The following is a 113,098-nucleotide window of genomic DNA, read 5'->3' on the forward strand; positions in this document are numbered from 1 at the left end:
GCAGGAGGCAGCGTCGGTGACCGCGTGCACCGAGACGCCGATCTGGCAGTTGGCGACCTTGCCCAGGGTGCCTGAGTACTGCCGGGCCACCCCGGGCGAGGCGGTGCCGAACTTGGGGAAGCCGGTGTCATCGACCACCCACGCGTCCGGGCTGATCACCTCCACTGCGCGCTCGGCCAGCCGCTTGCGGACCTCGGCCACCGGCCAGGTGGAGGAGGAGACGAACTGCTGCAGCCCCTGGTGATCCACCCCGAGGCGCTCGGCCATCGGCTGCATCGACTTGCGCCGCCCATCCAGCAGCAGCCCGCGCAGATACGTCACACCCTTGTCCCGCTGATCCACCCGGGCCAGCGGCGCGAACACCTCCGCGGCGAACTCCTCCAGCCGCCCGCGGACCGCGGCCAACTCCGCCGGAGTCATCCACCCATCGCAGCGCCGGCCGTCGAATCAGACAAGACCTAACGAAGCACTACTAGGAGATGGTCACCTGCGCGCCGGTGCTCCTGCTCCACGTAGTGCGGAAACCCACGCGGTCAAATGTCGAGGGGATGGTCGAGTTCCTCAGGCTCCGCCATCCCACCCGACCGAAGGAAAGTTTGAGTCAGGTGAGTAGCGTGATCGTTCGTGCATTGCCTGCACCCTGCGAGGTGTCGCGGGCAGGCCTTCCGACGGGTGGCCATCCTGCCGGCCCGGAGTCTTCTTCCGATCCCTCTGGTTCCCCCTCAAGACCACTCCGTTAGGTCAGTTGAGGAAGTTGTCCCGGATGGCGGCGCGTGCAGTTCCGGGCATCTGGAGTCGCTCTCCCTCAACCGCACTCGTGGGTAGGGGGTGGAGCGGTCGTGGAAGAGACTGCGAAGGTCTTCGACGACCCCACGCTCTTACACACCCGTTGTGGTGCAGACGAAAAAGGTAGGTGTACGTATCCACCGCATACGTCTTTGTTGGCGTCATAACCCACCGACGTGTTGGCCGGGAACGACACGCTCGGGACTGCTGCGCGTAGTCCAGGTTGACCCTGGACAACGAGCGAGCACAGACCCCGTAACGGGACACCGTCGTGGAGTCACTCGACTTCACCGATTCGTGCACCGCGACACTGCCACCACTGACCGTGGCACTCAACGGCACCAGGGTGAACAGGAGTCGCGAGAGCCGGAGCAGCCCGTGTCACGTTCAGCTGTGAGCAGGTCAGTCCAGTCAAGAGGGGCCATCCCGAACTGCCCGGAAACGACCCCCTCCTGGGTAGTGGATCAGCGCGCCCAATACCTCACGTAGTCGGCCTCGACAACTGCCGGGTCGGTCGTGTTCAGCGAGCCGCCAATATTCGTCTCCGACTGAAGAACCCAACGCATCGGGACCTTCGGGATGAAGTTCGGGTCAGTCACCGTCGCCACCAGCGTGGAGTCCTGCCAGAACCTGATGCTGGTCGGCGTCCACTCGGTGCGGTACGTGTGCCACTGACCGTCAGCGACAGCGGCCGGGGCGTACTGCGTGGTCGCCGGGTGGAACACCGAGTTGTAGTTTCCCAGCTGCTTGGACGCCGGGCGGGGCCGGGTACCGGTGGCCAGGTTGTCGGCTTCGGGCCAGTCGATCTCGCCGTGCGCCCAATCGTCGGTGTTCGGCCACAGCAGCCACGCGAGCTTGTAGTTGGCCGACGGGTCGGTTACCCGCATCCGGGTCTCGAAGGTGCCGTAGAGCTGGCCGGACCACGCATCGGTGCCGCCGGCGATGGGCGGTAGCACAGCTGACACGTAGTGCGCACCGTTGTAGTGCAGCCGCTGTGAGAGCACACCGTTGGCCACCGAGGTGGTCCGGTTGGTGTCGTAGATGCCGCGCTTGGAGGTGTCCCCGGGGGCGGTCCCGTCGTAGTGGCCCCAAGTCGAGTAGACCGAGCGGAAGGAGCCGAGCGCAGCGGCTCGGTCGAAGTTCTCCTGGAACGTCGGCGGGGGAGCTGGCGCCGGAGTCGGCTCGGTGGGCGTGGTCGGGGTGGTGACGCTGCCGAACGTGCCATTCGACAGGTAGGCGCCCGTGATACTGACGATCGTCCCCGATGACTGCAACGGCTTGGTGCCCAGCACCCGGACCTTGATGGTGTGCGTACCGGCAGCCAGGGTCACTGACCACCGAACACCGTCGTTACGGGTGCCGTAGTAGTTGAGCCGGGTCTCGGGACCGCCGTCCACACTCACACCGGCGTAGCCGTGGTTGAGGGCCCGGAAGCCGCGCAGGTCGAAGCGGGAGCCACCGGTACCGGCCGTGACCGCCACTGTGGCCGTCGAACCGGTGACGTTGGACCACTTCTCCGTGCCGGTCGTCGACCAGCCACTGCTGTAGGAGAACACGGTGCTCGAGCCCGTTGCCGGGGCAGCTTGGGCAGCGGCGGTCATGCCCACGGTCATGGCGAGGGCGGAGACGGTAGTCACAGCCCATCGGGATAGTTTCACAGCGACTCCAGTTGCGAGGGTGGGGGTGATTCCTGGCATTTCCCCGTACCGCTACCTGTGAGATAGCTGTGAACTAGGAGATCACGCTAGGAGATGACCACGAGGGTCGGATTTGCACCTAAATTTTGCCTGGTCGCGCACCTGAATAGTGTGGAAGCCGCAGTCGGCGCAGGTGTAGACGACGCCGTTCCCGAGGTTGCCTTGACGGAGCTGGAGATTCTCGGGCCTGTTGTCATCCCGCACCCCATTGATGTGATGCACGGAATCGTCGGGACGCACGGGGCCGCGTTGCTGTACCGGTTGCTGTATCGCTCCCCCGCGCCCAGACGTGTTGATCGGGCCAGCCTCTTGGCCGGACTCTCGCGACGACCGACTCGAGCGGACGCCCGGCAACTGGGCGTGGCCCCACCTCGCGTCCTTACTCCAGGTGCCTCATCGGGTTTGTGGACACAAACGGTGAACCATGTGCGTCAACGGTGACGAGGAACGGCAGACGTCCGCCGCGGGGCGGCGGATTGTCGCCGGGTGACCCGAGTATCGCCCGGTGACGCTCTCCTGCGGTGTAGAGGAGCCGCGCACTCACCTCCTGTCGTCGAGTGGGACAACCTGGAAGAGCACACCGAGCGCTTCGTCGAATCTCCCGAGTTCCGGCAGTGGCAAGCCCTCGGCGGCCCGATTCCGGGAAGGCTCCCGTCGTCCGGCACGACACCTCAGCGCGTGGATCATGGCCCGATGCTGATCACCGAGGATCGGGATGGTGTTCCGGTTCTGCGCATCGAGCACGGCCGGGTCAGCGCTGGTGTCGCTTGGTGGCGTACATGGCGGCGTCGGCTTCCCGAACTACCCGTTGGTGGGCATGGGCGGGATCGGCGCCGCTTTCTACATGGCCGATCCCGATGCTCATGTGCACAGGGATCGTGGTCTCCTCGACGACCAACGGATCCTGAAAGGCGTCGCGCAGCCGCCCGACCAGGAGCTCGGCGTGGGCTCGGTCGGTGTGCTCACACACGACGCCGAACTCGTCGCCGCCCAGTCGTGCTGCGGTGTCGCTGCTCCGTAGCACCGTCTGCAGGCGCTCGGCGAAGGCGACGAGCACGAGGTCACCGGTGTGGTGGCCGAGCGTGTCGTTGATGGTCTTGAAGTCGTCGAGGTCGATGATCAGCACGGATGTCGGGGTGTCTGCGCGCGATCCGCGCTCCAAGGCGTGCTGCAGCCGGTCGTGAAACAACAACCTGTTGGGTAGTCCGGTCAGTGGGTCGTGCAGCGAGCGGTGCAGCAGCTGCGCCTCGAGGGCTTTTCGGTCGGTGATGTCCTCGACGATCATGACCAGATGAGGCGGGTCGCCCGCAGAGCTGCCGTCCACCCAGGAGGCGGTCACCTGCACGGGGAACTCATCCCCGTCGGCGTGCATCAGCCTGGTCTCGAGGCGCATTGGCTGGCGGTGTTCGGCCAGCAGCGTCGCATGCGCCTGGCTGGCGCCTGCTTGGCCGGCGGGGTGCACCAGGTCCAGCACTGATTGGCCGTGCAAGACCTCGGCGGCCATGCCGAGCATCCGGCACAGCGCGGGGTTGGCGTCGACCAGAACCCCGGCGGGCGTGGTGAGGGCGATTCCCATCGGCGCGTTGGTGAACGCGCTGCGCCGGTCCGCCGGAGGGAACACGCGCGTCGCCTCGTTCAGGGCCCACCTCCAGGCGTGAGGCACTACTTGCCCGATAGTCGCCGGGACCGGCGCCCGGGACTGCACGGACTGTTCCGACCGAGCCCTGCAAGCGAGATGCCCAACGCGCACGGGAGGTGGCGGCCTGGTCGTCGCGGGCGCCCGACGGGCGGACGCTGTGGACCGGTAGTGGCCTGCACCCAGGCCGTGCACCCCACCGCGGGCGCGATGAGCGGGATGCCGCCGCACAGACAGGTGCGCGAGCACGAAACGCTTGTCATGGCCCTCGCAGCAGGCTCGGCAGATCCCGACAGCCGGTGTGTTGAGCCGTCGTGCGTCAGCGCCCGCGTGTTGAACCACGGCCTCGACGTGCTCGAGGGGGTGACAAGTGGCTCGGTGTTGGTTTCGATCGAGCAGGCGACAGGCGGTTGGTTCTCCGCCACCGGGCGCGCTGCGACTCTCCGAGTCGGCACGCCGAAGAGCGTTGTCGACCATGCGGTCCTCATCCTGCTGGCAGTTGGAGAGGGCTCTGCCGACGAGGAGGGCAGACAACGGCGCGAGGAGCAGCCAGCTGGCCAGGATCAACCAGAGCACCGAATCTCCACCCTCCGGCCGAGATACTCGGTTCACCCGTAATGGTCAACGGCTGCCATCGGGTTACCGACGTATGTGGTGGACCTGCGGTCGTGCGGTGCCGCGGGTGGACCCCAGGCCAGGCGCGGCGCCGGAAAGTGGGGTGTCGACGACCTTTCGAGGGTGGTGAGCGGACCCGGGCACCGCGGGACGTCGCGGTGCGGCGCGACCCCTGATCATTCGTGACCCTTCACGTGAGTGGTGGGTCGACGAGCGAATCCGACGAGGAACTGTCTCGCAGACTTAGCCAATTGTCAACTACAGAGGACGGCCAACGGATTCTGTGGACGGTGGACCGATCTACCGGTCATCCGTCGCACATCGGAGGACGGCTGCCCTCAGTGCATCGACAGCTGCTACCGGTAGCTCACGCTCAGTACATGAAGTGCCGCCTGAGGTTGGGCGAACTTGCTGGTCAGGGCAGAGTCGGCTAGAGATCCCGGGAGACAGGGTTTACAGTCTGTTACTGATGGACGCCTTCCAGCAGGCCGTGGACCAAGCGCGCCGGCAGCTCATCCGCGAGGAGGGGCAGAACGTGTCGGTGCGGGAGCTGATCCGCCGCGCGGGGTTTGACAACTCCCGTCGGGCCTCCGTCGCCCGTCACCTGAATCCGAACCAGCCGTGGCCAAAGGGGCACAGGGTGCCGCCGGAGACCGTGCGGGCGCTGGCGGCGGTCCTGCCGATCAGTGAGTCGGACCTGATGCAGGCCGCGCAGGTGGCAGCCGGCTACCGGGTGCGCGACGAGGAGCCGCGGGACCTGGGTTTCGAAGTGGCCCGGTATCTGAGCGACGAGGAGGTGTCGGAGGAGAAAAAGGCGCGGTTGCGGGCACAGCTACTACAACTCGTCGCCGAGGACCTCCAGCGATCCTCCCGGGCGTGAGCCCAACCTCGCCGTCCCGTTGATCGACTGCGGATGCGCCCACCGGCGGAACGCGTCGCTGCTGGCCTGCGGAGCCCCCAGTTCAGCTCGAGCGGTAGACGTCCCGGCGACGGTCGACCCTGAAGACGACGATCTCACGCGGTTTCTCCAGGACCCGGTACAGCACGCGGTAGGTCCCGCGTCGAGCCGACCAGATTCCGGCCAGCTCGCCGCGGAGCGGCTTGCCGGCCCCGCGAATTCATGACGAGCGTCGTGGTACCGAAGTCGACGACCGCTGCGGCAACCGCCTCCGGCAGCTCTCGGCGAGCGCCCGTCCCGGCGGTGGCGTGAGGATCAGCTCATGGGGCTGCCCATCGCTCACGGCCGCAGCCGACCAACCGCCTCCACACCGCTCGTCGCGTCTCCCCGCGCGTAGGCGGCACCCGCTTCACGGATGTCGGTGAGCGCCTCTGCATCAGTGAGGACCGGCAGCGTCTCCTCGAGGGCATCCAGGTCGTCGGGACTGATCAGGACTGCTGCCGCGCGCCCGTTCCGCGTGATCACGACGCGCTCGTGCTGGTGCTCCACCCGGTCGATGACCTCAGACGGTGGTCGCGGACCACCCGCAGGGACTCGGTGCTCATGGCCACGATCGGGCGCTTCAGAGCCCGCAGCGTCCAGACCTGCTGGCTCGCAGAAGAGCCCCCCGAGACCTCCGCCGGGTGCCGTCCTCGGCGAGTGAGGTGGCCTCACGGTCAAACACCCCAGGAAGCAGTCGGGGCCGTTAGAGATCTCTCCAGAAACGGCCCCTGAGCTGCGATTTCCCACTGTCGAACTGACAGGATGTGAACTTGCGACCCCTTGACCCCCAGTCACGTGCGAGGCGTTCGCCATGGATCGCGAAGGTCCTATCTGTCCAGCTCAGACGCCTATGGCGTCGTCGCCGTCCAATCCGACTCGCTGCCGTTCGGAGCGCGTTGCTGTACCGGCTGCTATCGCCTCCCCCGCGCCCGGGCGTGTCGATCCAGCCAGCTCCTGGCCTGAGTCGCGCGACGCCTCGACCCGGCGGACGCCCGGCGCAAGACCGCGTGCCACGGTCTGATCGACGCAGTCGTCCCTTCGGGGTGCGGCAGTAGGTGCGGGGTCGCCATGGCCAGGTGTGCCCGGTGACCGCGGGCAGGCCCAGAGACGTCGACGAGGTCCCGTCAAGCGCGCTGGTCGCGGGCTCGTGAAAGCGCTCGGGAGTCCCGCATATCCTGTTGATGACGCCGAGCGAGGATGGCCGCTGCTTCCGCCCGAGAATCCGAAGACGTACGACGACCCCGCCGGTGCTGCCGACGCACGCGTCCTCGCCGTCATTCCCAGTCCACTCGAGGGTCGGACCCCTCGTGATGCCCAGTCGGTGTCGGGCCGGGGCTTCTCGCGGGCTCGTGGTGGATGAGCTGGTCGAGGAGGAAGTCGACGTCCCGCTCGTGAGAAACGGCGGCCGGCACGTGGACAGCTCGGCCCAGGGGCGGACGTGCGCCGTACGTGGTGCACTGCGCCGTGGCCCTCGCCGACACGCTCGACCGTCTGCAGCGCCGTCATCCCGCCGCCGGCTTCCCGATCGCCGTCGTCTACAAGTACGTCGACGACTCAGGCCCGTACCTGGCCGCGCTGATCACCTACTACGCGTTCGTCTCGATGTTCCCGCTGCTGCTGCTCTCCTCGACGATCCTGGGTCACGTCCTGGCCGGGAATCCGGAGTTGCAGCAGCGCCTGATCGAGTCGGCACTCAGCCAGTTCCCCGTCGTGGGCGACCAATTGGGCCAGCCCCGCGGACTCAGCGGCGGCACACTCGGCGTCGTCATCGGCGTGCTGGGCGCGCTGTACGGCGGGCTCGGGGTGGCCCAGGCGGTACAGCACGCCATGAACACCGCGTGGGCGGTGCCGCGCAACAACCGGCCGAACCCGTTCCTGGCCCGCGGCCGCAGCCTGCTGCTGCTGGCCACCGCTGGGCTGGCGGTGATCGGCACGACGACCCTGTCCACGCTCGGCGCGAACGACGTCGGCTCCCTCGGCGTGGTCGTCCGGGCCCTGGCCCTCACCGCCTCGGTCCTGGTCAACGCCCTGGTCTTCGTCTTCGCCTTCCGGCTGGGCACCGCCCGGCACCTCACCGTGCGCCAAGTGCTCCCCGGGGCGGTCACCGCCGCCGTCCTGTGGCAGCTGCTGCAGACCTTCGGGGTGACCTACGTCGGTCACGTGGTCGGTACCGCCAGCGCCGTCAACGGGGTGTTCGCCCTCGTCCTCGGGATGCTCGCGTTCCTCTACCTCGCCGCGGTCGTCGCCGTCCTGTGCGTGGAGGTCAACGTGGTCCGGGTCGACCGGCTCTACCCCCGCGCGCTGCTCACCCCCTTCACCGACGCGGTCGACCTCACCCCCGGCGACCGGCGCAGCTACACCGGCCAGGCGAAGGCCGAGCGCCAGAAGGGATTCGAGACCGTCCACGTCACCTTCGACCCACCCGACGGCGATGGCGAGGATCCCGACCGCCCGGCCGGGTGACCCGCAGACCCCGCCGGGGAGCCACGCCGCCACGGATCCCGGCCCGTTCGACGCGAGCCGATCCAGCCCGGTGTTCCTGCAGCCGCCTGCGGAGACACCTGTTTCGCGTCTGCTCGGCGCCGACGGCCGTAGGTGGACGAGGGTCGTCGTCCACCGTCGGACCCGTGTCCGCCTGCGGGTGGCGTTCCTCGGGTGTTCCTCGGCAGGTCCGTCGACGCCGGTCGACGCCCAGCAGCCGCCAACGGTGGACGCGCCGGTCAGTCACCCGATGCGACCGCGGTGGTGTCAGTTGCCGGCGGCTCGGTACTGCTCGACGACATCGGCCCTGATCCGGCCGTGCGGGGACACCGTGATGCCCCGCCCAGCCGCCCACGCGCGCACAGCAGCCGGGTCGACACCCTCGTAAGCCGGCTTCGCCGGCGCAGCGGCGCGACGACCTCCGCTCGACGACACCTTCCGGGCGACCGCCACGGAGCGGCAGACCGCCTCACACATCGCCGCGGCGTTCTCGCCGCTCAGGTCGAGCTCGTACTCGGTCTGGTCGAGGGCGAACCTCACGGTCGTGCTGGCCGGCGTCTCGCCGTCCAGGTCATCAACCAGTACGACCTCGGTCCTGGTAGCCACGAGCCCGAGAGGCCAGCGGTGATCAGGAAGTCAAGATCGAAGCGCCATGGCGAGTGAGACATCGGGCCGGCACGAGTAGGAGCGATGGGCCGCATGTGTCGAGCCTGCCCAGCGAGTGGGACGCGGGGTCAGGACGACCTGCATCCAATGAAGTCACGTCGGGGATCAGTCCTCAGCCCGCCACGTTGGCCATGCCGGTTCGATCCCGGTCACCCGCTCCACCGTTCACGCCGGTCAACCGGCCTGTCAGGTCTCCTGGAGAAGATCCCGAGAACCCCCAGACAGCCCGTTTGAACCCCTTCATCACCTCTGTGTTTCGTTGCGTGGGTCATGAATGAGTCACGCCGCTCAGCTCGAGCTGGCCTGGTGGGCCGCCCTGCCGGGCCGTCGGTTGGAACCCCGTGACCCAGTTGGGTCACGGGACACCCCTCTCGGCCTGGCACCCCGGCGGCACCTCCCAGCAGGCGCAGGGCGACCGCGAGCCCAGCACCGAGCAGCAGCGCGAGAGGTGACGTCCCGCCCGGTGGTCGAGGTCCGGCCGCCCAAGTACGGCAGCGAGCGAGTCGCGTTCTTGGCACCCGGACTCGTCGAGATGCTGGCAGCACACGTCGCTGCGCACGGCGCAGACGGCGCGCACGGCGCAGACGGCGCAGACGGCGCAGACGGCGGCTGGATGTTCACCGGAGAAGGCGATCAACCGCCGCACCAGAACACCGTCGGCCACCGCTGGCGCACCGCCACCGCAGCCGCCGGGATCTCCGGGCTGCGTCTGCACGACCTCCGGCACTTCTACGCCTCGGGGCTGATCGCCTCCGGCTGCGACGTCGTCACGGTCCAACGCGCCCTCGGGCACGCCTCGGCGACGACCACGCTGTCGACCTACTCGCACCTGTGGCCGAGCGCTGAGGACCGCACACGTGCCGCCGCGCAGACGCTGCTCGCCGAGTCCTGCCGACCGGAGTAACACTGGATACCGCTGACGAGTCCAGCGCTCGACCTCCGGTACTCCTCCGCCGCGGCCCTGACCGCCTTCCGGCTGCGACGCCGCAGCCGTCTACCGATACCTCGACGGGCACGTGCGACGAGCGCTTCCCGTCATGGCTCCGGCCCGTCATCAAGGCCGCCCGGGACAGCGCGATGTGGCCGCGGCGCAGACCTGGAGCGTGAAATCCCGTTGACTGGGTGTTGACTGGAGGCGCACTGCAGGCCGCTGAGCTGCGGAAACAGGCCGGATCACACGTTGAAACGGAACTCCACGACGTCGCCGTCGGCCATGACGTAGTCCTTGCCCTCGATCCGCACCCAGCCGCGGGACTTGGCCTCGGTCATCGAGCCGGCCTGCATGAGGTGGTCGTAGGACACGACCTCGGCCTTGATGAAGCCGCGCTGGAAGTCGGTGTGGATGACGCCGGCGGCCTGGGGCGCGGTAGCGCCGACCGGGATGGTCCAGGCGCGCGCCTCCTTCGGGCCCGCGGTGAGGTAGGTCTGCAGCCCGAGGGTGCGGAAGCCGACCTTCGCCAGTTGGTCGAGACCCGGCTCGTTCTGTCCGATCGACTCGAGCAGCTCGGCGGCCTCCTCGGCGGGCAGCTCGGCGAGCTCGGACTCGGTCTTGGCGTCGAGCAGGATCGCCTCGGCCGGCGCCACCAGCGCCCGCAGCTCGGAGATCAGCTCCTCGTTGGCCAGCTCGTCGGCGTCGACGTTGAAGACGTAGAGGAACGGCTTGGTCGTCAGCAGCGTCAGCTCGCGCAGCGGCGCGGGGTCAACGCCCGCGGCGAACAGCGTCTTGCCGGTGTCCAGCACGTCCCGGGCGGCTACAGCGGCGGCCAGCAGCGCCGCCCGCTCCTTGTCCTTGCGCGACTCCTTCTCCAGCCGCGGGATGGCCTTCTCCAGCGTCTGCAGGTCGGCGAGGACGAGCTCGGTGTTGATCGTCTCGATGTCGTCGCCCGGGTCGACCTTGCCCTCGACGTGCACCACGTCGGGGTCGCTGAACACCCGGATCACCTGGCAGATCGCGTCGCTCTCGCGGATGTTGGCGAGGAACTTGTTGCCCAGCCCCTGCCCCTCGCTGGCGCCGCGGACGATGCCGGCGATGTCGACGAACGACACCGTCGCGGGCACCACCTTCTGCGACGAGAACAGCCCGGCCAGCTTCCCCAGCCGCTCGTCGGGCACCCCGACGACGCCGACGTTCGGCTCGATCGTGGCGAAGGGGTAGTTGGCCGCCAGGACGTCGTTCTTGGTCAGCGCGTTGAACAGCGTCGACTTGCCGACGTTGGGCAGCCCGACGATCCCGATGGTGAGACTCACGGGGGTCCAGCCTACGGGGGTCCCGGCGGCTCCGGACCACGTGCGCAGGGCGCCTGCGGATGGGCGTGGAACACGTGCGACGCTCGTCACACCCCGCGCACCCTGGAGGCTCCCCCATGGTCCTGTCCCCGACGACGACGTCGCGGCACGCCACCGCTGCCGGTCCGCTCCCCGCGCACACCCGCGTGGCGATCGTCGGCAGCGGCTTCTCCGGCATCGGCACCGCGGTCGCCCTGCAGGAGGCCGGCATCGACGACTTCGTCGTCCTCGAGCGGGCCGACAGCCTCGGTGGGACCTGGCGGGACAACAGCTACCCGGGCGCGGCCGTCGACGTGCCCAGCCACCTCTACTCGTTCTCCTTCGCGCCCAAGAAGGACTGGTCGCACGTCTACTCCCGGCAGCCGGAGCTCCGCGAGTACCTGGAGCAGGTCGCCACCGACCACGGCGTCCTCCCCCGCCTGTACTGCGGCACGGACGTCGTCGCCGGCCGGTGGGACGACGACGCGCTGGTCTGGCAGCTGGAGACCTCGCGCGGCAGCCTCACCGCCGACGTCGTGGTGAGCGGCGCCGGCGGGCTGGTCGAGCCGCACCTGCCCGAGGTGCCCGGCATCGAGACGTTCCAGGGCCCGTCGTTCCACTCCGCCCGCTGGGACCACTCGGTCGACCTCACCGGCAAGCGCGTCGCCGTCGTGGGCACCGGCGCCTCGGCCGCGCAGTTCGTGCCGGAGCTGCAGAAGGTGGCGGCGGAGGTCGTGGTCTTCCAGCGCACGCCGCCGTGGGTGATCCCGCGCCAGGACCGCGTCTACACCGAGCGCGAGCACCGGGTGCACGCGAGCGTGCCGGGCTTCCTGCGGCTGGCCCGCGGCGGCCAGTACGTCGTCCGCGAGGCCCGGCTCGGCGTGTGGACCGGCGCCGGGCGGCTGCGGAAGCTCTTCGAGAGCCAGGCGCTGAAGTTCCTCGAGCAGCAGGTGCCCGACCCGGAGCTGCGCGCGAAGCTCACGCCGGACTACGGCCTCGGCTGCAAGCGGGTGATCGTCAGCGACGACTACCTGCCGGCGCTGGGCCGGCCGAACGTGGAGGTGGTCGCCTCGCCGGTCACCGCAGTCCGCCCGCACGCGGTGGTCGACGCCGACGGGACCGAGCACGAGGTCGACGTCATCGTCTACGGCACCGGGTTCCGGGTCATGGACATCCCGCTGGGGCACCGGCTGGTCGGCCGCGAGGGGACCACGCTCCGGGAGGAGTGGGACCGCTCCGGCGTCCAGGCGCACCGCGGCACCACCGTCGCGGGCTTCCCGAACCTGTTCCTGCTGCTCGGGCCGAACACCGCGCTCGGGCACACCTCCGTCGTCCTCATGATCGAGGCGCAGATCGGCTACGTCGTCGAGGCGCTGCGGCGGATGCAGGAGACCGGAGCCGGCGCGCTGGAGGTCCGCCGGTCGGCGCAGGAGGCCTACAACGCCCGGCTGCAGTCCGAGCTCAGCGGCACCGTGTGGAACGCCGGCGGCTGCCGGTCCTGGTACCGCGACGAGCAGGGCCGCAACTTCACCCTCTGGCCGACCCGCACGTCGGCGTTCATGCGGCTGATGCGGCGCTTCGACGCCGACTCCTACGAGCTGCGCAGCGCGCGCCGCGTCCCCGTCCCCGCCTGACCCCGTCCGACCGATCCCTGGAGCCCCCTCCCCCATGCGCACCCGTTCCCTCGCCGCCGCCGGTGCCGTCGCCGTCGCGGCCGGTGCCGTCGTCGCCCGCCGCCGGGCCGCCGGCCGCAGCGCCACCGGCCGCAGCGCCACCGGCCGCGACGCCACGCCGCCCGCCTCGACTCCTCCGCTGCCGCAGGGCCGCGTCCGCACGGTGACCACCGAGGACGGCATCGACCTGCACGTCGAGGAGTTCGGCGCGGAGCGGCCCGTCGCGACCGTCGTCCTCGCCCACGGGTACGTGCAGTCCTCGCGGCTGTGGGCCGGGCAGGTCCGCGACCTGCTCGAGGCCCGGCCCGACCTGAAGGTGGTCACCTACGACCACCGCGGGCACGGTTCCTCCGGCCGGACGCCGCGGGACAAGGCCACCATCGAGCAGCTCGGCCGCGACCTGGCCGGGGTGCTCGACGCGGTGGCACCCGACGGGCCGGTCGTCCTCGGCGGCCACTCGATGGGCGGCATGACGCTCATGGCGCTGGCCGAGCAACGCCCCGAGCTGTTCGGCGACCGGGTGGTCGGCGTCGCCTTCGTCGGCACCAGCTCCGGCGGGCTCGACGCCGTCACCTACGGCATGCCGGCGCCGCTGGCCCGCGTGGTGAAGAAGCTGCTGCCGGTGCTCAACGAGCAGGCGGTCAAGGCCGAGCTGGCCGGGAAGAAGCGCGCGGTCGGCGCCATGGACATGTGGCTGATCTTCAGCGGCGACGCCGACCCGGCGGACGTGCAGGCGGCGATGGAGGTGCACCGCACCACCCCGGCCGAGACGGTGGCCGCCTTCCTGCCCACCTTCTCCGACCACGACCGCCGCCAGGCCCTCGAGTCGCTCACCGAGGTGCCGGTGCTGATCACCGTCGGGGACGCCGACCGGCTCTGCCCCGTCGAGCACAGCCGCGCGCTCGCCGACGCGCTGCCCACGGCCGAGCTCGCCGTCTACCCCGGCGCCGGGCACATGGTGCAGCTGGAGCGCCGTCCCGAGGTCAGCCGGCGGCTGCTCGCGCTGGTCGACCGGGCGCTCGCCCCGGCACCCGAGGTCCAGGCCCGCACCGCCTGACGGTCGGGCCGACCGGGCCGGGTCTCCGGCCCGGTCGGCCGGCTCAGCGCGCCCGGTCGTAGCCGAAGAAGCCGCGCTTCTTGATCACCGCGGACACCTCGGGCGGCACCATCGACTCCCAGCTCGTGTCCTCGGTCGGGATCCGCTGGAGCACGTCCCGGCTGAGGATCGGCAGGTACTCGGGCCGGTGGTCGAGCCCGACGAAGCTGCCGCGCCGGTTCAGGTAGTCGTAGAGCGGCTGCAACTCCTCCCCGACGGCGACGCTGTCGACGGTCACGACCCCGCCGTCGCGCAGCATGGGGTAGACGAAGAGCCGGAGGTCGTTCTTCAGCAGCCGGCCGAAGCTCTCGAGGATCCCGCCGGGCAGGGCGGCGTGGGAGTCCTCGTCGAAGAGGTCGATGAGGCTCGGGACGCCCATGACCATCCCGATCCGGCCGTCGGTGCGCCAGGCGAGATAGGCGGCCAGCCGGTGGTGGGCGACGTAGTCGGAGATCAGCACCGTCAGGCCGCAGGCGGCCAGCAGGTCGGCGCGGGCGAGGAAGTCGCGCCGGTCGACGACGTCCCCACCGGCCCGCAGGTTGGCCATGGTCAGCTCGCCGAGCAGGAGGATCTCCCGGCCGGCGACCGCCGGGTCGGCCTCGAACTGCGCGCGGGCGGCCTCGAGCATGGCGATGTTGACCACCGTCGGCGGCCGGAAGCTGCCGCGCTCGACCAGGATCGCCTTCTTGCGCAGCACCTCGCTGGGCTGCAGCACGTTGCGGTCGGGCCCGAACATGGCCGCGCCGCTCAGACCGAGCTGGACCAGCTTGAGCGCCATCACGCGGTTGTCGACGGCGCGGAACTCGATGCCGGACAGCTCGATCAGGTCGACCTCGATGCGGCCGGTGGTCAGCCGGTCGAGCAGGCTCTCCACCAGCCTCTCCGGCTGGTGGTGCTGGAAGAAGGCCGCGTGCAGCAGGTTGACGCCGGCGACGCCGAGCGCCTCCTGCTGCAGCGCCGCCTCGTCGTCGAGCATCCGGACGTGCAGGACGACCTGGCTGGGTTCGTCGCGCGGGTGTGCCTGGAACTTCACGCCCATCCAGCCGTGGCACTCGTTGCCGCCGCGGTAGCTGCGGGCGACGACGGTGTCGGCGAACGCGAAGAACGACGTCTCGTCGCCGCGGTCGTCGCCGAGCCGGTCGACGTCGAGCTGGAACTCGTGGTCGAGCATCGCCTGCAGCCGGCCCTTGGAGACGTAGCGGTCGGACTTGCCGTAGACGGCGTCGCTGACGGCCATGTCGTAGGCCGACATCGTCTTGGCCACGGTGCCCGCCGCCCCGCCCGCGCGGAAGAACCAGCGGGCGACCTCCTGGCCGGCCCCGATCTCGGCGATGGTCCCGTACCAGCGCGGGTCCAGGTTGATCTGCAGTGCCTTCTGCAGCGTGTCCACGCCGGCGTCCATGCGGCTCCCCTCCCGGTGCGGCCCGGGTGCAGGGCGAGCGTAGCCAGGAGGAACCTGCACCACCGCTCGATCGGCTTCACCGGGTCCGGACCGGCTCCGTCGCCCGGTCGGCCGCCCGCCGCAGCCCGGGCGCCAGCGATAGGGACACGAGCAGCGATGCCACCGCCAGCACCGTCACCGCCGACCCGGGTGTCAGCGCGTCGCCCAGCGCCCCGGCCAGCACCGCGCAGAGCCCCTGTCCCGTCATCCGCGCCGCCGACTCGAACCCGAGCACCTGCCCCCGCAGCTCGACCGGCGTCAGCGCGACCAGCCACTCCTGCTGCGCCAGCCCCGCCGCGTACCCCGCCGACGCGACCGCCACGAGGACGGCGGCCACCGGCACGGACGGCCCGAGCGCGAACGGCACGAACGGCGCGGCCAGCAGCAGCCGCAGCGCGGCGTTCGACCGCCGTCGCTGCACCGGCGTCAAGAACCGCCCGACCACCAGGTCGCCGGCCATCATCCCGGCCGCCCCGGCCGCCAGCAGCCAGCCGCCCCGCTCCCCCGCGTACGGCACGAACAGCGCCTCGCACCCGACCACCAGCCCGTTCGGGACGCACAGCGCCACCAGCAGCGTGCGCGACTCCCGCCGCGACAGCAGCAGCCGGTTGCCGCGCAGCGTCTCGGCCACCCCGGCCCGCCCGCTGCGGCGCGGCGGACGCTCGGCCAGCCCGAACCGCAGCACGGCCACCGCGACGGCGGACACCGCGGCGGCCAGCGCGAACACCTGCGTCGTCGTCAGCACGGTGAGCAGCAGGCCGCCGGTGGCGAAGCCGACCACCTGGCAGGCACCCACCGCCACGTTCATCGTCGACCGGGCCAGCGGGTAGGCGGCGGGCGGCACCAGTTCCGACAGCAGCCCCCACCGCGCCCCGGACCCGACCGAGACGACGTACGCGGCGCCGACGACGAGCAGCAGCCGCACCGCGGGGGTCAGACCGGGCAGCACCTGGAGGCACAGCGCCGCCGTGGACACCGCGCCGACGAGCACGAGCGTGCGCCGCGGGGGGCTGGCGTCGGCGGCCGACATGAGCGTTCCCGCGCCGAGGGCCTGCGCGAGCGACGGGCCGGACATCGCCACCGCCGTCAGCAGCGCCGAGCCGGTCTGCCGGTGCACGAGCGTCGCCAGGGCCAGCGACGACGTCGTCGAGGCGACCGTGGTGAGCGCGCTGCCGGTCCACAGCGCGCGGAAGGCGGGGAGCGCGAACAGCGCCCGGTAGGTGAGCACGACCCGACCGTCCGGCGCGGAGTGTCCGGGGCCCACCGTTTCGGCTACCGTCGAAAGGTGGGTGAGTTCATCGTCGACGCCGACGTCATGGCGCGCGCCCGATTCGGCACCTCGCAGCTCACCGAGACGCTGGCCGGGCTCCGGCTGCTCCTGTCGGCGCAGGTCCCGCCGTGGCACCGCCCGTGGCACGACGCCCACGCCGCCGCGCTGCGCCACCGCCTCGACGACGACCCGGTCGGGGCCGCCCTGCTGCGCGCCGCCTTCGGCCGCACCTGGACCGCCGACTTCCTCACCGTCCCGCCCACGGCGCCGGACCTCTCGCTCGACGAGGAGCTCACGTTCCTCGAGTCCCTCGACGACGACGCCGTCCGCGCCGACCTCGAGGTGGCCACCGGCCCAGTCCCGCCCGAGCTGTCGGGCACCGGCCTGGCGCGCACGGCCGCCGCCCTGCTGCGCTGGACCTGGGAGTCCACCATCCGCGACGAGTGGCCGCGCCGGCGGCGGGTGCTGCGCGCCGACGTCGTCGCCCGGACCGCCCGGCTGAGCAGCGAGGGCTGGTCCGGCGCCATCGACGGCATCGCGCCCGGGGTCCGCTGGCTCGCCAACGGCCGGCTGCAGGTCAACGCGCACCCGCACCCGCCGCGCGACATCCGGGGCCGCAACCTGCTGTTCATCGCCGCGCACAGCCGCGGCAGCTGGGTGAGCTGGCGGCTGCCGGACACCTACGCGGTCGTCTACCCGGTCACCGGCGCGCTCGCGTCGGGCCCCGCTCCCCTGCCCGAGCCGCTGGTCCGGCTGCTCGGCCGCGCCCGGGCCCGCGTGCTCGCCGCGCTCGACGCGCCGCGCAGCACCAGCGCGCTGGTGGCCGGCACCGGCCTGCCGCTGGGCAGCGTCGGCGGGCACCTGCGGGTGCTGCTCGACGCCGGCCTGCTCGAGCGCCGCCGGTCGGGACGCGAGGTCCTCTACTGGCGCAGCGACGCCGGCCAGGCGCTGGTGGAGGCGTCGGCCTGACCTGCGGCGAGCACCCGCTCCATCCGCACGCGGGGGAGCACCTCGCCGTCCACGGTCACCGACTCCACCTCGACCTGCCGGAACCCCGCGCGCTCGAACACCGGCGCCGCCCGCCAGGAGGCGTGCGTGACCAGCGCGGTCAGCCCGGCCCCGCGGGCCCGCTCCTCGACCGTCGCCAGCAGCGCCCGCGCCACCCCGCGCCCGCCGGCGGACGGGTGCACGAACAGCTGGTCCACCTCCCCGGGCACCAGCCCGTCGACGGGTCGCAGCGCCAGCGACGCGAACCCGGCCACCGCGCCGTCGACCTCGGCGACGACGACGGCGGTGACCTCGACGTAGCGCCGGTGCGCCTCGACCGTCCGCCGCGCCGCCCACGCCCTCCGTTGCGCGTCGCCGTAGTGCCCGGCGGCCGACACCTCGATCGCGGCCCGGCTGAGCGCGGCCAGCGCCGGCGCGTCGGCGACGACGGCGGGGCGGAGGACGAGGCTCACCGCGCACCCGGGCCGGGCAGCAGGCCGCGCTCGACGGCGACCATCACCGCGCGGGTGCGGTCGTCGACGCCGAGCTTGGCGAACACCCGCAGCAGGTGGGTCTTCACGGTGGCCTCGCCGATGAACAGCTCCCGGCCGATCTCGGCGTTGGTCAGCCCGCGCGCCACGCCGCCCAGCACCTCCAGCTCCCGCGCGGTCGGCTCCTCGGCCGCCGGCGCCCGCATGCGCGAGACCAGCCGGGCGGCCACCGGCGGCGCCAGCACCGTCTCCCCGCGGGCGGCCGCGCGGACGGCGTCGGCCAACTGCGGCAGCGGCGCGTCCTTGAGCAGGTAGCCGGTCGCCCCGGCCGCGACGGCGCGCACGATGTCGGCGTCGGTGTCGTAGGTGGTCAGCACCAGCACCCGGACGGCGGGGTGCGAGACGGCCAGCCGCTCGATCGCCGTCACGCCGTCCATCCGCGGCATCCGCAGGTCCATGAGCACGACGTCGGGCGACAGCGCCGCCACCATCGCCAGCGCCTCCTGCCCGTCGCCGGCCTCCCCGACGACGTCCAGGTCCTCCTGCGCGGCCAGCCAGCCGACCAGCCCGCCGCGCACCACGGGGTGGTCGTCGACCACCAGCACGCGCGTCACGGGCCCGGCACCCGCACCGTCACCCGGGTGCCCGAGCCCGGCGCCGAGGCGACGTCGACCTCGCCCCCGACCTGCGCCACCCGCCCGCGCAGACCCTCCAGGCCCGAGACGGTGACCGTCGCCGGGTCGAAGCCCACGCCGTCGTCCTCCACGTGCACCGACACCTGCCCGCCCACCCGCGCCAGCCGCAGCACCACCGCGGAGGCGCCCGCGTGCCGGCGGACGTTGGTCAGCGCCTCCTGCGCCCCCCGCAGCAGCACGACCTCCTCGTCGGTGCGCAGCCCGGGTGCGCCGTCGAGCGCCGAGGTGTCCACCCGCACCTCCAGCCCGGTCTCGCGGGCGAACCGCCCGGCCAGCTGCCGCAGCGCCTCCACCAGCGTCGAGCCGTCCAGCGCCACCGGCCGGAACGCCGCGACCACCGCCCGCGCCTCGGCGAGGTTGTCGCGGGCGACCTCCTCGATCACCGCCAGCTTCTCGCGCGCGGCGCCGGGGTCGGCGGAGACGAGCGTGGCGGCGGTCTGGGACAGCACCACGATGGAGGTGTAGCCCTGCGCCAGGGTGTCGTGCACCTCCTGCGCCAGCCGCTCGCGCTCGGCCAGCACGCCGCGCTCGTGCTCGGCGGCGGCCAGCTCGGCACGGGTCGCCTGCAGTTCCTCGATCAGCGAGGCCCGCTGGGCGCTCTGGTGCAGGACCCGGCTGACCCACATGCCCATCGCCAGGCTGAACACGATGCCGATGCCGGTCTCGAGCAGGACGTCCCCGGCGGGCCGCCCGGACGCCGCCGACAGCACCGGCCCGGCCGCGCTGCCGACCCCGAGCAGCAGGGTCCACGCGATGCCGGTGAGGGTCCCCTGGACGGCGAACCAGACGTGCGGGTAGGCGAGGAAGAGCAGGAACAGCAGTTCGGGGGCGAGCCAGCCGAGCAGCGTGAAGCCGACGACCAGCACGGACAGGTAGAGCACCGCCCGCCCGCGCGCCCCGCGGCCGATGGCGGGCAGGCCCGCGACGAGGTAGGCGACGGCCAGCCCGCCCAGCACCGACAGGGCCGGTCCGCGGCGGTCGGGCTCGATGGCGTCGCCGACCGTGGCCGACAGCACCGCCAGGCTCCAGACGACGGCGGTGATGACGTGGATGCCGGCGATGGTCGCCCGCCACCCGCGTTCGGACAGCGGCTCGCCGCCGTCGTCCTCGGGAGGGACGACGGCGGCCAGGCGGCGGGTCAGGCTCACGCCGCCCGGCGCCAGCGGAAGGTACGGGCGCACACCACGGTCCCGATGATCACCCATGCGGCAAGCACCAGGGCAGTGGTCCCGTGCTCCCAGCTGCCGGCCTGCTCGGCCACGGCGGCCGAGTCGGGCAGGAACACCGACCGCATGCCCTGCACCATCCACTTGAGCGGGAACAGCGCGGCGATCTGGTCCATCCACGCCGGCAGGTCCGAGTCGATGAAGAACACGCCGGAGAGGAACTGCAGGACGACGGCGAACGCGGGGATCCCGGCGGAGGCCGAGCGGGCGCTGCCGATCACCGACGCCACCGCGAGGCCGAGGACCGTGCCGGCCAGGATGCCCAGGACGACGACCCAGGCGAAGGTCAGCCAGCGCGAGGCCTCGGTGGGCAGCGGCACGTCGTAGGCGAAGACCGCCACGGCCAGCAGCACGGCGAGCTGGGCGATCGTCGTGACCACCACCTGGCCGGCCTTGCCGATCCCGTAGGACAGGGCGGGGGTGCCGAGCGTCTGCAGCCGGGCGAGGTCGCCGCGGTCGCGCTCCTCGGTGACCGCGGTGCCCACCGCCTGGAAGCTGGTGAGCATGACGCCGGTGGCGGCGATCCCGGCGAGGAAGTACTGCCGGAAGCCGACGCCGGGCAGCACGACCTCGTCGCCGAAGACCGAGCCGAAGATCACCAGCATGATCACCGGGTAGGCGAAGGAGAACGCCACCTGGCCGGGGTCGCGGACGAACAGCCGCAGCTCCAGGCCGATGCGGGCCAGCCCGATGGCGGCGGCCGACGGCGGCGCGGGGAGCGTCACGGCAGGGGCGGGGACGGTGGCGGGAACGGTGGCGGTCATCGGGTCTCCTCCGGGAGCGCGACCAGGCGGAGGTAGACGTCCTCCAGGCCGGGGCGGGTGACGGTCAGGCCGGGGACCTCCCCGGCGGGGTGCGCGGCGAGCAGGTCGCGCAGGACGGCGGCCGGCTCGGCGGTGACCACCGACCGCAGCGCGCCGTCCTCGGTCCAGCGCACGGTGGCCTCGGAGCGGAGGGCGCCGCCCAGCTCGGCCGGCGGGGCCACGTCGACCAGCCGGCCGGCGCTGATGACGCCGACCCGGTCGGCCAGGTGGGCGGCCTCGTCGAGGTAGTGGGTGGTGAGCAGCACGGTCGTGCCGCGGTCGCGCAGCCCCTCGACCAGCGTCCAGAACTGCCGGCGGGCCACCGGGTCCATGCCGGTGGTCGGCTCGTCGAGGAAGAGCAGCTCGGGCCGGCCCTGGACGCCGAGCGCCACCTCCAGCCGCCGGCGCTGCCCGCCGGAGAGCGCGGTCACCCGCTGCCGCGCGGCCTCCGCCAGCCCGACGTCGGCCAGCAGCTCGCCGGTCGGCACCGGTGTCGCGTGGTAGCGGGCGAAGTGGTCGAGGGTCTCCCGCACGGTGAGCGCGTTGCCGGCGCCGGTGGACTGGCCGACGACGCCGATGCGGTCGCGCCAGGCCCGCCCCGCGTGCGCCGGGTCCGCGCCGAGGACGGCGACGTCACCGCCGTCGCGGCGGCGCACACCCTCCAGGATCTCGACCGTCGTCGTCTTCCCGGCGCCGTTGGGCCCGAGGAGGGCGAAGACCTCGCCGCGGCGGACGTCGAGGTCGATGCCGTCGACGACGGCCCGGCCGCCGTACCGCTTGACCAGCCCGCGCACGCGGACCGCGTCGTCGTGCTGGAGCACCGGGGGGACCGGCGCCGTCTGGGTCGCTGTCATGCTCCGAGCCTGTCGGCGCGCGGCCCCGGCCGGGACGGTCTCGCGGTGGGTGCGCCGTCCACCGGTCGGTGGACGGCGGCCGTCCGCCGGTCAGGCCGCCCGGGCTCCGGAGTAGGCGGCCAGGTGCTGCCCCGTCAGCGTCCCGGAGGCGGCCAGGGCGGCCGGCGGCCCCTCGAAGACGACGCGCCCGCCGTCGTGACCGGCGCCGGGGCCGAGGTCGATGACCCAGTCGGCCGAGGCGACGACGTCGAGGTCGTGCTCGACGACGACCACCGTGCGGCCGGCGTCGACCAGCCGGTGCAGCAGCCCGACGAGCCGGTCGACGTCGTCCATGTGCAGGCCGGTGGTGGGCTCGTCGAGGACGTAGACGGTCGCCTCGCCGGTCATCTCGACGGCGAGCTTGAGCCGCTGCCGCTCGCCGCCGGACAGCGTGGACAGCGGCTGGCCGAGGGTGAGGTAGGGCAGCCCGACGTCGGCCAACGCGGCCAGCACCGGCTGCACCTGCTTCTCGGTGAGGAAGCCGCGCGCCTCGTCGACGGTCATCGCCAGCACCTCGCTGACGTCCTTCCCGCGCAGCCGGTAGGACAGCACCTCGTCGGTGAACCGGCGGCCCTCGCACCGCTCGCAGACGCTCACCGCGGTGTCGAGGTGCACCAGGTCGGTGTAGATCAGCCCCAGGCCCTTGCACTCCGGGCAGGCGCCCTCGGAGTTGGCGCTGAACAGCGCGGGCTTGACGCCGTTGGCCTTGGCGAACGCCTTGCGGACCGGCTCGAGGATCCCCGTCCACGTGGCGGTGTTCGACCGGCTCGACCCGCAGGAGAGCTTCTGGTCGACCACCACGACGTCGGGGTGCTGCCGCGGCAGGCAGCCGAGGACCAGCGAGCTCTTGCCCGACCCCGCCACCCCGGTGACGCCGGTGAGGACGCCGGTGGGGACGTCGACGGTGACGTCGCGCAGGTTGTGCAGCCGGGCCGAGTCGATCCGCAGGGCCCCGGTGGCGGTGCGCGGCGTGCGGTCGAGCGGGCGCCCGCGGTCGAGGTGCCGGCCGGTGAGCGTGCCCGAGCGGCGCAGCCCCGCGACGTCGCCCTCGTAGACCACGTGCCCGCCGTGCGTGCCGGCACCCGGGCCCATGTCGACGACGTGGTCGGCGATCGCGATCGTCGCCGGCTCGTGTTCGACGACGATCACCGTGTTGCCCTTGTCGCGCAGCCGCAGCAGCAGCTCGTCGAGCCGCTGGACGTCGTGGGCGTGCAGCCCGACGGTCGGCTCGTCGAAGACGTAGGTGATGTCCGTGAGGCTCGAGCCCAGGTGGCGGACCATGCGGACCCGCTGCGACTCCCCGCCCGACAGCGACGCGCTGGACCGGTCGAGGCTGAGGTGGCCCAGGCCGATGTGCACCAGGTCGCCGAGCAGCGCGGCGAGGCCGTCGAGGACCTGCTGCACCGCCGGCAGCCGCACCCGGCGGACGAACACCAGCAGGTCGTCGATCTGCATCCCGCCGCAGTCGGCGATCGAGACGCCGTCGATGCGGCACTCGCGCGCGGCCTGGTCGAGCCGGCTGCCCCCGCAGGCGGTGCACGGCCCGGACGTGGTGGTCCGCTCGACGGCCTTCCGGACGTGCGGCTGCAGCTCGGCCGGGTCCTTGGTGAGGAACGACCGGGTCATGCGCACCAGCAGGCCCTGGTAGGTGAGGTTCATCTTCCCGTAGCGGAGCTTGACCTCCTCGCCCCACAGCAGCTGCCGCCACTCGTCGTCGGTGTAGTCGCGCAGCGCCTTCCCCCGGTCGAAGAACCCCGAGTCGGCGATGATCGTCCAGGGCCAGGAGTCCTTCCCGTGGCCGGGGAACCGGATCGGGTCCTCGTCCAGGCTCCTGCTCGTGTCGAACAGCGCGTCGAGGTCCCACTGCGTCGAGCGGCCCAGCCCCTCGCACTCCGGGCACATGCCGGCGGGGTCGTTGAACGACAGCGCGCTGGCCGGCCAGACCCGCGGCTCCCCGGCACGGGAGTAGAGGATGCGCAGCAGTGCGGCCGCGTCGGTCGCCGTCCCCACGGTGGACCGGGCGTTGGCCCCCATGCGCGCCTGGTCGACGACGATCGCCGCCGACAGGTTGGCCATCGAGTCGACGTCGGGCCGGCCGTGGTGGGGCAGGAAGTTCTGCGCGAACGCCGAGTACGTCTCGTTGATCAGCCGCTGCGACTCGGCCGCGACCGTGTCGAAGACCAGCGAGGACTTGCCCGACCCCGACACCCCGGTGACCACCGTGAGCGCCCGCTTGGGGATGTCCAGCGACACGTCGCGCAGGTTGTTCTCCCGCGCGCCGCGCACCTCGATCGCGCCGTACCCGTCCACCGACCCGCTCCCTCCGACGCCGTCCTCCCTCCGACCGTCCCGGCCGCCGGAACTGAGCGGCGTCACCGGGACAGCCCCTGCCACCGGCGCACGCTGAGCGCGGCGAACACCGCCGTCAGCACGACCGGCCAGGCGACGGCGAGCAGCGTCGCGTGCTCGGTCGCCCACCCGTCGTCGGAGACCGGGACGCCGGTCAGCTCCCGGACGGCGGTCACCGTCGCCGCCACCGGGTTCCACGCCGCCAGGGTCCCGAGCCAGCCCGGCATCGAGGAGACCGGGACGAAGACGTTGGAGAGGAAGGCGAACGGCCAGATGAGGATCTGCACGGCGGCGACCAGCGAGGGGTCCCGGGCCAGCAGCCCCAGCCAGATGCCGACCCACAGGAACCCGACGCGCAGGAGCAGCAGCAGGCCGACCGCGGTCACGACGCCGGGACCGGGGTCCGGGCGCCAGCCCATCGCGAGCCCGGCGAGGGCGACGAGCGCGAGGCCGGCGACCGAGGCCGCGAGGTCGGCCAGGCAGCGGCCGGTCACCACGGCCGACTGCGCCATCGGCAGCGCCCGGAACCGGTCGGTCACCCCGCGCTGGGTGTCGGTGACGACGGCGGTCATCGTGCCCTCGAGCCCGAAGAGCATGACCAGGGCGAGCATCCCCGGGACCATGAAGTCGCGGTAGCTGCCGCCGGGGACGGCGATGCCGCCGCCGAGCAGGTACACGAAGACCACCATCAGCAGCACCGGGAACAGCAGCCCGACCACCAGCCCGGCCGGTTGCCGCCGCCAGTGGGCGACGTCCCGCCCGGCGACGGTGAGTGCGTCGGTGACGGCCCAGCGCAGCCGCCCGCCGGGCTCCCGCGCGACCGTCGTCATGCCGGCACCTCCTCGGCCACGCGGTCCCGGCCGGTGATGCGCAGGTACGCCTCGTCGAGCGTGGTGGGCCGCAGCACCAGGTCGGCGACGCCGATGCCGGCCTCGTCGAGCGCGCGGACCACGTTCCCGACCACGCCGGCCCGCCGGGAGACCGGCACGGTCAGGCGCGCCCCCTCGCCCCTCCGGTCCGGGACCGGTGGCCCGGCCGCCACCCGCTCGGCCAGGGCCGCGGCCTCCGCCGCGCGGGCCGGGTCGGTGACGACCAGTTCCAGCCGGTCGCCGCCGATGGCCGCCGTCAGCTCCCGCGGGGCGCCCGACGCGACCACCCGGCCGCCGTCGAGCACGGACACCTGGTCGGCCAGCCGCTCGGCCTCCTCCAGGTACTGGGTCGTGAGCAGCACCGTCGTCCCGCCCGCGACGAGGTCGCGGACCGCGGCCCACACGTCACGACGCCCGGCCGGGTCCAGCCCGGTGGTCGGCTCGTCGAGGAAGAGGACCTGCGGGGCGAGCACCAGCGCCGCGGCGATGTCCAGCCGGCGGCGCATGCCACCGGAGAACTCCCGGACCGGCTGAGCGCCGGTGTCGGGCAGGCCCACCTGCGCCAGGAGCTCCCCGGCGCGCCGCCGGGCGGTGGCGCGGTCGAGGTGGTGCAGCCGCCCGAAGAGCACGAGGTTCTGCCGGGCTCCGAGCACCTCGTCGACCGTCGCCTGCTGGCCCACCGTGCCGATCCGGCGGCGCACCTCGCGTGGCCGGGCGACGACGTCGACGCCGGCGACCTCCACCCGCCCCCCGTCGGGCCGCAGCAGCGTGGTCGCGATCCGCACCGCCGTGGTCTTGCCGGCACCGTTGGGGCCCAGCAGCGCGCAGACCGAACCGGGCGCGACGTCGAGGTCCACCCCGTCGAGGACCGCCCTCCCGCCGTACCACTTGACCAGACCGCGGATCTCCACCGATGCTCCCACCGCTACCTCCGTACACCGTACGACGTTGCCGGGACGCCGACACCGTACGCCGTACGGAGACGGTCGTGCAAGCGCCTGGAGGAGGCTGGGGTCATGGCGACGGAGTCCGCGACGGGCGGGAGCCCGGCCCGCACCATGGACCTGCTCTGGCGGACCGGCGGCGACGTCGAGCGGCGGCCCGGCCCGCGCGCCGGGCTGGACGTCGACCGGATCGTGGCCGCCGCGGTCGACCTGGCCGACCGCGAGGGCCTGCCCGCCGTCACGATGCGGCGGCTGGCCGGCGAGCTCGGCGTCGGCGCGATGACGCTCTACACGCACGTCCCGGGCAAGGGCGAGCTGGTCGACCTGATGCACGACGCCGTGCTGGGCGAGGTCTACCCGGAGCCACCGGCCGGTGAGTGGCGCGACCGGCTGACCAGCGTCGCCCGGGCCAACTGGGACCTCTACGTGCGGCACCCCTGGGCCGCCTCCGTGGGCGCCGGCCGGCCGATCCTGGGGCCCAACCTGATGCGCAAGTACGAGCTGGAGCTGACCGCCGTCGACGGCCTGGGCCTGTCCGAGGTGGAGATGGAGCTGGTGCTCACGCTGGTCGGCGGCTTCGTCCGCGGCACCGTCGGCGGCCTGCACGAGAAGGCCGCGGCCGAGCGGGACTCCGGGCTCACCGAGGACGAGTGGTGGGCGGCCACCGAGCCGCACGTCGACAAGGTCTTCGACCCCGAGCGGTTCCCCACCGCGGCGCGGGTCGGCCCCGTCGCCGGCCCGGAGCTGGGCGGCTACTCCCCCGAGCGGTCGTTCGAGTTCGGGCTGGCGCGGCTGCTCGACGGGATCGCGGTGCTCGTCGAGCGCTGAGCCCCGGCGCCCGCGACCTCAGACCTCCGCGTCCAGGACCGGCCGGCCGGCCAGCGCGCCGACCACCTCGACGGCGGCGTCCCAGTAGCGCTCGTAGTGGTAGGGGTCGGCGTTGCGCTGCGTGCGGTGCGCGGCGATCGTCGGCGGCAGCGCCTGCCAGTCGGGGACCTCCTGCAGCGCCAGGAAGAAGTTGGTGGCGCTGGTGGTCGGGTCCATCCGGTCGGCGTAGCTGCCCCAGGCGCCGTTGTCCCGCTGCTGGAACAGCCCGCGGGAGTCCGGGCCGACGGCGTCGCCGCGGTCGAGGACGAGCAGCGAGGACTCCCCCATCGCGGTCATGACGCCGACCACCTGCGCGCAGGTGTCCAGCCCGAGCGCCTCGGCCGCGTTGACGATCGCCGCGGCGTTGGCCAGCTGCTCACCTCCGTAGCCGGCGACCGGGCCCTCCGGCACGGTGGCCGGGTCGATCCGCACACCGGGTCCCGCGGCCGCGCACTCCGCGGAGCGCGGTGGGTCCGCGGTCACCTGGCGCACCACCAGGAACGCCGCGAGCAGCACGAGGAGGACGGCTCCGAGCGCGACGAGCTGCCGGCGGTGCGAGGCGAGCCCGGGTGTGTGCACACCCGGTCCAACGGACGGCGCACCCCAGGGGTCCCCGCTACTGGACGGACGCGTCCGGCGGGGGGAGCTGGACGCGCAGCTGCTCGTCGACCGACGTGACACCCGGGACGGCCAGCAGCGACGGGCGCGCGTCGGCGGGGGCCTGGCCGGTGATGACGCCGAGCGTGCCGAGGACCCGCTCGACCTCCATGCCGGAGTCGCGCAGGGCGGAGGCGACCGAGTCCAGCTCGGAGAGGTGGCCGTCGTCGACGGTCACGCTGAACCGCGCCAGCGGGGACACCATGGCGGGAGGCTACGCCCTCCGGGACCGCCCGGAGACCGTCCCGGCGCCCTCCTGCGGCGCGAGCACCAGGCCGCTGCCCACGTCGACCGACGGCTCGGTCAGCCGCCGGCCGGCCTGGGTGAGCGTGGCCCAGAGCTCGAAGCCGCGGCGGCCGGTGGCCTCGGCCCAGAGCGCGGCCAGCCCGGCGACGTGCGGCGTGGCCATGCTGGTACCGCTGATCGTGTTGTACCGGTCGGGCATCGGCCAGGTCGACAGCACGTCCACGCCCGGCGCGGCCACGTCCACCTCCCCGCCGGGTACCGGCAGGCTGCGCGCGGAGAACCAGGCGGTGGTCAGCCGGGGGTCCAGTGCCCCCACGGCCAGGATCTCCACGCTGTTGGCCGGCGCGCCGACGAAGCCGAACTCCCCGTTCTCCCGGTCGGCGTTGTTGCCGGCCGCGGCCACGATCAGCGACCCCTGCTCCAGCGCCCGCCGGCCGGCCGCGGAGTAGGGCGGGTGCGCCTCGGCGACGTCGGCGCCCAGCGACATCGAGATCACCGCGCAGCCGTTGGCGACCGCCCAGTCGATGCCGGCCAGGATGCCGCCGTCGTCGCCGCTGCCCTCGTCGCTGAGCACCTTGCCGACGAAGACCTCCGCGTCCGACGCGACGCCGTAGCGCGGCCCGGCCGGGGGCACCCGCGGGCCGCAGGCGGTGCCGGTGCAGTGGGTGCCGTGGCCGTGGCCGTCCTGTGCGCTGTCCACCCCGGTCACGAACGACTCCGCGGTCACCGTCCGGCCGGCGAAGTCGGGGTGCTGCAGGTCCAGCCCGGTGTCGAGGACGGCGACCCGGATGCCCTGCCCGGTGAACGGCGACGTCGTCGCCTGCACCGCCTGGATGCCCCAGGTGGCCGCCGCGGTGTCCTCGAACGGGGGCGGCAGCGGGGGCTCCTCACCTGGCACCGGCGCGCCGGCCAGCCGGGCGGCGAGGTCGGCGACGCCGTCGCGGTAGCCCCGGACGTAGGCCGACGGGTCCTCGGGCAGGACGTGGTGGACCAGCTCGGGCGACACCGACAGCACCGGCCGTCGCGCACCGCGCAGGGCGGCCACCTGGTCGGGGCCCGCGGCGACGACCGCGATGCCCAGCCGGGCGAACACCGTGGCACCGGCGTCGCGCATCGCCTGGGCGGGGACCCGGCCGGAGGCGAAGTCGCGGGAGTCGGCGACGTCGGAGATCCCGGCCGCCGACCAGTCCACCGGCTCGTCGGCCGCGTCGGCGAAGACGACGACCTGCCGGCCGGTGGTCTGCGCCCCCGGCACGCGGGGCGGGCGGGCGGCAGTAGGCGGATCGATCACGGCTCCCCCTCGACGACGGCGCGGGTGGGGAGCCCGGCGGTCTCCCCGCCGTCCCCCCAGCCGCCGGGGACGGGTCCCGGCGGTGGCAGCAGTCTGTAGCGCGGGGGTGACAGATGCGAACCGGACGGCGCCACGGTGGCGTCCGGAAACCGCCAGTCAGGCCTCCCGTGCGGTGCCATGCTCGGTGCGTGCTCTCCTCGATCGACGCCGAACGCTGCTACCGCGCGGTCGCCAGCCGCGACGCCCGCTTCGACGGCTGGTTCTTCACCGCGGTGCGCACCACCGGCATCTACTGCCGCCCCTCGTGCCCGGCCCGCACGCCGGCCGCCGTCAACGTCTCCTTCTTCGGCAGCGCCGCCGGCGCCCAGGCAGCGGGCTACCGGGCCTGCCGCCGCTGCCGGCCCGACGCCGTCCCGGGGTCACCCGAGTGGGACGTGCGCGCCGACGTCGTCGCCCGTGCCATGCGGCTGATCGCCGACGGCGAGGTCGAGCGCTCCGGCGTCCCCGGGCTGGCCGCGCGGCTGGGCTACTCCGAGCGGCAGGTGCACCGCCTGCTGGTCGGTGAGCTCGGCGTCGGCCCGCTCGCCGTGGCCCGCGCCCAGCGCGCGCAGACCGCCCGGGTGCTCGTCGAGACCACGGACCTGCCGATGGCCGACGTCGCCTTCGCGGCCGGGTTCGCCAGCATCCGGCAGTTCAACGACACCGTCCGCGAGGTCTTCGCCTGCACGCCGTCAGAGCTGCGCCACTGCCGGCCCGGCAGCGACGGCGGGACACCGGGCTGGCTGACCCTGCGGCTGGCCGCCCGCGCCCCGTTCGACGCCGCCGAGGTGCTGCACTTCCTCGGCGCGCACGCCGTCCCGGGCCTCGAGGAGTGGGACGGGACGACGTTCTCGCGGGTGCTCGACCTGCCCGCCGGGCCCGGCGTCGTCCGCCTCTCCCCCGCGCCCGACGGCGGCCCCGCGGTGACCGCCCGGCTGCTGCTCACCGACCTGCGCGACCTGCGAGCCGCCGTCCCCCGCTGCCGGCGGCTGCTCGACCTCGACGCCGACCCCACCGCCGTCGACGAGGTCCTCGGGGTCGACCCCGCGCTGGCGCCCCTGGTGGCCGGCGCGCCGGGCCGGCGGGTGCCCGCCTCGCCCGACGGCCCGGAGTCGGCGGTGCGCGCGGTGCTCGGCCAGCAGGTCTCGGTGGCCGGTGCCCGCACGCTGACCGCGCGGGTCCTGACGCTGGCCGGGACGCCGCTCGCCGAGCCGGTCGGCACCCTCACCCACGCCTTCCCGAGACCAGAGGCGCTGGCCGACGCCGACCTGTCCGCCGTCGGCCTCACGGGCGCCCGACGCCGCACGCTGGGCGGCCTGGCCGCCGCCATGGCCGAGGGCCGCGTCGTCCTGGACCCGGGGTGCGACCGCGAGGCGGTCGCCCGCGACCTGCTGGCGCTGCCCGGCATCGGCCCGTGGACGGCGTCGCTGGTGGTCATGCGCGGCCTCGGCGACCCCGACGTGTGGCTGCCCGGTGACCTCGCGCTGCGCCGCGCGCTGGCCTCCCTCGGCAGCTCCGACGCCGAGGCCGCCACCCGCTGGCGGCCGTGGCGCTCGTACGCCGCGATGCACCTCTGGGCGCTCGCCGCCCCCACACTGTTCACCCGCTCCCCCGCTGATCGGAGTGCGTCATGACCCCGTCCGCCCGCTTCGCCACGGTGGCCACCCCACCGGGCCCCTTCACCGTCGTCGTCACTCCCGGACCCGACGGCGGCGACGTCGTCCTGGCCGCGGGGTGGACCGACGACGTCACCGAGCTGCTGCCCGTCGTCCACCGGGCGCTGCGGCCCACCTGGGTCGAGCGGGCCGAGCACCTGCCCGTCCTGGACGCGGTCGAGGCGCACGCCGCCGGCGACCTCGGCGCGATCGACGACATCCCGGTGCGGCAGCGCTCCGGGCCGTTCCTCGAGGACGCCTGGGAGGTGCTGCGGACCGTGCCGCCCGGGCAGCCGGACACCTACGCCGCGTTCGCCGCACGGTGCGGGCGCCCCTCGGCCGTGCGGGCGGCGGCCAACGCTTGCGCCCGCAACGCCGCCGCGCTGTTCGTCCCGTGCCACCGGGTGCTCGGCTCCGACGGCGGCCTGGGCGGGTTCCGCTGGGGCACGCCGGTCAAGCGCTGGCTGCTCGACCACGAGGCCGAGCACGCCCCCGTCCCCGTCTGAGGCATAGGAAGCGATCCGCACGTCCCGCGCCCCGGGACGTGCGGATCGCTTCCTATGCCTGCGCCTCCCGGGAGTTGTCGGTGCCGTCCTGCACCCTGATCCGGTGGACGCCGCCTCGCTCCTGCTCGGCCTGCTCCTCGGGGTACTGCTCGGAACGGCCGTGGCGCTCGGGGTGGTGGCACTGCTGGCCCGGCGCCGGCCGACCGACGACGGCCTCGAGCCGCTGCACGAGTCGCTGGACCACCTGCACCGGCTGCTGGCCGGCATCGAGCGCGACCGCGCCACCGCGCACGGCGAGCTGCGCGAGCAGATGGGCACCGTCGGGCAGACCAGCGCGCTGCTGCGCCAGGAGACCGCGGCGCTGGTCACCGCGCTGCGCACGCCGCACGTCCGCGGCCGCTGGGGCGAGGTCCAGCTGCGCCGGGTGGTCGAGGTGGCCGGCCTGCTCGAGCACTGCGACTTCGTCGAGCAGCCGTCCTCCACCAACGACGAGGGCGCCGGCGTGCGGCCCGACCTCGTGGTCACCCTCTCCGACGGCCGGCAGGTCGTCGTCGACGCGAAGGTCCCCTTCACCGGCTACATCGAGGCGGTGCAGGCCACCGACCAGGCCGTCCGGGACCAGCGGATCGCCGCCCACGCCCGGCAGCTGCGCACCCACGTCGACCAGCTGGCCGCCCGCCGCTACCCCACCGCCTTCCGGCCCGCGGCGCCGTTCACCGTCCTGTTCGTCCCCTCCGACGGCTTCCTCACCACCGCGCTGGAGGCCGAGCCGACCCTTCTCGAGTACGGCTTCGGCCGCGACGTCGTCATCGCCACGCCCAGCACGCTGCTCGCCCTGCTGCGCACCGTGGCGCACTCCTGGCGGCAGGAGCGGCTGGCCCGCGACGCCGACCAGGTCATCGAGGTGGGCCGCCGGCTGCACGCGCGGCTGACCACGCTGTCGGGCCACCTGACCCGGCTCGGCTCCGCGCTGGGCTCCACGCTGACCCGCTACAACGAGACGGTCGGCTCCTACGAGCGCTCGGTGCTCGCCGCCGCCCGCCGCTTCGACGACCTCGGGGTCGGCGAGGCGCCGGTGCCCACGCCGCAGCCGGTCGAGGCGGTCGTGCGGCAACTACGGCCGGCCGGCGAGGACGCGCCGCAGCTCCCCCAGGCCGACGACGACGCGCCGCGGCGCTGGCGGCTCACCGACGGCGGCTGAGCGCGTCCGGACGGCGCTCCCGCTGGGCTCGGGAGGCACCGTCCGCCACACCAGCCCCGGGGCTCACCGAGAGTTGCCAAATCGACACGGCGACCTGTCGCGAGTCGGGACCTCCACGTTCCCCGCAGCAGACCCCTCCGTCGCTACCGTGAGGACCGACAGCGGCCCGTGGCGGGCCGGAGCGTCCGGACGGGGAGGTACGCCATGGCCTCGGCGAGCACAGCCGACACCTGGCGGGACAGCGGAGTGGGCGGCCAGCGCCCCTACGCCGTCCCGCGGGCCGCGCATCCCGACGCGACCGGCCCGGACCGCTCGATGCGCATGGGCCTCCCGCCCGTGCCGCCGCCCCCGCCGCGCAGCCGTCCCGGCGGAGGCGGCACCGGCCGCGGCTCCGGGTCCAGCAGCAGCGGCTACGGCCGCCCCGCCGCCGAGGCCCGCCCCCCGGCGCGTCCCGCCCAGCAGCGCGCCCCCCACCCCGGCGTCCACCCGCTCGGCGACCGCGCGGGGGCCGCTGCGCCCTCTCGCCCCCGTGGTGCGCGGCCGGCCGGCCGCGCGGCCGAGCGGGCCGCCGCCGAGCCCGCCGCCGGCAGCCGGCTGCGCGGGGTGCTCGCCGTCCTCGGCGTCTTCGTCATCACGCTCGCCGGCGGCGCCATCGACTCGTTCCTCGGCGTGGGCCTGGGCACGCTGACCCTCGTCACGCTGGTCGCGGCCACCGCCGTCGCCACGCTCCTGGTCCGCCGCCGCGACCTGCTCACGGTCGTCGTCGCCCCGCCGCTGGTCTTCGTCGCGGTCGCCCTGGTCAACATCGGCCTCGCGCCGTCGGCCTCGTTCACCCTGCCGACGCTCGCGACCGTCCTCATCCGCGGCTTCCCCACGATGGCCGTCGCCACCGGCGTCGCCCTGGTGCTGGCGATCGTCCGCTGGGCCGCCCGGCGCTGACCCCCACGACGGACAGCGAGCCCCCCTCCCGGCCGGGAGGGGGGCTCGCGTCGTCTCGCGGCGCCGCTACCGGGCGGTGCGGCCGGGGCGCAGCTCGTGCGGGAGCGCGAAGACCAGGCGCTCCTCGGCGGCCTTCACCGTCTCGACGTCGGGGTAGTCGCGGGCGGCGAGCCAGTCGAGCACCTCGCTGACCAGCACCTCGGGCACCGACGCGCCGCTCGTGACGCCGACCGTGCCCACGCCCTCGAGCCACGCCGGGTCGATCTCGGCGGCGTAGTCGACCAGGTGCGCGGCGCGGGCGCCGGCCTCGAGGGCCACCTCCACCAGCCGCACCGAGTTCGACGAGTTGGTCGAGCCGACGACGATCACCAGGTCGCACTCGGCGGCCATCTGCTTCACCGCCTGCTGACGGTTCTGCGTGGCGTAGCAGATGTCGTCACTGGGCGGGGACTGCAGGCCGGGGAAGCGGTTCTTCAGCTGGTCCACCGTGGCCAGGGTCTCGTCGACCGAGAGCGTGGTCTGCGACAGCCACACGACCTTCTCGGGGTCGCGCACCTGGACGGTGGCGACGTCGTCGGCGCCGTCGACGAGCTGGATGTGCGACGGCGCCTCACCGGCGGTGCCCTCGACCTCCTCGTGGCCGCGGTGGCCGATCAGCAGGATGTCGTAGTCGTCGCGGGCGAACCGCTTGGCCTCCTGGTGCACCTTGGTCACCAGCGGGCAGGTGGCGTCGATGGTGCGCAGCTGCCGCGCGGCGGCCTCCTGGTGCACCGCCGGGGAGACGCCGTGGGCGCTGAAGACGACGACCGAGCCCTCGGGCACCTCGTCGGTCTCGTCGACGAACACCGCGCCGCGCCGCTCGAGGGTGGCCACCACGTGCTTGTTGTGGACGATCTGCTTGCGGACGTAGACCGGTGCGCCGTGGATCTCCAGCGCCCGCTCGACGGCCACCACCGCCCGGTCGACACCGGCGCAGTAGCCCCGGGGATCGGCCAGCAGGACCCGTCCGCGCTGATCAGCCATGCACCCATCGTAGGTGGCGCGCCGTCGGCTGCCGGGCTCCCGACGAGACCCTCGACACGCCGTCAGCGTGCAGCGCCGCCCGACCGGGTGTCTGCCTCCGGGGCCACGCTGCCGTTCCGCGCGCCCTGCGGCAGGCTGGGGTCATGTCCCGTGAGATCCCCGAGCCGATCCGTGCCGCCGCCGGTCTGGCCGCCACCGTCCTGGACGAGGCCCTCCGGCTGCCCTCGACGTTGCCGGGACTGCCGGTGCGCCTCATCGGCCTGGCCCTGCAGACGGCGATGAAGTTCCAGCAGCAGTGGTCGGGACTGGTCGCCCGCGGCGACGAGGTCCTCACCGGGCTGCGCGGTTACCGCGAGCCCGGCCTGGCCACCTTCGACGACGAGGAGGACGCGGCCGCCGGCGGCGCCCCCCTCGTGGCGCAGCCGATCGACGTGCTGCACAACTCCGCGTTCGACCGCGCTCCCGACGTCGACACCGTCGGTGACGGCCTGTCCGACGACGTCTCCGACGCCGGGGTCGCGACCCTCACCGACGACCCGGCCGCCGACGCGGTCGTGGCCGCCGTCGAGGACACCGCCGCCGCGCTGGACGAGACCGACGCCGTCGCACAGCTCACCGGTGTCGACGTCATGGAGATCGACGTCGACACCGACGCCGCCGGCCTGGTCGACGACGAGCTCGCCGGGCTGCCGCAGGACCCGTCGCCGGCCTCGGTCGTCGCCGCGGTCGAGGACGTCACCGACCTGGTCCAGGGCGCCGAGGAGGCCGAGTCCGCGCTGGACGCCGCCGACTCCGCGCTGACCGCCGAGGACGCCCTGGAGAGCGCGCTGCTCGAGGCCCAGGGCACCGACGCCCCCGCGGGCACCGACACCCTCGACGACACCCCGGCCGCGAGCGACCCCGGCGGCTCCCCCGTCGGCGAGCTCGCCGGCGCGCCCGACGTCGGCAGCGACGACACGACGATCCCCGACGCCGCCGACTCCGGCGTCGCCGACACCGACATCGGCCTGGCCGACAGCGCCCCGGCCGACAGCCCGGCCGACGCCGGCACCGGGACCGCCCCGGACGCGGGCGTGCTGGGTGAGGACGCGGAGTCCGGCGCAACCGAGGACGCCGCCACGGAGGTCGACGTCCTCACGCCGGACGGCGGGATCGCCACGGTCGAGGGCACCGTCACCGACGAGGGCGTCGCCGCCCCCGAGGACGGCGGCGCGGAGTCCACCGGCGCCGCCGAGAGCACCGCTGAGGACGCCGGCACTGCCGAGGGCTCCGGCACTGCCGAGGGCTCCGGCACTGCCGAGGGCTCCGGCACTGCCGAGGACACCGGCACTGCCGAGGACTCCGGCACTGCCGAGGGCTCCGGCACTGCCGAGGGCTCCGGCACTGCCGAGGGCTCTGCGACCGGCGGGGGCAGCGACGTCGTCACCGACGAGCACGCGCGCGTCGACGAGGAGATGGGCGCCGGGCCCGGCCCCGGCGAGGACAGCGGCGCGGCGACCGACGTGGTCGAGCCGGAGCCCGCCACGGACACCGCCACGGACACCGCCACGGACACCGCTGCCGAGGCCACCGACGAGGGCGGCACGCCCGTCGCGGCTGCCACCGGTGTGCGCACTGACGTCGGCGGGACCGACACCGCCGAGGAGGACGCGGCGATCGCCGAGGGTGCCGCCGTGGACGCCGTCGGCGAGACGTCGGCCGCGCCCACCGACGACCCCGAGGGCGGCAGCGAGCTGTCCGGCTCGCAGGCCGCCGGCGCCGCGCCGATCGACGGCTACGACGCCTTCACGATCGCCCAGCTGCGCGGCCGGCTGCGCGGCTACCAGCTGGCCACGGTGTCCGACCTGCTGGCCTACGAGGAGGCCACCCGGGCCCGCGCGCCGTTCCTCACCATGCTGCGCAACCGGCTGGAGAAGCTCGAGCAGCAGGCCGCCGACAACAGCCCGCTCCAGCCTCGCGGCTGACGAAGGACCACCCCCTCCCCACGCCTCGCAGGTTCGGCGCGGGTCCCTGGAGGGCGGCCGTTCCGGCAGTGCTGTGGCCCGGGTCCCCGTTCGGGGGCCCGGGCCGCTGTCGTCGGTGCCTGCTGGCAGGCTCGGGCGCATGACCGCCCCCTCCTCCCCCGAGGCGCCCTGGCCGGTGCGCACGGTGGCCCGCAAGGTCGCCGAGTGGATCGGCCGGCTCGGCGAGGTCTGGGTCGAGGGGCAGGTCGCCCAGCTCTCCCGGCGGGGCGCCGCCACGGTGTTCCTCACCCTGCGCGACCCGGCCGCCGACCTGTCGGTGCCGGTCACCTGCGCCCGCGACGTCGCCGACCGGCCCGGCCTCGAGCTCACCGAGGGCGCCCGCGTGATCGTGCGGGCGCGGCCGGACTACTACATCGCCCGCGGGTCCTTCTCGCTGCGCGCCACCGAGATCCGCGCCGTCGGCCTCGGTGAGCTGCTCGCCCGCATCGAGCGGATCCGGAAGCTCCTGGCCGCCGAGGGCCTCTTCGACGCCGCCCGCAAGCGGCCGTTGCCGTTCGCCCCCGCCGTCGTCGGCGTGGTCACCGGCAAGGACTCCGCCGCCGAGCGCGACGTGCTGGTCACCGCCCGGCGGCGCTGGCCGGCGGTGCGCTTCGCCGTCCACCACAGCCTGGTGCAGGGCGTCAACGCCGCCGCGTCGGTCATCGACGGGCTGCAGCGGCTGGACCGCGACCCCGAGGTCGAGGTGATCGTCCTCGCCCGCGGCGGCGGCTCGGTCGAGGACCTGCTGCCCTTCTCCGACGAGGGCCTGGTGCGCGCCATCGCCGCCTGCCGCACCCCGGTGGTCACCGCCGTCGGCCACGAGACCGACACCACGCTGGTCGACCACGTCGCCGACGTCCGCGCGGCCACCCCCACCGACGCCGCCCACCGCGTGGTGCCCGAGATCGGCGAGCAGCGGCGACTGGTCGACGGGCTGCGCGCCCGCGCCCGGCACCTGGTCACCATGCGCGTCGAGCAGTCCGAGCGGTGGCTGGAGGGGGTCCGCAGCCGGCCGGTGCTCGCCGACCCCGAGCGGCTGCTGCACGGCCGGGCCGAGGACGTCGTCGCGCTGCGCGACCGGGCCCGCCGCACGCTCACCCACCGCGTCGAGACCGCCGAGCGCGACCTCGACCACGCCCGCGCACGGGTCACCGCCCTCTCCCCGCAGGCGACGCTGCAGCGCGGCTACGCGCTGGTGCAGCGGGCCGACGGCGCGCTGGTCCGCGACCCCGGGGAGGTGGGCGACGACGAGCGGCTGTCGGTGCGGGTCGCGGGCGGCCGGCTGCCGGTGCGCGTCGACAGGCAGGATGGGACCCCGTGAGCGATGCACCCGAGCAGCCGACGCAGACCTACGAGCAGGCCCGCGAGGAGCTGGCCGACGTGGTCCGCCGGCTGGAGGCCGGGGGGCTCACGCTCGAGGAGTCACTCGGTCTCTGGGAGCGCGGCGAGCAGCTCGCCGAGCTGTGCCGGCACTGGCTCGACCGCGCCCGCGAACGGCTGGCCGCGGCGGCGCCGGGCGACCAGGAGAAGTGAGCGACCGGCAGGACTGAGGCTCAGCTCGGCTGGGACACCGGCGCGACGGCCGCGGCGACCGTCTGCAGCTCGTCGTCGTCGGCCGAGCCGGTGACCAGGGTCGTGACGTCGCCGTCCTCCCGGGTGAGCACCGTCTCGCCGCGCTCGCTGGTGAGCCGGGTCCAGGTGCGGCCGCCCAGGTCGACGCTGCCGTCGTCCTGCGCGCCGTCGAGGACGGAGGTCAGCGGCTCGGCGTCGGCGTCGTCGGTGATCAGGAAGCCCGCGTACTCGTCCGACGGTGTCACGTAACCGATCTCGAGGGTGACCGGCGCCCCCTCGGCGGCATCGGGAGCGTCGGTGCGGGCGCTGGTGGGCCGGTAGCCGTCGGGCAGCCCCGACGGCACCTCGACCGGGTAGGACGCCCGCTCGGTGGCCAGCCGGACGCTGTTCGTGGGGTCGATCGGGCGCACCGGGTCGGTGCCGCTCTGCCGGAAGGTGACCCAGCCGACGGCGAGCAGGCAGATGACCACCAGCGGCAGCAGCGAGCGGATCATGTTCGCCGCGCTCATCCGGTTGGCCCGCTCGACCGCGGTCGGGGCGGGCGGGGGCAGCTTCTCGGGGGCCTGCTGGCCCGACGGGCCGGAAGTGGTCATGCCCCTAGGATCACACCACCGATCCAGAACCCTGCCGCCCCGCACACGCGACCCCGCGCGCCCGACCGGCACCGCGGACCGGTGCAGCGGACGGCGGGCACCGGCAACGGTGCCGATGTTGGAGGTCCCGTGACGCTTCCCGTGCCCGACGGCCCCGTGCCCCCGATCCCCCGCGCCAGCACCTTCCGCACCGACCGCCCGGCACCCGACCGCAACCTGGCCCTCGAGCTGGTCCGGGTCACCGAGGCCGCCGCGATGGCCGCCGGCCGCTGGGTCGGCCGCGGGGACAAGAACGGCGGCGACGGCGCCGCGGTCGACGCGATGCGGGCCCTGATCGGCACGGTGAGCATGCGCGGCGTCGTCGTGATCGGCGAGGGCGAGAAGGACCAGGCGCCGATGCTCTACAACGGCGAGCAGGTCGGCGACGGCTACGGCCCCGAGTGCGACGTCGCCGTCGACCCGATCGACGGCACGACGCTGATGGCCAAGGGCATGCCCAACGCCATCGCGGTCATGGCCGTGGCCGACCGCGGTGCCATGTACGACCCGTCGGCCGTGTTCTACATGGAGAAGATCGCCACCGGCCCGGCCGCCGCCGACGTCGTCGACATCACCGTCCCGGTCGCCGAGAACATCCGCCGGGTCGCCAAGGCCAAGCACGGCCGGGTCGAGGACGTCACCGTCTGCATCCTCGACCGGCCACGCCACGAGCAGCTGGTGCACGAGGTCCGCGAGGCCGGGGCGCGCATCCGGTTCATCTCCGACGGCGACGTCGCCGGCGCGATCGCCGCCGCCCGCGAGGGCACCGGCGTCGACCTGCTCCTGGGCATCGGCGGCACGCCGGAGGGGATCATCGCCGCCTGCGCGCTCAAGTGCATGGGCGGTGCGCTGCAGGGCCGGCTGTGGCCCAAGGACGACGAGGAGCGGCAGAAGGCGGTCGACGCTGGCCACGACCTCGACCGGGTGCTCTCCATCGACGACCTCGTCCGCGGCGACGTCTTCTTCGTCGCCACCGGCATCACCGACGGCGAGCTGCTGCGCGGCGTGCAGTACCGCGCCGGCGGCTGCACGACGCAGTCGCTGGTCATGCGCTCGCGGTCGGGCACGATCCGCTCGATCGACAGCCTGCACTCGCTGGAGAAGCTGCGCGCCTACTCCGCGGTCCCCTTCGACCGCTCCGACGACGAGGACTGAGCGGGTCCCCGGACGCCGGACGGCCCCGGGGCGAGCGCCCCGGGGCCGTCGTGCGTGCGGTGCCGGCGTCAGCCGAGCCGAGTCTCGCAGTTGGCCACCTCGTAGCTGACCCGGCCGGCGCAGGTACCGGCGTACTGCTCCCACTGCGAGTCCGAGGGCGAGGTGCCCCACAGGTCGTCGCAGGCGGCGAAGTCGCCGGCGAAGCAGGAGTCGGCCAGCGGCTGGTACCGCCCGTCCGGGTCCTCACCCAGGTCCTGCGGCGGCACCGGCTCGGCGGCCGGCGTGGGGGTCCCCTCACCCAGCCGCGCCACGCACGAGCCGGCCTGGTAGTCCAGCCGCCCGGCGCAGGTCCCGGCGTACTGCTCGTAGTCCGACCCGGACGGCGTCACCGGCCACAGGTCGTCGCAGGCGGAGAAGTCGCCGTTGAAGCAGTTCTCGGCCAGCGGCTGGAACTCGCCGTCGGGGTCCTCGCCGAGGCCCTGCGGCGGCAGCGGCGCCGAGGTCGAGCCCGCGCCGCCGCCGCCACCGGCCGTCGTCGAGGACGAGGACGACGAGCTGCTCGACGAGCTCGACGAGGACGACGGGCTCGAGGACGACGACGAGCTCGCCGACGACGAGGAGCTGGTGCGCGTCGGGTCGGCGATCGTCGAGCCACCGTCGTCGCGGAGCAGGAAGAACAGGCCGACGCCCGCGGCGGCGAGCAGGAGCACGCCGGCGATCACCGAGGCGATCACGACGTTCTTCTTGTTGCCCTTCTGCGGCGGCTGGCCGTAGCCGGCCTGCCCGTGGGGCTGGCCGTACTGCTGCCCGTACTGCTGGTCCGGGGCATAGCCGGGCTGCCCGTACGCCTGCTGCCCGTACGCCTGCTGCCCGTACGCCTGCTGCCCGTACGCCTGCTGCCCGTACGCCTGCTGTCCGTAGGGCTGGCCGTACTGCTGTCCGTACTGCTGACCGGGGTCGTAGCCGGGCTGGCCGTAGGGCTGCTGCGGGAACTGCTGCGTCGGGTCGTAGCCCGGCTGGCCCTACTGCTGGTCGGGGCCGTGACCGGGCTGGGCGATCGGCGAGGTCTGGTCACGCTCGCCCGGCTGGCCGTACTGGCCCGGCTGGAACTGCGAGGTCGGGGGCGCCGGCTGGCCGAGCTGCTGCGTCGGGTCGTCGGACTGCCCCCAGCCCTGCTGCCCGGGCTGCTCGCCCTGGGGATCGTTGCCACCCTGCGGCGGATACGGCGGCTGGGACATGGTGCGGACTCCTCGGTTCACGTAGATGCGCTGGTCAGGCTAGGTCGGGCGGGAGAGGGCGACCAGCACCGGCTGGTCACGGGACGGCTCCTCACCGGTCGCTCCGCGTGGTCGGATGCGCCCACCGTGCCCGGGCCACTGCACCCCGGCTCGGGCGCGACCGGTACGCGGGCGCGAGGTCCCGCGGGTGCTCAGTCGAGCTCGGTGCAGTAGGGCACCGTCCACGCCTTGACGCGGCCGCCGCAGGTGGTGGCGTACTCCTCGTACTGCGACAGCGGCGGGGACTCCACGAACAGGTCGTCGCAGGACTGCAGGTCGCCGTCGAAGCAGCCCTGCGCGTAGGCGTCGAGGACGGGGTCGGGCCCGAGCTCGCCCGGCGGCACCGGCTCGGACTGCTCGACGGGCCCCGGCACCCCTCCGCCGCCGTAGTACCCGGACGGAACGCTGCCGCCGTAGAGGGCCTCGCCCATCGCCTCGCCCATCGCCTCACCGGCCGCGCGGCCGACGTCGTCGGCGGCACCGCGGAGCACCAGCGCGCCGATGACGGCGGCGAGCAGCAGGCCGAGGACGATCCCGCCCGCGAGGAGCGCCGCGGGCAGCACCCGCGACGGCGCGGCGGCCGGCGCGGGCGGGGCGGGGACGGCGACCGGACGGCCGGCGGCGGGGTCCCAGGTCCCCCACGGCGTCCAGCCGCCGACGGGCACGGTGCCCGGCGTCGTGCCGGGCGTGTCCGGGGCGTAGGGGTGGGTCACGGGGCCTCCTCGGGCCGGGAGTGTCGGCGCACGCTAACGACCCGACCGGCCCCGTCCCGGGTCCCACCCCGGGCCTGGGAGGGGTGGGACGGACGGGGTCCTCCTAAGGTCACGCGTGCAGCACCGATCCCACCGACACCACACGGGAGCCAGCGTGGCCGCCGAGCAGGACCACCGCATCGAACGAGACTCCATGGGGGAGGTCCGCGTCCCCGCCTGGGCCAAGTGGCGGGCCCAGACCCAGCGCGCCGTCGAGAACTTCCCCATCTCCGGCACCCCCATCGAGCGCGAGCTCATCGCCGCCCTGGCCGCCATCAAGGGCGCCGCGGCCCGCGTCAACGCCGACCTCGGCGTCCTCGACGGCGACGTCGCGCAGGCGATCACCGACGCCGCCGCCGAGGTGGCCTCCGGCACGTGGGACGACCACTTCCCCATCGACGTCTTCCAGACCGGCTCGGGGACGTCGAGCAACATGAACACCAACGAGGTCATCGCCACCCTCGCCACCGAGGCGACGGGCACCGCGGTGCACCCGAACGACCACGTCAACGCCTCGCAGTCGTCCAACGACGTCTTCCCCTCGGCGATCCACGTGGCCGCCACCCGCGCGATCGTGCGCGACCTGGTGCCGGCGCTGCAGCACCTGGAGGCCTCGCTGTCGCGCAAGGCCACCGAGTTCGCCGAGGTCGTCAAGAGCGGCCGCACGCACCTCATGGACGCCACCCCGGTGACGCTCGGCCAGGAGTTCGGCGGGTACGCGGCCGCGGTCCGGTACGGCGTCGAGCGGCTGCAGGCGTCCCTGCCGCGGATCGGCGAGCTGCCGCTGGGCGGCACCGCCGTCGGGACCGGCATCAACACCCCGCCCGGCTTCGCCGCCGCGATCATCGAGAAGCTCGCCGCCGAGCTGGAGCTGCCGCTCAGCGAGGCGCGCGACCACTTCGAGGCGCAGAGCTCGCGTGACGGCCTGGTCGAGGCCTCCGGGCAGCTGAAGACGATCGCCGTCGGCCTCGTGAAGATCGCCAACGACCTGCGCTGGATGGGCTCGGGCCCGCGCACGGGCCTCGGCGAGATCCAGCTCCCCGACCTGCAGCCGGGCAGCTCGATCATGCCCGGCAAGGTGAACCCGGTGATCCCCGAGGCGACCATCCAGGTCGCCGCCCAGGTCATCGGCAACGACGCCGCGGTCACCTACGCCGGCACCACCGGCGTCTTCGAGCTCAACGTGACCCTGCCGCTCATGGCCCGCAACGTGCTCGAGTCGATCCGGCTGCTGGCCAACGTCAGCCGGATCCTGGCCGACCGCTGCGTCGACGGGATCGTGGCCAACGTCGAGCAGTGCCGGACCTACGCGGAGTCCTCGCCGTCCATCGTGACGCCGCTGAACAAGTACATCGGCTACGAGGAGGCCGCGAAGGTCGCCAAGCAGTCGCTGGCCGAGCAGAAGACGATCCGCCAGGTCGTGCTCGAGCGCGGCTACGTCGACCAGGGCAAGCTCACCGAGGCCCAGCTCGACGAGGCGCTCGACGTCCTTTCGATGACCCACCCCTGAAGGACCCCGTCCTCCCCACCCTTCGCGAGCTCAGGGCGGGGCCCTGGACGGGGCCACAGGGCGTGGCGGGGTGGGCCGGGACCCCGGCCCACCCAGTCGCGGGACGCTCCCTGTCGTCGTGATCGCCCGACGGCGATAGCGTCGGCACACCATGACCGAGACAGCCAGCACCCCCGAGGTATCCCTCCGACACCCGGGGGGTGAGCTCCCGCTGCGCACGGTCCCGGCGACGGAGGGATCCCCCGGGCTCGACGTCTCCAAGCTCCTCGCGACGACGGGGCAGGTCGCCCTCGACGTCGGTTTCGTGAACACCGCGTCGTGCGCCTCGACGATCACCTACATCGACGGCGACGCCGGCATCCTGCGCTATCGCGGCTACCCGATCGACCAGCTCGCCGGGAAGGCCAGCTTCCTCGAGGTCACCTACCTGCTCGTCTACGGCGAGCTCCCCACCGCCGACCAGCTGGCCGCCTTCGACGAGAGGCTGCGCCGGCACACCCTGCTGCACGAGGACCTCAAGCAGTTCTTCCAGGGCTTCCCGCGCGACGCGCACCCGATGCCCGTGCTGTCCTCCGCGGTCAGCGCGCTGTCGACCTTCTACCAGGACTCGCTCGACCCCTTCGACCCGGAGCAGGTGGAGATCTCCACCGTCCGGCTGCTGGCCAAGCTGCCCACGATCGCGGCGTACGCGTACAAGAAGTCGGTCGGGCAACCCTTCCTGTACCCGGACAACTCCTTCGGCCTGGTCGAGAACTTCCTGCGGATGACCTTCGGCCTGCCCGCCGAGCCCTACGACCTCGACCCCGACCTCGCCTCCGCGCTCGACATGCTCTTCGTCCTGCACGCCGACCACGAGCAGAACTGCTCGACGTCGACGGTGCGGCTGGTCGGCTCCTCGCACGCCAACCTGTTCGCGTCGGTCTCGGCCGGCATCAACGCGCTGTTCGGCCCGCTGCACGGCGGGGCCAACCAGGCCGTGCTGGAGATGCTCGAGGCGATCCAGCGGGACGGCGGCGACATCGGCCGGTTCGTCGAGCGGGTCAAGAACAAGGAGCCCGGCGTCAAGCTCATGGGCTTCGGCCACCGGGTCTACAAGAACTACGACCCGCGTGCGGCGATCGTGAAGCAGACGGCCGACTCGGTGCTCGACAAGCTCGGCGGGGACAACGAGCTGCTCGACCTCGCCCGCCAACTGGAGGAGATCGCTCTCTCCGACGACTACTTCGTCGAGCGCAAGCTGTACCCGAACGTCGACTTCTACACCGGGCTCATCTACCGGGCGATGGGCTTCCCGGTCCGGATGTTCACCGTGCTCTTCGCGCTGGGCCGGCTCCCCGGGTGGATCGCCCAGTGGCGCGAGATGATCGCCGACCCCACGACCAAGATCGGCCGCCCGCGGCAGGTCTACACCGGCGAGACCGAGCGGGCCTTCGTCCCGCTCGCCGAGCGCTGACCCGGGCCACCATGGGCAGCGAGCCGCCCGGTGAGGACCTGCTGGTCCTGCCCCCGATCCCGCTGGCCACCGGGCGGCTGCTGCGCGACGACGACGACCGGCCGGTGCCGATCACCGCCGTCGAACTGGTGGTGTCGACCGAGGACGGCGTCGAGCACCGCATCCCGCTCGTGGCGCGGCACGGCGCCTGGTGGCCACCCGACCGCTGACCCCTGGCGGCCGGTCCCGGCCGCCGGCCCCTGCGGTGTCCCCCGGGTGGGCGCACCTCCTCCCCCGCAGGGGTGAGACCCGTTCCCCCGTCCCTCCTCCGGGTCCCCCGGACGGTCGATCTGACGGCGAGCGCTCCACCACGGAGCGCGGCCACGCCGATCGAGACCGCCCGGGGGACCCACCGTGCCAGCACCACGCACGTCCGCATCCCCCCGGCGTGAGCTCACCGCCCGCGAGGCCGAGGCGCTGCGCGCGCTGCTGGCCGCCCGCGCCGCGGCCGGCGCCCCGGGTGCCCCCCGCCCGTCCGCCGCGCGTCCCGCGCCGCGGAGGAAGAGCTCGGCCAGGAAGCGGAAGCAGGCCGCCCGTCGCCGGCCGGCCGTCCGGACGCCCCGCGAGCGCGGCCCCTGGCGGGCCCGGCTGCTGCTCGTCGGCCTGGCCACGCTGCTCGTGCCCGTCCTGACCGTCCTGCTGGCGCCGGCCACCTCCGCCCCCGGTTCGGCCGGCGTGGCCGCCGACCCGGCGGGACTGGCCCTGGCCGCGCGCAGCACGCTGCTGCAGGACGCCGACGCCTACCGCCGGCTGCAGGCGGAGGTCACCGCGCGGCAGGCCGAGCTGCAGGCGGCGGTCGAGGCCGAGCGGAGCGCGCGGGCCGCCGTCGCCACCGAGCAGGTCACCGTCGGCTCCGCCGCGGCCGACCTCTACCGCGCCTCCGCCGAGACCCGCATGCCGGTGCTCGGCCTGTCCGCCGACGCCCCGGACACCACCCCCGACGTCCTCTACCGCCAGGCGCTGGCCGACCGGGCCGCCGGGGACCGGGAGGCCGCCGTGGTCCGCGCCGAGCGCGCCGAGGCCGCCGTACAGGACGCCGCCGCTCGGGTGGCCGCCGCGCAGGACGCCGTCGACGCCGCGACCGCGCAGGCCCGCACCGTGCTGGCCGGCGTCCGCGACACCGTGGACGGGCTCGGTCCCGCCGTCGCCGCGCAGCTGGCCGCGCTGGACACCGTCCCCGCCGCCGGCGCGCAGCAGGAGCGCAACACCGCCGCGCTGCTGCGCTGGCAGTCCTACCTCGCCGAGCTCGCCGCCGCCGGGATCGCGCCGCCGCCGGCCGCCGCGCTGGCCGACCCCGCGTCGTTGCCCGACGGCTTCTCCCCCGCGCTCGACGACGCCGGCCAGGCCGTGCCCGGCGTCGCGTGGGCCGTCGTCGGCAACCGGCCGGTCACCGTCCTGCCCGCGGAGACCGTCGCCGCGGTGAGCAGCGCGCTGTCGCGGCTGGGCCGCCCGTACGCCGCCGGCGCCGCCGGCCCGGACGCCTTCGACTGCGGCGGGCTGACCGCCTCGGCCTGGCTGCTCGCCGGCTACGACCTGCCCGCCACCGCGGCGGGCCAGTGGGCCGCGGCCGCCGTCGTGCCCGCCTCGCAGCTGCAGGTCGGTGACCTGGTCGTGTCCGACGGCGGCGCCGACGTCGCCGTCCACCTCGGCGAGGGCGAGGTCGTGGGCGCCTCGGCGGCGACCTACCAGGTCGGCGTCCGCCCGCTGCCCGGCGACGCCCGTGCGGTGCGGGTGACCCTGCCCGCCCCGGCGACGCCGAACGCGCCGCTGCCGGCGTCGGCGTCCGGTCTCGGCGCCTGCGGTGCCCTGCCGGCGCCGGCCGGCCCGGTCAGCCCCGCGTGGGGTGGGTGGTCCAACGGCCGCATCCCGGCCGAGGCGCTGTGCCCGGTCGCCCGCGGCCACGCGCTGCGCTGCGACGCCGCGGCCGGGTACGCCGCGATGGGCCGAGCCTACGAGGCGGCCTTCGGCAGCCCGCTGTGCATCACCGACTCCTACCGGTCCCTGGCCGCGCAGGTCGACGCCTTCCGCCGTAAGCCGGCGCTGGCCGCGGTGCCGGGGACGTCCAACCACGGCTGGGCGCTGGCGGTGGACCTCTGCGGCGGGATCGACGTCGCGGGCACGCCGCAGTGGACCTGGATGACCGAGCACGCCGGCCGGTTCGGCTTCGTCAACCCCGACTGGGCGCAGCCCGGCGGCGAGAAGCCCGAGCCCTGGCACTGGGAGTTCGGCGCACTCCTCTAGCGAGCCCGTGCCGCTACAGCCAGCGGAGGCCGGGCAGGGCGGCCAACGGCAGGCGGACGCAGGCCTCCCCGGCCTCACCGAGCCGGGCGGACACGGCGGCCGAGGCGCACGCCAGCGGCCGCAGCGGCGTGACGACGACGTGCGGCTCGGCCAGCCGCAGCCCCGACTCGGCGATCCGGCCGAGCAGCTGCTGCGGCGCGGCCAGCGCGGCGGAGGCCAGCATCGGCGCGCCGGGGTGCGACCACAGCGCCACGGGTCCCTCGACCCGCAGCACTCCCCCGGCCTCGGCGGCGCGAGCGGTGGCGGCGGTGCGGGTCCGGGTCACGACGGCGACGTCGGTCGGGTCCGAGGGCGTCCACGCGACCGTGCGGTCCCCGCGCCGGACGACGACCCGCCAGCCGACGGCGGTCTGCGCCCGGCAGGTCCAGTCCAGGACGGCGACGCCGCTGCCGGCCGCCGCGGCGTCGCTGACCGGGCGGGCGGCGACGAAGGCGGTGAGCGCGGCGGCCACGCCGTCCTCGGTCGGGGCCACGCCGGCATCGCTCATGTCCTCGGCGAGGTCGTGCAGGGTCACCCGCACACGGCGCTCGTCCTCGGCGAGGACAAGCACCGGCCCGCGGGCGGGGTCGGCGAGCACGGCGGCGCGCAGGCGGCCGGTGACCAGGCCCGGCAGCACCGCGTCGGCGGCGGCGCGGACGTCGTCGACGGCGACCGGCGCCGGCCGGAGCCGGTGCAGGAGGCCCGACGAGGGGCGGCCGAGCGTCACGGGCGGCGCCCGCCCAGGGTGGCGCGCAGGGTGGGCGGCAGGTCGGCGAGGTCGAGGACGCTGTCGAGCTCCGCGGCCGACAGCCGCACCGGCAGGACGTCGTCGGCCCAGCCGGTCACCCGGCGCACGCGGGCGGCCGGACCGGGCCACACCGCGTCGCGGGCGGCGGCCACGTGCAGCTCGGTGAGGACGTCGGCGAGGTGGACGGCGGCGACCGGGTGCACGCCGGGCTCCTCCACGGCGGCGCGGACGACGCCGGCCAGCAGCCCGCGGTCCCCCTCGGACAACCAGTGCGGGAGCAGGACGGCGGCGTCCGGACCTCCGGTCGGCGCGATGCTCACCGCACACCTCCCCCCGTCGGCGCGGCCGGTCCCGGGTGCCCGGCGCCGGGAGCGGCGGGGCGGCGGGGACTCGCGGTCACGTCCTCGATATCGGCAGTCCTGCGCCCGGATGGACCCGTCGGCGGCGGACTGCTGCGTTCCGTTTACCGGGACGTCACTCGGACAACTCGGCGAGCCGGTCCTTGAGGACCCGCTCGACGCGGTCGGCGTGCACGTTCATGTTGCGCACCGACGTCGCGAGGTCGGCCGAGACCTGCGTCTTGGTCTGCCCGCCCCAGGTGGTCAGGTACCAGGTGGCCCAGCCCAGGACGTTGGGCTGCGCGGCCCGCTGGCCGCGCGCGGCGGTCGGGTCCGGGGCGCAGGCGGCGGTCAGCGCGTGCGACAGCAGCGTCTGGTCGGCCTCGTCCATGATCTGGTCGGGCGCCTCGTGCGAGTCGGGCAGCAGCACCTCGGTCGCGTCCGGGCCGCCGTCGAGCGACTGCAGGTTGCGCAGCCCGTTGAGGGTGGCGACGGTCTGCGAGTTGCGCCGCAGCGTGGCCACGCTCTGGCCCATGTAAGCGGCGAGCTCGCGCTCGGTGGGCCGGCGCTGGTGCTCGGCCTGGAAGGCGGCGACGGCCTTCTGCTGCCGGTTCTCGGTGTCGGCGGCGGTGCGGCCGTGGGCGTTGCGGCCCAGGTCGTGCACCCACTTGGACAGCTGGGTGGCGAGGAAGGCGCCGAACGGGACGCCCTTGGTCTCGTCGTACTGGCCGACCGCCTTGAGGATCCACTCGGCGACCTGCTGGCTGAGGTCGTCGGGGTCGGGCAGGTGCAGCCGGATCGTGCTCATGTTGCGCTGCAGCCGCTTGAGGCTCAGCGGCTGGTAGTGCCGGCACAGGTCCTCGAGGAAGGCCGGCGGCAGGTCGCGCGGTGCGCGCCGGCGGACCCCGGCCTCGGCGCGCAGGCCCACGGTGGTGCAGTCGCGGCCGGCGCACCAGGCGCGGATCCAGTCGGCGAGCACCTGGCCCTGGCCGCACGGGCCGTCGACCCGGTAGAGCCCCTCGCCCTCGTCGTGGCTGACCGTCACGCCGTCGGGCAGCTCGGCCCGGAACTCGGCCAGCGGGAGGTCGCGGTCGACGCGGAAGTGCACCCGGTCGCGCGCGGTGATCGGGACCTTCGCGAAGCCCTCGGCCTCGGGGACGCCGCCGAAGACGAGCGGCGCGCGGGTGCCTGCGTCGGCCGGCTGGTCGGGGGTGTTCTGCACTGCGGAGGTCACCGGGTACTCCAGGTCGATCGCGGGGGAGGCGACGGCGAGGTGAAGCGCTGGAACGGCCCTCCTGCAGGGGCCCGCCCCGAGCGTCAGCGAGGGGTGGGGGGCAGGAGGGTCCTTCGTCTAGGCGAGAGCGAGCAGGCCCGAGGGGACGACGACGTCCTCGCCGGCCTGGAGCAGGACCTCCGCGGCGGCGCGCTCGGCCGCGGCGGGCTCGGCGGCGTAGACCGGCATGTGGTCGTACAGGACCGTGAACAGGTCACTGACGAAGGTGTAGGCGGCCTGCGCCTGCGGCGAGAACCGCGCGATCGCCTCGCGGGGACCCAGCTCGACGCCGACGGTCACGCGGACGACGCGCTCGTCCTTGCCCAGGCCGGTGACCGAGAAGGCGACCGCCGGGTGCGCGGCGGCCAGCGCGGCCAGCTCGGCCAGGCAACGCCGGGTCGACCCGCGCCGCGGCCGCAGCTGGACGTGGACGACGACCGTCTCGTCGGCCTGCTGGGTCTGTGCCATCACGCTGTGCTGCATCCTCATCGCCCCCTGTGTCGTGCTCGAGGGCAACTCTGGCGCATGAGCGGACGGTGATGAGCACACAACTCGCCGTGCCCTGCGCAATCTGCGGGGTCGCCTTCGTCAGGTCTTGCCCACAGGAGGGGCCGCCCAGGTCCGGCGGGTCCACGCATCGGCGAGTGTTGCCGAGCCGCGGACCCGCCGTCGGTGGCGTGTCGTCAGCGCGCCGGCACCTCCGGCGAGGCGGACCGCTCGCCGGCCGGCGGGACCCGGGGGGTGGGGGCATCCGGGGCGGGGGCGTCAGGAGCCTGCGGGGCGAACGCGGCGAGGGCGCCGAGCGTGTCGGCGGTGACCTGGGCGGCGAGCAGGTTGGCCTCGGCGATCTGCCGGTAGACCTCCTCGCGGTGGATGGTCACCTCACGGGGGGCCTTGAAGCCGAGGCGGACGGTGCCGCCGCGGACCTCGACGACGTGCACCTCGATGTCGTCGCCGATGCGGATGGTCTCGCCGACGCTGCGGGTCAGTGTGAGCACGGGTACCCCTCCATGGGTGTCAGTACGGCCTCCGTGGCGTGCCCGCCGGGAGCGGGCCCGGACGGCGGGTGCCGTCCCCTCCTCTTATCGGCGCAGTGGACGCCGGATGGGATGACGGCTGTCGGGGAGCACGACCTGGGTGGCCCGCCAGGTGGCCGGGTCCACCACGATCGGCGCGCGCAGGTTCGCCGTCGCGGCGGCCGGCCCCTCGGCCGGCACCGTCACCAGGCAGAACAGCTGGGCGCGGGCCGGGTCGATGCCGAGCTCGGCGAGCGCGGGCTGCGGCAGGACCGGGTCGTAGTCCGGGAAGTACCGGGCCGGGGCGATGGCCAGGAACCGCGGACCGCCGGCGTCGAGGGACTGCAGCCAGAACAGCAGGCCGTCGCCGTCGGCCGTGACGAGCACGTAGTCACGGAACTCGGGGAAGCCGGGCAGCGGGGACACCATGCCCAGCAGCGGCAGGGTGACGACGGGGGCGAGCGTCACCGCAGGAAGTCCACGAGCGAGGGCCGGATGACCTGCGCGGTCGCCTGCAGCGCCGCCTGGTAGCCGGTCTGCTGGAACTGCAGCTGCATGATCGTCTTCGGCAGGTCGACGTCCTCGACGTTGGCCAGCTGCTTGGTCAGCGCCAGCTGCCGGTCGGTGTTGACCTGCGCGGCGTTGTCGATGCGGGCGGCCCGGGCGCCGACGGTGGACGCGGCGGTGAGCAGCCGGTCGATGGCGGCGTCGAGGTCGGCGAGGTCGTCCTGCACCGAGACGCCGGCGCCGACGTCGGTGGCGATCTTCCCGACGACGGTGAACAGGTCGCCGCCGGGTGGGCCGAAGGCCTCGAGGCCGGTGGTGTCGATGCGGACCTGCTCGTCGTTGGAGATCCGCCGCTTGATGGGGACGACGCCGGTGCCGTCGGCGCTGCCGACGCCGACCCAGGTGCCGTCGGCCTCGTAGGCCTTGTTGCCGCTGGTCGCACCGCCGAAGACCGGGCGGCCGTCGACGTTCTCGTTGGCCAGGCCGAGCAGGCTGTCGCGCAGCGCGGAGACCTCGGCGGCGATCGCGGTGCGGCCGGCGTCGGTCATGCTGCCGTCGTTGGCGGCCTGCACCGTCAGGTCCCGCACGCGGCGGACCTGCGCGACCATCGAGGTCAGTGCGGTGTCGGTCGTCTCCATCCAGCTCTGCGCGTCGGAGATGTTGCGCGCGTGCTGGGTCGTGGCGGCCTGGTCCTTGCGGATCTGCAGGGACCGGTTGACGGCGGTCGGCGAGTCCGACGGGCGGCTGACCACCTTGCCGGAGGTGAGCTGCTCCTGGAGCTTGCCCAGGTCGCCGAGGTTGCGGTTGAGCCCCTGCAGGGCGGTCTGCGCGATCGCCCGCTGCGTGATGCGCATGCCGGTCACCGACCCACGAGGCCGGTGCGGCTGATCAGGGTGTCCAGGGCCTGGTCGATCGCGCTCACCATGCGGGCGGCGGCGCTGTACGCGTGCTGGAACGACATCATGGTGGTCATCTCCTCGTCGAGGCTGACACCGGAGACCGACTCGCGGGCGGCGTCGACCTGCGCGGACACCACCGACTGGACCTCGGCGTTGCGCGTGGCGACCGAGGACTCGACGCCGAGGGCCACCACCAGCCTGCGGTAGCTCGCGTCCAGGCCGGCGGGGTCCAGGCTGAGCTGGAAGAAGGCGTCGGCGTTGTCGCCGTCGGCGGACGGCCTGCCGCCGGTCCCGGCCGGTGCGGTGCGCGCCGCGGCGACCTGCTCGGGGGTGAGCGGGCGCACGGTCAGGTTGGCCGCGGTGATCGCGGTGCCGCCGGCCCCGTCGTCGAACAGCGCCTGGCCCTGCACTCCGGTGAGGTCGTACCCGGCGGTGTGCGCCGTGTTGAAGGCCGTCGCGACCGAGCGGGCGAACTCGTCGAGCTGGGTGCGGTAGCCCGGGACCGTCCGGGTGAGGGCGGTGAGCTGGCCCGCGGCGGCGCCGCCGGTCCGCAGCGTCGAGCCGCCGGGCTGGGTGACCAGGCGGGGCGCGTCCGTGCCGATGCCGTCGGCGTCGTCGCTGCCGGCCAGCCGGACGGCGGTGACGGTGGCGCCCGCCACCAGGCTGGTGCCGCCGACGGTCACGTCGACGACGCCGTCGGCCCGCGGCGCCGCGGTGGCGCCGATGCTCTGGGACAGCTGCAGCACGAGCGCGTCGCGCCGGTCGGAGAGCTCGTTGACCGGCAGGCCGGAGAGCGTGGCCTGGCGGATCGCCCCGTTGAGGTCGGCCACCGAGGCGGCGGCGGTGTTGACGTCGGAGACCAGCGCCTGCAGGCCGTCACGGGTCTGTCCCCACTGCTGGTCCAGCGCCGCGCGGGTGGTGCGGATGCCGTCGGCGAGGACGTCGAGCCGCTCGAGGACCTGGCTGCGCGAGGCAGGCGTCAGCGGGCTGTCCGACAGGTCGGAGAAGCCGGACCAGACGTCGGAGAGCATGCTCTGCAGGCCCTTGTCGCCGGGCTCGCGGAACGCGTCCTCGATCTGGGAGAGCGCGTCGGCCTCGGCGGTCAGCCGCGAGGTGGCCGAGCTCTCCAGCTGGGCGCGCGCCTCGAGGAAGGCGTCGCGCACGCGCTGCACCTTGTCCGCGCTGACGCCCCCGCCGACCTCGGTGCTGACCGAGTGGATCGCCGGGACGGCGGTGCCGCCCATGGCGGCCTGGTCGACGCGCTGGCGGGAGTAGCCGGCGGTGTTGACGTTGGCGATGTTCTGGCCGGTGACGTCGAGGCCGCGCCGCGCGGCCCACAGCGCCGTCGACGCGGTGTTGAGACCGGAGAAGGTACTCACAGGGCTCCGTCCAGGGTGACGGCACGGGAGGACCCGTACTCGGAACGGCCGGTGGAGCCGTAGGTGCCGGCCGAGGGCTGGCGCACCGACAGCAGCGCGTCCCCGATCGCGGCGAGGCCGCCCTCGATGAGCTCCCGGTTGGCGTCGGACAGGCTGCGCAGGTCGGTGACGAGGACCAGCAGCGCCTCGTGGTGCTTGGCGAGCAGGTCGTTCCACGGGGCCGGCGCGGCGTCGGCGAGCTGCCGCAGCGACGGGTTGACCCCCGTGCCCAGCCGGACGGCGAGCGCCTCGGTCGCGGCGGCCCGCTCGACCTCGAGGACGCGCAGCTGGTCGAGGACCACCTCGATCTCGTGCGCGATCCGGGCCAGCCAGCGGGTCTTGCCCGACAGGATCAGGTACTGCTTCTCCTCTGCCTTGAACAGCAGCAGGTCGAGCAGCTCCTGCTCGCGCCACAGCAGCGTCGACAGGTGCTGGAAGTCCACGTCCGCCACCGCCTCCCTCGTCTCCCGGCGGGGCATCCCGCCGTCCGCGCCATCGCGGTCAGACGGTCGGCACCGGGCAAGCGGCCCTCAAGCCGAGTTCCCAGGATTGGCAGGAGTTGTGCGTCCCGGTCGCCGGGGCCCCTGCCGAGGTAGGGACCGTGCCAGCAGCCCGCTCCCCGGTGACCGACCGCCCGGTCGCCGCGCGCCCCGCTCCCCCGCAGCCGTCCGCCACCGGGCGGAAGGACGCCGTGCGGTCGGAGGCCACGCGCCCCGAGGCCGTGCGCCCCGAGGCCGTGCGCCCAGAGGCCAGGCGCTCCGAGGCCGAGGTCGAGGTGATCGTGACCGAGCACCTCCCGCTGTGCTCGTTCGCGGTCAACGCGGTGGCCTCGCGGATCTCCCTGCCCGGCCACGTCAGCCGGGAGGACCTCCTCTCCTGCGCCAAGGTGGCCCTGGTCGAGGTGGCCCGCCGGTTCGACCCGTCGGCCGGTGCCACCTTCGCCACCTACGCCCTCCCCCGCCTGCAGGGCGCCGTCCTCGACGAGCTGCGCTCGGGCGACTGGGCCAGCCGCTCGGTGCGGGCGGCCGCCCGCCGCACCGACGCCGCGGCCGACGCGCTCACCATCCGGCTGGGCCGCCCGCCCACGCGCGAGGAGCTCGCCGAGAGCCTGGGCGTGCGCCGCGAGGAACTCGAGGCGCTGCAGGTCGACGTCCACCGCGCCGTCATGGTCAGCATCGACGCCGAGGCCGGCGGCGACGGCGGCACCCTCGACCTGCCCGACCCCGGCGAGTCCCCGGAGCGGGCGGTACTGCGCGGTGAGCGGGCGCGGTACCTGCAGGACGCCATCCGCGCGCTGCCCGACCGGCTCGACGAGGTCGTGGAGCGCAACTTCTTCGGCGGGGAGTCGCTCACCGACATCGCCGCCGACCTCGGCGTCACGCTCTCCCGCGTCTCGCAGATGCGCGCCCGCGCGCTGACCCTGCTGCACGCGGCGATGAGCGAGGTCTGGGAGGGCCGATCGGTGCCCGCCGACGGCGGCGTGCGCGCCCGCAACCAGCAGCGGCTCTACGTCGAGCGGGTCACGGGGCGCGTGCCCGCCGACCGCGCGGTGCCGCCCATCCCCGCGCCGCGGCCGGCCCCCGCCCGGGCTGTCACCCAGGCCGTCACCCAGGCCACCGCCCTGCGGTACGGCGTCGCCCGCCCCGCCTGAGCCCACCCGCAACCGGCACGACAGGAGCGCCCGGGTCCCCCTCACGGGACCCGGGCGCTCCTGTGTCCGTGCCCCTCGGGAGGACAGCACGACGAGAACGGGCGCGGACCCCGGCAGGGTCCCGCGCCCGTTCGTCGTCGCGGGGAGTTGCGGTCAGGCGCCGAGGCGGTCGGCCCGACTGCGGTTGTCGCGCGCGCGTCGCCAGGCGGCGGCCCAGAGCTCGGCGGTGTGCTCGGTCAGGTGCCGGGCCAGGACCTGCTCCCGCGCCGCGGCGGCCTGCTCGTGACGCCAGTCCGGGTCCTCGACCGCCCGGCTGATTGCGGTGGCCCAGTCCCGCGGGCGCTTGGCGCGGTAGCCCAGGCCGAGCCGCTCGTACTCCGCGCTCGGCGACCGCACGCAGAAGACCCCGCGTGCGGAGTACTCGAGCACCTTGAGCCAGCTCTTGCAGTTGTTGAAGGTGTCGATGCGCAGCGGAGCGACACCGACGTCGAACCGCTCCCCGATGGCTGCGGAATAGCCGTCGACGTCCATGATCCACGGGATCTCGAGCGGCTCGTCCGTCAGTCGCAGCAGCTCACGTGCGTTGCCCACCTGACCCAAGACGCAGAAGCGGCTGCGACCGGCGGTCCGGTCCAGCGCCTGCTGCAGGCCGGACTCCATCTCCTGCAGGTCGTAGGGGTGGGTCCCCACGGAGCCGGTCCAGCCGATGGTGACCACGTCGGGCTGCCGCTCGTAGGCCGGCGGGAGCTCGGCGACACGTCGCGGGATCGCGTTGGGGACCACCGTTCCGTGCTCGCGCCGCCCGTACTCCTGCAGCAACCTCGGTGTTGACACCGTCACGAGGTCGGCCTCCCGAGCGCAGGTCTCCGCGATCCGCCCCACACCCCTCCGGACGAGCAGGTCGTGCCCCCGGTGTCCCGGTGGGACGGCGGTGAGGTGGTCGTCGAGCTCGACGACCACGGCGACCCCTTGCGCCTGGAGCAACCGCAGGCAGTCGAGCATCTCCCGGGTCTTGGGGAGCTGGAGGACGACGACGTCGGCGCCCTGGGCGTCGACCTCACGGACCACCAGTGGGCCGTCCGGGTCGGCGGGGTCGGAGGCCATGACCGTCCTCAGGCCGTGCTGGAGGGCGACCTCGACACCGAGGCCGGCCTCCAGGACGGCCCGGGCCGGCTCCGCCATGCGGTGGAAGAGGGAGCCCGTGAACACGGTGTGGGCCAAGAGCACGTTCATGATCAGGAGACGTCCTCACTGCGCTCTCCTGGAGCGCTCGGTCGCGGCGGCCGCGGCAGGGTGGAGCCGGGCTGGGGACAGATCACGCGAGGGGTCCGACACGGACGTCCCCGGGCCGGTCCACGATCTCCGCGGCGTCCGGTCACCGCCGTCCGCCCGTCCGTGACACGCCGCCGGACGCCCCGTCCGTCACTCGCGCCCGTCGGACCTTGCAGACCGCCCACCCCGACCGGGGGAAGCAAACTCAAAAACGTGGCGGGTTCGCCTCAAGGTCGGTGCCGGTCCGGCCGTAGACCCGTGTGCACGACCGCAGCACGGATGCAGCGGAAACCGAACGGCCCGATTCCAAGGAGGAACACCATGGGTCTGCGCGTCAACAACAACATCGCCGCGTTCAACGCCTACCGGAACCTGAACGTGACCGATGGCGCGATGAGCAAGTCGCTGGAGAAGCTCTCCAGCGGTCTGCGCATCAACCGGGCCGCCGACGACGCGGCCGGCCTGGCGATCTCCGAGGGCCTGCGCTCGCAGATCGGCGGTCTGAAGGTCGCCGTCCGCAACGCCCAGGACGGCATCTCGGTCGTCCAGACCGCTGAGGGCGCTCTCACCGAGACGCACTCGATCCTGCAGCGCATGCGCGACCTCGCGGTGCAGGCGGCCAACGACGGCGCCGTGGGGGGCACGGACAAGGCCAAGGCGAACGCCGAGTACCAGGAGCTCGCCAAGGAGCTCGACGACATCGCCACCAAGACCAAGTTCAACGGCACGGCCCTGCTGGACGGCACCTACACCACCAAGGCCTTCCAGGTCGGCGCCAACGCGAGCGAGACGCTCTCCGTCAGCATCGCCGACATGAGCGCTTCGGGTACCGCGGGGCTCTTCGCCGGCGCGGTCGGCGACATCACCTCGGCTGCGAACGCCACCACGGCGATCACGGCCGTGACCGCCGCCGTCGAGAAGGTCTCCACCGCGCGGGCGAACCTCGGCGCGTCCCAGAACCGGCTCGAGCACAAGATCAACAACCTGAACGCCACCGTTGAGAACCTGACCGCGTCGGAGAGCCGCATCCGCGACACCGACATGGCGGCCGAGATGGTGTCCTTCACCCGGTCGCAGATCCTGTCGCAGGCCGGCACGGCGATGCTGGCCCAGGCCAACCAGAGCTCGCAGGGCGTCCTGCAGCTCCTCCGCTGACGCGGGGCCTGAGCGGCTGACCAGCTCGAACAGCACCACCCGGTGAGGGGGGAGGCCACGGCCTCCCCCCTCACTGCACACCGAGCCGGGTCACACCCGCCCCATCCGCACCACCCGACCCTGGAGGACGCAGCGATGGTGAGCCTGAGCGTCGACGGCCTGATCTCGGGCATGGACACGACGAACCTCATCACCCAGCTCGTCGCCGCCGAGGGCACCGTCCAGAACCAGCTCAAGACCCGGCTGAGCGAGACGCAGCAGGCGGCCGACGCCTACCGCTCGATCAACACGAAGATGGACGCGCTCCGCTCGGCCGCGGAGACCCTGGGCAAGGACGCCACCTGGACCGCCGCCAAGGCGACCAGCTCGAGCACCGCCGTCGCCGTCGCCGTGACCGGCACGCCGCAGACCGGCTCGATCACCTTCACGGTCAACTCCGTCGCGGCCGCGCATACCGTCGTGGGCGCGACGCAGACCTCGGCCACCACCGCCGGCGCCTACACGAGCCTCACCGTGCGCACGGCCGCCGGCGACAAGCCCGTCACGGGCCTCGGCACCGGCTCCCTGAACGACACCGCGGCCGCCATCAACAAGGGCGACTACGGCCTCAACGCCACGGTCCTGCAGGTCAGGCCCGGCGAGTACGCACTCCAGGTCTCCTCCAGGACGACCGGCACGAACGGCAGCTTCTCCCTCGGCACCGGCTTCAGCACCCTCCGCCAGGGCGCGAACGCGAAGATCACCCTGGGCGAGACCACCGCCACGACCACCGGTCTGGCGATCGAGTCGGCCACCAACACCTTCACCGGCGTCATCCCCGGCGGGACGCTCACCATCAGCGCCGCGAGCAGCGCCTCGGTCACCGTCGACGTCTCCGCCGACCCCGACGCGGTGGCTGCGAAGGTCCAGGCCTTCGTCGAGGCCGCCAACGTCGCGCTCACCGAGATCGCCAAGCAGTCGGCCAACGGGAGCGGCTCCATCGCGGCCCTGCGCGGCGACAGCGACCTGCGCCGGCTCACCGACCAGATCCTCACCGCGGTGTCCGACGTCGTCGGCTCGATGGGCTCTCCCGGCACCTCCGGCGTCCAGCTCACCCGCGACGGGAAGGTGTCGTTCACCAAGGACACGTTCCTGACCAGGCTGCAGGCCGACCCCGCCAAGGTCCGGGAGCTGTTCACCGGCGTCGCCGCCGACGGCGGACCCGACGGCGTGGCCACCCGCGTGCAGGCACTGGCCAAGCAGACGACGAACGCGACCACCGGCACGCTGACCCTGCTGGCCAAGGGCCGCGAGGCGCTCGTGACCGACCTCAAGGGCCGCATCGCCGACTGGGACCTGCGTCTGGCCGCCCGCAAGGAAGCCCTGACCAAGCAGTTCACCGCCATGGAGACCGCACTCAGCTCGCTGAAGTCGCAGTCCACCTGGCTGGCCGGCCAGCTCTCCTCCCTGGCCTGATCCCGACCCTCCTGATCCCCGCTCCCCCGTCCCCGATCCAGGAGCTCTCCGATGAGTGCCGCCTCCCTCCGCTCCCGCTACCTCGACGACGCCGTGAGCACCGCCTCGCCGCAGCAGGTGCTGGTGATGCTCTACGACCGCCTGGCCCTCGACCTGGAGCGCGCGCAGACCGCACTGGCCGCGGGCCGGCGCAGCGACGCCCGCGAGCAGGTCCGCCACGCCCAGGAGATCGTCTTCGAGCTGCTCGGCAGCCTGCGGGTCGACGCCTGGGAGGGCGGCCCCCGCCTCGCCGCGCTCTACAACTGGTTGATCGCCGAGCTCAACCAGGCGATGGTCAAGCAGGACAGCGGCCGGATCGCCTCCTGCCTCAAGGTCGTCGAGCCCCTGCGCGACGCCTGGCGGCAGGCCGCCCTGAGCCTGGCGGCCGGCACCGCAGCGGGCACCGCATGACCGCGGCGCACTCCGCGGACGAGCAGCGCCGCGCGGAGTGGACCACCGTCCTCGAGGAGATGGAGGTCGAGGTCCTCGACGCCGAGCGCTCCATCCGCGGCAACCGCGCCGAGGAGATCGCCGCATGGGGCCGGCGCATGGCCGACTGGACCCCGCCGTCGGCGCTGGGCCCGGTGCCCGTGGACCTGCGCGAGCGGGCCGCCCACCTGCTGCAGCACCAGCTCGCCGTGGCCGAGGAGCTCGTCGAGCGGATCACCCAGTCCCAGCGCCAGCGCGACGTCGCCGCGCGCATGGCCTACCGGCCCCGCCCGGTGGCCGCCTTCATCGACCGGGCCCTCTAGCCGCCCCACGCCACCTGGCACATCTCGACAGCACGCGACCCGGCCGGGTCCGCCTCACGGCGGGCCCGGCCGTCGTCGTCCCCGCGCCAGGAGGGCCGCTCGCGCGCTGCAGGCGGCTCGTGTGGCGGCAGGGTCTCCACCCGCCCCCTCCGGCCCGTCCGCGCCGCCCGTCACACCCGCCACCGCAGTCCCGGGGAGTGGTCAAGGTCTGACGGGGCGCTGCCGATGTCGCCTCTGCACGGACAGCACAACCCTCGCCACGGATCGGCGGCCCCTCCCCTGCGCTCGCGCGCGGGGATCCCCGACGTACCCGGAGGCCAGTCGTGCCCTGCCGTCCTGCCCGCCGGCGGTCCGCCCGATGCTGATCAGCGACACCACGATGACGACGCTGCACGCGGCGCTGACCGGCCTGGCCCAGCGCCAGCGGGTGACCGCGGACAACATCGCCAACGTCCAGACCCCGGGCTTCCTGGCCGGCCGCACCGACTTCGAGTCCTCGCTGCGCACCGAGCTGCGGCAGGGCCGGACGCCGACGGTCTCCGGTGGCTCGATCGCCCGCTCGCTCGAGCCCACCCGGGAGGACGGCAACAACGTGAACCTCGACAGCGAGACGGTCATCGCCACCGAGACCGGCCTGCGCTACCAGTTCGCCCTCACCGCGCTCGACGGCAAGTACAGCGGTCTGCGCACGGCCCTCAGGACGTCCTGACGTGTTCGACAGCCTCGACATCTCCGGGTCCGGGGTCTCCGTCCACCGCCGGTGGATGGACGCCGTCTCGGACAACATCGCCAACATCAACACGGTCAGCTCGACCGACGGCGAGGCGTTCAAGGAGCGCATGGTCGTCGCGCAGGCCGTGGAATACGGCTCCGGCGAGGGCGGCGTCCGCGTCGCCCGCGCCGAGTTCGGCAGCGGCGAGGGCCGGCTCGTGTACGAGCCCGACCACCCGCTGGCCGACTCCGAGGGCTACGTCCGCTACCCGGACATCGACCTCGGCGACCAGATGACGCAGCTGATCATGGCCCAGCGCGGCTACCAGGCGAACCTGGCGTCCCTGGAGCGGGCGACCACCGCCTACCAGGCCGCCCTCCAGCTCGGGAAGGGCTGACCGTGACCTCCCCCATCGGCGGCATCTCGCTGCCCACCATCCCCGGCGTCGGCGCGCTCGGCGGCACCTCCGGCGTCAGCGCGGTCGTCCCCGCGGCGACCCCGGGCAGCGCCGACGGCTTCGCCGCGGCGCTCACCGGCGCGCTCGACGAGCTGGGCAGCCTGCAGGCCTCGAAGGACCAGATGGCCGTGCAGGCCGCCACCGGTGACCTGCGCGACGTGCACGACTACATGATCGCCGCCCAGGAGGCCTCCGTGGCGACGGAGATGGTCGTGACCATCAAGAACAAGGCCGTCGAGGCCTTCACCGAGATCATGAGGATGCCCGTCTGATGCCCGCCGCACTGGCTGGGCCGCTGGCGAAGCTGCGCAGCACGCTCGCCACCATCAGCCTGGGCCAGAAGGTCGTCATCGGCCTGCTGGTCCTCGGGCTGGCGCTCGGCGGCTTCTTCTTCTACCGGTGGATCACGACGCCGACCATGGCGCCGCTGTTCTCCAACCTCGCCTCGGCCGACGCCTCCGCGATCGTCGACGAGCTCAACGCCGCCGGCGTCTCCTACGAGCTCTCCGACGGCGGCCAGACGATCCTCGTGGCCAACGAGCAGGTGTACGACCTGCGGCTGCAGATGAGCGGCAAGGGGCTGCCGGCCGGCTCCGACACCGGCTACGCGCTGCTCGACGAGCAGGGCATCACCACCAGCGAGTTCCAGCAGCAGGTCCAGTACCAGCGCGCCATCGAGGGCGAGCTGTCGAACACCCTCGAGGCGCTCGACGGCGTGCAGACCGCCGTCGTGCACGTCGCGCTGCCCGAGGACGAGGTGTTCGCCAGCGACGAGGGGGAGCCGACCGCGTCGGTGCTGCTGGACCTGACGCCGGGCACGCAGCTCTCCGGCGAGCAGATCCAGTCGATCACCAACCTGGTCTCCTCGAGCATCGAGGGGATGGACCCCGAGCAGGTCACCGTCTCCGACTCCAGCGGCCAGCTGCTCTCGGCCGCCGGGCAGGGCGTGACCTCCGCCTCCGGGGACGCGCGCTCGCAGATGGAGACCGACTACGAGACCCGGCTGGCGTCCAACGCGCAGGCCATCCTCGACACCGTCCTCGGCCCCGGCCACGCCCGCGTCGCGGTGCGCGCCGACCTGGACATGTCGCAGCGCGACAGCACCGCCACGACCTACGGCTACACCGAGGGCACGCCGCCGGTGTCCGAGCAGACCTCGAACGAGCAGTACACCGGCAACGGCACCGCCGTCGGCGGCGTGCTCGGCCCGGAGAACACCGCGGACGCCGCGGACGGCGCTGCCGGCGGCACCTCGGACTACTCGACCGAGTCGACGACGGCCAACAACGCCGTGGACCAGACGGTGACCAACACCGTCACCGCGCCCGGCGAGGTCAACCGGCTCACCGTCGCCGTCGTCCTGGACGACACCGTGGCCGGCGGCCTCAACCAGGGGCAGGTGCAGGCCCTCATCGGCAACGCCGTCGGCCTGGACCCGGCGCGCGGCGACGGCATCAGCGTCGCCTCGCTGGCCTTCGACACCACGGCCGCCGACCAGGCCGCCGCGGAGATGACCGCGGCCCGCGAGGCCGAGCAGCAGGCCCAGATGTGGTCGCTGATCAGGAACGGCGCCATCGGCCTGGGCATCGCCCTGCTCGTGCTCGTCGTCTGGCTGCGCTCGCGCCGCCGCGACGACGACGAGGACGAGGACGACGACGACGAGCCGCTGGCCCTCGACGAGGGCCTGATCGCCGAGCTCGAGCGGCTGCGGGTGTCCAGCTCGCGGGACGACACCGCCGTCCTGGACAACCGGGCGCTGGAACTGGAGGCCGCGGAGCGGCAGCGGGTGCGGGGGGAGATCGCCACGATGGTCAGCGAACGTCCGGACGAGGTGGCGCAGATGCTGCGCGGCTGGCTGAGTGATGTGAAGTGACGCTCGCATCGGTCGAGCAGTTGGTGGGCGCGGGCGGGACCAACCTGCCCGCCCTGCCGCCGGCTCCGCCCCGCCCCGAGATGCCGGGCCTGCGCAAGGCCGCCGTCTTCCTCGCCCAGATGAACAAGGAGAAGGCGGGGCTGCTGCTGTCCAAGCTGCGCCCGCGCGAGGTCGAGGCGCTCACCCGCGAGATCATGAAGCTCGGCTCGGTCGAGCCGACCGACGTCGACGGCGTGCTCGCGGAGTTCCACGAGCTCATGGCCGCGCAGCGCTTCGTCGGCCGCGGGGGCGTCGACTTCGCCCGCGAGATACTGGCCGCGGGTCTCGGCGAGGACAAGGCCGAGGGCATCCTCGCCCGGCTCAACGTCGTCTACACCGAGGTCCCGTTCGCCTCGCTGCGCAACGCCGACGTCCGCCAGCTGGTCACCTTCCTCAAGGACGAGCACCCGCAGGTCATCGCCCTGGTGCTGGCCCACCTCTCGGCCGCGCAGTCGGCCGAGGTGCTCTCCGGCTTCTCCCCCGAGCAGCAGGCGGAGGTGGCCCACCGGATCGCCACGATGGACCGCACCTCGCCGGAGATGGTCCGCCTGGTGGAGGAGGAGCTCGGCCGCCGGATGGGGTCGCTGCTCGCCCACCAGGACATGTCCACCGTCGGCGGCGTCGAGACCCTCGTCGAGATCATCAACCGCTCCCCGCGGCCGACCGAGCGCTCGATCCTCGAGTGGCTCGACACCTCCGACCCGGAGCTGGCCGAGCAGGTGCGGGCGCAGATGTTCGTCTTCGAGGACATCACCACGATCGACGACCGCTCGATGCAGCTGGTGCTGCGCGAGGTGGAGGCCAACGACCTGGCCACCGCGCTCAAGGGCGTGCGCCCCGACGTCCGCGACAAGGTGGTGCGGAACCTCTCCGAGCGCGCCGCCGAGAACCTCGCCGAGGAGATCGAGCTGCTCGGCCCGGTCCGTGCCCGCACGGTCGAGGAGGCCCAGGGCAAGATCGTCGCGGTCATCCGCACGCTCGAGGAGCAGGGCGTCGTGACCATCTCGCGGGGCGGGGACGATGAGTTCGTCGCGTGACACGGGGCGGGAGTCGGTGCTGCTGCGCGGGGCCTCGGCCGTCGCCGCGGCCCCCTACCGCTCGGTCCCCGGGACGACGGTGCCGCCGCGCCCGCGGCCGGCGCCGCAGCCGGCCGGGCCCTCCTCCGTCGTCGCCTCCGCGCCCGAGGTCGTCGTCGAGCGGCGCAGCACCGTCCGCCGCGCCGCCGACGTCCCGGTGCCCAACGGCCGGGGTGCGCTGCGGCTCGGCGACGTCTACGCCGAGGAGCTCGCCCGGCTGCGCGAGTTCGCGCGGGCCGAGGGGCACAGCGCCGGCTACGCCGAGGGCCTGGCCGAGGCGGGCCGGGTCGTCGCCGAGGCCGAGGCAGAGGCGGCCGCCCGGCTGGCCGACGTGCAGGCCCGCTGGGAGCGCCGGATGGCCTCGGCCACCGCGGCCCTCGGCGCCGCCGTCACCGCGCTCGACGCCGCCGCGGTGCCCACCGCCGACGACGTCCGCGACACCCTCCTCGACGGCGTGCTCACGCTGGTGGAGGAGCTGCTCGGCCGGGAGGTGACGGTGCCGACCACCGCCGGGCTCGACGCCATCCGCCGCGCGCTGACCCTGCTGCCCTCCGACGCCCCGGCCGTCGTCCGGCTGCACCCCGGCGACCTCGCCGAGGTCCCGCCGTCCGCGCTGGCCGCGCTGCCGCCGTCGGTCACCGTCGTCGGCGACGAGGGCGTCGAGCGCGCCGGCGCGGTCGCCGACTGCGGTCCCCGCCGCGTCGACGCCCAGCTGTCGACGGCGCTGGCGCGGGTGCGGGCGGTGCTGTCGGCATGAGCACGTCCGCACTGATCGAGCGCGCCCGCCGCGCCGCCCGCCCCCAGCTCACCGGCTCCGTCGTCGGCGCCATGGGACTCACGCTCACCGTCGAGGGCGTCGTCGCCGCCGTCGGCGACCTGGTCGAGGTCGACCCCGGCCCGCGCGGCCTGATGGCCGAGGTGGTCGCCGTCTCCCGCGACCGGCTCACCTGCATGCCGCTGGGCGAGCTCGGCGGCGTCCACGCCGGCGCCCCCGTCCGCAACACCGGCATGCCGCTGCAGGTGCCGGTCGGCGAGGCGCTGCTGGGCCGGGTGCTCGACGGCCTGGGCCGGCCGGTCGACGGGCACGGCCCGCTCGGCGCCGGGGTCGACTGGGTGGACCTGGCCAGCGAGACCCCGCACGCGCTCTCCCGCCGCCGGGTGGAGGAGCCGCTGCCGGTCGGCGTCCGCGCGCTGGACACCCTCGTGCCGGTCGGCAAGGGGCAGCGGCTGGGCATCTTCGCCGGCTCCGGCGTCGGCAAGTCCACGCTGCTGGCGCAGATCACCCGGGGCACCGAGGCCGACGTCCGCGTCATCGGGCTGATCGGCGAGCGCGGCCGCGAGGTCAAGGAGTTCCTCGAGGAGAACCTCGGCCCGGAGGGCATGGCGCGCACCGTCGTCGTCGTCGCCACCTCCGACGAGCCGCCGCTGGTGCGGCTCAAGGCCGCGTTCGTGGCCACCCGCATCGCGGAGGGCTTCCGCGACCAGGGCCGCGACGTCCTGCTGCTCATGGACTCGATCACCCGCACCGCCATGGCCCAGCGCGAGGTCGGCCTGTCGGCCGGGGAGCCGCCGGCCACCCGCGGGTACCCGCCGAGCGTCTTCGCGATGATGCCGCGGCTGCTGGAGAAGGCCGGTCCCGGCGCGACCGGCTCGATCACCGGCCTCTACACCGTGCTCGTCGAGGGCGACGACCACAACGAGCCGATCGCCGACACCGCCCGCTCGATCCTCGACGGCCACGTCGTGCTCACCCGCAAGCTCGCCACCACCGGCCACTTCCCCGCGATCGACGTCCTGGAGTCGATCTCCCGGGTCGCCGGCGCGGTCGTGTCACCGGCCCGCATGGCCGACGCCCGCGAGGCGCGGCGGCTGCTCGGCGCGCTGCGCGACGTCAAGGAGCTCGTCGAGATCGGCGCCTACCAGGCCGGCAGCGACCCGCTGGTCGACCGCGCGCGGGCGCTGTCCCCCGTCCTCGACGCCTTCCTGCGCCAGCCACTGGAGGACTGCACCGCCCCCGACGACGCGTGGACGATGCTGCACCGGCTCGTGACGGCCGGCTGACGTGGCGAAGCGGGCCGGCTTCCGCCTCGAGCCGGTGCTGCGGGTGCGCCGCGCCGCCGAGCAGGCCGCCGAGCGGGCCGCCGCCGACGCCGCCGCCGCGGCGCGGGAGGCCGAGCGCCGCGCCGAGGAGCAGGCCGCCGCCCTGGCCACCCGAGTGCCGCCGCACTCGGCACCGGCACACGTCTTCCTCGCCGCGATGGTCGCATCGGCCGCCGCGGCTGCCGATGTGACAGCTGCACGGGCGACGGCGCAGGCCTCGGCCGAGCAGGCCGGCCTGCTGCGCGCGCGGTGGACCGCCGCCGCCCAGCAGACCAAGGCGCTGGAGAAGCTGCGCGAGCGGCACCTCCTCGCCCGGCACCACGCCGAGCTCTCCGCCGAGGAGCGCGCGGTCGACGACCTGGTCACCGCCCGGCACGCCGGGGCCGACCACGCAGATCGAGAGCACGCAGATTGAGAGCACGCGGACCGAGAGCACGAGGAACGGGAGGAGGAGCCGTGGAGGGACTGACCGCGGTGCAGGGCCGCATCGCCGCGATCCAGAACCGGATCCTCGGCCTCGCCTCGACGTCGTCGACGTCGACGTCGGCCGCGTGGGCGACCGCGGCCTCCGCCGCCGGGCTGACCGGGACCGCCGCGACCGGCGCCACGACGGCCGTCCCGACGGCGGCCAGCGGCACGGAGGGGCAGGTCGTCGCCGCCGCGCAGCGCTACCTCGGCGTCCCCTACGCCTGGGGCGGCACCGACCCGTCGGTCGGCCTGGACTGCTCCGGGCTGGTCCAGCGCGTCTTCGGCGACCTCGGCATCGACCTGCCGCGCACCAGCTCCCAGCAGGCCACCGCCGGCACCCCCGTCGCCGGCCTGGCCGAGGCCCGCCCCGGCGACCTCGTCTTCTTCGACAACTCCTCGTCCCGCCCCGGCATCGACCACGTCGGCATCTACGTCGGCGACGGCAAGATGATCGCCGCCCCGCAGGAGGGCGAGGTCGTCAAGGTCCAGGACGTCGGCGAGCCCACCCTCATCCGCCGGGTCCTGCCCCAGTCGGCCGCGGCGCCGGTGTCGTCCCCGTCCGCCGGGTCCGGCCTGGCCGGCGTCCCCTACGCCGACCTGTTCACCGCCGCCGGCGCCCGGCACGGCGTCGACCCCGCGCTGCTCGCCGGCGTGGCGAAGGTGGAGTCCGGCTTCGACTCCTCCGCCGTGTCGTCGGCGGGTGCCACCGGCCTCATGCAGTTCATGCCGGCGACCGCCCGCGGCCTCGGCGTCGACGCCACCGACCCGGCGTCGGCCGTCGACGGCGCCGCCCGCTACCTGCGCCAGCTCACCGACCGGTTCAGCTCGACCGACCTGGCGCTGGCCGCCTACAACGCCGGTCCCGGCACGGTCGCCCGCCACGGCGGCATCCCGCCCTACGCCGAGACCCAGTCCTACGTCCGCAAGGTCACCAGCGCCGCGGAGGCCTACTCGTGACAGCTCCCGTCCTGACCGCCGCCACCGCGGCCGCACCCGCCCCGGCCTCCCCGGCCGGCGGCCCGGACCCCGCCTCGGCCGCCGGCTTCGCGTCCGCGCTCGACGACGCCGTCGCCGAGCGCCCGGCCGCGGACCGCCCGTCCGGCGACCGCGGGGTCGGCCGCCGCGACGGCGACCGCCCCGGCCGCGCCGTGGGCCGCGACGGTGACCGGCCCGGTCGCGCCCTCGGCCGCGACGGGGACCCTGGCCGCCCCGAGGCCGCCAGCGACGACGCCGCTCCCCTCGACGGCTCCGTGCCGGCTGAGGGCGCCGTGCCCGCCGACGGCGCCGCCGTGCCCGGTGCGCTCCCCGCCGGCTGGGCGCTGGCCCTCGCGCTGGGCACCGCCGTCCCCGGCGCCACTCCCCCCGGCGCGACTCCCCCGGGCACTGCGGCCGGCGCCACGGCACCGGGCGAGACCGCCGCGCAGGGTGCCGTCGCCGACGGGACCGCCGCGGTGCCGGGCGGCGCGGCCGGGCTGCCGCAGGCCCTCCCCACCCCTGCCGGCGGCGCTGCCTCCGCCCCGCTGCCCCAGGGCGCCGTCCCCGCCCTGCCGACGTCGGCCGCTCCCGCGACCGCGCCCCGGACTCCCGGCGCGCCCGCCCTCCCCGAGGGCCTCGTCGTCGTCGCGGCCGCCGACCCGGCTCCGGCGACGAGCACGACGACCGCCGTCCCGGTCCTCGCCGAGCCACTGCCCCCGGTCCCGGTCGCCCCGTCCTCCGGCGGCACCGCCGACGGCGGCGCGCGGGAGCAGGACCGCGGCACCGCGGACGTCCCCGTGCCCACCGCCGCGACCGCCGCGCCGGCGCCCGCCCCGGCCCCGGCGGTGGCGGCACCGTCCGTCCCCGCCGCCCGGGCCGACGTCCCCCAGCAGCCGGTGGCCGCCCAGGTCGCCCCGACCGTCGCCACGCTGGCCTCCGGGCCCGACGGCACGCACACGATGACGCTGGTGCTCACGCCGGAGACGCTCGGGCCGGTCGAGGTGCGGGTGACCGTGCACGACGGCCGGATCGACCTCAGCCTGCGCGGCGCCTCCGACGCCGGCCGCGCCGCGCTGCTCGACGCGCTCCCCGACCTGCGCCGCGACCTGGAGTCCTCGGGCCTGACCTGCTCGAAGCTGCAGGTCGACCGCGACCCCGCCGGCTCGGGTCAGTCGCAGGCGCAGGCCGGGTGGCAGCAGGCCCAGCAGCAGGCGGGCGGGCAGGGCCGCGGCACCGCCCACGGCCTCGCCGACGACCGCGGCCGCCCGTGGCTGCGCGGCACCGACCCCGACGGCGGCCGCCCGGCCGCCGCCACCGTTCACCCCGCGTCGAGCGGCCTCGACGTCCGGGCCTGAGAGGAGCCGACGATGACCGACCCGGTGGGCGGCGTGGGCAACAGCCCGGCCACGTACACGGCCAGCACGTCCGTGGACCGCTCCGACCAGATGGGCAAGGACACGTTCCTGCAGCTCCTGGTCGCGCAGATGAAGTACCAGGACCCCAACAGCCCGACGAGCACGACCGAGTTCATGTCGCAGACGGCGACGTTCACCCAGGTCGAGAAGCTCGAGGAGATCGCCTCGCAGAACGCCGAGCTGCTCGCCCTGCAGCGCTCGCTCTCGGCCGGTGCCCTGGTCGGCCACACCGTGAGCTGGACCGCCGAGGACGGCACCACGCAGTCCGGCACGGTGTCCTCCGTCCGCTTCGGCTCCGACGGCGCGAACGCCGTCGTCGGCGGCACCGAGGTGCCCGTCGGCCGCCTCACCGAGGTCTCCCTGCCCGCCTGAGCAAGGCTCCCCGCTCCCCCTCCTGAGAGGACCTCCCCCGTGCTCCGTTCGATGTTCTCGGCCATCTCCGGCCTGCGTGCCCACCAGACCAAGCTCGACGTGACCGGCAACAACATCGCCAACGTCAACACCGTCGGCTACAAGAGCAGCCAGACCGTCTTCGAGGACACCCTGTCCCAGGTGATCCGCAACGGCTCGGCCCCCACCGCCGAGACCGGCGGCACCAACCCGGCGCAGGTCGGCCTCGGCGTCAAGGTCGCCGGCATCACCACCAACTTCGGCCAGGGCTCCACCCAGAACACCGGCCGGGCCACCGACTTCATGATCAGCGGCGACGGCTTCTTCGTCACCAAGGCCGGCAACGAGAACCTGTACACCCGCGCCGGCTCCTTCGACTCCGACGGCGCCGGCAACCTGGTGACCCCCGACGGCGCGCAGCTGCAGGGCTGGACCGCCACCGCCGGCGGCGAGGTCGACTCCAACGGCCCGATCGGCCCGCTGCGGATCCCCTTCGGCCAGGTCATGGCCCCCACGGCCACCACCGAGGGCGCGCTCGTGGGCAACCTGTCCACCGCGACCGCCGTCGACGACGTCGTGCAGACGCAGGTCACCGCCTACGACTCGGTGGGCACGGCGCACGAGATCTCGCTGACCTTCACCAAGGGCGCCGCCAACAGCTGGACGGTCGCCGCGCAGGAGGGCACCACGCCGCTCGGCTCGCAGGCGCTCACCTTCGACGCCGCGACGGGCCGGCCGAACGCGGGCACGACCTTCTCCTTCACCGTGGCGGGGCAGGCCGTGGGCATCGACCTGACCGGGATGACCGAGTTCGGCGGGAAGACGGCGGTGACCCCCAGCGGCGTCGACGGCAACGCCATGGGCACGCTGCAGTCGATCTCGCTGAGCAACGACGGCACGATCATGGGCGTCTTCTCCAACAGCCTGCGCGAGCCGATCGGCAAGCTCGCGATGGCCACCTTCGCCAACCCCGGCGGCCTGTCGAAGGCCGGCAACACCAGCTACCGCGTGGGCGACAACTCCGGCCAGGCCGTCGTCGGCGAGGCCGGCACCGGCGGCCGCGGCACCCTGACCGCCGGCGCGCTGGAGATGTCCAACGTCGACCTCGCCGAGGAGTTCACCGGCCTGATCGTCGCCCAGCGGGGCTTCCAGGCGAACAGCCGCGTGATCACCAGCTCCGACGAGATCCTGCAGGACCTGGTCAACCTCAAGCGGTAAGGACCTCCCTCCACCCCGCCACTCGCGAGCTCGCGGCGGGCCCTGGAGGGAGGCCGTCACGCGGCCCGGCACCCGTTCCCCGGGGTGCCGGGCAGCGCCGCGTCGGGGCCCGGTTCCCGCCGCCGGTACGCGTGTGACGTGCGGGAACGCGGTGCCGGGCTCACCCCCGGGGGTGATGCGGCGGGCCGGGTTCGGCTCAAGCAGCCCCCGCGCGGGACCGATGGTCCCTGTAGCCGGCGCCGCACCGTCGCGGCTGCCTCTCCCCCTTCCCGATCGAGCCAGAGGACCCACCCGTGATCCGAGTGACGCGCCTGAACGGGGAGCACTTCGCACTGAACCCCGACCTGATCGAGCGGGTCGAGGGTCATCCCGACACCGTCGTCTTCCTCGTCGACGGCACCAAGTACATCGTCCGCGAGGGCGTCGACGAGGTACTCGACGAGATCCGGGAGTACCGGGCCAGCATCCTCGCGACCGCCTACGCCATGGACCGCGGCACCTACCGCACCTCTCCCGGCGCCTCCCCGACCGAGCCGGGGGGCGGGACCCGCCACGCGTCGGTCGTCCCCTTCCCGGCCCGCGAGGAGCGCTGACCCGTGGATCCCGCCACCCTCATCGGGTTCGTCATCTCCCTCGTCGCCCTGCTGGCCTTCATGGTGATGGAGGGTGCCGACCCGACGTCGCTGATCTTCCTGCCGGCCATCATCCTGGTCATCGTCGCCACCTTCGGCGCGGCCATGTCCGGCCAGACGATGGACGACCTCAAGAAGATGCCCGGCTGGTTCAAGATGGGCGTGATGCCGGCCAAGGTGCCGCCGGCCAGCGACCAGATCCAGACCCTGGTCAGCCTCGCCGAGAAGGCCCGCAAGGAGGGCCTGCTCGCGCTGGAGGCGCAGGTCAAGGCCATCGAGGACCCCTTCCTCAAGCGCGGCCTGCAGATGGGCATCGACGGCACCGACCCCGAGGAGCTGCGCGCCGTCCTCGAGTCGGAGATCGCGGCGAAGAAGGCGGAGGACAAGGTCGCCGCCAAGTTCATGACCACGATGGGCGGCTACGCACCGACCATCGGCATCGTCGGCTGCATCGTCGGCCTGATGAACGTCATGGGCAGCCTGAGCAACCCCGAGGCGCTGGGCCCGATGATCGCCGCGGCGTTCGTCGCCACCCTCTGGGGCGTCATGGCCGCCAACTTCTGGTTCCTGCCGATGGGCGCCAAGATCATGCGGGTCAGCGAGCTGCAGGCCGCCCAGATGGAGCTGCTCGTGGAGGGCATCGCCGAGATCCAGGCCGGCACCAGCCCGCGCGCCGTCCGGCTCAAGCTCAACTCCCTCATCCCGCCCAGTGAGGTCGCCAAGGAGGCCGCATGAGCAGCGGCGGCCACGGCGGCCGCCGCCGCGCCAAGAAGCACGTCGAGGAGGAGCACGAGAACCACGAGCGGTGGCTGGTGTCCTACGCGGACATGATGACGCTGCTGCTCGTCCTCTTCGTGGTGCTCTTCGCGATGAGCCAGGTCGACAAGGACAAGTTCGCGGCCCTGGCCAGCGGGCTCTCCGAGGCCTTCGGCGCCCCGGTCACCGCCGTGCAGGGATCGGCGGGCAACCCCGAGGCGTCGGTCCTCGACTCCCTCGACGCCGCCGTCGACGTCCAGATCCCGCCGGCGCCGGCGGCCCAGGAGTCGGTCGACGCCGCGGCCGCCGAGGCCGCCGCCCAGGAGGCCGCGCGGGTCGCCGCGGAGGCGCGGGCGGAGTACGACCACCTCGCCGCCGCCCGCGACGCGATCGACGCCGCGCTGGCCGCCGCCGGGCACGCCGGCACGGCCCGCTACGAGATCGACGAGCGCGGCCTGGTCGTGCACATCGTCTCCGACCCCGTGCTCTTCGGCCCGGAGGAGGCGACGCTGCGCCCGCAGGGCCGCGAGATCCTCGACGCCGTCGGCCCCACGCTGGCCGCCCTGCCCAACCGGCTGGCCGTCGAGGGCCACGCCAACTCCCTCCCGGTCACCCGGGGCGGGCCGTGGCCCTCGAACTGGGAGCTGTCGGCCTTCCGGGCCACCACGGTGGTCCGCTACCTCGCCGCCGGGGGCGTCGCGCAGGACCGTCTCTCGGGCACCGGCCTGTCCGACACGATGCCGATGGTGCCCGCGAGCGACCCCGACGCCCTGTCCCTGAACCGTCGCGTCGACATCGTCGTGCTGTCCGACGCCTCCGCCGAGGCCAACGAGCTGCTGCCCGGCCTCGATGCCCCCGCACAGGCCCCCGCACCGGCCGCTCCCGCACCGGCCGCCCCCGCACAGGAAGGCACCCACGAGTGAGCACCAAGACCAAGGCCAAGGAGAAGGACGCGCCCGCCGACGGCGAGGAGGCGGAGGGCGGCAAGAAGAAGCTCTTCCTCGTGCTGGCCGTCCTCCTGGTCGTGGCCGGCGCGGCCGCGTACTTCTTCCTCTTCACCGGGGAGGCCGAGGCCGAGGAGCCGGTGGCCGGTGAGGTCGTGGCCCTCGAGCCGGTGACGGTCAACCTGGCCGGCGGCGGGTACCTCAAGATCGGGATCAGCCTGCAGACGACCGAGGACGCCGCCTCCGGTGGTCACGGCGGCGGCGGCGTCGACGGGTCCAAGGCCCTCGACCTGGTCATCTCCACCTACTCGCAGGCCCAGCCGGCCGACGTCACCGGCGCCCGCGAGGCGCTGAAGGAGTCGCTGGAGCACCAGATCGTCGAGGCCTACACCGACGAGGAGGGTGTCGAGATGGTCATGGGCATCTACTTCACGGAGTACGTGACCCAGTAGCCGACGCCGCGAGCTGCACCGGCCGGGGGCCCCCGACCCGGGACCGACGGTGTGCGCTGAGGCCGCGACCCGGCCCCCTGGATCCCGCGTCAGCGCACCCGCTCGGCCGCCCGGGCGCGCACCACCCCTGCTCCACCACCACACGAGGCGGGACCGCCCCGCCGGTTCCACCCCAGTGACCTCGGGACGCACCACCAGTCCCACCCTCCCCGGCTGACCGGCGGCGCCCCGCGCCGCCGGTCAGTTCGCGTTCCGGCCCCGCCGATGAGGGGACCGTGACCCGCCCCGACACCGCGACCGCGCCCACCGGGCCCGGGCCGCAGGCGCCGGCCGGTGGCCGCAGCCGGCGCGGTGCGCCCCGCACCTACGATTTCCGCCGCCCCACCAAGCTCGGCCGCGAGCACGTCCGCGTGCTGCAGATCGCCCAGGAGGCCTTCGCCCGCCAGGCGACGACCGTCCTCACCACGATGCTGCGCACCGGCGCCCGGCTGGAGCTGCTGGGCATCGAGCAGCACTCCTACGACGACTACGTCGCCACGCTGCCCGACCCGTGCTTCCTGACGACGTTCACCATCGAGCCGCTGGCCGGCAAGGGCCTGCTGGCCTACCCGCTCGACATCGCGATGGCGACCGTCGACCACATGCTCGGCGGGTCCGGCGCCGCCCACCAGCCCGAGCGGCCGATGACGGCGATGGAGACCACCATCACCGGGCAGCTGATGACCCGGCTGCTGCAGGAGTTCGCCGCCGCCTTCGCGCACGTCGCCGTGATGCAGCCGGTGGCCGACGACATCGAGTACAACCCCGCGCTGGCCCAGGCCGCGGCCGGCTCGGACACCGTCATGGTCGCCCGCTTCACGATGACGATCGGCAGCCGCGAGGGCAGCGCCTCGCTGGTCCTGCCCTTCTCCTCGTTCGCGCCGGCGCTGTCCAACGCCGCCTCGCCGCAGCTGTCGGAGTCCGCGCAGCGCAAGCGTCAGCGCGCCGCGCAGCTGCTGGCCGAGCGCCTCGAGCTCGTCCCGGTCGACGTGAGCGTCCGGTTCAGCCCGCTCGAGGTGTCCTCCGACGACCTGCTGTCCCTCACCGTCGGCGACGTCCTGCTGCTGCGCCACCCGCGGGACGCCCCGCTCGAGGTGACCACCAACGACACCGTGTTCGCCCATGCCATCGCCAGCAACCACCGCCGCCGGCTGGCGGCCGCCATCGTCCCTGCCCCGTCCGCCGCCGCGAAGGACTCCGCATGACCGCCACGCTCGACCCCACCCAGGCCGCCTCGGAGACCATCACCGCCGTCGTGGTGGCCGCCGCCCGCGCCGCCGCCGCGCTCGTCCCGGCCGGTGCCGAGCTGCACCCCGGGCCCGCGGTCACCGACCCCGACGCCGTCCCGGTCCCGCCGGCCGCGGCCGCCGCGGTCAGCGCCCGGCTCTCCGGCGAGATCACCGGCGACGTCGTCCTGGTGCTGTCCGCGGAGGTCGTCGAGGCGCTCGACAACTCCCCCGTGGGCCCGATGGACGTCGCGACGGCGCTGCGCCCGGCGCTGGAGGCGGCCGCGGCCACCCTCGGCCGGGTCCGCGTGGACGCCGAGCGCACCGAGGACCCGGTGACCGCGCTCGACGGGCTGCGGGACAAGGGCATGTTCGTGGCCGTCCCGCTGTCGGCCGGGACCGACCACCAGGCCACCCTGGCGCTGCAGGTGACGCTGCCGACCGCGGCCCGCGCGCCGCGCAACAGCCTGGACCTGCTGCGGCACGTGGCCATGGAGGTCACCGTCGAGATCGGCCGCACCCGCATGACCGTGGGCGAGCTCCTCTCGCTGCACCCGGGCGAGGTGGTCGAGCTCGACCGCGCCGCCAGCGCCCCGGCCGACCTGCTGGTCAACGGCACGCTCATCGCCCGCGGCGAGGTCGTCGTCGTCGACGAGGACTTCGGGCTGCGGATCAGCGAGATCGTCAGCGACGCCGCCGCCGAGCTGGGGGCCGCGCAGGCATGACCTGGATGCTGATCCGGCTGATCCTGTCGCTGGCGTTCGTCGGCGGCGTGCTCTGGTTCGCCGCGCGCCTGGCCAAGAAGCGCGGCCTGGGCTCCACCGGCGGGCTGGTCGAGGTCGTGGCCCGCCAGCGGATGGGCCGCGCCAGCACGGTCAACGTGCTGCGCATCGGCGACCGCGTGCTCGTCGTCGGCGCGACCGAGGAGCAGGTCACCCTGCTCGCCGAGCTCGACGGCGACGCCGTGGAGGCCACGCTCGCCGAGCGGGCCGCCGCCGGTCCGGCCCCGGCCGGGGACGGCGCGCAGCGCTCCGCCGTCGCCGCGCGGCCGGGCGGGGTCCGGGTGGGCGGCGCGCTGGCCGGCTCGGTGTTCGACCGGCAGGGCTGGCAGGGCTTCCTCACCACGCTCCGCGAGCGGACGGTCCGCCGCTGATGACCTCCACCCCGCTCGCGCGGTCGCTGCCGCGCCGGGCCGCCACCGTGCTGCTGGCGCTGCTGGGCTGCGCCGTCGCCGGCGTCCTGCTCGCCGGGCCGGCCGCCGCGGCACCGGCCGCACCGACGGCGCCCACGGCACCGGCCGTGCCCGCCGTCGACGGCGGGGTCGACATCTCGGTCGGCAACGGCAGCCCGAGCACCTCGATCACGCTGATCCTCGCGATCACCGTGCTGTCGGTGGCGCCCGCCGTGCTGCTGCTGTGCACCTCGTTCACCAAGATCATCGTGGTCCTGTCGCTCACCCGGAACGCGCTGGGCCTGCAGTCCTCGCCGCCGAACACCGTGCTCACCGGCATCGCGCTGTTCCTCACGCTGTTCGTGATGGGCCCGGTCCTGTCCGACGTCAACGAGATCGCCGTCCAGCCCTACATGGACGGCACCATGACGGTCTCCCAGGCCTACGACGCCGGCGTCGTGCCGCTCAAGGAGTTCCTGCTCGACAACACCCGCGACGACGAGCTGCAGCTCATGGTCGGCCTGTCGGGCGAGGAGCAGCCCGAGGACCGCGCCGCGGTGAGCATGACGACGCTGGTCCCGGCGTTCGTCCTCTCCGAGCTCAAGAGCGCCTTCATCATCGGGCTGGTCGTGTTCATCCCGTTCCTGGTGCTGGACATGCTGGTCAGCGCCTCGCTCATGGCGATGGGCATGATGATGGTGCCGCCGTCCATCGTGTCGCTGCCGTTCAAGCTGCTGTTCTTCGTGGTCGTCGACGGCTGGGCGATGATCACCACGTCACTCGTGGGGTCGTACACGTGAGCGACGCAGACGTCACCGGCATCGCCATCCAGACCATGATGGTGGCCGCCAAGGTGGCCGCCCCGGTCCTGCTGACCGCCCTGCTTGTCGGCTTCCTGATCTCGCTGTTCCAGGCGGCGACCCAGATCCAGGAACCCACGCTGTCCTTCGTCCCCAAGATGATCGCGGTGAGCATCGCGCTGCTGGTCACGGGCAACTGGGTGCTCGCCGAGCTGGTCGACTTCACCCACACCCTGTTCGCCCAGCTGCCGCACCTGCTCGGGCGGACCTGACCGCCATGGACCTCGAGGTCCCGGCGGTCACGCTCGCGGCCCTGCTGCTGGCCACCGCCCGGGCGGCCGGCTTCGTCCTGCTCGCCCCGCCGTTCACCACGCGCACCATCCCGGCGCCGGTCAAGGGCGCGCTGGCGCTGGCACTGGCGGTCGCGCTGCTGGATCGCGTGGCGCCCGGGCTGCCCGAGCCGACCACCGGGTTCCTCGTCGTCACGGCGGTCAGCGAGGTGGCCATCGGCGCGGCGCTGGGCTTCGTCGTCCAGCTGTTCTTCACCGCGGTGCAGTTCGCCGGGGAGCTCATCGACGTCACCGGCGGCTTCTCCCTGCAGCCGGCCTACGACCCGCTGGCCATGACCACCAACTCCGTCATCGGCAAGCTGCACTACCTGCTGGCCACGACGCTGCTGTTCACCAGCGGCGGGCACCTGCTCATCGTGCGCGGGTTCGCCACCTCCTACGAGGGGCTGCCGGTGTCCGGCGGTTACCCGGCCGAGGACGTCGCCCACGTCGTGCTGACGGCGTTCTCGACGATGTTCCTCGCCGCCCTGCAGATCGCCGGCCCGATGGTGGCCGTGCTGCTGCTGGCCGACGTCGCCCTGGCCCTGCTGTCCCGGGCCGCCCCGGCGCTCAACATCTTCGCCATCGGCTTCCCCGTGAAGATCATGCTGACCCTCGCGCTGCTCGGGCTGACCTTCCCCCTGCTGCCGCCGGCGCTCGACGCGCTGCTGGAGCAGGCCACCCGCGCGGTCGTCGGCTTCCGGAGCGGGTGAGCCGGGATGGCCAAGGACGGTCAGGGGGGTGAGAAGACCGAGAAGCCCACTCCCAAGCGTCTCAAGGAGGCGCGCAAGGAGGGGCAGATCCCGCGGACCCAGGAGCTGGGCACCTGGGCGGGCGTGTCGGCGGCCAGCGTCTTCCTGCCGATGCTGGTGGGGAACACCTTCGACGCCATCGGCCGGCTGTTCGTGCAGTTCGGGACGGTGGTCGACGAGCCGGAGGCCGAAGCGGTCGGCGCGCTGCTCGGGCAGGCGCTGACGGTCTTCCTCGAGACGCTGCTGCCGATGGCGCTGTCGCTGATGCTGGTCGGGGTGCTGGCGTCCGCCGCGCAGGGCGGGGTCTCCTTCGCCACGAAGGGCATGAAGCCGACGCTGAAGAAGCTCAACCCGTTCCCCGGGATGAAGCGGATGTTCGGCACGCACGGGCTCTGGGAGGCGCTCAAGGCCGTCATCAAGACCGCCGCGCTCGGCACCGTCGTCGTCGTGACCAGCGACCGGGCGCAGGCGCTGGTGTCGGCGTCGGGCGCGCTGCCTCTGTCGGCGGTGGTGGCGACCTTCGCCTCCTCCGCCGTCCTCATGCTGCGCGTCGTGGCGGTCACCGGCCTGGTCATCGCGATCGCCGACTACGTCGTGGTGCGCAAGCAGACGATGAGCAAGCTCAAGATGACCAAGTACGAGATCCAGCAGGAGCACAAGCAGTCCGAGGGCGACCCGCACGTGAAGGGCCAGCGCCGCTCGATGCAGCTGGCCATGTCGCGCAACCGGATGATGGCCGAGGTCGCCACCGCCGACGTCCTTCTGGTCAACCCGACGCACGTCGCCGTCGCGCTGAAGTACGAGCCGGAGCGGGGCGCGCCGCGGGTGGTGGCCAAGGGCGCCGACGAGATGGCCGCCCGGCTGCGCGAGCGGGCCGCCGAGGCGCGGGTGCCGATGGTCCAGGACGTGCCGCTCGCGCGGGCCCTGCACGCCTCCTGCGAGCTGGGCCAGGAGGTGCCGCCGCAACTGTTCACCGCCGTCGCCCGGGTGCTGGCCTTCGTCATGCAGCTCGGTACCCGCGGTGTGCGCGGCGGGTTCCACCGCCCGGGCTTCCAGGCACCCGACGTCGCGGACCTGCCGAGGGCCGGCCGCCGGAGGGCCCCGATCGCCTCCTGACTCCGCGAGGCATTGGAGGCGATGCGCACGTCCCACCTGCCGATACGTGCGGAGAGCCTCCTGTGCCTGCACGAGGTGTGGGGCAGCTGTGACTGGTGCACCGTCCGCGGTCGGCCGGGCACCCCCGGCTGCCGATGGGGTGCCCGTGCGAGGGATGAGCAAGGCGGCCGTGCCCATCGGCGTGGTGGCCATCGTCCTGATGCTGGTCGTGCCGCTGCCGGCGGCCGTGCTGGACCTGCTGCTGGGCCTGAACATCACCGCGTCGCTGCTGATCCTGCTGGTCTCCATGCAGATCAAGCGGCCGCTGGACTTCGCGGTCTTCCCGTCGCTGATCCTCATCGCGACGCTGTTCCGCCTCGCGCTCAACGTCTCCTCGACGCGGCTGGTGCTCACCGACGGCTACGCCGGCAAGGTCATCGAGGCCTTCGGGCACTTCGTGATCGGCGGCTCGCTGGTCGTCGGCCTGGTGATCTTCGTGATCCTCACGATCATCCAGTTCGTCGTCATCACCAACGGGGCCGGCCGCGTGGCCGAGGTCGGCGCCCGCTTCACCCTCGACGCGATGCCCGGCAAGCAGATGGCCATCGACGCCGACCTCAACGCCGGGCTGATCAACGAGAAGCAGGCGCGCAAGCGGCGCACCGAGGTCACCGCCGAGGCGGACTTCTACGGCTCGATGGACGGTGCCTCGAAGTTCGTGAAGGGCGACGCCATCGCGGCGATCATCATCACGCTGATCAACCTCGTCGGCGGGTTCGCCGTCGGGGTCATGCAGCGGGGGATGGCACCTGGCGAGGCCGTCTCCACCTTCTCGCTGCTGACGGTCGGCGACGGCCTGGTCTCGCAGATCCCCGCCCTGCTGCTGTCCACCGCGACCGGCATCATCGTGACCCGCTCGGCCAGCCAGGCCGACATGGGCACCGACCTGCTCGCCCAGCTCGGCCGGTTCAAGCAGCCGGTGCGCATCGCCGGCGGCGCGGCCCTCGCGCTGTGCCTGATCCCGGGGCTGCCGAAACTGCCGTTCCTCCTGATCGGCGGGGTGTTCCTGTTCATGGCCTCCCGCATGCAGGAGCTCCCGGAGGACGACGACGAGACGCCGGCGATCACCGCCGCCGAGGCCCCGGCCCCCGACTCCCCCGAGGCGATCGCCGAGCGCATGCGGGTCGACCCGCTCGAGCTCGAGGTGGCCTTCGACCTCGTCGACCTCGTCGACTCCTCCCGCGGCGGCGACCTGCTCGACCGGGTCAAGGCGCTGCGCCGGAAGGTCGCGATGGAGACCGGCCTGGTAATCCCGCTGGTCCGCACCCGCGACAACCTCGACCTCCCGGCGTCCCAGTACGTCATCTGGCTCAACGGCGTCCCGGCGGCCAAGGGCATCTCGCCCGCCGGCACCGTGCTGGCGATCGGCGACGCACTCGACGGGCTGCCCGGCCGGCCCACCCGCGAGCCGGTGTTCGGCCTGCCGGCCAAGTGGGTGCCGATCGAGCTGCAGCGGCAGGCGGAGATGGCCGGCGCCACCGTCGTCGACCGCTCCTCGGTCATCACCACCCACCTGGCCGAGGTGGTCCGCCAGAACGCCTCCGAGCTGCTCGGCCGCGAGGACGTGCGGCTGCTGGTCGAGATGGTCAAGCGGACCCACCCGGTCGTCGTCGAGGAGCTCACCCCGGCGCTGCTCACCCTCGGCGAGGTGCAGCGGGTGCTGCACGCGCTGCTCGAGGAGAACGTCTCCATCCGCGACCTGGTGCGCATCTTCGAGGCGCTGTCGCTGCGGGCGAGGACCTCGACCGACCTCGACGGGCTGGTCGAGGCCGTGCGCGGCGCGCTCGGCTCGGCGATCAGCCACCCCTACGTCACGCCCGACGAGCGGCTGCACGTGCTCACCCTCGAGCCGGGCTTCGAGCAGCGGCTGCTGGAGGCGGTCCGGCACAGCGACGGCGGCCAGGTGCTGGCCCTCGACGCCGGCTCGGTCGATGCGCTGGTGACCGGCTGCAGCGGGCTGCTCGAGGACGCCGAGCAGCACGGCCTGTCCCCCGTCCTCGTGTGCTCCCCCCAGGTGCGGGCCGCGCTGTCCCGCCTGATGCGTCAGGTCCTCCCCCGCCTGCCGGTGATCTCGTACTCCGAGGTCTCCCGCACGGCCCAGATCGAGTCACTGGGAGTGGTGAACGGTGCCGTTGCCATCCGTTGAGGCGCCCACGCCCGAGGCCGCCGTCGCGGCGGCACGGGAGCGGTACGGGCACGCGGTGCGGATCGTCGGCGTGCGCCGCATCCGCTCCGGCGGCCTGCTGGGCTTCTTCGCCACCGAGCGCTTCGTGGCCGAGGTGGAGGAGGTCGAGCCGGCCCGCCGCGCACCAGCGCCGAAGTCGGAGTCCGCGCGCCGGATCGAGGCCGCGCTCAGCCGCGACCCCCGCCCGCTGCAGGACACCGGCGCGTTCCTGCGGGCGGCCGACATGCACCGCAGCCGTCCCGCGGCCGCGCGTCCCACCGGCCGCCCGGCCGCTCCCCGTGAGCTGCCCGACCCGGTCGCGGAGCTGGCCGGCCTGCTCGGCTCCGGCGACGGCGACCCCGACGTCGACCTGTACTCCCGGGCCTCGGTGGGCGCGCCCCGCCGTCCGGCTCCCGGCACCGCCGCGTTCCGGCCGGCCACCGCTCCCCGCGCTGCCGCGCCGGCTCCCGCTGCCCGTGCCGTTGCGCCGACTCCTGCTGCTCCTGCGGCCGCCCGCCGGACCGGGCGCGCCCCGGTGCGTCCCCCGGCGACGCCGGCCGAGCCCACCGGCCCGTCGCTGTTCACCGCCGCGCTGGCGCAGGTCGTCGCCGGTGACCGCGAGGTGAGCGAGGCCGTCGACGACGCCGTCCGCTCCGCCGCCGCGCTCTCGGCGGCCGAGGCCCTGCGCGCGGTCCAGGAGGTCGCCGCGGCCACCGCGGCCGCGAGCGCGATGGAGGAGGAGCCCGAGCCGTCCTCGGTGCTGCGGACGCCGGAGCCGGCGCCCGTCACGCCGTCGATGCCGCTGGCCGCCGCCCTCGCCGCGGCGATGGCCGCTCCTGCCCCCGTTGCCGCTCCCGCTCCCGTGGCTGCTCCTGCTCCCGTGGCTGCTGCCGCTCCGGTCGCGCCGGTGGTCGAGGCCCCCGTCGTGGCGGAGCCGGTCGTGGCGGAGCCGGTCGTCGAGCTCCCCGTGGCCGAGGAGCCCGTGGTCGAGGTCGCCGTCGAGGAGCCCGGGGCCGAGGAGGCCGAGGTCGCCGACGACGAGGTGGCCGACGAGCCGTCCGCGCTCGGCGTGGACATGTGGGCCGACCCCGTGCCCGTCTCCCGTCCCGCCGTCTCCCCTCAGCCCGCCGAGGACGTCGTTCCCGAGGTCATCGCCGCCGAGGACATCGCCGCCGAGGACATCGCCGCCGAGGACATCGCCGCCGAGGACATCGCCGCCGAGGACATCGCCGCCGAGGACATCGCCGCCGAGGACATCGCCGCCGAGGACATCGCCGCCGAGGAGCCCGTCCCGGCCGAGCTCCCGGCCGAGCTCCCGGACGACGAGGACTCCTTGCTGACCGAGCTGCTCGGCCCGGCCGACGAGCCCGTCGCCGAGGAGCCCGCCGCCGAGGAGCCCGTCCTCGAGGTGCCCGTCGTCGAGACCGCCGCGGTGGCCCTCGTGCTCGACGACGAGCCGGCCACCGACGTGCTGCCGGCGGTCGTCGTCGAGCCTATCGAGGTGCCGACGCCCCAGCCGGTGGCCGAATGGGCCGCCGAGCCCGACCTGACCGGTCCGGTGACCGGGCGCGAGGAGGCGATCGCCGAGGTGCTGCGTGCCGCGCTGGCGCACGACACCCCCGACGACGCCCTCACCGACATCCTCCGCGGCGTGCTCGCCAGCGCCTCCACCCAGGGCGGCGTGCACCGCGGCCGCCCGCCGGTCCCGGCACCCTCGCAGCGTGCCGACCAGGAGCCGGCGTGGGTCGACGCCTCGGCGGAGTCCGACGAGTGGGAGGTCGAGGAGGCGGTGCTCGCGCCGACCGCCAGCGACCCCGCGCCGCTCGCCCTCGACTCCACCGCCGTGCTGCCCCCGCTGTCGCTGCTCCCGCCGCCGACCCCCGGCGCGGAGCTGGCCGTGCCGCGGCTGCTCGGGCGCCCGCCCGTGCCGCCGGCGCGCCGCCTCCCGCCGGTGCCCGGCCAGGCCGTCGCCCGCGTGGCCCCGGCTCCGGGCCTGGCGACCGTCACCCGCCTGCCGGTCGACGCCCGCGCCGCCCGCGGGTGGACGCCGGGTCGCGTCGTCGTCTCGTCGGTCCGCGAGGCCGGCAGCACGCCCGTGAACCGCGGCTGGGTCGACCCCCGCATGGTCGAGGCCGCCGGCACCGTCGCCCGGTTGCGCGCCCTCGGGGTGCCGGAGGACCTGCTCGGCGGCGGCTTCCCGGCCGAGGTCGCCGACGCCGGCACCTACGCGGCGCTCACCCGTGCGCTGGGCGCGGCGCTGCCCGTGGCGCCGTCGGCCCCGTCCGGTGCCGGCGAGGTGCTGCTGGTGGTCGGCCCGGGCGTCGAGACGCTGGCCGCCGCCCGCTCGTTGGCGGCCACGATGCGCCTGGACGCCGACCGGCTGCAGTGGGCCACCCGCGGTGACCTCGCCGCGCTCGCGTCCGAGTCCAGCCGGATCACCTCGGTCGACACCGCGATCGCCCGCAAGCAGGAAGCCACCGCCGCGGGGACGCCGACCGTCGTCGCGGTGGACGCCCCGATGCGTGCCGGTGCGCGGACGTGGCTCGAGCAGGTCATGGCGATCTTCTCGCCGGTGGGCGTGTGGGCCGTCGTCGAGGCGACCCGCAAGCCCGAGGACGTCGGCCCGTGGCTGGACGCGCTCCCCCGCGTCGACGCCCTCGTCGTCCAGGACACCGACCTGACCGCCGACCCCGCCGCCGTGCTGGGCCGGACGACGGTGCCGGTGGCCCTCATCGACGGAGCGCGGGCGACGGCGCACCGCTGGGCCTCGCTGCTGTGCGAGCGGCTGGAGAGCGCTGAGGCATGAGCCCGCTGCGCTGGGACGTCCTCACGGTGGGGCTCGTGCTGGCCCTCCCGGTGCTCGCGCTGTACCTGCGCGGCGACTTCACGATCGACGAGGTGGTCGCCCGGCTGCCCTGGTGTCTGCTCGCCGGCTGGGGCGCGGTGGCGCTGCTGCGCTGGGCCGCGACGCCGCAGGCCCGGCCGGCCGACCACCAGCGCACCCGCCCGACGAGGCCGGTCCCCGACGAGGACCCCACCCCCGTCGCCTGACCCGCTCCCGTGGTGGCCTCCGTGCTCCTGCGGTGCTGCACGACCGCAGGAGGGCGAGGGACACCGCAGGGGCACAGGACGGGGCGCCGTCCACAGATCTCCCCGAGCGGCGTCATGCCGCAGTGCGGACGGCGACGGTCGCTGCATGACCGACTGGATGCCCCCGGCGCGCGTCCTGCGGCGGTCCGAGGCCCTCGCCGCCGACGTCACCGACGGCGAGCTGGCTCGTACCGTGCGCCGAGGCGAGCTCGTCCGGGTCCGGCGAGGCGCCTACCTCGACCCGACGGCCGGGCTCTCGCGGCACCGTGCGCTCGTCCTGGCGACCGCGCCGGCGCTCCGGGACGGCAGCGTGGTCAGCCACGGCTCGGCCGCCGTGCTCCACGGGCTGCCGCTGTGGCGGGTCGACGGCGCACGCGTGCACGTGACGAGGCGACCGCCCGCAGCCGGCAGCGGCAGTGCCCGCGTCCACCTGCACGTGGCACGCCTGCCCGACAGCGACGTGACTCTCGTCGACGGTGTCCCGGCCACGACCATGGCGCGCACGGTGGTGGACCTGGCCCGGTCGGCGTCCTTCGAGTCCGCGGTCGTCGCCGCCGATGCGGCGCTGGCCACCGGCAGCCTCTCGCGAGAGGACCTGACCGGCTGCCTCGAGCGGATGGGCGCCGTGCCCGGGTCCCGCCGTGCCGCTCGTGTCACCGCATTCGCCGACGCACACAGCGAGAGCGTCGGCGAGAGCCGGAGCCGGGTTCTCCTCCACCGGCTCGGGATCCCGGCGCCCGACCTACAGGTGCGGCTCCTGCGGCCGGACCGGTCGGTGATCGGCCGCTGCGACTTCGGCTGGCGGGCGCGCCGGACCGTCGGGGAGTTCGACGGGCGGGTGAAGTACCGCGCCGACGAGGGACGGGACCCCGGCGACGTCGTCTTCCGCGAGAAGCTCCGCGAGGACGAGATCCGCGACGCGGGCTGGGAGGTCGCCCGCTGGACCTGGGCCGACCTCGACACCCCGTCCGTGATCGAGCGTCGCATCCGCGGCGCCTTCACCCGCGCCGGACGTCTGCTGTGACCGGGCTCTTGCGGTGTCGTCGCCGCTCTCGCGGTCCTGCAGGACCGCGAGAGCGGGTGGAACACCGCAAGAGCCCGCCCGGCCGCCCGACGCGGGTCAGCGCGGGAAGTCCTCCAGCATCTCGGTGACCAGGGCGGCGATCGGCGAGCGCTCCGAGCGGGTCAGCGTCACGTGCGCGAACAGCGGGTGACCCTTGAGCTGCTCGACCACCGCGGCGACGCCGTCGTGCCGGCCGACCCGCAGGTTGTCCCGCTGCGCGACGTCGTGCGTGAGCACCACCCGCGACCCGCTGCCCAGCCGCGACAGCACGGTCAGCAGCACGCCGCGCTCCAGCGACTGCGCCTCGTCGACGATCACGAACGAGTCGTGCAGCGAGCGGCCGCGGATGTGGGTCAGCGGCAGCACCTCGATGAGGTCGCGCGCCGCGATCTCCTCGAGGACCTCCTTGGACACCAGCGCGCCGAGGGTGTCGTAGACCGCCTGCGCCCAGGGCGACATCTTCTCGCCCTCGCCGCCCGGCAGGTACCCGAGCTCCTGCCCGCCGACGGCGTACAGCGGCCGGAAGATGACGACCTTCTTGTGCGCCCGCCGCTCCATGACCGACTCGAGCCCCGCGCAAATCGCCAGCGCCGACTTGCCGGTGCCCGCCCGCCCGCCGAGCGAGACGATCCCCACCTCGGGGTCCAGCAGCAGGTCCAGCGCCACCCGCTGCTCGGCCGAGCGCCCGTGCAGCCCGAACGCCTCGCGGTCGCCGCGGACCAGCCGCACCTTCTTGTCCGGCGTGACCCGACCCAGCGCCGACCCGCGCGAGCTCAGGAGCACCAGCCCGGTGTGCGCGGGCAGCTCCGCGGCCGCCGGCACGTAGACCTCACCGGTGTCGTACAGGGCCGACAGCTCGGCGTCCTCGAGCGACAGCTCGGCCATGCCGGTCCAGCCCGCGTCGACGGCGTCCAGCACGCGGTACTCGTCGGTGTCCAGGCCGACCGCCGCCGCCTTGACCCGCAGCGGCACGTCCTTGGTGATCAGGCAGACGTCGCGGCCCTCGGCGCGCAGGTTGAGCGCGACCACCATGATCCGGCTGTCGTTGCTGTCGTTGCGGAAGCCGGCCGGGAGCACCGCGGCGTCGCTGTGGTTGAGCTCGACGTGCAGCGTGCCGCCGTCCTCCCCCACCGGCACCGGCGCGTCCAGCCGGCCGTGGGTGACCCGGAGGTCGTCGAGCAGCCGCAGCGCCTGGCGGGCGAACCAGCCGAGCTCGGGGTGGTGCCGCTTGTCCTCGAGTTCCCCGATGACGACCAGCGGGAGCACCACGTCGGCGTCGCCGAAGCGCAGCAGCGCGCGGGGGTCGGAGAGCAGGACGGAGGTGTCGAGGACGTACGTGCGGCGAGTGGTCACGGTCGACTCCCGACGGGGCGCGGACCGCGCCCCGGCTCGAAGGTGGCCGGGCCCCGGCGCAGGGGCCGGGGACCGGCCCCTCTGGTCGACGAGAACGTCAGAACCAACCGGGCCTCCCGTGGACGGCGGGACGGGCCCGTCGTCCACCCCGGACGCTAGAGCCGTGAGGTGACAGTCACATGACGAGGAGGCGGCGTGTCCCCCCTCGGAGGGACCCAGCTGCCCCAGACGCACCACCTGCGGCGCCCACCCTGCCCGTCCGCGGCGGGACCGCGGCGGGACAGGGAACTCACTCCTGCCGGCGGTCCCGGGGCACGTCGGGGAGCCAGGGCAGCTCCCGGGTGGGCGGCATCCGCGGGGGGACGTCGTCCGGCGGCGGCCAGCCGGCGAGGTCGTCGTCGGGCGGCCACTCGTCGTCCCGCCGCCGGCCGTGCGAGCGCCCGCCGCGTGGGCGCAGCGCCACCAGCGCCCACACCAGCGGGACCGTCAGCACCGGCCACTGCACCGCGAGGTCGCCGATCCACACCAGGCCCGCGAGCAGCAGCGCGAACAGCCAGCCCGCCGTCCACAGACCGAGCGCGCGGGCCTCCCGGGGGTCACGGCGGGGCACCGGTCAGGCGGCCGACAGCTCGGCGGTGACGACGGCGGGGGTCAGCGGCTCGTCGAGCAGGCGGACGAAGCGGCCGGCGACGTCCTGGTCCTCCGGCCGGGCCGCCAGCCACCGCTGCAGCAGGTCGTAGCCCTCGACGTAGGTGGTGATGTAGGCCCGCCACAGGGGGTGGGTGAGGAAGCGCAGCTGCTGGCGGGCCCGGTCGGGGCTGACCAACGACCAGCGCTGGATGTAGGCGGCCACCTCGTCGGCGTCGGCTCCGCGGTCGTGCAGCATCACGGCGGCGTCCTGCCGGACGCGGTTGAGCGGCGCGGCGGCCGCGGCGATCCGCTCGGCGAGGTGCCCGTCGAAGCGCAGCCCCAGGTCGCCGAGCACCTCGGCCGCCCACGGCCCCCAGCCCCGGCCGACGGCGGCGTCGACGCCGAGGTCGGCCAGGCCCTCGGCCATGAGGCACTCGGGGGTGTTGACCAGGAAGACCGTGTGCTCGAGGTGCCCGTCGCGCTCGACCAGGCCGCGCTCCTTGCGGCAGTGCTCGGTGTGGTGGCCGGGGTAGGACTCGTGCGCCACCAGGTGGGCGAGCTGGCTGAGCCGGTGCGGCAGGTCGGCGTTGATCGCCACCCGCGAGCGGAAGTCGCCCTCGTAGTAGTTGAAGCCCGACCACGGCTTGTCGGTGACCACCTCGTAGCGGACCGTCTCGACCTCGGGCAGGCCGTAGCGGCCGCGCACCCGGTCGCGCAGCGCGCTGGACAGCGCGTGCACCGCCGCCTCCAGCCGCTGCGGCGGGCACTCCTCGCGACGGCGGTGCGCGGCGTAGCGCTCGGCGAGCGTGCCGTCGCCGGGCAGCAGCACGTCGAGCTCGGCGTGCGCGGCGGCGTAGTGGGCCGCGTCGCCGAGGACGAGGTCGACCTGGAAGTAGCTGCGCACCTCGTCGAGGAAGCCGACCGGCTCCTCGCTCATCTTCCGGGCGCTGCACTCCAGGCCGGTCAGCTGGCCGCGGAGGAACGCGGTACGGCCCTCCGGCAGCCCGGCGGCGTCGAGCTCACCGAGCAGGGCGCGGGCCTGGTCGCGCAGGCCCTGAGGGGTGGGCGCCGGCTCGCTCTCCACCTCGGCGCGGATCCGCTTCTCGCCGGTGTAGGCGTCGACGAAGCCGGGCTCCAGCCGGTCGAAGCGCAGTCCCAGCCGCACGTACTCGAGGGGGACGTCGACGGTGCCGGGAGCCATGCGCCCGAGTCTGTCACCCACCGAAACGGCGGTGCCGCGCCGCGTAGGCGCGCAGCGCCCGCAGGAAGTCCACCCGCCGGAAGTCGGGCCAGTAGACGTCGGTGAAGTAGAACTCCGAGTGCGCCGTCTGCCAGAGCAGGAAGCCCGACAGCCGCTGCTCGCCGCTCGTGCGGATGACGAGGTCCGGATCGGGCTGGCCGCGGGTGTAGAGGTGCTCGGCGATGTGCTCGACGTCGAGCAGCTCGACCAGCTCGTCGAGCGACGTCCCCCGGCTGGCGTGGTCGGCCAGCAGCGAGCGGACGGCGTCGGCGATCTCCCTGCGCCCGCCGTAGCCGACGGCGAGGTTGACCGTCGCGCCCGGCCGGTCGCGGGTGCCCTCCTCGGCCTCCTTGAGGACGGTGACCGTCTCCGCCGGGAGCAGGCCCAGCGCGCCGACCGGGTGCAGCTGCCAGCGCCGGTCGGGGGCGGAGAGGTCCTCGACGACGCCCTCGATGATCCGCAGCAGGGGCGTCAGCTCCGGCTCGGGCCGGGACAGGTTGTCGGTGGAGAGCAGGAAGAGGGTGACCACCTCGACACCGGCCTCGTCGCACCAGCCGAGGAAGGAGGCGATCCGGTCGGCGCCGCGGCGGTGCCCGGCGTTCGGGTCGAGCAGCCCGGTGGCCCGCGCCCAGCGCCGGTTGCCGTCGATGATCGCGCCCACGTGGCGGGGGACGTCGGCCCCGACCAGTTGCCGGGCCAGCCGGCGCTCGTAGAGCTGGGTCAGCGCGTCGCGGACCCACTGGCGCGCCCCCACGGCGCACACCCTAGGCGCACGGGGACGCCGCCGTTCCGCTGCCACCCGGGCGATCGTCCGGCCTCTGTCGGACTGATGGCGAACTCACAGGTCGCTGCCGGTGCGGGCCTCCCTACGGGTCCGTAACCTCGGTTCATGAGCACTGCTCCCGACGATCTCGAGCACGTCCGGGTGCAGGCCGACGGGGCCGAGATCGAGGCTCCGCGCGGCCCGGCCGTCGCCACCGTCCACGACGAGGGCCAGCAGGTCGAGCGGACCTGGACCGCCGAGGACTTCGACGACGACGACTGGGACCACCCCGACACCCGGCCGCGGATGCGCGGCTGGCTGCACCTGTTCGCGTTCTTCGGTGCGATCGTCGCCGGCGCCGTGCTCATCCCGCTGGGCGCCGTGCTCGGCGCCCGCTCCGGCTTCTCCGTCGCCGTCTACTGCCTCACCATCTGCGGACTGTTCGGCATCAGCGCGCTCTACCACCGCCGGCGCTGGTCACCCCGCGGCTGGAAGATCATGAAACGGCTCGACCACTCGATGATCTTCCTGTTCATCGCGGGCACGTACACGCCGTTCTCGCTGCTCGCCGTCGATCAGCCCCTGGGCTACTGGGTCCTCGGCGGCGTCTGGGCCGGGGCCCTGGCCGGCGTCTGCCTCAAGCTGACCTGGCCGACAGCGCCGCGCTGGGTGGGCGTACCGCTCTACATCGGCCTGGGCTGGGTGGCCGTCTTCATCCTCACCGACATCCTGCACATCGCCGGCGTCGCGTCGCTGGTGCTGCTCGCGGCCGGCGGGGTGCTCTACACGGTCGGCGGCGTGGCCTACGCGATCAAGAAGCCGAACCCGTGGCCGGGCGTGTTCGGGTACCACGAGGTCTTCCACGCGATGACCATCGTGGCCGCGATCTGCCACTACATCGCCGTCTACTTCGCGATGTACAACTCGCCGTTCGTCTGAGCAGGGCTCAGGCACAGGAGGCGATCCGCACGTCCTCACGGCTCAGACGTGCGGAGAGCTTCCCATGCCTCGGGGCTCAGGCGAACAGGGGGCGCTCGTCGAAGTGGCGGGAGGTGCGGCCGGCGAGTCGCCAGGCGCGGGCCACGGCGTCGCGGTCGGCGTCGGTGACCAGGTTGCCCATCACCCGCAGTGCCACCGTCATCAGCACGCGTGAGCGCATGCCGACCGGCCCCGCCGCCGGCAGCAGGCGCGGCAGGGTGAGCAGGCCGGCCAGCCGGCGGGCGATGGAGAACGCCTCGCCGTAGTGGCCGCGCAGGCTGGCCGGCCAGGCCGCGGACCAGTCGTCCTCCTCCAGCATCCCGGCCAGCGTGCGCCCGGTCTCCAGGCCGTAGTCGATGCCCTCGCCGTTGAGCGGGTTGACGCACCCGGCGGCGTCGCCGACCAGCGCCCAGTTGCGCCCGGCAACGCCGGACACCGCCCCGCCCATCGGCAGCAGCGCGGACGCCGGTGCCTGCACCGGGCCCGACAGCTCCCAGTCCTCGCGGCGGGCGGTCGCGTAGGTCTCCAGCAGCGCCTTGAGCTGCACCCCGGCCGGACGGCGCGCGGTGGCCAGCGTGCCGACGCCGATGTTCACCTGGCCGGCCGCCGCCCCGAGCGGGAAGACCCAGCCGTACCCCGACAGCAGCTCGCCCTCGGCGTCGCGCAGCTCCAGGTGCGAGGAGATCCACTCGTCGTCGCTGCGCCCGGAGGCGACGTAGCCGCGGGCGGCGACGCCGTAGGCGGTGTCGCGGTGCCACTCCCGGCCCAGCACGCGGCCCAGGGGCGAGCGGACGCCGTCGGCGACGACCAGCTGCTCGCAGCGCACGGTGGACCGCTCCCCACCGACGTCGAACACCACGCCTCGCACCCGGTCGCCGTCGCGCTCGACGTCGACGGCCCGCGCGCCCTCCAGCGGCGTCGCTCCCGACTGCAGCGCGCAGGCGCGGATGCGGGCGTCGAGCTCGGTGCGCGGCACCGCGCTGCCGTGGTCGGGGAACGCCCCGCCGGGCCAGGGCAGCTCCCAGACCCGGCCGAAGCCGGCGGCGCGCAGCCCGCGGTTGCGGGCCTTGCCGCGCGCCCAGTCGCCGAGGCCGAGCCGGTCGAGCTCGGCGACCGCGCGCGGGGTCAGCCCGTCGCCGCAGGCCTTGTCGCGGGGGAAGACGGCGGCGTCGGCGAGCAGGACGTCGGCACCCGCGCGCGCCGCCCACGCGGCAGCGGCCGAACCGGCCGGCCCGGCTCCCACCACCAGGACGTCGGTGGCGGCGGGGACGACAGCGGGAGCGGGCACGACACCCAGTGTCCCCGGTGAGCGACGGTCGGCCGCCCTGCAGGGGCCCGCTCCGAGCCCGCGAGGGGTGGGGGCAGGGTGGTCCTTCAACCGAACAGGGGGAACCGGCCGGCGGCCTCCGCCAGCGCCGCGCGGTCGGCGTCGGTCAGCGGCTCGCGGCCGGTGCCGCGGCGGGCGGCTGTGGCGTCGTCCCACCCGTCCGGCAGCGGGCCGCCGACGAGCTCCTCGAGCACCCGCCGGACCTCGGCCAGACCGTCGGCCGGGGGCCCGGGGCGGTCCAGGTGCGCCACCAGGTCGAGGTGGTGGACGACGGCCTCGACGGCGAGCGTGGACAGCAGGTCGCCGGCGCGGACCACCCAGCCCTGCGTCGCCACGAGCTCGCCGGGGTCGGCCCGCCCCGCCGCCACGCACACGGCGGCCGCCGTCTCCGCGTACAGCGGCGCCAGGTGCGGCAACCCGCCCGTGACGCTGGCCCGCACGCGGGTGCGCCACGCGGTGGAGTCGTCGTCCTCGGGCGAGGGCTGCCAGGAGCGCCAATAGGCGACCGCGTCGGTGGTGGCCGGCCCGCCCGCCGGGGTGGCCAGGGCGACCAGTCCCCGGCGGGCGTCGTCGAGCAGGTGCTGGGTGAGGTCGAGGACGCTCCAGCCGGCGCACCCGCTGGGCTGCCACCCCTCCTCCGGCGTCAGGCCGCCCACCAGGGCGGACAGGTCGCCGTAGGCCGACCGCAGCAGCTCGAGGCTCACCTGGGCAGCCTCGCAGAGGTCAGAGCTGCGGGCCGCGCGCCCGGACCTCCTCGACCGAGGACATGGCGTCGCGCAGCTCGGTCAGCCACGCGTCGGCGTGCTGCCCCACCAGCCGCACCGCCCAGACCAGCGCCTCCGAGCGGGAGCGGGCGACGCCGGCGTCGACGAGGGTGTCGAGCACCAGCCGCTCGGACTGCCGCAGCCGGGTCATCACCGGCACCGAGGCGTTGGTGAAGACCTCGCGGACGTCGCCGCACGAGGCGCCCCAGGCCACCGAGCGGCCGTAGCGCTCCTGCGCGGCGTCGGCGATGGCCATCCGCTGCTCGCGGGTGTCCTCGCGGAAGCGGGCGATGCGCCCGGCGCGGGCGGCGGCCGGGTCGCCCTCACCGGCGTCGGGCTCGGCGAGCGGACCGACGACGGTGATCTCGTCACGGTCGACGACGAGGTCCACGGGGCCGGTGAACCAGCCGTCGGGCAGCCGCCCGGCGAACCAGCCGGCGACCTCGGCGCGGTCGACCGGCGGCGGGGCGTCGCCCCCGCGGCCACCCGGCCCGCGGCGGCGGAAGCCCGGGGCGCCCATCCGGGCGAAGGGTGAGTCGGCGAATCGGGAGTGGTGTCCGTGCACAGCAGCCTCCTCGGCAGCAGTTGATTACACGCTTACACGGTAAGACGCCCGGACGCCGCGGGGAAGGCGGACCGCTCCGCCCAGAGCGGACACGGCACCCACCGTTACCCCGGGGCGACGGACGACGACATGCCACCTCGTGTCGCACCGGGAGGCCGATCTCCTGTCACTTGTCCACACACCGGAGCCCCGCAGCTCGACGTCCGTGGGCGATCCCGGCCATGGTGCCCGGCGGCGTGTCGGCGGATCCTCGCCACCGTCAGCACGTCCCCCTGACCCCTGGGAGCCGACATGAGCACCATCCGCACCCGCGCCGCCGTCGTCCTGACCGCCGCCACGGCCGCCCTCGGCGCCACCCTCTCCCCCGCCTCCGCCGCCGGCTGCAGTACGGCGTGGGGCTCGCTGCCGGAGGCCCTCGCCGATCGCGGCGGGGGCACCCTCGACGACGTCCGCGCCGGCCGGCACGACTGCTACGACCGGCTGGTCCTCGACCTCGACGGGATCGACGCCGCCGACGTCTCCTACGACGTCCGCTACGTGGGCGGGTCGCGCAGGACGGCTCGGGCCGGCCGGTGCCGCTGCGCGGGGCCGCCGACCTCCAGGTGGTCGTGCACTCCCCCGCGTACGCCGACGGGACGGCCACCTACGACCCGCGCGACGACGCCGAGGCGGTCGCGGTCGGCGGCTACCGCACCTTCCGCCAGGTCGCCTGGGCGCAGTCGTTCGAGGGCACCAGCACCGTGGGCCTCGGCGTCCGCGCCCGGCTGCCGTTCCGCGTGGTGGTCCTCGACGGCCCGGGCGACGGCGCCCGGCTCGTCGTCGACGTCGCGCACACCTGGTGAGCACCGCGGCCGGACCGGGGACGCCCGGTCCGGCCGCCCGCCAGGATGGCGCCGTGGACGAGCGGACCCCCCTCGACGTCGTCGCCGACCTGCTGCGCACCGTGCGCTCGGGGGTCGACCCCGACCGCGCCGCCGACCTGATGGCGGCCGAGGTCCTGGCACACCAGGGCGACTCGGGCGTCGTCGTCCGCCGGACGCCGGCCGGCTACGCCGACCACGTGCGCGAGATGCTCGCCGAGCACGGCCCGTGGGAGTTCACCGTCACCCGGCTGGCACCCGACGGCGACGCCGTGGCCGCCGAGTGGCGCCAGGTCGGCCGCCCCGACCCCGGCACCGGACAGCGCGTGGTCGAGCACGGCCGCGCCCGGTACACCGTCCGGGACGGCCGGGTCACCGGGTACGTCGTCGCCTTCGAGCACACCGTCGAGGACTGATCCCCTCGACAGGTCTGGGTCCAGGGTCGCACCGTCCTGTCCGACCGGCTGCGCCGGCTGGTGACCGCGGGCGTGCTCGAGCCGCGGGAGTACGTCCTGCCCGGCGCCCGGCCGCGGCAGGAGTACGTGCTCACCGACGCCGGACGCGACCTGCTGCCGGTCCTCGCCGCCTTCTCCGGCTGGGCGGCCCGGCACCTGGCCGACGACCGCCCGGCCGACGTGACCTACCGGCACGCCGGCTGCGGTGGCCACGTGGGCGCACACCTGGTGTGCGACTGCGGGGCCGAGATCACCCACGGCGACCGGCTGGTCGCCTCCGTCCTGAGAGAGGGGACCCGTGAGCAGCACGCTGCCCCGCACCACCCTGCCCCGCACCACCCTGCCCCGCACCACGGACGCCACCTTCGCTTCCGACGTCCTCGGCAGCGACGTGCCCGTCCTCGTCGACTTCACCGCGTCCTGGTGCCCGCCGTGCCGCATGGTGACGCCGGTGCTCGAGCAGCTCGCCGCCGAGGAGGGCGACCGGCTGCGGGTCGTCCAGCTCGACGTCGACGCCGACCCCGAGACCGCACGGACACACCGGGTCATGGGCCTGCCGACGATGAGCCTGTTCCGCGACGGCGAGGTCGTGGCCACCGTCGTCGGCGCCGGCCGCGGGCGGCGATCGCCCGCGAGATCGAGCCGTTCCTCGCCCCCCGCGGAGTCCCGGGCCCGCCGGCGTCAGCGCGCCGGCGGGTCCGTCCGGTCGTCACGGGGCTCGGGCCGCGGGCCCTCGATGGCACGCGGCGCGCGGCGCAGGTCGTCGAGCAGGTCCTGGCCGGGCCGGCGCGGCTCGTCGACCAGCTCGGCCGGGGTGTCGGGGACGACGACCCGGGGACCCTCGCCGGCGTCGTCGAAGCTGCGGGGCACGCGCTTGATGTGCCGGTTCATCGACCGGACCAGGAAGCCGACGGCGACCAGCAGCACGAGGATGAGGAACAGCCCCAGCGGGCCGGACTTGCCGACGTCCTCGGGCAGCTGCTCCTCGGCGGCCAGCACGGCCTCGACCAGGACGCCGGGGATGGACGCGGCGTTCACGGGACCGGCACCTCGCTGCGGATGCCGGCGAACAGGTCGTCCTCGGGCAGGGGCGAGTCGACCAGCGAGCGGGCCAGCTCGTAGTCCTCGGTGGGCCAGACCCGCTGCTGCACGTCCATCGGGCAGGCGAACCAGCGGCCGGCGGGGTCGATCTGGGTCGCGTGCGCGATGAGGGCGGCGTCGCGGACCGGGAAGTACTCGGCGCAGGGCACCCGGGTGGTCACCCGGGAGGACATGTCCCGCTCGGGGTCCCAGGTGGCCAGCCACTCCGCGTAGGGGGACTCCGCCCCGGCCTCGACCATGGCCTCGTGCAGCGCCCGCACCCGGGTCAGGGTGAAGGTCATGTGGTAGTAGAGCTTGCTCGGCTGCCAGGGCTCGCCCAGGTCGGGGTACCGCTCGGGGTCACCGGCCGCCTCGAAGGCGTGCACCGAGATCTCGTGGGTCTTGATGTGGTCGGGGTGCGGGTAGCCGCCGTTCTCGTCGTAGGTCAGCACGACGTGCGGCCGGAACCGGCGGATCAGCTCGACCAGCGGGGCGGCGGCCTCCTCCGTGGGGACCAGCGCGAAGCAGCCCTCGGGCAGCGGCGGCAGCGGGTCACCCTCGGGCAGACCGGAGTCGACGAAGCCGAGGAACTCCTGCTGGACGCCGAGGATCTCGCGGGCGCGCGACATCTCCTCGACGCGCAGCTGCGGCAGGCGCTCCCAGATCTCGGGGCGGTCGAGCGCCGGGTTGAGCACGGAACCGCGCTCGCCGCCGGTGCAGGTCGCCACCATCACCTCGACGCCCTCGGCCACGTACCGGGCCATGGTCGCGGCGCCCTTGCTCGACTCGTCGTCGGGATGGGCGTGAACGGCGAGCAGGCGCAACGGGTGGGCGTCGGTCACCGCCACAGTGTCCCCGAGGCGACGACGGGACGCCGCGAACCCCGTCGTCCGGACGGGTGGATGTGGTGCTCGTCACGCGGACGTCGGATACGGTCCGCTCCCCCGCGGGGTCGTCCGCGTCCCTGCAACGGCCTCTCGGCCGGTGTTAGTTTGGCCGGATCGACGTCGACCGCCTCCCGACCGGGAGGTGGCCCCCGAGCTGCAGGAGTACCCCGCGTGACCACCCCCACTGAGAACGAGCAGGGCATCTGGCTGACCCAGGAGGCCCACGACCGGCTGAAGGCCGAGCTCGACCAGTTGGTGGCCGGCCGGCCCGCCATGGCCGCCGAGATCAACGCCCGCCGCGAGGAGGGCGACCTCAAGGAGAACGGCGGCTACCACGCGGCCAAGGAGGAGCAGGGCAAGCAGGAGGGCCGGATCCGGCAGCTGACCGACCTGCTCCGCAAGGCCCGCGTCGGCGAGCCGCCCACCACGGCCACCAGCGCCGAGCTGGGCACGGTCATCACCATCCGCTTCCAGGGCGACGACGAGACCGAGAAGTTCCTGCTCGGCTCGCGCGAGATCGCCGGCACGACCGACCTCGCCGTCTACTCGCCGGAGTCGGCGATGGGCTCGGCGATCCTCGGTGCGAAGCCGGGCACGACGGTCACCTACCAGGCGCCCAACGGCCGCGACATCACCGTCGAGGTCGTCGGCGTCGAGCCGTTCGTCCCCTGACCCGGACCCCGCCGATGCGCGTGGCCCGCTCCCGGCGGGTGGAGAACACCGGCTTCGTCTGCGTCCACTGCGCCGCCGACGTCCCCGCGAACAGCGACGGGCACTACCGCAACCACTGCCCGGTCTGCCTGTGGTCGCTGCACGTCGACGAGCTGCCCGGTGACCGCGCGAGTGGGTGCCGGCAGCCGATGGAGCCGATCGGGCTGGTCGAGAAGTCCGGCAAGGGCTGGCAGGTGGTCCACCGCTGCACGGCGTGCGGCCACCGCCAGCCCAACCGGCTCGTCCGCGACGGCGAGGCCCCCGACGACCTCGACCTGGTGCTCTCGCTGCCCTGGCTGTAGGCCGGTTGCCGGCGTTCCTCGTGCGCTGCCGGTCCTGCGGGACCCGCACCGCACGAGGAACGCCGGTACTGCCGACCGTCAGGCCGGGGCGAGGCCGCGGCGGCGCAGCAGCGGGCCGGGGTCGGCGTCGCGGCCGCGGACGGCGCGGAAGGCCTCCAGCGGGTCCACCGACCCACCGCGGGAGAGCAGCCGCTCGCGGAAGACGTCGCCGTTCTCGCGCCGCAGCCCGCCGTTCTCGCGGAACCACTCCACGGTGTCGGCGTCGAGGACCTCCGACCAGATGTAGGAGTAGTAGCCCGCCGCGTAGCCGCCGGCGAAGACGTGCTGGAAGTACGTCGTCCGGTAGCGCGGCGGCACCAGGTCGTTGGCGACACCCGCCTGCTCCAGCGCCCGCCGCTCGAACTCCGCGGGGTCGCCGACCTCGGTCTCGGGGGTGATGCGGTGCCAGGCCTGGTCGAGCAGCGTGGCGGCGAGGTACTCCAGCGTCGCGAAGCCCTCGCCCCACAGCCGCGCGCCGTCCAGCGCCTCGACGACGGCGGCCGGCAGCGGCTCTCCGGTCTCGACGTGCCGCGCGTAGGTGGACAGCACCTCCGGCCACAGCGCCCACATCTCGTTGACCTGGCTCGGGAACTCCACGAAGTCGCGGGGCACCGCGGTCCCGGCGAAGCGCGGGTAGGTCACCGCCGAGCTCAGCCCGTGCAGCGCGTGGCCGAACTCGTGGAACAGCGTGTCGACCTCGCTGAGCGTGAGCAGCGTCGGCCGGCCCTCGGGCGCGCGGGCCACGTTGAGGTTGTTGACGACGACCGGCCGGGTGCCGAGCAGCCGCGACTGGGTGACGAACGAGCTCATCCACGCCCCGCCGCGCTTGCCCTCGCGGGCGGTGAAGTCGCCGAGGTAGAGGCCGACCGCCTCGCCGTCGGGGCCGCTGACCTCCCAGACGCGGACGTCGGGGTGGTAGCCGGCGAGGTCCGGACGCGGGGCGAAGCGGAATCCGTAGAGCATCTCGGCGGCCCGGAAGACGCCGTCGACCAGGACCCGGTCCAGCTCGAACCACGACCGCAGAGCGGCGGTGTCCACCGAGTAGCGCTCGGCGCGCACCCGCTCGCTGTAGAAGGCCCAGTCCCACGCCGCCAGCTCGGTCACGCCGTCGCGGACGGCGACCTCGGCCAGCACCTCACCCTCGGCCAGCGCGTTCGCCGTCGACGGGCCGACCATCGACGACAGCATCGCGTCGACGGCGTCGGTGCTGCTGGCGGTCTGGTCGGCGAGCACCAGGTCGGCGTGGGTGGCGAAGCCCAGCAGCCGCGCCCGCTCGGCACGCACCCGGGCGATCCGCGCGGCCACCGGGCCGTTGTCGTGCTCGCCCGAGGACGCACGGGTCACCGACGCCTCGAAGACGCGGCGGCGCAGCTCCCGGTCGCGCAGCTTGGCCAGCACCGGCTGACCGGTGGGCAGCAGCAGCGGCAGCACGTACCCGTCGAGGCCGCGGTCGGCGGCGGCACCGGCCGCGGCGGCGACCTCCTCCTCGCTCAGCCCGTCGAGCTCGGCGGCGTCGGCCACCCGGACGGCGGCAGCCTCGGTGGCCAGCTGCAGGTTCTGCCCGAACTGTGTGGACAGCTCGGAGAGCTCGCGGTTCCTGTCCGAGAGCCGGGCGCGGCCCTCGTCGTCGAGTCGGGCGCCGGCCAGTACGCGGTCGAGGTGGTGGCGCTCGACCAGCCGGACCGCCTCGGGGTCCAGCCCGGAGTCGTGGCGCGCCTCGTGGACGACGTCGACGCGGGCGAACAGCGCGGGGTCCAGCCGCAGCGCGTCCGAGTGCGCGGCCTCCAGCGGTGCGAGCTCCCGCTCGATCTCGCGCAGCCGCGGCGAGGACAGCGAGGAGGAGAGGTTGCCGAACACCGCCTCGGCGCGGCGCAGCAGCGCGCCGGAGCGCTCCAGCGCCTCGACCGTGTTCGCGAACGTGGGCGGCTCGGCCGACCCGGTGATCGCGTCGAGCTCGGCGCGCTGCTCGGCCATCCCGGCCAGCACCGCCTCGCGGCAGTGCTCGAGGGTGATGTCGGCGAAGGGCGGCAGCCCGTACGGCAGCGGCGACTCGGACAGCAGCGGGTTGGACACGGCGGGGGCGGGATCGGCGCTCATCGCGGACGAGTCTCCGCTACGACTCCGCGGTCCTCCCGGACCGCACCGCGGCCGGGTGCCGTCCCGGGCGGCGCCGAGCCCAGCCCGCCACTCCTCGCGGAGGCCCCCACCCGTCCCGGCGACGGCGCCTCCGGCGCCGGGACGAGTGCGTCAGCGGCTGGCGGTCCGCCGGTAGATGCGGACCGACAGCGGCACGAAGACCGCCAGCAACAGGGCCGACCAGATCAGCGTGTACAGGACCGGGTTCTGCAGCGGCCACGTGTCCGGAGCTGCCAGGCCCGGTGCGGTGTTGCCGAACAGCTCCCGGGCGGCCTGCACGACCGCCGACACCGGGTTCCAGTCCGCGATCACCTTCAGCACCGTGGGGAAGTTGTCCGTCGGGACGAAGGTGTTGGCGATGAAGGTCAGCGGGAAGATGACGATGAAGCTGGCCTGCTGCACCACCTCCGGCGCCCGCACGAGCAGTCCCACCGTGGCCATCAGCCAGCTCATCGCGTAGGCGAACAGGAGCAGCAGCGCGAAGCCGGCCAGCGCCTCGGGGAGCGAGGACCGGATCCGCCAGCCCACGACCAGCCCGGTGACCCCCATGACGACGATGGACAGCGCGTTGAGCGCGAGGTCCGCGACCGTCCGGCCGACCAGCACGGCCGACGACGCCATCGGCAGGGACCGGAACCGGTCGATCAGCCCCTTCTGCAGGTCCTCGGCCAGGCTGGCCCCGGTGATCGTGCTCCCGAAGACGATCGTCTGGGCGAAGATCCCCGGCAGCAGGAACTCGGCGTAGCTGATGCCCTGGATGGGGATGGCGCTGCCGAACACGTACCGGAACATCAGCACGAACATGATCGGCGACAGCGTCGCGAAGACGATGAGCTCCGGGACCCGCTTGACCTTGACCAGGTTGCGACGGGTGATCGTCAGGCCGTCCTCGACGGCGACGGACAGCGAGCTCATCGGACACTCCCAGCGGTCTCGGCCGGCACGCGGGCGGTGTCCGCGGGACCGGCGCCGTCGTCGTCGGTCTCGTCGGCCGAGTGGCCGGTGAGGGTGAGGAACACGTCGTCGAGGTCGGGCCGGCGCAGCCCGATGTCGAGCACCTCGACGCCGGTGCCGTCCAGCAGCCGCAGCGCCTCGGCCAGCGAGTCGGTGCCGCCGCGCACCGGCAGGCTCAGCCGCCGGGTCTGCTCGTCGGGGTGGGCGCCTCCCGCCGAGAGGGGCGTGAGCAGCCGGGCGGCCTCGCCGAGGTCTGCGGCGCGGCGCACGGTCAGCTCCAGCCGCTGCCCGCCGACCTGGGCCTTCAGCTCGTCGCCGGTGCCGCGGGCGATCACCCGGCCGCGGTCGATGACCACCATCCGTTCGGCCAGGCGGTCGGCCTCCTCGAGGTACTGGGTGGTCAGCAGGATCGTCGTCCCGCCGCCGGCGAGGTCGGCGATGAACTCCCACATGCCCAGCCGGCTGCGCGGGTCCAGGCCGGTGGTCGGCTCGTCGAGGAAGAGCACCCGCGGGCGGGCGATGAGGGAGGCGGCGATGTCCAGCCGTCGCCGCATGCCGCCGGAGTAGGTCTTCGCCGGCCGCCCGGCGGCGTCGGTGAGCTCGAAGCGCTCGAGCAGTTCCTCCGCCCGCGTCCGCGACTCCCGCTTCCCGAGCCGGTAGAGCCGCCCCACCATCTCCAGGTTCTCGAAGCCGGTGAGGTACTCGTCGACGGCGGCGTACTGGCCGGTCAGCCCGATCATCGACCGCACCCGGCCCGGCTCCCGCAGGACGTCGACGCCGGCCACCTCGGCGCGGCCGCCGTCGGGCTGCAGCAACGTGGTGAGGATGCGGACGACGGTGGTCTTGCCCGCCCCGTTGGGCCCGAGCAGGCCGAGCACGCTGCCCTCGGGCACGGCCAGGTCCACCCCGGCCAGTGCGGTGTTGGACCCGAAGCGCTTCCGGAGTCCCTCGACGAGGATCGCGTTGCTCATGCCGGCGAAACTAAGTGTGAGCACCGACACTTCCCGAACGGATTTCGCCCACAGCGAACCATGTCCATGCCCTACCGACCGCGGCGGCGGCCAGGACTCATCGCCGGCCGCCCGGCGGCCCCCTGGAGGGGGCTCCCTCACCCCTCCGAGACGGGGAAGCCGGCGCTCGCCAGCGCCGTGATCACGGTCCGCGCGTGGTCGGGACCGCGGGTCTCGAGGACGACGAAGACCTCGACCTGCCCGAGGTCCAGGCGGGTCGACGTCCGCTCGTGCTCGACCTCGAGGACGTTGGCGCCGCCCTCGGCCAGGACCGCGAGCACCGCCGCGAGCGACCCCGGCCGGTCGGGCACGGCCAGGCGCAGCCGCAGGTACCGCCCCGCCGCGGCCATGCCGTGCTGGACCACCTTGAGCAGCAGCACCGGGTCGACGTTGCCGCCCGAGACGACGGCGACCACCGGCGGCGGGAAGGCCCCCGGCTCGGCCAGCACCGCGGCCACGGCGGCCACACCGGCCGGCTCGACGACGAGCTTGGCCCGCTCCAGGCAGAACAGCAGCGCGCGGGAGAGGTCCTCCTCCCCCACCGTGCGCACCTCGTCGACCAGGTCGCGGACGTGCGCGAGCGTCAGGTCGCTGGGGGCTCCGACGGCGATCCCGTCGGCCATCGTCGTCAGGCCGGACAGCGCCACGGGGTGCCCGGCCGCCAGCGACCCGGGGAAGGAGGCGGCACCCTCGGCCTGCACCGCCACGATGCGGACCCCCGGCCGGCGGGCCCGGACGGCGGCGGCGACGCCGGACACCAGACCGCCGCCCCCGGTGCAGACCACGACGGTGGCGACGTCGGGGCACTGCTCGAGCACCTCGGCGCCCACGGTCCCCTGCCCGGCGATGACGTCGGGGTGGTCGAACGGGTGGATGAACACCGCGCCGGTCGCCTCCGCGTGCGCGACCGCCGCGGCCAGCGCCGCGGTGAGGTCGACGCCGACGAGGCGGGCCTCGGCGCCGTAGCTGCGCGTGGCGGCCACCTTGGGCAGCGGAGCGGACTCGGGCATGAAGACGGTCGCCGAGATCCCGAGCATGCGGGCGGCCAGGGCGACACCCTGCGCGTGGTTGCCGGCGCTGGCCGCGACGACCCCCCGCGCCCGCTCCTCCGGCGTCAGCCGCGACAGCCGCACGTAGGCGCCGCGGAACTTGAACGAGCCGGTGTGCTGCAGGTTCTCGCACTTGAGGTGCACCGGGCCGCCCACCCGCTCGGCCAGCGCCCGCGAGTGCTCCAGCGGCGTGCGGCGCGCGATGCCCTCCAGCAGGTCGGCCGCGGCGGCGACGTCGGCACCGGTGACCAGGTCGGCTCCCATGCCCCGATCCTCCCAGGGCCGCCCGAGGCGCTCCCGCATCGTCGCTGGTCGTCGTACCGTGGCTGAGGTGACGGACGTCGCCCCAGCGCAGGCCCCACCCGCACCCACGACCCTCGGCGAGCTCCGTGCCACCGGAGCCGCCTTCCGGCCGGTCAAGGCCGAGATCCGCGCCAACCTCCTCGCCCGCCTCGGCGCCGGCGAGCCCAGCCTGCCCGGCATCGTCGGCTTCGAGGACACCGTCGTCCCCGAGGTCGAGCGGGCCCTCATCGCCGGCCACGACCTCGTCCTGCTGGGGGAGCGTGGCCAGGGCAAGACCCGCCTGATCCGCACCCTCGTCGGCCTGCTCGACGAGTGGACGCCGGTCCTGGCCGGCAGCGAGCTCAACGAGCACCCCCTGCACCCGATCAGCGTGTGGGCACACCGCCAGATCACCGAGCACGGCGACGACACCCCGGTCGGCTGGCTGCACCGGAGCGAGCGCTTCGGCGAGAAGCTGGCCACCCCCGACACCAGCGTCGGCGACCTCATCGGCGACGTCGACCCGATCAAGGTCGCCGAGGGCCGCACCCTGGGCGACCCGGAGACGGTGCACTACGGCCTGGTCCCCCGCACCAACCGCGGCATCTTCAGCGTCAACGAGCTGCCCGACCTCGCCGAGCGCATCCAGGTCGCGCTGCTCAACGTGCTCGAGGAGCGCGACATCCAGATCCGCGGCTACCGCGTGCGGCTGCCGCTGGACCTGCTGCTCGTGGCCAGCGCCAACCCCGAGGACTACACCAACCGCGGGCGGATCATCACGCCGCTGAAGGACCGCTTCGGCGCCGAGGTCCGCACGCACTACCCGCTGGAGCTGGCCGACGAGATCCGGCTGCTTCACCAGGAGGCGCAGACCAGCGGACTCGGTGCGCCGAGCGGGCACGACGGCTTCGACGCCCCCGTCGTCCCCCAGCACCTGGCCGAGATCGTCGCCCGGTTCACCCGGCTGGTGCGCGAGTCCAGCCACGTGGACCAGCGCTCGGGCGTCAGCGCCCGGTTCGCCATCGCGGGGCTGGAGACCGTCGCCGCCTCCGCCGTCCGCCGGGCCGCGATCGCCGGGGAGACCCGGCCCGTGGCGCGTGTCGTCGACCTGCCCGGCATCGTCCCGGCCAGCCGCGGCAAGGTCGAGTTCGCCGACTCGGGCAGCGACCCCGACGACGACCGGGAGATGGAGGTGCTCGAGCACCTGCTGCGGCAGGCGACCGCGCAGACCTTCCGCGCCCGGTGCGGCGGGCTGGACCTGACCGGCCTGCAGGAGCACTTCACCGGCGGGGAGACCGTCGAGTCCGGGGAACTGGTGCCGGGCGCGGCGCTGCTGGGCCAGCTGGGCACCATCCCGAGGCTGGCCGAGCTGCTCGGCCGCCTGGGCGTGCCGGAGGGCGAGGAGTCCGCCGAGCAGGCCGCCGCCGCCGTCGAGTTCGCCCTCGAGGGCCTCTACCTCACCCGCCGGCTGGCCAAGGACACCGACGGCACGCGGACGGTCTACGGAGCATGAGGGGCGAGCTCGCGAGCCCCTCCGTCGACGGAGCCCGGCCCCGGCTCGGGGCGCCGACGAGCGCCAGCGAGGAGGAGTCATGAGCCGGCCCCGCCCCGGCAGGGGGTACCGGTACGGCCGCTGGCGGGGTGGGCCCGACCCGCTGGCCCCGCCCTACGACCTGGGCAGCGCCGTCGACGAGATCGGCGACTCGGTGCTCGGCGGCAGCGGCGTCCGCGAGGCGCTGCGCGAGCTGCTGCGCCGCGGCATGGACGGCCGGCGCGGACTGGACGAGCTGCGCCGCTCGGTCCGCGAGCGGCTGCGGCAGGCGCGGACCGCCGGCCGGATGGACGGCACGCTGCAGGAGGTCCGCGAGCTGCTCGACCGGGCGCTCGAGGCCGAGCGCCGGGCGCTGTTCCCCGACCCGGACGACGCCGCCCGGCTGGCCGAGGCCGAGCTCGACGCACTCCCGCAGGACACCGCGGGTGCGGTGCGGGCGCTGAAGGACTACCCGTTCCGCTCGCCGGAGGCGCGGGAGGCCTACGACCGCATCCAGGACCTGCTGCGGCGGGAGGTGCTCGACAGCTCCTTCGCCAACATGAAGCAGGCGCTGGAGAACGCCACCGAGCAGGACATGCAGGCGGTCAAGGACATGGTCGCGGACCTGTCCCGGCTGGTGGACGCGCACAACCGCGGCGAGGACACCGACGAGCAGTTCCGCGAGTTCATGGACGAGCACGGGCAGTTCTTCCCCGACGACCCGCAGTCGGTGGAGGAGCTGATCGACTCCCTCGCCCGCCGGGCGGCCGCCCAGGAACGCATGATGGCCGGCCTGTCGCCGGAGCAGCGGGCCGAGCTGGCCGACCTGATGGCCCAGACCATGTCGGACATGGGGCTGGCCAGCGAGATGGCGCACCTGCAGGACGCGCTGCGGCAGGCCCGCCCCGATCTCCCCTGGGGTCAGCGCGGACAGGTCCCCGACGGCGAGCAGTCCCTCGGCCTCGGCGACGCCACCAGCGCCGTCGCGGAGCTGGCCGACCTCGAGGCGCTGTCCAACCAGCTCTCGCAGGGCTACGCCGGCGCCTCGCTGGCCGACGTCGACGAGGAGCTGCTCGAGCAGGCGCTGGGCCGCGAGGCCGTCGACGACCTCGCGGCGCTGCGGCAGATGGAGCGCGAGCTGGAGCGGCAGGGCTACCTCAACCGCTCCGACGGCAAGCTGGAGCTCTCGCCCAAGGCCGTGCGCCGCCTGGGTGCCACCGCGCTGCGGCGGGTGTTCGCCAAGCTCGACGCCGCCGGCCGGGGCGAGCACGACGTCGCCGACGCCGGTGCTGCCGGAGAGCTCACCGGGAGCTCGCGGGAGTGGCAGTTCGGCGACGAGCAGCCGCTCGACGTCGTCCGGACGGTCCGCAACGCGGTGCTGCGCACCGCCGGCGCACCCCACGCGGACCGTGACCGGAAGGTCAGCATCGCCGTCGAGGACTTCGAGGTCGTGGAGACCGAGCGGCGCACCGGGGCCGCCGTCGCCCTGCTGGTCGACCTGTCCTACTCGATGGCGCTGCGCGGCACGTGGGGCGCGGCCAAGTCGACGGCGATGGCGCTGCACTCGCTGGTGACGACGCGCTTCCCGCAGGACGCGATCCAGATCATCGGCTTCTCGTCCACCGCCCAGGTGCTCAAGCCCGAGACCCTCGCCGAGCTGTCCGTGGACACGCTGCAGGGCACCAACCTGCAGCACGGGCTGATGCTGGCCCGCCGGTTCCTCGCCCGGCACCGCGACGCCGAGCCGGTGGTCCTGGTGGTCACCGACGGCGAGCCGACGGCGCACCTGGAGGAGGACGGCACGCCGTACTTCTGCTGGCCGCCGATGCCCGAGACGATCGCCAAGACCGTCGCGGAGGTGGAGCGGGTGGCGCGGTCGGGAGCGACGCTCAACGTGTTCGCGCTCGACCCGGAGCCGAGCCTGGTGCACTTCGTCCACGACATCACCGCGCGGGCCGGCGGCCGGGTGTTCACCCCGGACAGCGACCGACTCGGCGAGTACGTCGTCGCGGACTACCTCCGCACCCGCCGGGGCCGCAGGGCACGGTGACCAGCGAGCCCGCGGCCGTCTCGGTCGAGGAGGTCGGCGTCGACGTCGTCCTCCCCCTGCGCAGCGCCGTCCTGCGCGACGGCGGCCCGGCGGGGCTCCCCGGCGACGGCGACCCCGCGACCGTGCACCTGGCCGCGCGGACGCCCGACGGCCGGGTGGTGGGCGTCGTCCGGCTCGGCCCCGCGCCGTGCCCGTGGCAGCCGGCGCGCGCACCGTGGCAGCTGCGCAGCATGGCCACCGGCCCGGAGGTGCGCGGCGCCGGGGCCGGCCGCGCGCTCCTCGAGGCGGGGCTGGCGGTGGTGGCCGCGCGGGGCGGGGACCTGCTGTGGTGCAACGCGCGGGAGGCCGCGGCCGGCTTCTACGCGCGTGCGGGCTTCCGCGTGGTGACCGGGCCGTTCGACGTCGAGCCTATCGGCCCGCACGTCGGCATGGTCATCTCCGTGCCCGACCGATGGGTCCTGCCGCCCGGAGGGGTCACCACCGCATGACCGAGTACGTGCAGACCGCGGAGGGCACCCGCATCGCCTACGACCGCGAGGGCGCCGGTCAGCCGCTGGTGCTCGTGGGCGGGGCCGGCCAGTTCCGCGCGGTCGACCCGGACACCGCGGAACTGGCGACCGAACTGGCCGCGCGCGGCTTCGACGTCGTCGTCCACGACCGGCCCGGCCGCGGGGACAGCGGCGGCGAGCCGCCGTTCGGGCTGGCCGGCGAGGTCGCGGCGATCCGAGCGCTCGTCGACCTCCTCGGCGGGCGCGCGTGGCTGTACGGCAGCTCCTCCGGGGGCGCCATCGCCCTCGCCGCGGCCGCAGAGCTGCCCGGCGTCGAGCGGCTGTTCCTCTGGGAGGTCCCGCTCGACGAGGAGCAGGGCACCGCGGGTGCGGAGGCCCTGGCCGCCGTCCGTGCGCTCGTGGCCGACGGGGACCGCGAGGGCATCTGGCGGCTCTGGACCGACGGCATGCCCCCGGAGTGGTTCGAGCAGATGCGCTCCGGCCCGTCCTGGCCGCTGTTCGAGCGGATGGCACCCACCCTGGAGGCCGACGCCGAGGCGCTCGCCTGGACGCAGTCGGCACCGCGGGCGAGGCTGTGGGCGCCGGTGACCGCGCACGCGGTGGTCCTGCTCGGGTCGGAGACCTTCCCGTTCATGGCCGACGCCGCCGACTCGATCGTCGGCTCGCTCGCCTCGGCGGAGCGCGCGGAGGTGCCCGGCAGGGACCACCGCTGGGAGGCGGCCGGCCTCGCCGACGTGCTGGCCGCCTCCCTGCCGGTCAGCGACGGACCGGGTACGAGCCGCTCGAGCTGATGCCCGGGATGCGCCCGGCGCGGAACGCGTCGACGAACAGCCGGTGGTCCTCCTGCGCCTGCCGGGCGTAGGTGTGGGCGAAGTCGACGAGGTCGGCGACGAACTCCTCGCGCCGGTCGCCGATCATCGCCGCGACCGCGTCCTCGGTCTGGAAGTCGACCAGCGTGTGGTCGCTGTCGGCGTCGCCGACGCAGTGCATCTTCGCCGTCGCCCGGCCCAGCTGGGCCACGACCGGCGCGATCTCCTCCGGCTCGGTCAGGTCCTCCCAGTCCAGGTCGACCTCGTAGGGCGAGAGCTCCTGGACGACGAACCCGACGCCGTCGATCTCGGTGTGGCCGAGGAACTGCGAGGCGTTGGCCTGCAGCGCCCGCTGGCTCACCGCCGTCCGGTGCCCGTGGTGCTCGAAGTACGCGCCGATCCGCTCGTCGCGGACGATGCGGCTGGGCGCGGCCACGTTGCCCTGCTTCAGCGACAGGACGACGTCGTTCTCCAGCGCCTGGTCGTACCCCTCGAGCAGCACGTTGTAGGCGGGCAGGCCGGCGCTGCCGATGCCGAAGCCCCCGGTGCCGATGACGTCCTTGACGTCGTAGGCGACGTCGCGGCGGCGCACCGGCGGGTGGACGGTCCCCCGCCACCGGTCCAGCGCGGCGAGCACCCGGTCGCGCTCGTCGTCGTCGAGCCGGCGGGTCCGGCCGCCGTCGGTGAAGCGCCGCTGGTACCCCTCGACGACGGTCATCCGGTCCAGCAGCGAGGCGCGCGTGCGGGTCGTCGTCTCGAGGATGGCCTCGCGGACGGCGCCCTCGGTGTTGGCCAGGGTCAGTGCGAAGGTGCGGTCGTCGTCGGAGCGGCGGAACGCCTCGACCTGGTCGAGGTAGGCGCGCAGGTAGGTGCCCAGCAGGTCGGCGATGACGTCGTCGCCGAGCGCCTTGCTCCAGGACAGCAGCGCGAAGCTGGCGGCGAAGCGGCGCAGGTCCCAGGTGACCGACCCGACGTAGGCCTCGTCGAAGTCGTTGACGTCGAAGACGATCCGCCCGGCACCGTCCATGTAGGTGCCGAAGTTCTCGGCGTGCAGGTCGCCCTGGATCCACACCCGGCTGGTCCGCTCGTCGCACCAGGGGTCCTCGAGGGCGGCCATGTCGGCGTAGAAGAGGCAGGCGCTGCCGCGGTAGAAGGCGAAGGGGTCGGCGGCCATCTTGCGGAACTTGGTGCGGAAGGCGTCGGCGTCGGCGGCCATCAGCTCGGAGAACGCCTCGACCAGGACGTCGACGATCAGTTCCGAGCGGTCGCCGGACGTTCTCCCGGAGGCCACCCGTCGGGGGGATTCGAGCACGGGGAGGACCGTAGAGGGCGGCTAGCCTGCAGGACAGGCGGTTGCGCGGGGGGACGATCGGAGTGGCGGTGACGAGAGCGGGCAGGGCACGACGGCTGGCAGCCGCCGCCGCGTACGGCGGCGGGGGTGTCGGCCTCGCCGGCGCGGGCCTCCTCGGGTGGCTGCGCCTCGAGGCCCGCGCCGCCCGCCGGAGGGTCGAGGCCCGGACGTCGAAGCAGGACCCGCCCTCCGGCGACGGCCTCTACGGCCGCGGCCGCGCCAAGCCGCTGGTGTTCACCGTGCTCGGCGACTCCAGCGCCGTGGGCCTGGGCGTCGAGCGCGCCACCGAGACTCCCGGGGTGCTGCTGGCCGCCGCGCTCACCGAGCTCGCCGAGCGCCCGGTGCGGCTGGTCCGGCTGGCCGTCTCCGGCGCGGAGTCCTGCGAGCTGGACCCCCAGGTCGAGCGCGCGCTGGCCGAGAAGCCGGACGTCGTCCTGATCATGATCGGCGCGAACGACGTCACCACCCGCACCCGGCCGGCGGTCTCGGTCCGCCACCTCGCCGACGCGGTGCGGCGGCTGCGCGAGTCCGGCGCGCAGGTCGTCGTCGGCACCTGCCCCGACCTGGGGACGATCCGGCCGATCGGGCAGCCCCTGCGGCTGCTCGCCCGGCGGTGGAGCCGGCAGATGGCGGCGGCGCAGACGATCGCCGTCGTCGAGGCCGGCGGCCGGACGGTGTCGCTGGGCTCGGTCCTCGGACCGAGCTTCGCGCAGGACCGCTCGCTGTTCAGCGTCGACGAATTCCACCCCAGCGCCGCCGGCTACGCGCAGGCCGCGGCCGTGATCCTCCCGGCGCTGGCCGACGCCCTCGGCGTCTGGCCGGCCCCGACCGGCCGCCGCCGGGAGCGCCGCGGCACGGTGCGTCCCGTCGCGCGGGCCGCGGCCCGGGCGGCCGGCCGACCGGGCACCGAGGTCCGGGCCACCGAGGTCCGCGGCTCGGGCACCGGGCCGCTGGGCACCTGGGCACGGCTGCTGCGCCGGCGGCCCACCGAGCTGCCCACGCCCGAGGAGGCCGGTGAGGCCGCCGAGGCCGTGGAGGTGCCGGTCGGCTGACCGGGAGCCCGTAACACCTTCGGCGCGTGTAACAGGCGTGGCCGCGAGGGGCCCGGGGCCCGGGGGTAGTTTCGGGGGTGACCGTTCCCCGGCGCGCCCGGCCCGGGGAGACCCTCATCGCGGAGGACTCCATGCCCGAAGCCGTCATCGTCGCGACCGCGCGCTCCCCCATCGGCCGCGCGTTCAAGGGGTCCCTCAAGGACCTGCGCCCCGACGACCTCGCCGCCACCATCGTCCGTGCAGCGCTGGACAAGGTCCCGGCGCTGGACCCGACCGACATCGACGACCTGATCCTGGGCTGCGGCCTCCCCGGCGGGGAGCAGGGCCACAACATGGGCCGCGTCGTCAGCGTCCTGCTCGGCATGGACCACCTGCCGGGCACCACGATCACCCGCTACTGCTCGTCGTCGCTGCAGTCGACTCGCATGGCCATGCACGCCATCAAGGCCGGCGAGGGCGACGTCTTCGTCTCCGCCGGTGTCGAGATGGTCTCGCGGTTCGTGAAGGGCAACAGCGACTCGCTGCCCGACACCCACAACCCGGTGTTCGCCGAGGCCTCAGCCCGGGTCGCCAAGACCGCTGAGAGCGGCGCCGACTCCTGGACCGACCCGCGCCAGAACGGCGACGTCCCGGACATCTACATCGCCATGGGCCAGACCGCCGAGAACCTGGCGCTGCTCAAGGACGTCTCCCGCCAGGAGATGGACGAGTTCGCCGTCCGCAGCCAGAACCTGGCGGAGGAGGCGATCGAGAACGGCTTCTGGGAGCGGGAGATCACCCCGGTCACCACGCCCGACGGCACGGTCGTCAGCAAGGACGACGGCCCGCGCGCGGGCACCACGCTCGAGGGCATCTCGCAGCTCAAGCCGGTCTTCCGCCCCGACGGCCGGGTCACCGCGGGCAACGCCTGCCCGCTCAACGACGGCGCCGCCGCGGTCGTGGTCATGAGCGACACCAAGGCCCGTCACCTCGGCCTGACCCCGCTGGCCCGCATCGTCTCGACCGCGGTCACCGGCCTGTCGCCGGAGATCATGGGCTACGGCCCGGTCGACGCCTCCAAGCTCGCCCTGCAGCGTGCCGGCATGACCATCGACGACATCGACCTGGTCGAGATCAACGAGGCCTTCGCCGCGCAGGTCATCCCGAGCTACCGCGACCTGGGCATCGACATCGACAAGCTCAACGTGCACGGCGGGGCGATCGCCGTCGGCCACCCGTTCGGCATGACCGGCGCGCGCATCACCGGCACCCTGCTCAACGGGCTGCAGACCAAGGACGGCACCTTCGGCCTGGAGACCATGTGCGTCGGCGGCGGCATGGGCATGGCGATGGTGCTCGAGCGCCTGTCCTGACCCCCTGACACGCCAGTGGCCCGGCCCCGCGAGGGGACCGGGCCACTGTCGTGCTGGCCCCGCTGCAGAGCAGCGGGGCCCGTGCTCAGTTGTCCTGGAAGTAGGACAGCAGTCGCAGGATCTCCAGGTACAGCCAGACGACCGTGACGAGCAGGCCGAAGGCGACGTACCAGGCGAACTTGGCCGGGGCGCCGCGGCGGATCGCCTGGTCGGCCATGTCGAAGTCGAGCAGCAGCGTGAAGGCCGCCACACCGATCACGACGATGCTGAAGATGATCGCCAGCGGGCCGCCGTCACGCAGGCCCAGGCCGCCCGGGGTGAAGAAGCTCGCCACGAGGTTGACCAGGACCAGCGCCAGGACACCGAACAGTGCGCCGACGATCCAGCGGGTCAGCTTGGGGGTGACCCGGATGGCGCCGGTCTTGTAGACGACCAGCATGCCGGCGAAGACACCGAAGGTGCCGATGAGCGCCTGGACGACGATCCCGGGGTAGATCGTGTTGAAGGCCTCGCTGATGGCGCCGAGGGCGACACCGTAGAGCGCGCCGTAGGCCAGGGTCGCCGCCGGGTTGGCGATCTGCTTGAAGCTGATCACCAGGCCCAGGACGAAGGCCACGAGGACCGCGGGCAGCGCGAGGCCCCACGCGGCCTGCCCGGGCAGCGCCCAGACGACGGCCGCGGCGAGGACCGTGACGAGGAAGGACAGGCCCGTCTTCTGGACGACGTCGTCCATCGTCATGTAGCGGGTGGCCGGCGGGCCGTACGGGCCGGCGGGAGCCGGGGCACCGTAGCCCTCGGGCGCGCCGTACGGCTGCCCGTAGGGCTGCGCGGCGGGCTGGCCGTAGCCGGGGGCACCGTAGCCCTGCTGGCCGTACGGCTGGCCGTACTGCTGGCCGTAGCCAGGAGCACCGTAGCTCTGCTGGCCGGAGCCCTGGCCGTACTGCTGGCCACCACCGGACGCGGCGTTGGCGAAGCCCCGGCCGAAGACCGGGTTGGAGCTCGGCATCGTCATCTCCTCGAGGTGACTGGTCGGTCGGTGGGCTGCTACCTCGCACCCCACTCGGTCCTTACAACGCCACAGGTGGCCCGGACGTTCCTGAGATCCGCCCTACCCCCGACCGGGTGAGGAACGCGCCGGGGGCGCGGCACCGTGCGGTGCCGCGCCCCCGGGTCGTGCCGTCAGACGGTCAGATCTCCTCACCGCCGTGGCCGTGGTCGTGGTCGTGGTCCGGCGAGAGCCCGCCGCCGCCGGCCTTCTGCTCCGGGGTCACCCGGAACTGGCGGTCGGTCGGGTCCTCCTGGAAGGTGCCGCCCGGCACCGGCCGGCCCTGGACGCCGTTGACCCGCGAGGTGTCGTAGGACAGCGTCAGCACGGCGTACGCGATGGCGTCGGAGTTCGTCTCGAGCGCCTTCGGGTCGACGTTGCCGATCGTGTCCCCGGCCTGGTGGTAGTTCGGGTCGTAGGCGACGCCGGCGGTACCGCCGTACAGCGGCACCTGGTACGGCTGCTTGAGCACCTCGGCGCCGGTGAACAGGCCACCGGAGGGGATGTCGGCCTCGATGAACGCCTGGTAGTCGCTGCGGCCGCTGAACTCGCTGCCCTCGTACCACAGGCCCTGCGCCTCGAAGTAGTCCTCGAGGACGTACTCGATCTGGTCGGACCCGTCGGGCACCGCGACGGGGGCGGTGAAGTCCGACTGGTCGCCGTCGTAGATGAACCGCGCGAAGTTCGGCGAGCCGACCATGTCGAAGTTCAGGTACAGCCCGATCCGGTCCCGCTCCGACTGGGGCAGGTCGGCGACGTAGTGCTCGGAGCCGAGCAGTCCGAGCTCCTCGGCACCCCACCAGGCGAACCGGACGGTGTTGGCCGGCTTCACCTCGGCGATGTTCTCGGCGACCTCGAGGATCGCGGCACTGCCCGAGCCGTTGTCGTTGATGCCCGGTCCCGCGAGGACGGAGTCGAGGTGCGCGCCTGCCATGACCACGTTGCCGGACGTCCGGCCCGGCAGTTCGGCGATGACGTTGTAGGTGGTGCGTGTCTCGCTGGTCGAGTCGACGGCGAGGTCGACGGTGGTGCCGGCCGCCGCCAGTTCCTGTCCGAGGGCCGTCGGGACGCCGATGACCGGGATGCGGGTGCCGGGGGCACCCAGGGTGCCGTTGAGCGGCCCTGCGGTGTTGTTGGAGACGATGACCGCGCCGGCGCCGGCGGTCTGGGCGTTCTGCGCCTTCACGGCGAAGGCGCAGCCGCCCCGCTGCACCAGGGCCACCGATCCGGCCGGGAAGCCGGCGAAGTCGGAGGTCTCGCAGCCGCTGCCGAGGC

General features: G+C 74.2%; 113 protein-coding genes, 1 tRNA gene and 3 pseudogenes (1 of these 117 cut by a window edge). 65 read left to right on the forward strand and 52 right to left on the reverse strand.

Annotated elements, in window-relative coordinates:
• From BM414_RS11420 to BM414_RS30785, 4 genes are all read right to left on the reverse strand, one after another.
• Positions 1–420: IS701 family transposase (locus BM414_RS11420; protein WP_139245816.1), on the reverse strand; the 420-nt coding region annotated here is incomplete at its 3' end.
• Between the two features lie 830 nt (positions 421–1,250).
• The gene (locus BM414_RS11425) at positions 1,251–2,399 is read right to left on the reverse strand and encodes a glycoside hydrolase family 16 protein (protein ID WP_175551557.1); all 1,149 of its coding nucleotides are present in this window, start codon (positions 2,397–2,399) and stop codon (positions 1,251–1,253) included.
• A gap of 126 nt (positions 2,400–2,525) precedes the next feature.
• The gene (locus BM414_RS31795; RefSeq protein WP_175551558.1) at positions 2,526–2,723 is read right to left on the reverse strand and encodes an HNH endonuclease; all 198 of its coding nucleotides are present in this window, start codon (positions 2,721–2,723) and stop codon (positions 2,526–2,528) included.
• A 511-nt stretch (positions 2,724–3,234) separates the two neighbouring features.
• On the reverse strand, positions 3,235–4,104 hold the full coding sequence (locus tag BM414_RS30785) for a diguanylate cyclase domain-containing protein (RefSeq protein WP_245784650.1): 870 nt from the start codon (positions 4,102–4,104) through the stop codon (positions 3,235–3,237).
• A 1,099-nt stretch (positions 4,105–5,203) separates the two neighbouring features.
• On the opposite strand from BM414_RS30785, the gene BM414_RS11440 reads away from it, so the two are divergent.
• Positions 5,204–5,614 carry a hypothetical protein gene (locus tag BM414_RS11440; protein ID WP_093579585.1) on the forward strand — a complete coding sequence of 137 codons (411 nt, stop codon included), beginning with the start codon at positions 5,204–5,206 and terminating at the stop codon, positions 5,612–5,614.
• An 82-nt stretch (positions 5,615–5,696) separates the two neighbouring features.
• Here the strand turns inward: BM414_RS11440 and BM414_RS31800 are convergent, their stop codons facing one another.
• Together BM414_RS31800 and BM414_RS11450 are read right to left on the reverse strand one after the other, a co-directional pair.
• On the reverse strand, positions 5,697–5,852 hold the full coding sequence (locus BM414_RS31800) for a type II toxin-antitoxin system RelE family toxin (RefSeq protein WP_093579586.1): 156 nt from the start codon (positions 5,850–5,852) through the stop codon (positions 5,697–5,699).
• A 119-nt stretch (positions 5,853–5,971) separates the two neighbouring features.
• Entirely contained in the window at positions 5,972–6,181 is a 210-nt protein-coding gene (locus BM414_RS11450; protein ID WP_217644677.1) for a type II toxin-antitoxin system Phd/YefM family antitoxin, read from the reverse strand.
• A 957-nt stretch (positions 6,182–7,138) separates the two neighbouring features.
• On the opposite strand from BM414_RS11450, the gene BM414_RS11455 reads away from it, so the two are divergent.
• Entirely contained in the window at positions 7,139–8,137 is a 999-nt protein-coding gene (locus BM414_RS11455; protein ID WP_093579737.1) for a YihY/virulence factor BrkB family protein, read from the forward strand.
• Positions 8,138–8,422: 285 nt separating this feature from the next.
• Here the strand turns inward: BM414_RS11455 and BM414_RS11460 are convergent, their stop codons facing one another.
• Positions 8,423–8,761 (reverse strand): histone-like nucleoid-structuring protein Lsr2, encoded by a 339-nt coding sequence (locus BM414_RS11460; RefSeq protein ID WP_093579587.1) that lies wholly within the window; start codon positions 8,759–8,761, stop codon positions 8,423–8,425.
• Positions 8,762–8,872: 111 nt separating this feature from the next.
• Between BM414_RS11460 and BM414_RS29365 the strand changes: the two genes are divergently transcribed.
• Together BM414_RS29365 and BM414_RS11465 are read left to right on the forward strand one after the other, a co-directional pair.
• Positions 8,873–8,982: transfer RNA gene (locus BM414_RS29365), tRNA-Gly, on the forward strand.
• 287 nt (positions 8,983–9,269) lie between these two features.
• On the forward strand, positions 9,270–9,725 hold the full coding sequence (locus tag BM414_RS11465) for a tyrosine-type recombinase/integrase (RefSeq protein ID WP_245784651.1): 456 nt from the start codon (positions 9,270–9,272) through the stop codon (positions 9,723–9,725).
• Between the two features lie 269 nt (positions 9,726–9,994).
• Here the strand turns inward: BM414_RS11465 and ychF are convergent, their stop codons facing one another.
• On the reverse strand, positions 9,995–11,068 hold the full coding sequence (gene ychF / locus BM414_RS11470) for a redox-regulated ATPase YchF (RefSeq protein WP_093579588.1): 1,074 nt from the start codon (positions 11,066–11,068) through the stop codon (positions 9,995–9,997).
• Positions 11,069–11,184: 116 nt separating this feature from the next.
• Between ychF and BM414_RS11475 the strand changes: the two genes are divergently transcribed.
• Positions 11,185–12,720, forward strand: coding sequence for a flavin-containing monooxygenase (locus BM414_RS11475; protein ID WP_093579589.1), 1,536 nt, complete (start codon positions 11,185–11,187; stop codon positions 12,718–12,720).
• Positions 12,721–12,754: 34 nt separating this feature from the next.
• Positions 12,755–13,816 (forward strand): alpha/beta fold hydrolase, encoded by a 1,062-nt coding sequence (locus BM414_RS11480; RefSeq protein WP_093579590.1) that lies wholly within the window; start codon positions 12,755–12,757, stop codon positions 13,814–13,816.
• A 43-nt stretch (positions 13,817–13,859) separates the two neighbouring features.
• Here the strand turns inward: BM414_RS11480 and BM414_RS11485 are convergent, their stop codons facing one another.
• The gene (locus tag BM414_RS11485; protein ID WP_093579591.1) at positions 13,860–15,257 is read right to left on the reverse strand and encodes a nicotinate-nucleotide adenylyltransferase; all 1,398 of its coding nucleotides are present in this window, start codon (positions 15,255–15,257) and stop codon (positions 13,860–13,862) included.
• A 76-nt stretch (positions 15,258–15,333) separates the two neighbouring features.
• Positions 15,334–16,524, reverse strand: coding sequence for an MFS transporter (locus tag BM414_RS11490; RefSeq protein WP_139245818.1), 1,191 nt, complete (start codon positions 16,522–16,524; stop codon positions 15,334–15,336).
• Between the two features lie 57 nt (positions 16,525–16,581).
• Between BM414_RS11490 and BM414_RS11495 the strand changes: the two genes are divergently transcribed.
• On the forward strand, positions 16,582–17,535 hold the full coding sequence (locus BM414_RS11495; protein ID WP_093579738.1) for an ArsR/SmtB family transcription factor: 954 nt from the start codon (positions 16,582–16,584) through the stop codon (positions 17,533–17,535).
• Here the strand turns inward: BM414_RS11495 and BM414_RS11500 are convergent.
• From BM414_RS11500 to BM414_RS11535, 8 genes are all read right to left on the reverse strand, one after another.
• A complete protein-coding gene (locus tag BM414_RS11500; RefSeq protein WP_093579593.1) occupies positions 17,487–18,026 on the reverse strand; it encodes a GNAT family N-acetyltransferase in 540 nt (179 codons plus the stop codon). The genes BM414_RS11495 and BM414_RS11500 overlap by 49 nt on opposite strands.
• The gene (locus BM414_RS11505) at positions 18,023–18,658 is read right to left on the reverse strand and encodes a response regulator (protein WP_093579594.1); all 636 of its coding nucleotides are present in this window, start codon (positions 18,656–18,658) and stop codon (positions 18,023–18,025) included. Before BM414_RS11505 ends, BM414_RS11500 begins: the two co-directional genes overlap by 4 nt.
• A complete protein-coding gene (locus BM414_RS11510) occupies positions 18,655–19,920 on the reverse strand; it encodes a sensor histidine kinase (RefSeq protein WP_245784652.1) in 1,266 nt (421 codons plus the stop codon). Before BM414_RS11510 ends, BM414_RS11505 begins: the two co-directional genes overlap by 4 nt.
• Positions 19,884–20,729 carry an ABC transporter permease gene (locus BM414_RS11515; protein WP_093579595.1) on the reverse strand — a complete coding sequence of 282 codons (846 nt, stop codon included), beginning with the start codon at positions 20,727–20,729 and terminating at the stop codon, positions 19,884–19,886. The genes BM414_RS11510 and BM414_RS11515 overlap by 37 nt, the downstream gene beginning before the upstream one ends.
• Complete coding sequence (locus tag BM414_RS11520) at positions 20,726–21,622, reverse strand: ABC transporter ATP-binding protein (RefSeq protein ID WP_093579596.1); 897 nt, start codon at positions 21,620–21,622, stop codon at positions 20,726–20,728. Before BM414_RS11520 ends, BM414_RS11515 begins: the two co-directional genes overlap by 4 nt.
• Positions 21,623–21,712: 90 nt before the next feature.
• Entirely contained in the window at positions 21,713–23,971 is a 2,259-nt protein-coding gene (locus BM414_RS11525; protein WP_093579597.1) for an ATP-binding cassette domain-containing protein, read from the reverse strand.
• Positions 23,972–24,033: 62 nt separating this feature from the next.
• On the reverse strand, positions 24,034–24,840 hold the full coding sequence (locus BM414_RS11530; RefSeq protein ID WP_093579598.1) for an ABC transporter permease: 807 nt from the start codon (positions 24,838–24,840) through the stop codon (positions 24,034–24,036).
• Positions 24,837–25,802, reverse strand: a complete 966-nt coding sequence (locus tag BM414_RS11535) for an ABC transporter ATP-binding protein (protein ID WP_217644678.1) — start codon at positions 25,800–25,802, stop codon at positions 24,837–24,839. Before BM414_RS11535 ends, BM414_RS11530 begins: the two co-directional genes overlap by 4 nt.
• 93 nt (positions 25,803–25,895) lie before the next feature.
• On the opposite strand from BM414_RS11535, the gene BM414_RS11540 reads away from it, so the two are divergent.
• Positions 25,896–26,651, forward strand: coding sequence for a TetR/AcrR family transcriptional regulator (locus BM414_RS11540; RefSeq protein ID WP_093579599.1), 756 nt, complete (start codon positions 25,896–25,898; stop codon positions 26,649–26,651).
• A gap of 18 nt (positions 26,652–26,669) precedes the next feature.
• On the opposite strand, the gene BM414_RS11545 is transcribed toward BM414_RS11540, so the two are convergent.
• From BM414_RS11545 to BM414_RS11555, 3 genes are read right to left on the reverse strand one after another with little or no spacing between them, the layout of a single operon-like run.
• Positions 26,670–27,269 (reverse strand): hypothetical protein, encoded by a 600-nt coding sequence (locus tag BM414_RS11545; protein WP_093579600.1) that lies wholly within the window; start codon positions 27,267–27,269, stop codon positions 26,670–26,672.
• 37 nt (positions 27,270–27,306) lie between these two features.
• Positions 27,307–27,552, reverse strand: a complete 246-nt coding sequence (locus tag BM414_RS11550; protein ID WP_093579601.1) for a hypothetical protein — start codon at positions 27,550–27,552, stop codon at positions 27,307–27,309.
• 9 nt (positions 27,553–27,561) lie between these two features.
• On the reverse strand, positions 27,562–28,884 hold the full coding sequence (locus BM414_RS11555) for a S8 family serine peptidase (protein ID WP_175551559.1): 1,323 nt from the start codon (positions 28,882–28,884) through the stop codon (positions 27,562–27,564).
• A 188-nt stretch (positions 28,885–29,072) separates the two neighbouring features.
• On the opposite strand from BM414_RS11555, the gene BM414_RS11560 reads away from it, so the two are divergent.
• From BM414_RS11560 to BM414_RS11575, 4 genes are all read left to right on the forward strand, one after another.
• Positions 29,073–30,557, forward strand: coding sequence for an AlkA N-terminal domain-containing protein (locus tag BM414_RS11560; protein ID WP_245784653.1), 1,485 nt, complete (start codon positions 29,073–29,075; stop codon positions 30,555–30,557).
• The gene (locus BM414_RS11565; RefSeq protein ID WP_093579603.1) at positions 30,554–31,084 is read left to right on the forward strand and encodes a methylated-DNA--[protein]-cysteine S-methyltransferase; all 531 of its coding nucleotides are present in this window, start codon (positions 30,554–30,556) and stop codon (positions 31,082–31,084) included. Before BM414_RS11560 ends, BM414_RS11565 begins: the two co-directional genes overlap by 4 nt.
• 103 nt (positions 31,085–31,187) lie before the next feature.
• The gene (locus tag BM414_RS11570) at positions 31,188–32,285 is read left to right on the forward strand and encodes a DNA recombination protein RmuC (RefSeq protein ID WP_093579604.1); all 1,098 of its coding nucleotides are present in this window, start codon (positions 31,188–31,190) and stop codon (positions 32,283–32,285) included.
• A 204-nt stretch (positions 32,286–32,489) separates the two neighbouring features.
• Complete coding sequence (locus BM414_RS11575) at positions 32,490–33,224, forward strand: DUF6542 domain-containing protein (RefSeq protein WP_093579605.1); 735 nt, start codon at positions 32,490–32,492, stop codon at positions 33,222–33,224.
• A gap of 66 nt (positions 33,225–33,290) precedes the next feature.
• Here the strand turns inward: BM414_RS11575 and BM414_RS11580 are convergent, their stop codons facing one another.
• On the reverse strand, positions 33,291–34,247 hold the full coding sequence (locus BM414_RS11580; RefSeq protein WP_093579606.1) for a 4-hydroxy-3-methylbut-2-enyl diphosphate reductase: 957 nt from the start codon (positions 34,245–34,247) through the stop codon (positions 33,291–33,293).
• 143 nt (positions 34,248–34,390) lie between these two features.
• Here BM414_RS11580 and BM414_RS11585 point away from each other — a divergent pair, with 143 nt between their 5' ends.
• The 3 genes from BM414_RS11585 (at position 34,391) to BM414_RS11595 (ending at position 37,783) form a co-directional block, all read left to right on the forward strand.
• Entirely contained in the window at positions 34,391–36,211 is a 1,821-nt protein-coding gene (locus BM414_RS11585) for a hypothetical protein (RefSeq protein ID WP_093579607.1), read from the forward strand.
• Positions 36,212–36,350: 139 nt separating this feature from the next.
• Positions 36,351–37,571: an exodeoxyribonuclease VII large subunit gene (gene xseA / locus BM414_RS11590; protein WP_093579608.1), complete on the forward strand. Its 1,221-nt coding sequence runs from the start codon at positions 36,351–36,353 to the stop codon at positions 37,569–37,571.
• Positions 37,568–37,783 carry an exodeoxyribonuclease VII small subunit gene (locus tag BM414_RS11595; protein ID WP_093579609.1) on the forward strand — a complete coding sequence of 72 codons (216 nt, stop codon included), beginning with the start codon at positions 37,568–37,570 and terminating at the stop codon, positions 37,781–37,783. The genes xseA and BM414_RS11595 overlap by 4 nt, the downstream gene beginning before the upstream one ends.
• A 20-nt stretch (positions 37,784–37,803) precedes the next feature.
• On the opposite strand, the gene BM414_RS11600 is transcribed toward BM414_RS11595, so the two are convergent.
• A complete protein-coding gene (locus BM414_RS11600; RefSeq protein ID WP_093579610.1) occupies positions 37,804–38,415 on the reverse strand; it encodes a DUF4245 domain-containing protein in 612 nt (203 codons plus the stop codon).
• A gap of 129 nt (positions 38,416–38,544) precedes the next feature.
• On the opposite strand from BM414_RS11600, the gene glpX reads away from it, so the two are divergent.
• Positions 38,545–39,609 carry a class II fructose-bisphosphatase gene (gene glpX, locus BM414_RS11605; protein WP_217644679.1) on the forward strand — a complete coding sequence of 355 codons (1,065 nt, stop codon included), beginning with the start codon at positions 38,545–38,547 and terminating at the stop codon, positions 39,607–39,609.
• 68 nt (positions 39,610–39,677) lie between these two features.
• Here glpX and BM414_RS11610 read toward each other — a convergent pair whose 3' ends face one another.
• The 3 genes from BM414_RS11610 to BM414_RS11620 all read right to left on the reverse strand — a co-directional run bounded on the left by BM414_RS11610 (position 39,678) and on the right by BM414_RS11620 (position 41,599).
• On the reverse strand, positions 39,678–40,343 hold the full coding sequence (locus BM414_RS11610; protein ID WP_093579611.1) for a hypothetical protein: 666 nt from the start codon (positions 40,341–40,343) through the stop codon (positions 39,678–39,680).
• A 288-nt stretch (positions 40,344–40,631) separates the two neighbouring features.
• The gene (locus tag BM414_RS11615; RefSeq protein ID WP_093579612.1) at positions 40,632–40,847 is read right to left on the reverse strand and encodes a hypothetical protein; all 216 of its coding nucleotides are present in this window, start codon (positions 40,845–40,847) and stop codon (positions 40,632–40,634) included.
• A gap of 191 nt (positions 40,848–41,038) precedes the next feature.
• On the reverse strand, positions 41,039–41,599 hold the full coding sequence (locus BM414_RS11620) for a hypothetical protein (RefSeq protein ID WP_093579613.1): 561 nt from the start codon (positions 41,597–41,599) through the stop codon (positions 41,039–41,041).
• 154 nt (positions 41,600–41,753) lie between these two features.
• On the opposite strand from BM414_RS11620, the gene BM414_RS11625 reads away from it, so the two are divergent.
• The 4 genes from BM414_RS11625 to BM414_RS11640 all read left to right on the forward strand — a co-directional run bounded on the left by BM414_RS11625 (position 41,754) and on the right by BM414_RS11640 (position 46,881).
• Positions 41,754–43,148 carry a class II fumarate hydratase gene (locus BM414_RS11625; protein WP_093579614.1) on the forward strand — a complete coding sequence of 465 codons (1,395 nt, stop codon included), beginning with the start codon at positions 41,754–41,756 and terminating at the stop codon, positions 43,146–43,148.
• A gap of 151 nt (positions 43,149–43,299) precedes the next feature.
• On the forward strand, positions 43,300–44,601 hold the full coding sequence (locus BM414_RS11630) for a citrate synthase (protein WP_093579615.1): 1,302 nt from the start codon (positions 43,300–43,302) through the stop codon (positions 44,599–44,601).
• 11 nt (positions 44,602–44,612) lie between these two features.
• Positions 44,613–44,810, forward strand: coding sequence for a hypothetical protein (locus BM414_RS11635; RefSeq protein WP_093579616.1), 198 nt, complete (start codon positions 44,613–44,615; stop codon positions 44,808–44,810).
• Positions 44,811–44,994: 184 nt separating this feature from the next.
• Entirely contained in the window at positions 44,995–46,881 is a 1,887-nt protein-coding gene (locus BM414_RS11640; protein ID WP_093579617.1) for an NlpC/P60 family protein, read from the forward strand.
• 13 nt (positions 46,882–46,894) lie between these two features.
• Here BM414_RS11640 and BM414_RS29370 read toward each other — a convergent pair whose 3' ends face one another.
• The 9 genes from BM414_RS29370 to BM414_RS11685 form a co-directional block, all read right to left on the reverse strand.
• Positions 46,895–47,647 (reverse strand): hypothetical protein, encoded by a 753-nt coding sequence (locus BM414_RS29370; protein ID WP_093579618.1) that lies wholly within the window; start codon positions 47,645–47,647, stop codon positions 46,895–46,897.
• A complete protein-coding gene (locus tag BM414_RS29375) occupies positions 47,644–47,988 on the reverse strand; it encodes a hypothetical protein (protein WP_093579619.1) in 345 nt (114 codons plus the stop codon). The genes BM414_RS29370 and BM414_RS29375 overlap by 4 nt, the downstream gene beginning before the upstream one ends.
• 154 nt (positions 47,989–48,142) lie before the next feature.
• On the reverse strand, positions 48,143–49,240 hold the full coding sequence (locus BM414_RS11655) for a sigma-70 family RNA polymerase sigma factor (RefSeq protein WP_093579620.1): 1,098 nt from the start codon (positions 49,238–49,240) through the stop codon (positions 48,143–48,145).
• Positions 49,241–49,357: 117 nt separating this feature from the next.
• Positions 49,358–49,747, reverse strand: a complete 390-nt coding sequence (locus BM414_RS11660) for a hypothetical protein (protein ID WP_245784668.1) — start codon at positions 49,745–49,747, stop codon at positions 49,358–49,360.
• A 215-nt stretch (positions 49,748–49,962) separates the two neighbouring features.
• Positions 49,963–50,277 (reverse strand): carbon storage regulator CsrA, encoded by a 315-nt coding sequence (gene csrA / locus BM414_RS31345; RefSeq protein ID WP_281246724.1) that lies wholly within the window; start codon positions 50,275–50,277, stop codon positions 49,963–49,965.
• Positions 50,278–50,361: 84 nt separating this feature from the next.
• Entirely contained in the window at positions 50,362–50,763 is a 402-nt protein-coding gene (fliW, locus tag BM414_RS11670; RefSeq protein ID WP_093579621.1) for a flagellar assembly protein FliW, read from the reverse strand.
• The gene (flgL, locus tag BM414_RS31350; RefSeq protein WP_093579743.1) at positions 50,760–51,656 is read right to left on the reverse strand and encodes a flagellar hook-associated protein FlgL; all 897 of its coding nucleotides are present in this window, start codon (positions 51,654–51,656) and stop codon (positions 50,760–50,762) included. Before flgL ends, fliW begins: the two co-directional genes overlap by 4 nt.
• A gap of 5 nt (positions 51,657–51,661) precedes the next feature.
• A complete protein-coding gene (gene flgK / locus BM414_RS11680; RefSeq protein ID WP_093579622.1) occupies positions 51,662–53,080 on the reverse strand; it encodes a flagellar hook-associated protein FlgK in 1,419 nt (472 codons plus the stop codon).
• A complete protein-coding gene (locus tag BM414_RS11685) occupies positions 53,077–53,571 on the reverse strand; it encodes a flagellar protein FlgN (RefSeq protein ID WP_245784654.1) in 495 nt (164 codons plus the stop codon). Before BM414_RS11685 ends, flgK begins: the two co-directional genes overlap by 4 nt.
• A gap of 149 nt (positions 53,572–53,720) precedes the next feature.
• On the opposite strand from BM414_RS11685, the gene BM414_RS11690 reads away from it, so the two are divergent.
• On the forward strand, positions 53,721–54,770 hold the full coding sequence (locus BM414_RS11690) for a sigma-70 family RNA polymerase sigma factor (protein WP_245784655.1): 1,050 nt from the start codon (positions 53,721–53,723) through the stop codon (positions 54,768–54,770).
• A gap of 153 nt (positions 54,771–54,923) precedes the next feature.
• On the opposite strand, the gene BM414_RS11695 is transcribed toward BM414_RS11690, so the two are convergent.
• Positions 54,924–56,003 carry a glycosyltransferase family protein gene (locus tag BM414_RS11695; RefSeq protein WP_093579623.1) on the reverse strand — a complete coding sequence of 360 codons (1,080 nt, stop codon included), beginning with the start codon at positions 56,001–56,003 and terminating at the stop codon, positions 54,924–54,926.
• A 360-nt stretch (positions 56,004–56,363) separates the two neighbouring features.
• Between BM414_RS11695 and BM414_RS11700 the strand changes: the two genes are divergently transcribed.
• From BM414_RS11700 to BM414_RS11855, 31 genes are all read left to right on the forward strand, one after another.
• Positions 56,364–57,197 carry a flagellin N-terminal helical domain-containing protein gene (locus BM414_RS11700; protein ID WP_217644680.1) on the forward strand — a complete coding sequence of 278 codons (834 nt, stop codon included), beginning with the start codon at positions 56,364–56,366 and terminating at the stop codon, positions 57,195–57,197.
• 135 nt (positions 57,198–57,332) lie between these two features.
• Positions 57,333–58,652 (forward strand): flagellar filament capping protein FliD, encoded by a 1,320-nt coding sequence (fliD, locus tag BM414_RS11705; RefSeq protein WP_093579624.1) that lies wholly within the window; start codon positions 57,333–57,335, stop codon positions 58,650–58,652.
• Positions 58,653–58,703: 51 nt separating this feature from the next.
• Entirely contained in the window at positions 58,704–59,102 is a 399-nt protein-coding gene (gene fliS / locus BM414_RS11710) for a flagellar export chaperone FliS (protein ID WP_093579625.1), read from the forward strand.
• Positions 59,099–59,443, forward strand: coding sequence for a hypothetical protein (locus tag BM414_RS11715; RefSeq protein ID WP_093579626.1), 345 nt, complete (start codon positions 59,099–59,101; stop codon positions 59,441–59,443). The genes fliS and BM414_RS11715 overlap by 4 nt, the downstream gene beginning before the upstream one ends.
• Before the next feature lie 358 nt (positions 59,444–59,801).
• Positions 59,802–60,152 (forward strand): flagellar basal body rod protein FlgB, encoded by a 351-nt coding sequence (gene flgB, locus BM414_RS11720; RefSeq protein WP_175551560.1) that lies wholly within the window; start codon positions 59,802–59,804, stop codon positions 60,150–60,152.
• Position 60,153: 1 nt separating this feature from the next.
• Positions 60,154–60,552, forward strand: coding sequence for a flagellar basal body rod protein FlgC (gene flgC / locus BM414_RS11725; protein WP_139245820.1), 399 nt, complete (start codon positions 60,154–60,156; stop codon positions 60,550–60,552).
• Between the two features lie 2 nt (positions 60,553–60,554).
• On the forward strand, positions 60,555–60,884 hold the full coding sequence (gene fliE, locus BM414_RS11730) for a flagellar hook-basal body complex protein FliE (protein ID WP_175551561.1): 330 nt from the start codon (positions 60,555–60,557) through the stop codon (positions 60,882–60,884).
• Positions 60,884–62,485, forward strand: coding sequence for a flagellar basal-body MS-ring/collar protein FliF (gene fliF, locus BM414_RS11735; protein ID WP_093579627.1), 1,602 nt, complete (start codon positions 60,884–60,886; stop codon positions 62,483–62,485). Before fliE ends, fliF begins: the two co-directional genes overlap by 1 nt.
• Positions 62,482–63,561 carry a flagellar motor switch protein FliG gene (fliG, locus tag BM414_RS11740; protein WP_175551562.1) on the forward strand — a complete coding sequence of 360 codons (1,080 nt, stop codon included), beginning with the start codon at positions 62,482–62,484 and terminating at the stop codon, positions 63,559–63,561. The genes fliF and fliG overlap by 4 nt, the downstream gene beginning before the upstream one ends.
• Positions 63,545–64,357: a FliH/SctL family protein gene (locus tag BM414_RS11745; RefSeq protein WP_093579628.1), complete on the forward strand. Its 813-nt coding sequence runs from the start codon at positions 63,545–63,547 to the stop codon at positions 64,355–64,357. Before fliG ends, BM414_RS11745 begins: the two co-directional genes overlap by 17 nt.
• Complete coding sequence (locus BM414_RS11750; RefSeq protein WP_093579629.1) at positions 64,354–65,661, forward strand: FliI/YscN family ATPase; 1,308 nt, start codon at positions 64,354–64,356, stop codon at positions 65,659–65,661. The genes BM414_RS11745 and BM414_RS11750 overlap by 4 nt, the downstream gene beginning before the upstream one ends.
• Position 65,662: 1 nt before the next feature.
• A complete protein-coding gene (locus BM414_RS11755; RefSeq protein ID WP_093579630.1) occupies positions 65,663–66,115 on the forward strand; it encodes a flagellar export protein FliJ in 453 nt (150 codons plus the stop codon).
• A gap of 41 nt (positions 66,116–66,156) precedes the next feature.
• The gene (locus tag BM414_RS11760; protein WP_093579631.1) at positions 66,157–67,125 is read left to right on the forward strand and encodes an NlpC/P60 family protein; all 969 of its coding nucleotides are present in this window, start codon (positions 66,157–66,159) and stop codon (positions 67,123–67,125) included.
• Complete coding sequence (locus BM414_RS11765; RefSeq protein WP_093579632.1) at positions 67,122–68,498, forward strand: flagellar hook-length control protein FliK; 1,377 nt, start codon at positions 67,122–67,124, stop codon at positions 68,496–68,498. The genes BM414_RS11760 and BM414_RS11765 overlap by 4 nt, the downstream gene beginning before the upstream one ends.
• Before the next feature lie 12 nt (positions 68,499–68,510).
• On the forward strand, positions 68,511–68,930 hold the full coding sequence (locus BM414_RS11770; protein WP_093579633.1) for a flagellar hook assembly protein FlgD: 420 nt from the start codon (positions 68,511–68,513) through the stop codon (positions 68,928–68,930).
• 39 nt (positions 68,931–68,969) lie between these two features.
• Complete coding sequence (locus BM414_RS11775) at positions 68,970–70,166, forward strand: flagellar hook protein FlgE (protein WP_093579634.1); 1,197 nt, start codon at positions 68,970–68,972, stop codon at positions 70,164–70,166.
• Positions 70,167–70,459: 293 nt separating this feature from the next.
• Entirely contained in the window at positions 70,460–70,759 is a 300-nt protein-coding gene (locus BM414_RS11780; RefSeq protein ID WP_093579635.1) for a flagellar FlbD family protein, read from the forward strand.
• A gap of 3 nt (positions 70,760–70,762) precedes the next feature.
• Positions 70,763–71,533 (forward strand): motility protein A, encoded by a 771-nt coding sequence (locus BM414_RS11785; RefSeq protein ID WP_093579636.1) that lies wholly within the window; start codon positions 70,763–70,765, stop codon positions 71,531–71,533.
• The gene (locus BM414_RS11790) at positions 71,530–72,477 is read left to right on the forward strand and encodes an OmpA/MotB family protein (RefSeq protein ID WP_093579637.1); all 948 of its coding nucleotides are present in this window, start codon (positions 71,530–71,532) and stop codon (positions 72,475–72,477) included. The genes BM414_RS11785 and BM414_RS11790 overlap by 4 nt, the downstream gene beginning before the upstream one ends.
• Positions 72,474–72,950, forward strand: a complete 477-nt coding sequence (locus BM414_RS11795; protein WP_093579638.1) for a flagellar basal body-associated FliL family protein — start codon at positions 72,474–72,476, stop codon at positions 72,948–72,950. Before BM414_RS11790 ends, BM414_RS11795 begins: the two co-directional genes overlap by 4 nt.
• A gap of 275 nt (positions 72,951–73,225) precedes the next feature.
• On the forward strand, positions 73,226–74,194 hold the full coding sequence (locus BM414_RS11800) for a flagellar motor switch protein FliM (RefSeq protein ID WP_093579639.1): 969 nt from the start codon (positions 73,226–73,228) through the stop codon (positions 74,192–74,194).
• Positions 74,191–74,940, forward strand: a complete 750-nt coding sequence (fliN, locus tag BM414_RS11805) for a flagellar motor switch protein FliN (protein WP_093579640.1) — start codon at positions 74,191–74,193, stop codon at positions 74,938–74,940. The genes BM414_RS11800 and fliN overlap by 4 nt, the downstream gene beginning before the upstream one ends.
• Entirely contained in the window at positions 74,937–75,368 is a 432-nt protein-coding gene (locus BM414_RS11810) for a FliO/MopB family protein (RefSeq protein ID WP_093579641.1), read from the forward strand. The genes fliN and BM414_RS11810 overlap by 4 nt, the downstream gene beginning before the upstream one ends.
• Positions 75,368–76,186, forward strand: a complete 819-nt coding sequence (gene fliP, locus BM414_RS11815; protein WP_093579642.1) for a flagellar type III secretion system pore protein FliP — start codon at positions 75,368–75,370, stop codon at positions 76,184–76,186. The genes BM414_RS11810 and fliP overlap by 1 nt, the downstream gene beginning before the upstream one ends.
• Positions 76,183–76,458: a flagellar biosynthesis protein FliQ gene (gene fliQ / locus BM414_RS11820; protein WP_093579643.1), complete on the forward strand. Its 276-nt coding sequence runs from the start codon at positions 76,183–76,185 to the stop codon at positions 76,456–76,458. Before fliP ends, fliQ begins: the two co-directional genes overlap by 4 nt.
• A gap of 5 nt (positions 76,459–76,463) precedes the next feature.
• On the forward strand, positions 76,464–77,228 hold the full coding sequence (gene fliR, locus BM414_RS11825; protein ID WP_093579644.1) for a flagellar biosynthetic protein FliR: 765 nt from the start codon (positions 76,464–76,466) through the stop codon (positions 77,226–77,228).
• Between the two features lie 6 nt (positions 77,229–77,234).
• On the forward strand, positions 77,235–78,383 hold the full coding sequence (locus tag BM414_RS11830; protein WP_093579645.1) for an EscU/YscU/HrcU family type III secretion system export apparatus switch protein: 1,149 nt from the start codon (positions 77,235–77,237) through the stop codon (positions 78,381–78,383).
• A 154-nt stretch (positions 78,384–78,537) separates the two neighbouring features.
• Positions 78,538–80,568 carry a flagellar biosynthesis protein FlhA gene (gene flhA, locus BM414_RS11835; RefSeq protein WP_245784656.1) on the forward strand — a complete coding sequence of 677 codons (2,031 nt, stop codon included), beginning with the start codon at positions 78,538–78,540 and terminating at the stop codon, positions 80,566–80,568.
• A complete protein-coding gene (locus BM414_RS30205) occupies positions 80,549–83,392 on the forward strand; it encodes a hypothetical protein (protein ID WP_139245822.1) in 2,844 nt (947 codons plus the stop codon). The genes flhA and BM414_RS30205 overlap by 20 nt, the downstream gene beginning before the upstream one ends.
• On the forward strand, positions 83,389–83,637 hold the full coding sequence (locus BM414_RS11850) for a hypothetical protein (protein WP_093579649.1): 249 nt from the start codon (positions 83,389–83,391) through the stop codon (positions 83,635–83,637). Before BM414_RS30205 ends, BM414_RS11850 begins: the two co-directional genes overlap by 4 nt.
• A gap of 145 nt (positions 83,638–83,782) precedes the next feature.
• Complete coding sequence (locus BM414_RS11855; RefSeq protein ID WP_093579650.1) at positions 83,783–84,700, forward strand: type IV toxin-antitoxin system AbiEi family antitoxin domain-containing protein; 918 nt, start codon at positions 83,783–83,785, stop codon at positions 84,698–84,700.
• Between the two features lie 96 nt (positions 84,701–84,796).
• Here the strand turns inward: BM414_RS11855 and phoH2 are convergent, their stop codons facing one another.
• The 4 genes from phoH2 to BM414_RS11875 all read right to left on the reverse strand — a co-directional run bounded on the left by phoH2 (position 84,797) and on the right by BM414_RS11875 (position 88,716).
• Positions 84,797–86,092, reverse strand: a complete 1,296-nt coding sequence (gene phoH2, locus BM414_RS11860; RefSeq protein ID WP_093579651.1) for an RNA 5'-3' helicase PhoH2 — start codon at positions 86,090–86,092, stop codon at positions 84,797–84,799.
• Positions 86,093–86,381: 289 nt separating this feature from the next.
• The gene (locus tag BM414_RS11865) at positions 86,382–86,702 is read right to left on the reverse strand and encodes a hypothetical protein (protein WP_093579652.1); all 321 of its coding nucleotides are present in this window, start codon (positions 86,700–86,702) and stop codon (positions 86,382–86,384) included.
• A gap of 3 nt (positions 86,703–86,705) precedes the next feature.
• Entirely contained in the window at positions 86,706–87,923 is a 1,218-nt protein-coding gene (locus BM414_RS11870) for a DUF885 domain-containing protein (protein ID WP_093579653.1), read from the reverse strand.
• A gap of 13 nt (positions 87,924–87,936) precedes the next feature.
• Positions 87,937–88,716: an isoprenyl transferase gene (locus BM414_RS11875; RefSeq protein ID WP_093579654.1), complete on the reverse strand. Its 780-nt coding sequence runs from the start codon at positions 88,714–88,716 to the stop codon at positions 87,937–87,939.
• 135 nt (positions 88,717–88,851) lie between these two features.
• Here BM414_RS11875 and trhA point away from each other — a divergent pair, with 135 nt between their 5' ends.
• Positions 88,852–89,664: a PAQR family membrane homeostasis protein TrhA gene (gene trhA, locus BM414_RS11880; protein ID WP_093579655.1), complete on the forward strand. Its 813-nt coding sequence runs from the start codon at positions 88,852–88,854 to the stop codon at positions 89,662–89,664.
• Positions 89,665–89,740: 76 nt separating this feature from the next.
• Here trhA and BM414_RS11885 read toward each other — a convergent pair whose 3' ends face one another.
• From BM414_RS11885 to BM414_RS11895, 3 genes are all read right to left on the reverse strand, one after another.
• On the reverse strand, positions 89,741–90,991 hold the full coding sequence (locus BM414_RS11885; RefSeq protein WP_093579656.1) for a geranylgeranyl reductase family protein: 1,251 nt from the start codon (positions 90,989–90,991) through the stop codon (positions 89,741–89,743).
• 86 nt (positions 90,992–91,077) lie between these two features.
• A complete protein-coding gene (locus BM414_RS11890; RefSeq protein WP_093579657.1) occupies positions 91,078–91,734 on the reverse strand; it encodes a maleylpyruvate isomerase N-terminal domain-containing protein in 657 nt (218 codons plus the stop codon).
• A 19-nt stretch (positions 91,735–91,753) separates the two neighbouring features.
• The gene (locus BM414_RS11895) at positions 91,754–92,314 is read right to left on the reverse strand and encodes a hypothetical protein (protein WP_093579751.1); all 561 of its coding nucleotides are present in this window, start codon (positions 92,312–92,314) and stop codon (positions 91,754–91,756) included.
• Positions 92,315–92,650: 336 nt separating this feature from the next.
• Here BM414_RS11895 and BM414_RS31805 point away from each other — a divergent pair.
• The 4 genes and pseudogenes from BM414_RS31805 to BM414_RS31810 form a co-directional block, all read left to right on the forward strand.
• Positions 92,651–93,201 (forward strand): annotated as a pseudogene (locus BM414_RS31805) (AMIN-like domain-containing (lipo)protein).
• A 53-nt stretch (positions 93,202–93,254) separates the two neighbouring features.
• Entirely contained in the window at positions 93,255–93,635 is a 381-nt protein-coding gene (locus BM414_RS11905) for a nuclear transport factor 2 family protein (protein ID WP_175551564.1), read from the forward strand.
• Positions 93,636–93,671: 36 nt separating this feature from the next.
• Positions 93,672–93,824 (forward strand): annotated as a pseudogene (locus BM414_RS31355) (winged helix-turn-helix transcriptional regulator); the annotation flags it as partial.
• Between the two features lie 241 nt (positions 93,825–94,065).
• Positions 94,066–94,224, forward strand: a pseudogene (locus BM414_RS31810) (thioredoxin family protein); the annotation flags it as partial.
• Positions 94,225–94,355: 131 nt separating this feature from the next.
• Here BM414_RS31810 and BM414_RS11920 read toward each other — a convergent pair.
• Both BM414_RS11920 and mca read right to left on the reverse strand, forming a co-directional pair.
• Entirely contained in the window at positions 94,356–94,712 is a 357-nt protein-coding gene (locus BM414_RS11920) for a hypothetical protein (protein ID WP_093579658.1), read from the reverse strand.
• Entirely contained in the window at positions 94,709–95,596 is an 888-nt protein-coding gene (gene mca / locus BM414_RS11925) for a mycothiol conjugate amidase Mca (RefSeq protein ID WP_093579753.1), read from the reverse strand. The genes BM414_RS11920 and mca overlap by 4 nt, the downstream gene beginning before the upstream one ends.
• Positions 95,597–95,812: 216 nt before the next feature.
• Between mca and greA the strand changes: the two genes are divergently transcribed.
• The gene (gene greA / locus BM414_RS11930) at positions 95,813–96,313 is read left to right on the forward strand and encodes a transcription elongation factor GreA (RefSeq protein WP_093579659.1); all 501 of its coding nucleotides are present in this window, start codon (positions 95,813–95,815) and stop codon (positions 96,311–96,313) included.
• A 14-nt stretch (positions 96,314–96,327) separates the two neighbouring features.
• Entirely contained in the window at positions 96,328–96,654 is a 327-nt protein-coding gene (locus BM414_RS11935) for an RNHCP domain-containing protein (RefSeq protein WP_093579660.1), read from the forward strand.
• A gap of 78 nt (positions 96,655–96,732) precedes the next feature.
• Here BM414_RS11935 and BM414_RS11940 read toward each other — a convergent pair whose 3' ends face one another.
• The 4 genes from BM414_RS11940 to ilvA form a co-directional block, all read right to left on the reverse strand.
• Positions 96,733–98,790 carry a M3 family metallopeptidase gene (locus BM414_RS11940; protein WP_093579661.1) on the reverse strand — a complete coding sequence of 686 codons (2,058 nt, stop codon included), beginning with the start codon at positions 98,788–98,790 and terminating at the stop codon, positions 96,733–96,735.
• A gap of 150 nt (positions 98,791–98,940) precedes the next feature.
• Positions 98,941–99,744, reverse strand: coding sequence for an ABC transporter permease (locus BM414_RS11945; protein WP_093579662.1), 804 nt, complete (start codon positions 99,742–99,744; stop codon positions 98,941–98,943).
• Positions 99,741–100,754, reverse strand: coding sequence for an ATP-binding cassette domain-containing protein (locus BM414_RS11950; RefSeq protein WP_093579663.1), 1,014 nt, complete (start codon positions 100,752–100,754; stop codon positions 99,741–99,743). Before BM414_RS11950 ends, BM414_RS11945 begins: the two co-directional genes overlap by 4 nt.
• Positions 100,755–100,891: 137 nt before the next feature.
• Complete coding sequence (gene ilvA / locus BM414_RS11955; protein WP_093579664.1) at positions 100,892–102,106, reverse strand: threonine ammonia-lyase; 1,215 nt, start codon at positions 102,104–102,106, stop codon at positions 100,892–100,894.
• Between the two features lie 67 nt (positions 102,107–102,173).
• Here ilvA and BM414_RS11960 point away from each other — a divergent pair, with 67 nt between their 5' ends.
• From BM414_RS11960 to BM414_RS11975, 4 genes are all read left to right on the forward strand, one after another.
• Positions 102,174–103,637 (forward strand): sigma 54-interacting transcriptional regulator, encoded by a 1,464-nt coding sequence (locus BM414_RS11960; protein WP_093579665.1) that lies wholly within the window; start codon positions 102,174–102,176, stop codon positions 103,635–103,637.
• Positions 103,638–103,716: 79 nt separating this feature from the next.
• Positions 103,717–105,705, forward strand: a complete 1,989-nt coding sequence (locus tag BM414_RS31365; RefSeq protein WP_093579666.1) for a VWA domain-containing protein — start codon at positions 103,717–103,719, stop codon at positions 105,703–105,705.
• Positions 105,702–106,193, forward strand: coding sequence for a GNAT family N-acetyltransferase (locus BM414_RS11970; RefSeq protein ID WP_093579667.1), 492 nt, complete (start codon positions 105,702–105,704; stop codon positions 106,191–106,193). Before BM414_RS31365 ends, BM414_RS11970 begins: the two co-directional genes overlap by 4 nt.
• Entirely contained in the window at positions 106,190–107,005 is an 816-nt protein-coding gene (locus BM414_RS11975; protein ID WP_093579668.1) for an alpha/beta fold hydrolase, read from the forward strand. Before BM414_RS11970 ends, BM414_RS11975 begins: the two co-directional genes overlap by 4 nt.
• On the opposite strand, the gene BM414_RS11980 is transcribed toward BM414_RS11975, so the two are convergent.
• Positions 106,971–108,335, reverse strand: a complete 1,365-nt coding sequence (locus tag BM414_RS11980; protein ID WP_245784657.1) for a DUF2252 domain-containing protein — start codon at positions 108,333–108,335, stop codon at positions 106,971–106,973. The genes BM414_RS11975 and BM414_RS11980 overlap by 35 nt on opposite strands.
• 68 nt (positions 108,336–108,403) lie before the next feature.
• On the opposite strand from BM414_RS11980, the gene BM414_RS11985 reads away from it, so the two are divergent.
• Positions 108,404–109,426, forward strand: coding sequence for an SGNH/GDSL hydrolase family protein (locus BM414_RS11985; RefSeq protein WP_093579755.1), 1,023 nt, complete (start codon positions 108,404–108,406; stop codon positions 109,424–109,426).
• Positions 109,427–109,557: 131 nt separating this feature from the next.
• Entirely contained in the window at positions 109,558–110,778 is a 1,221-nt protein-coding gene (locus BM414_RS11990; protein WP_093579669.1) for an acetyl-CoA C-acetyltransferase, read from the forward strand.
• Between the two features lie 85 nt (positions 110,779–110,863).
• Here the strand turns inward: BM414_RS11990 and BM414_RS11995 are convergent, their stop codons facing one another.
• Positions 110,864–111,784, reverse strand: a complete 921-nt coding sequence (locus tag BM414_RS11995; protein WP_093579670.1) for a Bax inhibitor-1/YccA family protein — start codon at positions 111,782–111,784, stop codon at positions 110,864–110,866.
• Positions 111,785–111,965: 181 nt separating this feature from the next.
• Positions 111,966–113,098 carry the 3' portion of a M28 family metallopeptidase gene (locus BM414_RS12000; RefSeq protein WP_245784658.1) on the reverse strand. Its footprint extends 319 nt past the window's final position, so only the last 1,133 of its 1,452 coding nucleotides appear in the window; its start codon lies off the right edge, out of view — the gene reads right to left on this strand; its stop codon occupies positions 111,966–111,968.

Origin of the sequence: Geodermatophilus amargosae, from assembly GCF_900116515.1 — a bacterium.
In the GTDB taxonomy this organism is placed as follows: Bacteria; Actinomycetota; Actinomycetes; order Mycobacteriales; family Geodermatophilaceae; genus Geodermatophilus; species Geodermatophilus amargosae.

Coding starts and splice junctions, on each gene's coding strand:
- BM414_RS11425 (WP_175551557.1), bottom strand. CDS start 2,399: ATGACCGTGGGCATGACCGCCGCTGCCCAAGCTGCCCCGGCAACGGGC.
- BM414_RS11440 (WP_093579585.1), top strand. CDS start 5,204: ATGGACGCCTTCCAGCAGGCCGTGGACCAAGCGCGCCGGCAGCTCATC.
- BM414_RS11475 (WP_093579589.1), top strand. CDS start 11,185: ATGGTCCTGTCCCCGACGACGACGTCGCGGCACGCCACCGCTGCCGGT.
- BM414_RS11480 (WP_093579590.1), top strand. CDS start 12,755: ATGCGCACCCGTTCCCTCGCCGCCGCCGGTGCCGTCGCCGTCGCGGCC.
- BM414_RS11485 (WP_093579591.1), bottom strand. CDS start 15,257: ATGGACGCCGGCGTGGACACGCTGCAGAAGGCACTGCAGATCAACCTG.
- BM414_RS11515 (WP_093579595.1), bottom strand. CDS start 20,729: ATGACCGCCACCGTTCCCGCCACCGTCCCCGCCCCTGCCGTGACGCTC.
- BM414_RS11520 (WP_093579596.1), bottom strand. CDS start 21,622: ATGACAGCGACCCAGACGGCGCCGGTCCCCCCGGTGCTCCAGCACGAC.
- BM414_RS11530 (WP_093579598.1), bottom strand. CDS start 24,840: ATGACGACGGTCGCGCGGGAGCCCGGCGGGCGGCTGCGCTGGGCCGTC.
- BM414_RS11540 (WP_093579599.1), top strand. CDS start 25,896: ATGGCGACGGAGTCCGCGACGGGCGGGAGCCCGGCCCGCACCATGGAC.
- BM414_RS11550 (WP_093579601.1), bottom strand. CDS start 27,552: ATGGTGTCCCCGCTGGCGCGGTTCAGCGTGACCGTCGACGACGGCCAC.
- BM414_RS11565 (WP_093579603.1), top strand. CDS start 30,554: ATGACCCCGTCCGCCCGCTTCGCCACGGTGGCCACCCCACCGGGCCCC.
- BM414_RS11575 (WP_093579605.1), top strand. CDS start 32,490: ATGGCCTCGGCGAGCACAGCCGACACCTGGCGGGACAGCGGAGTGGGC.
- BM414_RS11580 (WP_093579606.1), bottom strand. CDS start 34,247: ATGGCTGATCAGCGCGGACGGGTCCTGCTGGCCGATCCCCGGGGCTAC.
- BM414_RS11585 (WP_093579607.1), top strand. CDS start 34,391: ATGTCCCGTGAGATCCCCGAGCCGATCCGTGCCGCCGCCGGTCTGGCC.
- xseA (WP_093579608.1), top strand. CDS start 36,351: ATGACCGCCCCCTCCTCCCCCGAGGCGCCCTGGCCGGTGCGCACGGTG.
- BM414_RS11600 (WP_093579610.1), bottom strand. CDS start 38,415: ATGACCACTTCCGGCCCGTCGGGCCAGCAGGCCCCCGAGAAGCTGCCC.
- BM414_RS11615 (WP_093579612.1), bottom strand. CDS start 40,847: ATGTCCCAGCCGCCGTATCCGCCGCAGGGTGGCAACGATCCCCAGGGC.
- BM414_RS11630 (WP_093579615.1), top strand. CDS start 43,300: ATGACCGAGACAGCCAGCACCCCCGAGGTATCCCTCCGACACCCGGGG.
- BM414_RS11635 (WP_093579616.1), top strand. CDS start 44,613: ATGGGCAGCGAGCCGCCCGGTGAGGACCTGCTGGTCCTGCCCCCGATC.
- BM414_RS11660 (WP_245784668.1), bottom strand. CDS start 49,747: ATGGCACAGACCCAGCAGGCCGACGAGACGGTCGTCGTCCACGTCCAG.
- flgL (WP_093579743.1), bottom strand. CDS start 51,656: ATGCGCATCACGCAGCGGGCGATCGCGCAGACCGCCCTGCAGGGGCTC.
- BM414_RS11695 (WP_093579623.1), bottom strand. CDS start 56,003: ATGAACGTGCTCTTGGCCCACACCGTGTTCACGGGCTCCCTCTTCCAC.
- BM414_RS11700 (WP_217644680.1), top strand. CDS start 56,364: ATGGGTCTGCGCGTCAACAACAACATCGCCGCGTTCAACGCCTACCGG.
- fliD (WP_093579624.1), top strand. CDS start 57,333: ATGGTGAGCCTGAGCGTCGACGGCCTGATCTCGGGCATGGACACGACG.
- fliS (WP_093579625.1), top strand. CDS start 58,704: ATGAGTGCCGCCTCCCTCCGCTCCCGCTACCTCGACGACGCCGTGAGC.
- BM414_RS11715 (WP_093579626.1), top strand. CDS start 59,099: ATGACCGCGGCGCACTCCGCGGACGAGCAGCGCCGCGCGGAGTGGACC.
- flgB (WP_175551560.1), top strand. CDS start 59,802: ATGCTGATCAGCGACACCACGATGACGACGCTGCACGCGGCGCTGACC.
- fliF (WP_093579627.1), top strand. CDS start 60,884: ATGCCCGCCGCACTGGCTGGGCCGCTGGCGAAGCTGCGCAGCACGCTC.
- BM414_RS11745 (WP_093579628.1), top strand. CDS start 63,545: ATGAGTTCGTCGCGTGACACGGGGCGGGAGTCGGTGCTGCTGCGCGGG.
- BM414_RS11750 (WP_093579629.1), top strand. CDS start 64,354: ATGAGCACGTCCGCACTGATCGAGCGCGCCCGCCGCGCCGCCCGCCCC.
- BM414_RS11770 (WP_093579633.1), top strand. CDS start 68,511: ATGACCGACCCGGTGGGCGGCGTGGGCAACAGCCCGGCCACGTACACG.
- BM414_RS11790 (WP_093579637.1), top strand. CDS start 71,530: ATGAGCAGCGGCGGCCACGGCGGCCGCCGCCGCGCCAAGAAGCACGTC.
- fliN (WP_093579640.1), top strand. CDS start 74,191: ATGACCGCCACGCTCGACCCCACCCAGGCCGCCTCGGAGACCATCACC.
- BM414_RS11810 (WP_093579641.1), top strand. CDS start 74,937: ATGACCTGGATGCTGATCCGGCTGATCCTGTCGCTGGCGTTCGTCGGC.
- fliP (WP_093579642.1), top strand. CDS start 75,368: ATGACCTCCACCCCGCTCGCGCGGTCGCTGCCGCGCCGGGCCGCCACC.
- fliR (WP_093579644.1), top strand. CDS start 76,464: ATGGACCTCGAGGTCCCGGCGGTCACGCTCGCGGCCCTGCTGCTGGCC.
- BM414_RS11830 (WP_093579645.1), top strand. CDS start 77,235: ATGGCCAAGGACGGTCAGGGGGGTGAGAAGACCGAGAAGCCCACTCCC.
- flhA (WP_245784656.1), top strand. CDS start 78,538: ATGAGCAAGGCGGCCGTGCCCATCGGCGTGGTGGCCATCGTCCTGATG.
- BM414_RS11850 (WP_093579649.1), top strand. CDS start 83,389: ATGAGCCCGCTGCGCTGGGACGTCCTCACGGTGGGGCTCGTGCTGGCC.
- BM414_RS11855 (WP_093579650.1), top strand. CDS start 83,783: ATGACCGACTGGATGCCCCCGGCGCGCGTCCTGCGGCGGTCCGAGGCC.
- BM414_RS11870 (WP_093579653.1), bottom strand. CDS start 87,923: ATGGCTCCCGGCACCGTCGACGTCCCCCTCGAGTACGTGCGGCTGGGA.
- trhA (WP_093579655.1), top strand. CDS start 88,852: ATGAGCACTGCTCCCGACGATCTCGAGCACGTCCGGGTGCAGGCCGAC.
- BM414_RS11895 (WP_093579751.1), bottom strand. CDS start 92,314: ATGGGCGCCCCGGGCTTCCGCCGCCGCGGGCCGGGTGGCCGCGGGGGC.
- BM414_RS11935 (WP_093579660.1), top strand. CDS start 96,328: ATGCGCGTGGCCCGCTCCCGGCGGGTGGAGAACACCGGCTTCGTCTGC.
- BM414_RS11940 (WP_093579661.1), bottom strand. CDS start 98,790: ATGAGCGCCGATCCCGCCCCCGCCGTGTCCAACCCGCTGCTGTCCGAG.
- BM414_RS11945 (WP_093579662.1), bottom strand. CDS start 99,744: ATGAGCTCGCTGTCCGTCGCCGTCGAGGACGGCCTGACGATCACCCGT.
- BM414_RS11950 (WP_093579663.1), bottom strand. CDS start 100,754: ATGAGCAACGCGATCCTCGTCGAGGGACTCCGGAAGCGCTTCGGGTCC.
- ilvA (WP_093579664.1), bottom strand. CDS start 102,106: ATGGGAGCCGACCTGGTCACCGGTGCCGACGTCGCCGCCGCGGCCGAC.
- BM414_RS31365 (WP_093579666.1), top strand. CDS start 103,717: ATGAGCCGGCCCCGCCCCGGCAGGGGGTACCGGTACGGCCGCTGGCGG.
- BM414_RS11975 (WP_093579668.1), top strand. CDS start 106,190: ATGACCGAGTACGTGCAGACCGCGGAGGGCACCCGCATCGCCTACGAC.
- BM414_RS11990 (WP_093579669.1), top strand. CDS start 109,558: ATGCCCGAAGCCGTCATCGTCGCGACCGCGCGCTCCCCCATCGGCCGC.
- BM414_RS11995 (WP_093579670.1), bottom strand. CDS start 111,784: ATGCCGAGCTCCAACCCGGTCTTCGGCCGGGGCTTCGCCAACGCCGCG.